The organism is Vibrio sp. 14G-20 (assembly GCF_026241515.1).
Classification (GTDB): Bacteria; Pseudomonadota; Gammaproteobacteria; order Enterobacterales; family Vibrionaceae; genus Vibrio.
Genome location: NZ_JAPHPW010000021.1, coordinates 1 through 88,654, shown reverse-complemented (window position 1 = coordinate 88,654; position 88,654 = coordinate 1). Strand labels below are relative to the sequence as shown.

General features: G+C 44.7%; 104 protein-coding genes, 1 tRNA gene and 1 riboswitch. Of the genes, 59 read left to right on the top strand and 46 right to left on the bottom strand.

Annotated features, from left to right (window positions below; translation table 11 throughout):
* The 29 genes from OQJ75_RS17415 to rplQ all read left to right on the top strand — a co-directional run.
* Positions 1-518 (top strand): EF-Tu/IF-2/RF-3 family GTPase (locus OQJ75_RS17415; RefSeq protein WP_266067249.1); only part of this gene is annotated, 518 nt, incomplete at its 5' end.
* A 444-nt stretch (positions 519-962) separates the two neighbouring features.
* On the top strand, positions 963-1,274 hold the full coding sequence (gene rpsJ / locus OQJ75_RS17410) for a 30S ribosomal protein S10 (protein ID WP_004736761.1): 312 nt from the start codon (positions 963-965) through the stop codon (positions 1,272-1,274).
* Positions 1,275-1,288: 14 nt separating this feature from the next.
* Complete coding sequence (gene rplC, locus OQJ75_RS17405) at positions 1,289-1,918, top strand: 50S ribosomal protein L3 (protein ID WP_004736763.1); 630 nt, start codon at positions 1,289-1,291, stop codon at positions 1,916-1,918.
* Between the two features lie 16 nt (positions 1,919-1,934).
* Entirely contained in the window at positions 1,935-2,537 is a 603-nt protein-coding gene (gene rplD, locus OQJ75_RS17400) for a 50S ribosomal protein L4 (protein ID WP_004736764.1), read from the top strand.
* A complete protein-coding gene (rplW, locus tag OQJ75_RS17395) occupies positions 2,534-2,836 on the top strand; it encodes a 50S ribosomal protein L23 (protein ID WP_004736765.1) in 303 nt (100 codons plus the stop codon). Before rplD ends, rplW begins: the two co-directional genes overlap by 4 nt.
* A 14-nt stretch (positions 2,837-2,850) precedes the next feature.
* Positions 2,851-3,675 (top strand): 50S ribosomal protein L2, encoded by an 825-nt coding sequence (gene rplB / locus OQJ75_RS17390; RefSeq protein ID WP_017076297.1) that lies wholly within the window; start codon positions 2,851-2,853, stop codon positions 3,673-3,675.
* 19 nt (positions 3,676-3,694) lie between these two features.
* Positions 3,695-3,973, top strand: coding sequence for a 30S ribosomal protein S19 (rpsS, locus tag OQJ75_RS17385; RefSeq protein WP_004736729.1), 279 nt, complete (start codon positions 3,695-3,697; stop codon positions 3,971-3,973).
* A 9-nt stretch (positions 3,974-3,982) separates the two neighbouring features.
* Complete coding sequence (rplV, locus tag OQJ75_RS17380) at positions 3,983-4,315, top strand: 50S ribosomal protein L22 (RefSeq protein ID WP_004736732.1); 333 nt, start codon at positions 3,983-3,985, stop codon at positions 4,313-4,315.
* 18 nt (positions 4,316-4,333) lie between these two features.
* Complete coding sequence (gene rpsC / locus OQJ75_RS17375; protein WP_004736734.1) at positions 4,334-5,032, top strand: 30S ribosomal protein S3; 699 nt, start codon at positions 4,334-4,336, stop codon at positions 5,030-5,032.
* An 11-nt stretch (positions 5,033-5,043) separates the two neighbouring features.
* Positions 5,044-5,454 (top strand): 50S ribosomal protein L16, encoded by a 411-nt coding sequence (rplP, locus tag OQJ75_RS17370; RefSeq protein ID WP_004736736.1) that lies wholly within the window; start codon positions 5,044-5,046, stop codon positions 5,452-5,454.
* On the top strand, positions 5,454-5,645 hold the full coding sequence (gene rpmC / locus OQJ75_RS17365; protein WP_004736737.1) for a 50S ribosomal protein L29: 192 nt from the start codon (positions 5,454-5,456) through the stop codon (positions 5,643-5,645). Before rplP ends, rpmC begins: the two co-directional genes overlap by 1 nt.
* The gene (rpsQ, locus tag OQJ75_RS17360) at positions 5,645-5,899 is read left to right on the top strand and encodes a 30S ribosomal protein S17 (RefSeq protein WP_004736739.1); all 255 of its coding nucleotides are present in this window, start codon (positions 5,645-5,647) and stop codon (positions 5,897-5,899) included. The genes rpmC and rpsQ overlap by 1 nt, the downstream gene beginning before the upstream one ends.
* 162 nt (positions 5,900-6,061) lie before the next feature.
* A complete protein-coding gene (rplN, locus tag OQJ75_RS17355) occupies positions 6,062-6,433 on the top strand; it encodes a 50S ribosomal protein L14 (RefSeq protein ID WP_004736740.1) in 372 nt (123 codons plus the stop codon).
* 11 nt (positions 6,434-6,444) lie between these two features.
* The gene (gene rplX / locus OQJ75_RS17350; protein WP_004738792.1) at positions 6,445-6,762 is read left to right on the top strand and encodes a 50S ribosomal protein L24; all 318 of its coding nucleotides are present in this window, start codon (positions 6,445-6,447) and stop codon (positions 6,760-6,762) included.
* Between the two features lie 24 nt (positions 6,763-6,786).
* On the top strand, positions 6,787-7,326 hold the full coding sequence (gene rplE / locus OQJ75_RS17345; RefSeq protein ID WP_004738790.1) for a 50S ribosomal protein L5: 540 nt from the start codon (positions 6,787-6,789) through the stop codon (positions 7,324-7,326).
* Between the two features lie 16 nt (positions 7,327-7,342).
* Positions 7,343-7,648: a 30S ribosomal protein S14 gene (gene rpsN / locus OQJ75_RS17340; protein WP_004738789.1), complete on the top strand. Its 306-nt coding sequence runs from the start codon at positions 7,343-7,345 to the stop codon at positions 7,646-7,648.
* Between the two features lie 29 nt (positions 7,649-7,677).
* Entirely contained in the window at positions 7,678-8,070 is a 393-nt protein-coding gene (gene rpsH, locus OQJ75_RS17335; RefSeq protein WP_017061309.1) for a 30S ribosomal protein S8, read from the top strand.
* 10 nt (positions 8,071-8,080) lie between these two features.
* Positions 8,081-8,614: a 50S ribosomal protein L6 gene (gene rplF, locus OQJ75_RS17330; RefSeq protein WP_017063712.1), complete on the top strand. Its 534-nt coding sequence runs from the start codon at positions 8,081-8,083 to the stop codon at positions 8,612-8,614.
* Between the two features lie 9 nt (positions 8,615-8,623).
* A complete protein-coding gene (rplR, locus tag OQJ75_RS17325) occupies positions 8,624-8,977 on the top strand; it encodes a 50S ribosomal protein L18 (RefSeq protein WP_048605977.1) in 354 nt (117 codons plus the stop codon).
* A gap of 14 nt (positions 8,978-8,991) precedes the next feature.
* The gene (gene rpsE / locus OQJ75_RS17320) at positions 8,992-9,492 is read left to right on the top strand and encodes a 30S ribosomal protein S5 (RefSeq protein WP_004736754.1); all 501 of its coding nucleotides are present in this window, start codon (positions 8,992-8,994) and stop codon (positions 9,490-9,492) included.
* Between the two features lie 7 nt (positions 9,493-9,499).
* Entirely contained in the window at positions 9,500-9,676 is a 177-nt protein-coding gene (gene rpmD / locus OQJ75_RS17315; RefSeq protein ID WP_004736756.1) for a 50S ribosomal protein L30, read from the top strand.
* 5 nt (positions 9,677-9,681) lie between these two features.
* On the top strand, positions 9,682-10,116 hold the full coding sequence (gene rplO, locus OQJ75_RS17310) for a 50S ribosomal protein L15 (RefSeq protein WP_004736758.1): 435 nt from the start codon (positions 9,682-9,684) through the stop codon (positions 10,114-10,116).
* 20 nt (positions 10,117-10,136) lie between these two features.
* A complete protein-coding gene (gene secY, locus OQJ75_RS17305; protein ID WP_004736759.1) occupies positions 10,137-11,471 on the top strand; it encodes a preprotein translocase subunit SecY in 1,335 nt (444 codons plus the stop codon).
* Positions 11,472-11,512: 41 nt separating this feature from the next.
* The gene (rpmJ, locus tag OQJ75_RS17300) at positions 11,513-11,626 is read left to right on the top strand and encodes a 50S ribosomal protein L36 (protein WP_000868186.1); all 114 of its coding nucleotides are present in this window, start codon (positions 11,513-11,515) and stop codon (positions 11,624-11,626) included.
* Between the two features lie 148 nt (positions 11,627-11,774).
* Entirely contained in the window at positions 11,775-12,131 is a 357-nt protein-coding gene (gene rpsM / locus OQJ75_RS17295) for a 30S ribosomal protein S13 (protein WP_004738779.1), read from the top strand.
* Positions 12,132-12,150: 19 nt separating this feature from the next.
* Positions 12,151-12,540, top strand: coding sequence for a 30S ribosomal protein S11 (gene rpsK / locus OQJ75_RS17290; protein ID WP_004738778.1), 390 nt, complete (start codon positions 12,151-12,153; stop codon positions 12,538-12,540).
* Positions 12,541-12,571: 31 nt separating this feature from the next.
* Positions 12,572-13,192, top strand: coding sequence for a 30S ribosomal protein S4 (gene rpsD / locus OQJ75_RS17285; RefSeq protein ID WP_004738777.1), 621 nt, complete (start codon positions 12,572-12,574; stop codon positions 13,190-13,192).
* Between the two features lie 22 nt (positions 13,193-13,214).
* Positions 13,215-14,207 carry a DNA-directed RNA polymerase subunit alpha gene (locus tag OQJ75_RS17280; protein WP_004729813.1) on the top strand — a complete coding sequence of 331 codons (993 nt, stop codon included), beginning with the start codon at positions 13,215-13,217 and terminating at the stop codon, positions 14,205-14,207.
* Between the two features lie 24 nt (positions 14,208-14,231).
* Positions 14,232-14,612, top strand: coding sequence for a 50S ribosomal protein L17 (rplQ, locus tag OQJ75_RS17275; protein WP_004729812.1), 381 nt, complete (start codon positions 14,232-14,234; stop codon positions 14,610-14,612).
* A gap of 346 nt (positions 14,613-14,958) precedes the next feature.
* Here rplQ and OQJ75_RS17270 read toward each other — a convergent pair whose 3' ends face one another.
* Positions 14,959-15,453, bottom strand: coding sequence for a DUF2780 domain-containing protein (locus tag OQJ75_RS17270; protein WP_265974360.1), 495 nt, complete (start codon positions 15,451-15,453; stop codon positions 14,959-14,961).
* A 134-nt stretch (positions 15,454-15,587) separates the two neighbouring features.
* Positions 15,588-16,208 (bottom strand): FKBP-type peptidyl-prolyl cis-trans isomerase, encoded by a 621-nt coding sequence (locus tag OQJ75_RS17265; RefSeq protein ID WP_017078817.1) that lies wholly within the window; start codon positions 16,206-16,208, stop codon positions 15,588-15,590.
* A 213-nt stretch (positions 16,209-16,421) separates the two neighbouring features.
* Here OQJ75_RS17265 and OQJ75_RS17260 point away from each other — a divergent pair, with 213 nt between their 5' ends.
* Positions 16,422-17,006, top strand: coding sequence for a LysM-like peptidoglycan-binding domain-containing protein (locus OQJ75_RS17260; RefSeq protein WP_265974359.1), 585 nt, complete (start codon positions 16,422-16,424; stop codon positions 17,004-17,006).
* 59 nt (positions 17,007-17,065) lie between these two features.
* Here OQJ75_RS17260 and OQJ75_RS17255 read toward each other — a convergent pair whose 3' ends face one another.
* The 11 genes from OQJ75_RS17255 to OQJ75_RS17205 form a co-directional block, all read right to left on the bottom strand.
* Positions 17,066-17,914: a DMT family transporter gene (locus tag OQJ75_RS17255; protein WP_265974358.1), complete on the bottom strand. Its 849-nt coding sequence runs from the start codon at positions 17,912-17,914 to the stop codon at positions 17,066-17,068.
* Positions 17,914-18,366 (bottom strand): GNAT family N-acetyltransferase, encoded by a 453-nt coding sequence (locus tag OQJ75_RS17250; RefSeq protein WP_265974357.1) that lies wholly within the window; start codon positions 18,364-18,366, stop codon positions 17,914-17,916. The genes OQJ75_RS17255 and OQJ75_RS17250 overlap by 1 nt, the downstream gene beginning before the upstream one ends.
* Positions 18,367-18,423: 57 nt before the next feature.
* A complete protein-coding gene (locus tag OQJ75_RS17245; protein ID WP_004735262.1) occupies positions 18,424-18,990 on the bottom strand; it encodes a Crp/Fnr family transcriptional regulator in 567 nt (188 codons plus the stop codon).
* 71 nt (positions 18,991-19,061) lie between these two features.
* Positions 19,062-20,816, bottom strand: coding sequence for a lysophospholipid acyltransferase family protein (locus OQJ75_RS17240; protein WP_265974356.1), 1,755 nt, complete (start codon positions 20,814-20,816; stop codon positions 19,062-19,064).
* A gap of 12 nt (positions 20,817-20,828) precedes the next feature.
* Positions 20,829-21,272, bottom strand: a complete 444-nt coding sequence (locus OQJ75_RS17235; RefSeq protein ID WP_265974355.1) for a hypothetical protein — start codon at positions 21,270-21,272, stop codon at positions 20,829-20,831.
* Positions 21,273-21,282: 10 nt separating this feature from the next.
* Positions 21,283-21,720 (bottom strand): YHS domain-containing (seleno)protein, encoded by a 438-nt coding sequence (locus OQJ75_RS17230; RefSeq protein WP_017076312.1) that lies wholly within the window; start codon positions 21,718-21,720, stop codon positions 21,283-21,285.
* A 12-nt stretch (positions 21,721-21,732) separates the two neighbouring features.
* Entirely contained in the window at positions 21,733-22,482 is a 750-nt protein-coding gene (locus OQJ75_RS17225; protein ID WP_265974354.1) for an NRDE family protein, read from the bottom strand.
* A gap of 2 nt (positions 22,483-22,484) precedes the next feature.
* Positions 22,485-23,027 carry a DinB family protein gene (locus OQJ75_RS17220; protein WP_048662159.1) on the bottom strand — a complete coding sequence of 181 codons (543 nt, stop codon included), beginning with the start codon at positions 23,025-23,027 and terminating at the stop codon, positions 22,485-22,487.
* A gap of 19 nt (positions 23,028-23,046) precedes the next feature.
* Complete coding sequence (locus OQJ75_RS17215) at positions 23,047-24,180, bottom strand: ATP-grasp domain-containing protein (RefSeq protein WP_265974352.1); 1,134 nt, start codon at positions 24,178-24,180, stop codon at positions 23,047-23,049.
* A complete protein-coding gene (locus OQJ75_RS17210; RefSeq protein WP_265974351.1) occupies positions 24,177-24,764 on the bottom strand; it encodes a DedA family protein in 588 nt (195 codons plus the stop codon). Before OQJ75_RS17210 ends, OQJ75_RS17215 begins: the two co-directional genes overlap by 4 nt.
* Before the next feature lie 319 nt (positions 24,765-25,083).
* The gene (locus OQJ75_RS17205) at positions 25,084-27,060 is read right to left on the bottom strand and encodes a bifunctional 2',3'-cyclic-nucleotide 2'-phosphodiesterase/3'-nucleotidase (RefSeq protein WP_017076317.1); all 1,977 of its coding nucleotides are present in this window, start codon (positions 27,058-27,060) and stop codon (positions 25,084-25,086) included.
* Positions 27,061-27,475: 415 nt separating this feature from the next.
* Between OQJ75_RS17205 and cysD the strand changes: the two genes are divergently transcribed.
* The 4 genes from cysD (at position 27,476) to cysC (ending at position 32,304) form a co-directional block, all read left to right on the top strand.
* Positions 27,476-28,420 (top strand): sulfate adenylyltransferase subunit CysD, encoded by a 945-nt coding sequence (gene cysD / locus OQJ75_RS17200; protein ID WP_265974362.1) that lies wholly within the window; start codon positions 27,476-27,478, stop codon positions 28,418-28,420.
* An 18-nt stretch (positions 28,421-28,438) separates the two neighbouring features.
* Positions 28,439-29,869, top strand: a complete 1,431-nt coding sequence (gene cysN, locus OQJ75_RS17195) for a sulfate adenylyltransferase subunit CysN (RefSeq protein ID WP_265974350.1) — start codon at positions 28,439-28,441, stop codon at positions 29,867-29,869.
* A gap of 65 nt (positions 29,870-29,934) precedes the next feature.
* Positions 29,935-31,659 (top strand): SLC13 family permease, encoded by a 1,725-nt coding sequence (locus OQJ75_RS17190; protein WP_265974349.1) that lies wholly within the window; start codon positions 29,935-29,937, stop codon positions 31,657-31,659.
* A 24-nt stretch (positions 31,660-31,683) separates the two neighbouring features.
* Positions 31,684-32,304 carry an adenylyl-sulfate kinase gene (gene cysC / locus OQJ75_RS17185; RefSeq protein ID WP_017083764.1) on the top strand — a complete coding sequence of 207 codons (621 nt, stop codon included), beginning with the start codon at positions 31,684-31,686 and terminating at the stop codon, positions 32,302-32,304.
* Between the two features lie 166 nt (positions 32,305-32,470).
* Here cysC and OQJ75_RS17180 read toward each other — a convergent pair whose 3' ends face one another.
* The 7 genes from OQJ75_RS17180 to OQJ75_RS17150 all read right to left on the bottom strand — a co-directional run bounded on the left by OQJ75_RS17180 (position 32,471) and on the right by OQJ75_RS17150 (position 38,038).
* Entirely contained in the window at positions 32,471-33,379 is a 909-nt protein-coding gene (locus OQJ75_RS17180; protein ID WP_265974347.1) for a TIGR03899 family protein, read from the bottom strand.
* Between the two features lie 351 nt (positions 33,380-33,730).
* Positions 33,731-34,246: a DUF3299 domain-containing protein gene (locus tag OQJ75_RS17175; RefSeq protein WP_065207465.1), complete on the bottom strand. Its 516-nt coding sequence runs from the start codon at positions 34,244-34,246 to the stop codon at positions 33,731-33,733.
* A 14-nt stretch (positions 34,247-34,260) separates the two neighbouring features.
* Positions 34,261-35,520 carry an ABC transporter permease gene (locus OQJ75_RS17170; protein WP_265974346.1) on the bottom strand — a complete coding sequence of 420 codons (1,260 nt, stop codon included), beginning with the start codon at positions 35,518-35,520 and terminating at the stop codon, positions 34,261-34,263.
* Entirely contained in the window at positions 35,517-36,233 is a 717-nt protein-coding gene (locus OQJ75_RS17165; protein ID WP_265974345.1) for an ABC transporter ATP-binding protein, read from the bottom strand. Before OQJ75_RS17165 ends, OQJ75_RS17170 begins: the two co-directional genes overlap by 4 nt.
* Before the next feature lie 141 nt (positions 36,234-36,374).
* The gene (zrgA, locus tag OQJ75_RS17160; RefSeq protein ID WP_265974344.1) at positions 36,375-37,064 is read right to left on the bottom strand and encodes a zinc uptake protein ZrgA; all 690 of its coding nucleotides are present in this window, start codon (positions 37,062-37,064) and stop codon (positions 36,375-36,377) included.
* Positions 37,065-37,105: 41 nt separating this feature from the next.
* The gene (locus tag OQJ75_RS17155) at positions 37,106-37,396 is read right to left on the bottom strand and encodes a DUF2607 domain-containing protein (RefSeq protein ID WP_265974342.1); all 291 of its coding nucleotides are present in this window, start codon (positions 37,394-37,396) and stop codon (positions 37,106-37,108) included.
* A 90-nt stretch (positions 37,397-37,486) separates the two neighbouring features.
* Positions 37,487-38,038 carry a YtfJ family protein gene (locus OQJ75_RS17150; protein WP_265974341.1) on the bottom strand — a complete coding sequence of 184 codons (552 nt, stop codon included), beginning with the start codon at positions 38,036-38,038 and terminating at the stop codon, positions 37,487-37,489.
* A 252-nt stretch (positions 38,039-38,290) separates the two neighbouring features.
* Between OQJ75_RS17150 and OQJ75_RS17145 the strand changes: the two genes are divergently transcribed.
* Positions 38,291-38,491 (top strand): DUF1107 family protein, encoded by a 201-nt coding sequence (locus OQJ75_RS17145; RefSeq protein ID WP_004735283.1) that lies wholly within the window; start codon positions 38,291-38,293, stop codon positions 38,489-38,491.
* 110 nt (positions 38,492-38,601) lie between these two features.
* Here OQJ75_RS17145 and msrA read toward each other — a convergent pair whose 3' ends face one another.
* Positions 38,602-39,231 (bottom strand): peptide-methionine (S)-S-oxide reductase MsrA, encoded by a 630-nt coding sequence (gene msrA, locus OQJ75_RS17140; RefSeq protein WP_265974340.1) that lies wholly within the window; start codon positions 39,229-39,231, stop codon positions 38,602-38,604.
* A gap of 195 nt (positions 39,232-39,426) precedes the next feature.
* Between msrA and OQJ75_RS17135 the strand changes: the two genes are divergently transcribed.
* Genes OQJ75_RS17135 through OQJ75_RS17125 form a run of 3 tightly spaced genes read left to right on the top strand, consistent with a single transcriptional unit; the run spans position 39,427 to position 45,265 of the window.
* Complete coding sequence (locus OQJ75_RS17135; protein WP_265974339.1) at positions 39,427-41,139, top strand: autotransporter assembly complex protein TamA; 1,713 nt, start codon at positions 39,427-39,429, stop codon at positions 41,137-41,139.
* Positions 41,136-44,894: a translocation/assembly module TamB domain-containing protein gene (locus tag OQJ75_RS17130; protein ID WP_265974337.1), complete on the top strand. Its 3,759-nt coding sequence runs from the start codon at positions 41,136-41,138 to the stop codon at positions 44,892-44,894. The genes OQJ75_RS17135 and OQJ75_RS17130 overlap by 4 nt, the downstream gene beginning before the upstream one ends.
* Positions 44,895-44,911: 17 nt before the next feature.
* Entirely contained in the window at positions 44,912-45,265 is a 354-nt protein-coding gene (locus tag OQJ75_RS17125) for a gamma-glutamylcyclotransferase family protein (protein ID WP_265974336.1), read from the top strand.
* Between the two features lie 90 nt (positions 45,266-45,355).
* On the opposite strand, the gene fbp is transcribed toward OQJ75_RS17125, so the two are convergent.
* The gene (gene fbp / locus OQJ75_RS17120) at positions 45,356-46,366 is read right to left on the bottom strand and encodes a class 1 fructose-bisphosphatase (RefSeq protein ID WP_010435070.1); all 1,011 of its coding nucleotides are present in this window, start codon (positions 46,364-46,366) and stop codon (positions 45,356-45,358) included.
* A gap of 270 nt (positions 46,367-46,636) precedes the next feature.
* On the opposite strand from fbp, the gene mpl reads away from it, so the two are divergent.
* The 5 genes from mpl to thiQ all read left to right on the top strand — a co-directional run bounded on the left by mpl (position 46,637) and on the right by thiQ (position 52,268).
* The gene (gene mpl, locus OQJ75_RS17115) at positions 46,637-47,995 is read left to right on the top strand and encodes a UDP-N-acetylmuramate:L-alanyl-gamma-D-glutamyl-meso-diaminopimelate ligase (RefSeq protein WP_265974335.1); all 1,359 of its coding nucleotides are present in this window, start codon (positions 46,637-46,639) and stop codon (positions 47,993-47,995) included.
* A 38-nt stretch (positions 47,996-48,033) separates the two neighbouring features.
* Complete coding sequence (locus tag OQJ75_RS17110) at positions 48,034-48,657, top strand: flavin prenyltransferase UbiX (RefSeq protein ID WP_265974334.1); 624 nt, start codon at positions 48,034-48,036, stop codon at positions 48,655-48,657.
* Positions 48,658-48,700: 43 nt separating this feature from the next.
* Positions 48,701-48,820: riboswitch (TPP riboswitch) on the top strand.
* Positions 48,821-48,873: 53 nt separating this feature from the next.
* Positions 48,874-49,866: a thiamine ABC transporter substrate binding subunit gene (thiB, locus tag OQJ75_RS17105; protein WP_265974333.1), complete on the top strand. Its 993-nt coding sequence runs from the start codon at positions 48,874-48,876 to the stop codon at positions 49,864-49,866.
* 84 nt (positions 49,867-49,950) lie between these two features.
* A complete protein-coding gene (gene thiP / locus OQJ75_RS17100) occupies positions 49,951-51,564 on the top strand; it encodes a thiamine/thiamine pyrophosphate ABC transporter permease ThiP (protein ID WP_265974332.1) in 1,614 nt (537 codons plus the stop codon).
* A complete protein-coding gene (thiQ, locus tag OQJ75_RS17095; RefSeq protein WP_265974331.1) occupies positions 51,564-52,268 on the top strand; it encodes a thiamine ABC transporter ATP-binding protein in 705 nt (234 codons plus the stop codon). The genes thiP and thiQ overlap by 1 nt, the downstream gene beginning before the upstream one ends.
* Before the next feature lie 109 nt (positions 52,269-52,377).
* On the opposite strand, the gene yjgA is transcribed toward thiQ, so the two are convergent.
* Positions 52,378-52,902, bottom strand: coding sequence for a ribosome biogenesis factor YjgA (yjgA, locus tag OQJ75_RS17090; protein WP_265974330.1), 525 nt, complete (start codon positions 52,900-52,902; stop codon positions 52,378-52,380).
* 118 nt (positions 52,903-53,020) lie between these two features.
* Between yjgA and pmbA the strand changes: the two genes are divergently transcribed.
* A complete protein-coding gene (gene pmbA, locus OQJ75_RS17085) occupies positions 53,021-54,364 on the top strand; it encodes a metalloprotease PmbA (RefSeq protein ID WP_265974329.1) in 1,344 nt (447 codons plus the stop codon).
* A gap of 96 nt (positions 54,365-54,460) precedes the next feature.
* Here the strand turns inward: pmbA and mgtE are convergent, their stop codons facing one another.
* The 12 genes from mgtE to OQJ75_RS17025 all read right to left on the bottom strand — a co-directional run bounded on the left by mgtE (position 54,461) and on the right by OQJ75_RS17025 (position 63,733).
* Positions 54,461-55,816 carry a magnesium transporter gene (mgtE, locus tag OQJ75_RS17080; protein WP_210473853.1) on the bottom strand — a complete coding sequence of 452 codons (1,356 nt, stop codon included), beginning with the start codon at positions 55,814-55,816 and terminating at the stop codon, positions 54,461-54,463.
* A 148-nt stretch (positions 55,817-55,964) separates the two neighbouring features.
* On the bottom strand, positions 55,965-56,240 hold the full coding sequence (locus tag OQJ75_RS17075; protein ID WP_017063734.1) for an HPr family phosphocarrier protein: 276 nt from the start codon (positions 56,238-56,240) through the stop codon (positions 55,965-55,967).
* A 2-nt stretch (positions 56,241-56,242) separates the two neighbouring features.
* Entirely contained in the window at positions 56,243-57,112 is an 870-nt protein-coding gene (gene rapZ / locus OQJ75_RS17070) for an RNase adapter RapZ (protein WP_123311633.1), read from the bottom strand.
* 1 nt (position 57,113) lies between these two features.
* Positions 57,114-57,575 (bottom strand): PTS IIA-like nitrogen regulatory protein PtsN, encoded by a 462-nt coding sequence (gene ptsN, locus OQJ75_RS17065; RefSeq protein ID WP_004738707.1) that lies wholly within the window; start codon positions 57,573-57,575, stop codon positions 57,114-57,116.
* Position 57,576: 1 nt separating this feature from the next.
* Positions 57,577-57,864, bottom strand: a complete 288-nt coding sequence (hpf, locus tag OQJ75_RS17060) for a ribosome hibernation promoting factor (protein WP_265974327.1) — start codon at positions 57,862-57,864, stop codon at positions 57,577-57,579.
* Between the two features lie 62 nt (positions 57,865-57,926).
* A complete protein-coding gene (locus OQJ75_RS17055; RefSeq protein ID WP_017058913.1) occupies positions 57,927-59,387 on the bottom strand; it encodes an RNA polymerase factor sigma-54 in 1,461 nt (486 codons plus the stop codon).
* 54 nt (positions 59,388-59,441) lie between these two features.
* The gene (gene lptB / locus OQJ75_RS17050; protein ID WP_004735304.1) at positions 59,442-60,167 is read right to left on the bottom strand and encodes an LPS export ABC transporter ATP-binding protein; all 726 of its coding nucleotides are present in this window, start codon (positions 60,165-60,167) and stop codon (positions 59,442-59,444) included.
* 2 nt (positions 60,168-60,169) lie between these two features.
* Positions 60,170-60,664 (bottom strand): lipopolysaccharide transport periplasmic protein LptA, encoded by a 495-nt coding sequence (lptA, locus tag OQJ75_RS17045; protein ID WP_004735305.1) that lies wholly within the window; start codon positions 60,662-60,664, stop codon positions 60,170-60,172.
* Positions 60,645-61,208: an LPS export ABC transporter periplasmic protein LptC gene (lptC, locus tag OQJ75_RS17040; RefSeq protein WP_004735306.1), complete on the bottom strand. Its 564-nt coding sequence runs from the start codon at positions 61,206-61,208 to the stop codon at positions 60,645-60,647. Before lptC ends, lptA begins: the two co-directional genes overlap by 20 nt.
* On the bottom strand, positions 61,205-61,762 hold the full coding sequence (kdsC, locus tag OQJ75_RS17035; protein ID WP_004735307.1) for a 3-deoxy-manno-octulosonate-8-phosphatase KdsC: 558 nt from the start codon (positions 61,760-61,762) through the stop codon (positions 61,205-61,207). The genes lptC and kdsC overlap by 4 nt, the downstream gene beginning before the upstream one ends.
* Positions 61,762-62,733 (bottom strand): KpsF/GutQ family sugar-phosphate isomerase, encoded by a 972-nt coding sequence (locus OQJ75_RS17030; RefSeq protein WP_017080888.1) that lies wholly within the window; start codon positions 62,731-62,733, stop codon positions 61,762-61,764. The genes kdsC and OQJ75_RS17030 overlap by 1 nt, the downstream gene beginning before the upstream one ends.
* A gap of 34 nt (positions 62,734-62,767) precedes the next feature.
* Positions 62,768-63,733 carry a calcium/sodium antiporter gene (locus OQJ75_RS17025; protein ID WP_265974326.1) on the bottom strand — a complete coding sequence of 322 codons (966 nt, stop codon included), beginning with the start codon at positions 63,731-63,733 and terminating at the stop codon, positions 62,768-62,770.
* A gap of 265 nt (positions 63,734-63,998) precedes the next feature.
* Between OQJ75_RS17025 and mlaF the strand changes: the two genes are divergently transcribed.
* The 8 genes from mlaF (at position 63,999) to OQJ75_RS16985 (ending at position 69,478) form a co-directional block, all read left to right on the top strand.
* Positions 63,999-64,793, top strand: a complete 795-nt coding sequence (gene mlaF / locus OQJ75_RS17020; protein WP_265974325.1) for a phospholipid ABC transporter ATP-binding protein MlaF — start codon at positions 63,999-64,001, stop codon at positions 64,791-64,793.
* A 1-nt stretch (position 64,794) separates the two neighbouring features.
* Positions 64,795-65,574 carry a lipid asymmetry maintenance ABC transporter permease subunit MlaE gene (gene mlaE / locus OQJ75_RS17015; protein ID WP_239849239.1) on the top strand — a complete coding sequence of 260 codons (780 nt, stop codon included), beginning with the start codon at positions 64,795-64,797 and terminating at the stop codon, positions 65,572-65,574.
* 2 nt (positions 65,575-65,576) lie between these two features.
* Positions 65,577-66,068, top strand: a complete 492-nt coding sequence (gene mlaD, locus OQJ75_RS17010; protein WP_265974324.1) for an outer membrane lipid asymmetry maintenance protein MlaD — start codon at positions 65,577-65,579, stop codon at positions 66,066-66,068.
* Between the two features lie 52 nt (positions 66,069-66,120).
* The gene (locus tag OQJ75_RS17005; protein WP_265974361.1) at positions 66,121-66,750 is read left to right on the top strand and encodes an MlaC/ttg2D family ABC transporter substrate-binding protein; all 630 of its coding nucleotides are present in this window, start codon (positions 66,121-66,123) and stop codon (positions 66,748-66,750) included.
* A complete protein-coding gene (locus tag OQJ75_RS17000; RefSeq protein ID WP_004735315.1) occupies positions 66,750-67,058 on the top strand; it encodes an STAS domain-containing protein in 309 nt (102 codons plus the stop codon). The genes OQJ75_RS17005 and OQJ75_RS17000 overlap by 1 nt, the downstream gene beginning before the upstream one ends.
* A 13-nt stretch (positions 67,059-67,071) precedes the next feature.
* Positions 67,072-67,326 (top strand): BolA family iron metabolism protein IbaG, encoded by a 255-nt coding sequence (gene ibaG, locus OQJ75_RS16995; RefSeq protein ID WP_265974321.1) that lies wholly within the window; start codon positions 67,072-67,074, stop codon positions 67,324-67,326.
* Positions 67,327-67,334: 8 nt separating this feature from the next.
* Positions 67,335-68,600 carry a UDP-N-acetylglucosamine 1-carboxyvinyltransferase gene (murA, locus tag OQJ75_RS16990; RefSeq protein WP_086715546.1) on the top strand — a complete coding sequence of 422 codons (1,266 nt, stop codon included), beginning with the start codon at positions 67,335-67,337 and terminating at the stop codon, positions 68,598-68,600.
* Positions 68,601-68,752: 152 nt separating this feature from the next.
* Positions 68,753-69,478, top strand: a complete 726-nt coding sequence (locus tag OQJ75_RS16985; RefSeq protein WP_050652139.1) for a 1-acylglycerol-3-phosphate O-acyltransferase — start codon at positions 68,753-68,755, stop codon at positions 69,476-69,478.
* A gap of 107 nt (positions 69,479-69,585) precedes the next feature.
* Here OQJ75_RS16985 and OQJ75_RS16980 read toward each other — a convergent pair whose 3' ends face one another.
* The 5 genes from OQJ75_RS16980 to arcA form a co-directional block, all read right to left on the bottom strand.
* Positions 69,586-69,975, bottom strand: coding sequence for a RidA family protein (locus OQJ75_RS16980; protein WP_009847729.1), 390 nt, complete (start codon positions 69,973-69,975; stop codon positions 69,586-69,588).
* A gap of 136 nt (positions 69,976-70,111) precedes the next feature.
* Entirely contained in the window at positions 70,112-70,573 is a 462-nt protein-coding gene (pyrI, locus tag OQJ75_RS16975) for an aspartate carbamoyltransferase regulatory subunit (protein ID WP_265974318.1), read from the bottom strand.
* 12 nt (positions 70,574-70,585) lie between these two features.
* On the bottom strand, positions 70,586-71,515 hold the full coding sequence (pyrB, locus tag OQJ75_RS16970; protein ID WP_004735321.1) for an aspartate carbamoyltransferase: 930 nt from the start codon (positions 71,513-71,515) through the stop codon (positions 70,586-70,588).
* Between the two features lie 287 nt (positions 71,516-71,802).
* Positions 71,803-72,807 carry an ornithine carbamoyltransferase gene (locus OQJ75_RS16965; protein ID WP_265974317.1) on the bottom strand — a complete coding sequence of 335 codons (1,005 nt, stop codon included), beginning with the start codon at positions 72,805-72,807 and terminating at the stop codon, positions 71,803-71,805.
* 156 nt (positions 72,808-72,963) lie between these two features.
* Positions 72,964-74,184, bottom strand: a complete 1,221-nt coding sequence (gene arcA, locus OQJ75_RS16960) for an arginine deiminase (RefSeq protein ID WP_004735323.1) — start codon at positions 74,182-74,184, stop codon at positions 72,964-72,966.
* Positions 74,185-74,761: 577 nt separating this feature from the next.
* Here arcA and rraB point away from each other — a divergent pair.
* Both rraB and OQJ75_RS16950 read left to right on the top strand, forming a co-directional pair.
* A complete protein-coding gene (gene rraB, locus OQJ75_RS16955; RefSeq protein WP_248389086.1) occupies positions 74,762-75,178 on the top strand; it encodes a ribonuclease E inhibitor RraB in 417 nt (138 codons plus the stop codon).
* Positions 75,179-75,302: 124 nt separating this feature from the next.
* Positions 75,303-76,100 (top strand): glycosyl hydrolase 2 galactose-binding domain-containing protein, encoded by a 798-nt coding sequence (locus OQJ75_RS16950; protein WP_265974316.1) that lies wholly within the window; start codon positions 75,303-75,305, stop codon positions 76,098-76,100.
* Between the two features lie 94 nt (positions 76,101-76,194).
* Here OQJ75_RS16950 and OQJ75_RS16945 read toward each other — a convergent pair whose 3' ends face one another.
* From OQJ75_RS16945 to pepA, 5 genes are all read right to left on the bottom strand, one after another.
* The gene (locus OQJ75_RS16945; protein ID WP_265974315.1) at positions 76,195-77,100 is read right to left on the bottom strand and encodes a bifunctional helix-turn-helix transcriptional regulator/GNAT family N-acetyltransferase; all 906 of its coding nucleotides are present in this window, start codon (positions 77,098-77,100) and stop codon (positions 76,195-76,197) included.
* Between the two features lie 81 nt (positions 77,101-77,181).
* Positions 77,182-77,586: a DUF2061 domain-containing protein gene (locus OQJ75_RS16940; RefSeq protein ID WP_260809901.1), complete on the bottom strand. Its 405-nt coding sequence runs from the start codon at positions 77,584-77,586 to the stop codon at positions 77,182-77,184.
* Between the two features lie 228 nt (positions 77,587-77,814).
* Positions 77,815-80,688: a valine--tRNA ligase gene (locus tag OQJ75_RS16935; RefSeq protein WP_265974314.1), complete on the bottom strand. Its 2,874-nt coding sequence runs from the start codon at positions 80,686-80,688 to the stop codon at positions 77,815-77,817.
* A gap of 102 nt (positions 80,689-80,790) precedes the next feature.
* Positions 80,791-81,240 (bottom strand): DNA polymerase III subunit chi, encoded by a 450-nt coding sequence (locus OQJ75_RS16930; RefSeq protein ID WP_265974313.1) that lies wholly within the window; start codon positions 81,238-81,240, stop codon positions 80,791-80,793.
* Positions 81,241-81,345: 105 nt separating this feature from the next.
* Positions 81,346-82,866 carry a leucyl aminopeptidase gene (gene pepA / locus OQJ75_RS16925; protein ID WP_004735335.1) on the bottom strand — a complete coding sequence of 507 codons (1,521 nt, stop codon included), beginning with the start codon at positions 82,864-82,866 and terminating at the stop codon, positions 81,346-81,348.
* Positions 82,867-83,058: 192 nt separating this feature from the next.
* Between pepA and lptF the strand changes: the two genes are divergently transcribed.
* Together lptF and lptG are read left to right on the top strand one after the other, a co-directional pair.
* Positions 83,059-84,159: an LPS export ABC transporter permease LptF gene (gene lptF / locus OQJ75_RS16920; RefSeq protein WP_248372929.1), complete on the top strand. Its 1,101-nt coding sequence runs from the start codon at positions 83,059-83,061 to the stop codon at positions 84,157-84,159.
* A gap of 3 nt (positions 84,160-84,162) precedes the next feature.
* Positions 84,163-85,233 (top strand): LPS export ABC transporter permease LptG, encoded by a 1,071-nt coding sequence (gene lptG / locus OQJ75_RS16915; protein WP_248389102.1) that lies wholly within the window; start codon positions 84,163-84,165, stop codon positions 85,231-85,233.
* Positions 85,234-85,296: 63 nt separating this feature from the next.
* Here lptG and OQJ75_RS16910 read toward each other — a convergent pair whose 3' ends face one another.
* A complete protein-coding gene (locus OQJ75_RS16910) occupies positions 85,297-85,773 on the bottom strand; it encodes an RDD family protein (protein WP_248372927.1) in 477 nt (158 codons plus the stop codon).
* A gap of 195 nt (positions 85,774-85,968) precedes the next feature.
* On the opposite strand from OQJ75_RS16910, the gene OQJ75_RS16905 reads away from it, so the two are divergent.
* The 3 genes from OQJ75_RS16905 (at position 85,969) to OQJ75_RS16895 (ending at position 88,265) form a co-directional block, all read left to right on the top strand.
* Positions 85,969-86,053: transfer RNA gene (locus OQJ75_RS16905), tRNA-Leu, on the top strand.
* Between the two features lie 467 nt (positions 86,054-86,520).
* A complete protein-coding gene (locus tag OQJ75_RS16900; protein WP_010441580.1) occupies positions 86,521-86,928 on the top strand; it encodes a VOC family protein in 408 nt (135 codons plus the stop codon).
* Between the two features lie 83 nt (positions 86,929-87,011).
* Complete coding sequence (locus tag OQJ75_RS16895) at positions 87,012-88,265, top strand: HD-GYP domain-containing protein (protein ID WP_265974312.1); 1,254 nt, start codon at positions 87,012-87,014, stop codon at positions 88,263-88,265.
* Positions 88,266-88,654: the final 389 nt, after the last annotated feature.

Here is an 88,654-nt window from a genome sequence, read left to right as displayed (position 1 = left end):
GTCGTGGTACTGTAGTTACTGGTCGTATCGAGCGCGGTATCCTACGCGTAGGTGACGAAGTAGAAATCGTTGGTATCAAAGAAACTACTCTTACTACTTGTACTGGTGTTGAAATGTTCCGTAAGCTGCTTGACGAAGGTCGTGCAGGTGAGAACGTTGGTGCACTTCTACGTGGTACTAAGCGTGATGACGTTGAACGTGGCCAAGTACTTTCTGCTAAAGGTTCAATCAACCCACACACTAAGTTTGAGTCTGAAGTATACGTACTTTCTAAAGACGAAGGCGGCCGTCACACTCCTTTCTTCAAGGGTTACCGTCCACAGTTCTACTTCCGTACAACTGACGTAACAGGCGATATCACTCTACCAGAAGGCGTAGAAATGGTAATGCCAGGTGACAACGTTCAAATGACTGTTGAGCTAATCGCTCCAATCGCAATGGACGAAGGTCTACGTTTCGCAATCCGCGAAGGTGGCCGTACAGTTGGTGCTGGTGTTGTAGCTAAAATCTTCGCTTAATAGCATTTAGATTTTTGCACACTCTTCATTAGAAGAACACGCATCTGAAAAGGGAAGCTTTGGCTTCCCTTTTGTTATTTATGAAGAAAAGTCTTTTCCCCCGCAATACATCATATCCTTTAAGCTCCTTTTTCAATATATTCCGATTATTTTTCCAACACCACTTGCATACTAAAGTGTGATCTGTATAATGCATCCCACTGGCTAAGGTCGGTTTGTGAACCAATGAGCACTGAGGAGTAGGTCTTACCTAGTAATGTATACTCAGCTTATGTTCGCGGTTAATAAAAATAGTAAACTTTAAGTTTACTTCAAAAGTTAACTGACAATGCGTCCTGATTTTGGATGCTACGGTTTCACATAAATCAATCGGCATTCTCTCGTTCTTTCGAGCTTGAGTGGCGATATTGTTTGTGTAATTTTTAATAATTGGAGCTCTGTCTCATGCAGAACCAACGTATTCGTATCCGCCTTAAAGCGTTTGATTACAAGCTAATCGATGCTTCAACTGCGGAAATCGTTGAAACAGCAAAACGTACTGGCGCACAGGTTCGTGGTCCTATTCCACTTCCTACTCGTAAAGAGCGTTTCACTGTTCTTACCTCTCCACACGTCAACAAAGATGCACGTGATCAGTACGAAATTCGTACTCACAAGCGTTTGATCGACATCGTTGAGCCAACAGATAAAACTGTTGATGCTCTAATGCGTCTTGATCTTGCAGCTGGCGTTGATGTTCAAATCAGCCTAGGTTAAGGGAGATAAGAATAATGATTGGTCTAGTCGGACGTAAAGTGGGTATGACCCGCGTATTTACTGAAGAAGGCGTTTCTATCCCAGTAACTGTTGTTGAGGTTGAAGCGAACCGTATTTCTCAAGTTAAAACTCTTGAGACAGACGGCTACGCAGCAATCCAAGTAACTACTGGTGCTAAGAAAGCTAACCGTGTAACTAAACCTGAAGCTGGTCACTTCGCGAAAGCGGGTGTAGAAGCAGGTCGCGGTCTTTGGGAATTCCGTTTAGAAAACGGCGAAGAGTTTGAAGTTGGCGCTGAGCTAAACGTAGAACTTTTCAACGAAATTAAAAAAGTAGACGTTACTGGTACATCTAAAGGTAAAGGCTTCCAAGGCGCTATCAAGCGTTGGAATTTCTCTACTCAAGATATGACTCACGGTAACTCTTTGTCTCACCGCGCACCGGGTTCAATTGGCCAATGTCAAACTCCAGGCCGCGTGTTTAAAGGCAAGAAAATGGCAGGTCACATGGGTGCTGAGCGTGTAACGACTCAAAACCTAGAGATCGTACGTGTTGACGCTGAGCGCAATCTACTCCTTATTAAAGGTGCAGTACCAGGCTCAACAGGCGGTAACGTGATCGTAAAACCTGCTGTTAAAGCATAACGTCTAGGAGTAAGTAATGGAATTGATGGTTAAAGGTGCTGATGCACTAACTGTTTCCGAGACTACTTTCGGACGTGACTTTAACGAAGCTCTAGTACACCAAGTAGTTGTTGCATATGCAGCAGGTGCTCGTCAAGGTACTCGTGCTCAAAAGACTCGTTCTGAAGTATCAGGCGGCGGTGCTAAGCCATGGCGCCAAAAAGGTACTGGCCGTGCACGTGCTGGTACAATTCGTAGCCCAATCTGGCGTACAGGTGGTGTTACTTTTGCTGCGAAACCACAAGATCACAGCCAAAAAGTAAACAAAAAAATGTACCGCGGTGCTATGAAGAGCATTCTGTCTGAGTTGATTCGTCAAGAGCGTCTAATCGTTGTTGATAACTTCTCTGTAGAAGCACCAAAAACAAAAGAACTTGTAGCTAAGCTTAAAGAGCTTGAGCTAAATGACGTTCTGATTGTGACTGGCGAAGTAGATGAAAATCTATTCTTAGCTGCTCGTAACCTATACAAAGTAGATGCACGTGATGTTGCTGGTGTTGATCCGGTATCACTAATCGCTTTCGACAAGGTTCTGATGACTGCTGACGCAGTTAAGCAAGTTGAGGAGATGCTAGCATGATCACTGAAGAGCGTATCTTAAAAGTTCTACGTGCTCCGCACATCTCTGAAAAAGCAACTATGGCAGCTGAGAAAGCGAACACTATCGTTTTCAAAGTAGCTAAAGATGCAACTAAGAAAGAGATCAAAGCAGCTGTAGAAAAGCTATTTGAAGTTGAAGTTAAGTCTGTAAATACTCTTGTATTAAAGGGTAAGACCAAACGTCAAGGTATGCGTGAAGGCCGTCGTTCAGACGTTAAGAAAGCCTACGTTACTTTGAAAGAAGGTCAAGATCTTGACTTCGTTGGCGGCGCGGAATAACAGGAGTAGTAAAAATGGCTATTGTTAAATGTAAGCCGACTTCCCCTGGTCGTCGTCACGTCGTTAAAGTTGTTAACGCTGACCTGCACAAGGGTAAGCCATACGCACCACTTTTAGAGAAAAACTCTAAGAACGGTGGTCGTAACAACAACGGTCGTATTACAGTACGTCACATCGGTGGTGGTCATAAACACCATTACCGTCTGATTGACTTCAAACGTACTAAAGATGGCATCCCAGCGAAAGTTGAGCGTCTAGAATACGATCCAAACCGTAGTGCTAACATCGCTCTAGTTCTGTACGCAGACGGTGAGCGTCGTTACATCATTGCACCTAAAGGTGTTAACGCAGGCGACCAGATTCAATCTGGCGTAGATGCTGCAATCAAAGCAGGTAACACTCTGCCGATGCGCAACATCCCAGTAGGTTCTACTGTACACTGTGTTGAACTTAAGCCTGGTAAAGGTGCTCAACTAGCTCGTTCGGCTGGTGCTTATGCTCAAATCATCGCTCGCGATGGTGCATACGTAACTATCCGTCTACGTTCTGGTGAAATGCGCAAAGTTCTTTCTGAAGGTCGTGCAACGATCGGTGAAGTTGGTAACTCTGAGCATATGCTACGTGAACTTGGTAAAGCTGGTGCTTCACGCTGGCGCGGCGTACGTCCAACCGTACGTGGTGTAGTAATGAACCCGGTGGATCACCCACATGGTGGTGGTGAAGGCCGCACATCTGGTGGTCGTCACCCAGTTTCTCCTTGGGGCGTTCCTACTAAGGGCTTCAAGACTCGTAAGAACAAGCGCACTGACAAGTACATCGTACGTCGTCGCACTAAATAATTTATAAAGAGGAATCGCCATGCCACGTTCTCTCAAGAAAGGTCCTTTTATTGACCTACACTTGCTGAAGAAGGTAGAGAAAGCGGTGGAAAGCGGAGACAAAAAGCCTATTAAGACTTGGTCCCGTCGCTCAATGATCATCCCAACAATGATTGGTTTGACCATCGCTGTCCATAATGGTCGTCAGCACGTTCCAGTTTTCGTTACCGAAGAAATGATCGGTCACAAACTGGGCGAATTTGCACCAACTCGTACTTATCGCGGTCATGCTGCAGATAAGAAAGCTAAGAAGAAATAGGAGTAGATGATGGAAGCTTTAGCTAAACATAACTTTGCTCGTATTTCTCCACAGAAAGCTCGCTTAGTTGCAGACCAAATTCGCGGTAAGTCGGTAGACCAAGCTCTAGAAATTCTAACTTTCAGCAACAAAAAAGCTGCTGTATTAGTTAAGAAAGTTCTTGAGTCAGCTATCGCTAACGCGGAACATAACGAAGGTGCAGATATCGACGATCTAAATGTCGCTAAAATCTTCGTAGATGAGGGCCCTATCATGAAGCGTATTATGCCTCGTGCTAAAGGTCGTGCGGATCGTATCTTGAAGCGTTCAAGCCACATCACTATTGTTGTAGCAGATCGCTAAAGACTAGGAGAGTAAGCAATGGGTCAGAAAGTACATCCTAATGGTATTCGTCTTGGCATCGTTAAGCCTTGGAATGCTACATGGTTTGCTAATACCAACGAATTCGCTGACAACCTAGACGGCGACTTCAAGGTACGTCAGTTCCTTACCAAGGAACTACAAAAAGCATCATTATCTCGTATCGTTATCGAGCGTCCAGCTAAGAGCATCCGTGTGACTATTCACACTGCTCGTCCTGGCGTTGTTATCGGTAAGAAAGGTGAAGACGTAGAGAAGCTACGCGCAGCTGTAGCTAAAATCGCAGGTGTACCAGCGCAAATTAACATCGCTGAAGTACGTAAGCCTGAGCTAGATGGTCAGCTTGTAGCTGATAGCATCGCGTCTCAACTAGAGCGTCGTGTTATGTTCCGTCGTGCAATGAAGCGTGCGGTACAAAATGCTATGCGTCTAGGCGCTAAAGGCATCAAAGTACAAGTAGGCGGCCGTCTTGGCGGTGCTGAAATCGCACGTTCTGAGTGGTACCGTGAAGGCCGTGTGCCTCTACACACTCTACGTGCAGACATTGATTACGCAACTTCTTCGGCTCACACCCAATACGGTGTGATCGGCATTAAAGTTTGGATCTTCAAAGGTGAGATTCTAGGCGGTATGCCAGCTGCTAACGCAGTAGAGCCAAAAGGCGATAAGCCTAAGAAGCAGCGTAAAGGCCGTAAGTAAGGAGTCGAACGATGCTACAACCAAAACGTACTAAGTTCCGCAAGGTTATGACTGGTCGTAACCGTGGTCTAGCTAAAGGTACTGAAGTAAGCTTCGGCGAATTCGGTCTTAAAGCTGTTGGCCGTGGTCGTCTGACTGCACGTCAAATCGAAGCGGCACGTCGTGCTATGACACGTCACATTAAGCGTCAAGGTCAAATCTGGATCCGTGTTTTCCCAGACAAACCGATTACTGAAAAGCCTCTTGAAGTTCGTCAAGGTAAAGGTAAAGGTTCAGTTGCGTACTGGGTTGCTCAAATCCAACCAGGCAAAGTTATGTACGAGATGAATGGCGTACCTGAAGAGTTGGCACGTGAAGCGTTCCGCCTAGCGGCACGTAAACTGCCTGTTAAAACTACTTTTGTAACTAAGCAGGTGATGTGATGAAAGCACAAGATCTACGCGAAAAGAACGTTGAAGAGCTTAACGCTGAGCTATTGAATTTGCTACGTGAACAGTTCAACTTGCGCATGCAAGCTGCAACTGGTCAACTACAGCAAACTCATACTCTAAAAGCTGTACGCCGTGACATCGCACGTGTGAAAACTGTTTTGACTGAAAAGGCAGGCGCATAATGAGCGAAACTAACCGCATCCAGCAAGGCCGTGTAGTAAGTGACAAGATGGACAAGTCTATCGTTGTTGCTATTGAGCGCACTGTAAAACACCCAATTTACGGTAAGTTCATCAAACGCACGACTAAAGTACACGCACACGACGAAGACAACACTTGTGGCCTAGGCGACAAAGTTGAAATCGCTGAGTGTCGTCCTCTGTCTAAGACTAAGTCTTGGACATTGGTTAAAGTTCTAGAAAAAGCGAAGATTTAATCTTTGTAATTCTATAACTTATAAGCGGCTCCAAATAATTTTTTGGAGCCGCTTGTTTTTTGTCTACCCAATTTAAAAAAAGGGTGGTACAATTCGCGTCCCTTTTAAAGAGGCAGCCCGACCCGAGAGGGTCTAGTTTTAATATTTAGCGGAGCACTAACAATGATCCAGATGCAAAGTACACTTGACGCAGCAGATAACTCTGGCGCGCGCAAGGTAATGTGTATTAAGGTTCTGGGTGGCTCTCACCGCCGTTATGCACATATCGGTGACGTCATCAAGGTTACAGTGAAGGAAGCGATTCCTCGCGGTAAAGTAAAGAAAGGTGATGTTCTGAAGGCGGTAGTAGTGCGCACCCGTAAAGGCGTTCGTCGCCCAGACGGTTCTGTCATTCGCTTCGACAGTAATGCTTGTGTATTGTTAAATGACACTACTGAGCAACCAGTCGGCACACGTATCTTTGGTCCTGTGACTCGTGAACTTCGTAACGCGAAATTCATGAAGATTGTATCACTAGCACCTGAAGTTCTGTAAGGAGCGGCAACATGGCAGCTAAAATCCGTCGTAATGACGAAGTAATCATTCTTGCTGGTAAAGATAAAGGCAAGAAAGGTAAAGTAACTAAGGTTCTGACAACTGGTAAAGTTATCGTTGAAGGCATCAACCTTGTTAAGAAACACCAAAAGCCGGTTCCGGCTCTAGGTCAACAAGGTGGCATCGTTGAACAAGAAGCAGCTATTGATGCTTCTAACGTTGCTGTTTTTAACGCGGCTACTGGTAAAGCAGACCGTATCGGTTTCCGTATCGAAGATGGCAAGAAAGTTCGTTTCTTCAAATCTAACGGCGAAACTGTTTCTAACTAATTAGAAGTAATTTGGAGTTCTACTATGGCGAAACTGCATGATTACTACAAGTCGTCTGTAGTCGCTGAGCTTACCAAAGAGTTCAGCTACACAAGCGTCATGCAAGTCCCTAGGATTGAGAAAATCACCCTAAACATGGGCGTTGGTGAAGCAATCAACGATAAGAAACTGCTAGAAAACGCAGCAGCTGATATGGCAACGATCTCTGGTCAAAAGCCACTTATCACTAAAGCGCGTAAATCTGTAGCTGGTTTCAAAATTCGTGAAGGCTACCCAATTGGTTGTAAAGTAACCTTGCGTGGTGAGCGCATGTGGGAATTTTTAGAGCGTTTAATCTCTATCGCACTTCCACGTGTACGTGATTTCCGTGGTGTTAGCGCTAAGTCTTTTGACGGTCGCGGTAACTACAGCATGGGCGTTCGCGAGCAAATCATCTTTCCGGAAATCGACTACGATAAAGTCGATCGCGTCCGCGGTCTTGATATCACTATCACGACTTCTGCGGGTTCCGATGAGGAAGGCCGAGCTCTGCTGGCTGCCTTTAACTTCCCATTCCGTAAGTAAGGGTAGGGTTACTGTTATGGCTAAACAATCAATGAAAGCACGTGAAGCTAAACGTGCAAAACTAGTAGCTAAGTTCGCTGAAAAGCGTTCTGCGCTAAAAGTTATCATTAGCGATGTAAACGCATCTGAAGAAGATCGTTGGAATGCGGTTCTTAAACTGCAATCTCTTCCACGTGATTCAAGTGCATCACGTCAGCGCAACCGTTGCAACCAAACTGGTCGTCCACACGGTTACCTACGTAAGTTCGGTCTAAGCCGCATTAAGGTTCGTGAAGCTTGCATGAAAGGCGAGATTCCGGGTCTTCGTAAGGCTAGCTGGTAATTGCCACTTAATCATTTGGAGTAAATCTTATGAGCATGCAAGATCCGATTTCGGATATGCTGACCCGAGTTCGTAACGGTCAGGCAGCAAACAAAGTTGCTGTAAAAATGCCTTCTTCAAAGCTTAAAGTTGCAATTGCTGCATTACTTAAAGCTGAAGGTTACATCGTAGACTTCGCTGTTAACAGCGAAGCAAAACCTGAGCTAGAAGTTACTCTTAAGTACTTCCAAGCTAAACCTGTAATCGAGCAAATCAAGCGTGTATCACGTCCTGGTCTAAGAGTTTATAAAAATAAAGACTCTTTACCTACAGTGATGGGTGGTCTTGGTATTGCAGTTGTTTCTACTTCCAAGGGTCTGATGTCTGACCGTGCTGCTCGTAAAGCAGGTCTTGGCGGTGAAATCATCTGTTACGTAGCTTAAGGAGTAGATTATGTCTCGTGTTGCTAAAGCACCTGTCGCTATTCCAGCTGGCGTAGAGGTGAAACTAAACGGCCAAGAAGTTACTGTAAAAGGTAGCAAAGGTGAGCTTACTCGCGTTCTTAACAGCGCCGTAGTTATTGCACAGGAAGAAACCAACCTAACTTTCGGTCCGAAAGAAGGTGTTACTAACGCATGGGCACAAGCTGGTACAGCTCGCGCTCTAGTTAATAACATGGTTGTGGGTGTTACTGAGGGCTTCACTAAGAAGCTAACTCTTAAAGGTGTTGGTTACCGTGCTGCTATGAAAGGCAACTCTGTAGCTCTAACTCTTGGTTTTTCTCACCCAGTAGAGCACGCTCTACCTGAAGGTATTAAAGCTGAGTGCCCTAGCCAAACTGAGATCATCATTACTGGTTGCGATAAGCAAGTAGTAGGTCAAGTTGCGGCTGACATTCGTTCTTACCGTGCTCCTGAGCCTTACAAAGGCAAAGGTGTTCGTTACGCAGATGAAAATGTGCGTACTAAAGAAGCTAAGAAGAAGTAAGGTATCACTATGGATAAGAAAGCATCTCGCATCCGTCGTGCTACACGTGCACGTCGTAAGATTGCAGAACTTGGTGCAACTCGCCTGGTAGTACATCGTACTCCTCGCCATGTTTACGCACAAGTTATCGCGGCAAACGGCTCTGAGGTTATCGCAGCTGCTTCTACTGTAGAAAAAGCGATCCGTGAGCAAGTTAAGAACACTGGTAACGTTGATGCAGCTAAAGCAGTTGGTAAAGCTGTTGCTGAGCGCGCTCTTGAAAAAGGCGTAGCTTCAGTTGCATTCGATCGTTCTGGTTTCCAATACCACGGTCGAGTAGCGGCGCTAGCAGATTCTGCTCGCGAAGCTGGTCTGAAATTCTAAGGTAGGGTTGGAAGATGGCTAAAGAACAACAACAAGCTAATGATTTGCAAGAAAAGCTGATCGCAGTTAACCGTGTATCTAAGACGGTTAAAGGTGGTCGAATCATGAGCTTCACTGCACTAACAGTAGTTGGTGACGGTAATGGTCGTGTAGGTTTCGGTTACGGCAAAGCTCGTGAAGTACCTGCTGCGATTCAAAAAGCAATGGAAAAAGCGCGTCGTAACATGGTTACTGTTGCGCTTAACGAAGGCACTCTTCACCACCCGGTGAAAGGTCGTCATTCGGGCTCTAAAGTTTACATGCAGCCAGCTGCTGAAGGTACAGGTGTTATTGCCGGTGGTGCAATGCGTGCCGTACTTGAAGTTGCAGGCGTACATAACGTACTTTCTAAAGCATACGGTTCAACGAACCCAATCAACGTTGTTCGCGCAACGATTGGTGCTCTAGTAGACGTTAAGTCACCAGAAATGGTTGCTGCTAAACGTGGTCTAACTGTTGAATCTATTTCGGAGTAAGAACACGATGGCAACTATTAAAGTAACTCAAACTAAAAGCTCAATTGGTCGCCTACCTAAGCACAAAGCGTGTCTTAAAGGTCTAGGTCTTCGTCGCATCAACCATACAGTAGAACTTGAAGATACACCGTGCGTACGCGGTATGATCAACAAGGTTTACTACATGGTTAAGATTGAGGAGTAATCAGAATGCGTTTGAATACTCTATCACCGGCTGCTGGCTCTAAACCTTCTAAGAAGCGTGTAGGTCGTGGTATCGGTTCTGGCCTTGGTAAAACAGGTGGCCGCGGTCACAAAGGTCAAAAGTCACGTTCTGGCGGCTCTGTTCGTCCAGGTTTTGAAGGCGGTCAAATGCCTCTAAAACAACGTCTACCTAAATTCGGTTTCACTTCTCGTAAGAGCCTAGTGTCTGCTGAAGTTCGTCTAGCTGAGCTAGCGAAAGTAACAGGTGACGTAGTTGATCTTAACAGCCTTAAAGCTGCTAACGTTATCACTAAGAACATCGAGTTTGTTAAGATCGTTCTTTCTGGTGACCTAAGCAAAGCTGTGACTGTTAAAGGTTTACGCGTGACTAAAGGCGCTAAAGCTGCAATCGAAGCTGCAGGCGGTAAAATCGAGGAATAATCTCGAGGAACGAGGTACAGATGGCTAAGAAACCAGGAAAAGATTTTCGTAGTGCTCAGAGCGGCTTAAGTGAATTAAAGTCGCGCTTGTTATTCGTAATTGGTGCACTTTTAGTATTCCGAGCCGGCTCTTTTGTGCCGATCCCTGGTATTGACGCAGCTGTACTTGCCGATTTGTTCGATCAGCAAAAAGGTACCATCGTAGAAATGTTTAACATGTTCTCCGGTGGTGCTCTTGAGCGTGCATCTATATTAGCATTGGGTATCATGCCGTACATTTCGGCATCGATCGTAGTCCAATTGCTAACTGTAGTTCATCCAGCGTTAGCGGAACTCAAGAAAGAGGGTGAAGCAGGCCGTCGTAAGATAAGCCAATATACACGCTACGGCACGCTTGTACTTGCAACATTCCAAGCTATTGGTATCGCAACAGGCTTACCAAACATGGTCGACAATCTGGTTGTTATCAACCAAACCATGTTTACGCTTATTGCTACCGTGAGTTTAGTAACTGGTACCATGTTTTTGATGTGGTTAGGTGAACAAATCACTGAGCGAGGAATCGGTAATGGTATTTCCATTCTGATTTTTGCAGGTATTGTTGCTGGATTGCCTTCTGCAATCGGTCAAACAATCGAGCAAGCGCGTCAAGGTGAATTGCATGTGCTTCTTCTGTTGTTTATCGCGGTATTGTCTTTTGCTGTAATTTACTTCGTAGTTTTCATGGAGCGTGGTCAACGTCGTATCGTCGTTAACTATGCAAAGCGTCAACAAGGTCGTAAAGTGTTTGCAGCACAAAGTTCTCACTTGCCACTTAAGATTAATATGGCAGGTGTTATACCAGCGATTTTTGCATCAAGTATTATTTTGTTCCCAGGAACATTAGCGCAATGGTTTGGTCAAAATGGTGAAAGCAGCGCGTTCGGTTGGTTAACTGACGTGTCATTAGCTCTTAGCCCAGGTCAACCTTTGTATGTAATGCTTTATGCAGCAGCTATTATCTTCTTCTGTTTCTTCTATACAGCGTTGGTGTTTAACCCACGTGAAACAGCTGATAACTTGAAGAAGTCTGGTGCATTCGTACCCGGTATCCGCCCAGGTGAGCAGACAGCGAAATATATCGATAAAGTGATGACTAGGCTAACCCTTGCGGGCGCTCTATACATTACTTTTATATGTCTGATTCCTGAATTCATGATGGTCGCGTGGAACGTTCGTTTCTACTTCGGCGGCACATCACTACTAATCGTAGTGGTAGTTATCATGGATTTCATGGCACAGGTACAGACTCATCTGATGTCACAACAGTATGATTCTGTGTTAAAGAAAGCGAATCTGAAAGGTTACGGCCGTTAATTCGGTAGTAATTATTTCGATTCCATTTACGGAGTTTAGCAATGAAAGTTCGTGCTTCCGTTAAAAAAATCTGCCGTAACTGTAAAGTTATCAAGCGTAACGGTGTCGTTCGCGTGATTTGCAGTGAGCCAAAGCATAAGCAACGCCAAGGCTAATCAGCAGAAATTTTTACTTGAAATACTAGGTAGAGTCGAGTATATTCCTCGGCCTACCTTTTGCGTGCAAAAGAAGTAGTATGCCGCAGCGTATCCATAACGGGCTTTGCTGCGGATAATTCTTTTATGAACCCCTTAGGAGTGAATAATGGCCCGTATAGCCGGCATTAACATTCCTGATCATAAGCATTCTGTAATTGCACTTACTGCAATCTACGGTATTGGTAAAACTCGCTCTCAAGCTATTCTAGCTGAAGTGGGTATTGCTGAAGATGCTAAGATCAGTGAACTAACTGAAGAGCAGATCGATCAACTGCGTGATGGTGTAGCTAAATACACTGTAGAAGGTGATCTACGTCGTGAAGTATCGATGAACATCAAGCGTCTTATGGACCTTGGCTGTTACCGCGGTCTTCGTCATCGTCGCAGTCTACCACTACGTGGACAGCGTACTAAAACCAACGCTCGTACCCGTAAGGGTCCGCGCAAGCCGATCAAGAAATAGTCGGATAAGGTAGAGTACAATGGCAAAACAACCAACTCGCGCGCGTAAGCGCGTACGCAAGCAAGTAGCTGATGGCGTAGCGCACATTCATGCTTCTTTCAACAACACAATCGTAACTATCACTGACCGTCAAGGCAACGCTCTTGCATGGGCTACAGCAGGTGGTTCAGGTTTCCGTGGTTCTCGTAAATCTACTCCGTTCGCAGCACAAGTTGCAGCTGAGCGTTGTGGTGAAATGGCTAAAGAATATGGCCTAAAGAACTTGGAAGTTATGGTTAAGGGTCCAGGTCCAGGTCGCGAATCTACTGTTCGTGCACTGAACGCTGCTGGTTTCCGTATCACTAACATTGTTGATGCGACACCAATCCCTCATAACGGTTGTCGTCCACCTAAGAAACGTCGCGTTTAAGTTTCGTTTCTAGGAATATTGGAGAAAGATCATGGCAAGATATTTGGGTCCTAAGCTGAAGCTTAGCCGTCGCGAAGGTACTGACTTATTTCTTAAGTCTGGTGTCCGTGCGATCGATACCAAGTGTAAAATTGATAACGCACCAGGTGTACACGGCGCTCGTCGCGGTCGTCTATCTGAGTATGGCGTTCAGCTTCGTGAGAAGCAAAAAGTTCGTCGTATTTACGGCGTTCTAGAAAAACAATTCCGCAACTACTACAAAGAAGCTGCACGTCTTAAAGGCAACACAGGTGCAAACCTGCTTCAGCTTCTTGAAGGTCGTCTTGATAACGTAGTTTACCGTATGGGCTTTGGCGCTACTCGTGCTGAATCTCGTCAACTAGTTAGCCACAAGTCTATTCTAGTTAACGGTAAAGTTGTAAACGTTCCTTCTTTCAAAGTAGCGGCAAACGACGTTGTTTCTATCCGCGAGAAAGCTAAACAGCAATCTCGTATTAAAGCGGCTCTAGAAGTTGCTGAACAACGTGAAAAGCCAACTTGGATTGAAGTAGATGCTGGCAAAATGGAAGGTACATTCAAGCGTATGCCTGAGCGTTCTGACCTATCAGCTGACATCAATGAACACTTGATCGTCGAACTTTACTCTAAGTAAGGTTAAAAAAAGAGAGGACACAATGCAGGGTTCTGTAACAGAATTTCTTAAGCCGCGTCTTGTTGACATTGAACAGATCAATACGACACACGCGAAAGTAACTCTTGAGCCATTAGAGCGAGGTTTCGGCCACACTCTAGGTAATGCTCTTCGCCGCATTCTTCTATCTTCTATGCCGGGTTGTGCCGTAACAGAAGTTGAAATTGAAGGTGTGCTACACGAATACAGCACTAAAGAAGGCGTTCAGGAAGATATCCTGGAAATCCTTCTAAACCTTAAAGGTTTGGCTGTACGCGTTGCTGAAGGCAAAGATGAAGTGTTTATTACACTGAACAAATCAGGCTCAGGCCCTGTTGTTGCAGGTGACATCACCCACGATGGTGATGTAGAGATCGCTAACCCTGAGCACGTAATTTGTCACCTAACGGATGACAACGCTGAGATCGCTATGCGTATCAAAGTAGAACGTGGTCGTGGTTACGTTCCAGCTTCAGCTCGTATCCATACTGAAGAAGATGAGCGTCCTATCGGTCGTCTACTAGTTGACGCTACTTACAGCCCGGTTGATAAAATCGCTTACGCTGTAGAAGCGGCACGTGTAGAACAACGTACTGATTTAGACAAGCTTGTTATCGATATGGAAACGAACGGTACTCTAGAACCTGAGGAAGCAATCCGTCGTGCAGCTACTATTTTAGCTGAACAACTGGATGCGTTCGTAGATCTTCGTGATGTACGTGTACCTGAGGAGAAGGAAGAGAAGCCAGAATTCGATCCTATCCTACTACGTCCTGTAGACGATCTTGAACTAACAGTTCGCTCTGCTAACTGTTTGAAAGCAGAAGCGATTCACTACATCGGTGATCTTGTACAGCGCACTGAGGTTGAGCTACTTAAAACGCCAAACCTTGGTAAGAAATCTCTTACAGAGATTAAAGATGTGCTTGCTTCACGTGGTCTTTCTCTAGGCATGCGTCTAGAAAACTGGCCACCAGCGTCAATCGCTGAAGATTAATCGAAAAGTTAGAAGGATTAGGTCATGCGCCATCGTAAAAGTGGTCGTCAACTCAACCGCAACAGCAGTCATCGCAAAGCGATGTTCAGCAACATGGCTAGCTCTCTTGTTCGTCACGAAGTTATTAAAACTACCGTGCCTAAAGCAAAAGAACTACGTCGCGTAATTGAGCCATTGATTACCCTAGCTAAGACAGACAGTGTTGCTAACCGTCGTCTTGCATTTGCTCGCACTCGTGATAACGAAGTTGTGGCAAAACTATTTAATGAACTAGGCCCGCGTTTCGCGGCTCGCCAAGGTGGTTACACTCGCATTCTTAAATGTGGTTTCCGTACTGGTGATAAAGCTCCAATGGCTTACATTGAGCTTGTAGACCGCCCAGCTGCTGAAGAAGCTGCTGAGTAATCTATACTAGATTCTTAATACAAAAAGCCGAGCATTAGCTCGGCTTTTTTTGTTTCTATTGAATTGAAAAATTGCACCACGATATTTGGCATTTTTACTTGCCTGCTCTGCTCTATTTTTTAAAAATATCTCGTATCTCGTATCTCGTATCTCGTATCTCGTATCTCGTATCTCGTATCTCGTATCTCGTATCTCGTATCTCGTATCTCGTATCTCGTATCTCGTATCTCAAATATCTTTTCTTCCACGCACAAAAAAGAGCACCGAAGTGCCCTTACAATATTCTTCAACTAATCGCTAATCGCTAATCGCTAATCGCTAATCGCTAATCGCTAATCGCGATGGCCTACTGCCAAATAGCGGCAAGTGAATCCATAAGGCCACTTGTTGCACCTTGTGATTGAAGTGCCTGAAGAATTATTGGTGCAAATGTCGTAACCATTGACGAATCCATACCTAACCCAGCAAATGCACTTTCAACGGCACCTTGTGAGCTTAATAGCGATGATAGACCAGTAGACTCTAGGCTCGACATGCCAGGAATAAGTGTCGCGAGTTCTTTGTTGTCAGCTGTGCCAAGTGAATTTTGAGCAAGGGCTAACATTGAACCAATACCGCCAATTGCTTGATCGCTGGTAACAGATGCTTGATCAGCAACGGTATCAGCAAGTGGTGTTGTTTCGTTTTGATGAGACCACATATTCACTGCTGCCATCAGGGCAGTTTGCGATAGTTGGGAATAGTTGGTATCTGATGTTGAACCGGTTTGTTCAGAGTCGCTAGTGCTAGCGCAAGAGACTACAGCAAGGCTGCTGAGCATAGTGATGAGTATTTTCTTCATTATTCTTCCTTAAGTAATAAAGTAATCGACCTATTCACTATAAACGAAAAACGGCGATGTAGTCACATCGCCGTTGGATTATTTTAATTTTATTTGCCTATAGTATTTTGTTTTACTAAAGGTTTTTATAAAAATTAAAGGATAGCTAGAAGTTCTACTTCAAACACTAGAGCTGCAAATGGTGGAATTGCAGCACCTGCGCCGCGCTCACCGTATGCTAGATCTTGAGGGATGTATAGCTTCCACTTAGAGCCAACAGGCATCATTTGTAGAGCTTGTACCCAACCTTGAATTACGCCAGTTACTGGGAATTCAGCAGGTTGACCGCGAGATACAGAACTGTCGAAAACAGTACCGTCAGTTAGTTCACCGTGGTAGTGAACACGCACTTGCTTGTCTGCAGTTGGGATTTCGCCAGTACCTTCAGTTAGTACTTCGTACTGAAGACCAGACTCAAGAACTGTTACTTCTGAACGAAGAGCGTTGTCAGTTAGGAAAGCTTCGCCGTCAGCAGCTGCTGCTTTAGCTAGTTCTTGACGTGCAGCTTCACCACGAGTGTGTAGCTCTTGTAGTGCGTTGTTGATTTCGTCAACTTCGATAGCTGGCATGTCACCAACTAGAGCTGTTGCGATACCAGCAGCGATTGCGTCAACGTTTAGGCCTTCAAGACCAGAACCAGCAAGTTGTTGGCCCATTTGTAGGCCGATACCGTAGCTAGCTTTTTGCTCTACAGTTTCAAATTTTACTTCAGACATGAAAAGTCACTCTTTTTGTCAGTACGAAAAGGGTAAGAATACCAGTATTAGCAGCCTGAATAAACGGCTAGCCCCTGATCACTTACGCTTTACCGTATCCAAATCACAGCTATGTCAATTTTCTTGCTTTGGTCTCTGTTGTAGCGGAAAGATCTATACTGTTGGTACTTTGGTTTTTATACTGTAGTTATTCAATGTATAGGACGCAGTGGTATGAATCGTCGTCAAAAGAAAAAACAGAAAGTTGACCACTTAGCAGAATTCAAGGATCGACTGAATCAGGTCAAAGAGAAATTGAGTTCGATCGATGTGAAGAAAATGAAAAGCTCGGCAGCGCAAATTTGGGGTTCATTGCCGAAGTTACACCAAAGACTGTTGATGGCAATTTCTCCGATCGTACTGATATTACTTTTTGTGCCGCTACCAGAACCTAAAGTAGACACAGCTTCAACAACATCGCGCGTTGAGCTTGAAATAAACACCGTCGGCTTAAGTGAACAGCAAAATGCCAAAAGCAGTTCATCAGAACCGAGTAACAAAAATTGGCAGGAGTACCTTGTTAAGCAAGGGGATACGTTATCGCAGGTTTTTCGAAACAACGGTTTGCCATTGTCTGACTTGAACGCGCTAGTACGTATTGAAGGTGTAGATAAGCCACTAAGTCAGATTCGTCAAGGTCAGCTTGTTCGTTTCAAACTTGCTGAAACTGGGCAGTTGGACATTCTTCAACTAGAGAAAGGCGACACATCGGTGATGTTCTTCCGCTTATCAGATGGTGGCTTTGGTCGCAGTAAGTAGATGAACAGTTAGCTTGATTTAAAGCGCTTCACCAGACACAGATAAACGATAGAAAAGAGCTAAGCATTAGCTCTTTTTTTGGGTCGCTTGAAAGGGGCGAGCGGTAAGATGATGAGCATAATTCCGATAAAGGTTAACGTATCTGGAATCTCATCAAACCATATAGCGCCTATTATGGCGACAAACACTAAGCCTGAGTATTCAGCCAAGGCAATTTGACTAGAGTGTGCTTTTTGGTAGGCAGCGACCGCAAGTCCGTTGTAGCTTAAGATTAGCGTCGCACTTAATGCTATATATCCCAAATGCTCCACAGACACCGGCTGCCAGTATAAGAAGCACAGTACTAATGAGGCTGGAATAGAGAATAAGGTTGTCCACCACAGCGTAGTGACCACCGTTTGCTCACTAGGAAGCTTTCTTACCAATACATTGAATAGTGCGAGGGTGAGTGCTGTACCCAAAGCAAACAGTGCTGCCCAATGAAATTGTGATGGCCTCAAGACAATCAATGCACCAATGAAGCCGATGGTGGTTGCTATCACCTTACCCAGAGCGGGTTGCTCTTTGAGTAGCAATATTGAGAGAGGCAGCATCAACAAGGGTGCGACATAAAATACAGCGTTAGCGGTGGCCAAAGATAAATGGGTAATTGCGACGACCATGCATCCACTGCCAATTAATATCAGCTGTCCGCGTATGATGGTCACTTTGGCCTGCTGTAAGCGTCGTTGTTCCTTTTTCTGCTGTAGCCACAAAGGGGTGATGATGAGCAGAGATATCAGCTGTCGGAAAAAAATATACTGAAGAGGTGGCACTTCGCCATTCAACAGTTTTACCGCTACGTCGGAAAGCGAGGCAAACAAGTTACCTGCAATCAGAAATAGGATACCGACAGTGATATTCGACATTACTTCTCTAATCTCATATCAACGTGCGGAATATCGTCTTCCAAGTACATCTCAGAGATCGTTTTGAAGCCGTGGCTCACATAGAAGTTTTCTAGGTGTTGTTGTGCACCAATATCGATAGTCGTGCTCGGCCAAAGATCCTCACAGCGTGTTAACGCTTCTTTTAACAATTGGTGGCCTAAGCCATCGCCTCTTGCTGATTGCTTAGTTGCTACTCGGCCGATGCTTGTGTGGTCGTAAGAAGTCCCTGGTGGTAACAAGCGTGCACACGCTACCAACTCTTCATCAGAATAGCCAAGCAGGTGCTCAACACCTGCGAGTGTATCTTTACCGTCGAGCTCTGGATAAGGACAAGTTTGCTCAACCACAAATACATCTACTCGCAATTTAAGTAATTGATAAAGCTGATGTGTTGAAAGTTCAGAGAAAGGAATTGAGTGCCAAGTGATCATGTTTACATCCAGAGGTTATCGATGCTCTGAATGTACTATGCGCGATGATTGTTGGCATTAACTATTGTTAATTCGACCTTTAATTCTGCTCAGACTGATCGCGGTTATTCCTAGGTAAGCGGCAATTTGGTTGTCGTTCAAGCGCTGCTCAAGGTCGGGATAATGTTCGCAGAAAAGTTGATAGCGTTGCTCGGGTGTATAGAGCAGCATAAAGCGTTCTTTGTTTTCCTTATGCATCAGCTGAGTTTCTAACAACTTTAAATACAGAGGGTTGTTTGATGCGCGCCACTCGATAACCGCATTCATTGGCAGCTCTAACATAGTAATTGGTGTGAGTGTTTCTAACAGGTAAGGGGACGCTTGGTTTTTTATCAAACTCTCAAAGCCGATGATCCAATCTTGTTCCCAGTAGAATTCTTTGCTGTATTGCTTACCGTCATTAGTGAGATAACAAGCGTGGCACAAGCCTTCAAGTACAAAGTAGATTGAACTCGCCATCTCACCTTGATTGATCAGGATATGTCTAGTTGGTAGCTCAAGCGGTTTCGCGACAGCTAATAGAGATTCAATCTGACTTTCAGAGAAGTCGAAGCTTTGTAGTTGTTCGATAAAAGAGGTGTGCATGGAAATAACCTAACCCAAATAAGTGTAGAAATCATCGCACTTATTTGAGTATAGGTACAGAGCTGGCTAAATCAGCGTCGAGCGTGCTGTTCTAGATAATCTTGAGCAAGTTCTCTACCCATGTATTTACCAAGAGTTTTCAGTGGTACTTTCTTAAGGTTAACCACAATCAAGCCATCCAGAGCGTCATTAAATGATGGGTCGACGTTAAAGCACACCAACTTACCGTTCATCCCTAGATACTGTCGCAGTAGTACTGGTAGGCCTTTTCCTTGCTCCATACGTGCTAACACTTTAGAGAGCAGAGGAACACTCGCCAATGACGATAACAGATGATTTTGCCAGAACACATGATTACTGGTATTGAGAGGTGACGAAGGTGAAACCAAATTCGCCTTTTCCTCATCATAGTGATGGATCGATAAGGTGGTCGCGATCAACAAACGCGCATTGTGGCTGTAATCATTACTGATACTGACTGGGCCGAACAGATGGGTATATTGAGGGTGACGAGAAACAAAGGTCGCGATGCCTTTCCACAATAGTAATAGTGAGTTAAGGCTCTTTTGATAAGGCTTACTCACGACAGAACGCCCAAGCTCAATACTGTTTTCTAGAGTATTAATGAACTCTTGGTTGTAGTTAAACAGACTGCGGGAATAGAGTTGGTCCAACCCATGCTCAGCGATTAACTTGTCGACCATACCGAGTCGATACGCGCCAACCAGTTCTGCCTTGGTTTTATTCCACACAAACAGTTGGTGGTAGTAAAGGTCATACTCATCTAAATCACAGGCAAGCCCGCTGCCTTCGCCAACTTCTCTAAAGCTTTCTTCTCTTACTCGACCAATCTCACGCATTAAGTTGGGAATAGATTGGCTTGGCGTGCAGTAGACCTCGAAGTCGCCTTGCTCGAGTAGCTTCATCTCTTCAGGGAGTGATCCTATCTCTATTGCCAATACTTCGGGTGATATTGGCGCTATCACTTGGGTATCGAAAGAGGGCGCGTGGATTGGCGTATTCGGGCTATCTTGTTGACTCATTAGGTAGGTATTAAGTCGTAGGTAGTTGACGATATCCATCTCTTTTTCAAACGATTTTATCTCTGAATACGGAATCGATGAGCCAATCGAGATAGAGATAGTTGTCGCTTGTTTATTAAGAAGTTCACGCCCGAGTAGAGCGGTTCTCAACAATGGGTGCACACGACCCGCTTGGTAGAAAAGCTCACTGTTTTTACCATTGATAAAGATAGGCACCGTAGCGGCTTGATGACGTTTAACGAACTTCGCAACCGATTTGCTCCATTCGATATCCGTTAGTGTTTTAGCCCCTTTACGGTAACTCGATACTTCGCCCGCAGGGAACACAATCAAAAGTCCGCCATCGGACAAGTGACGATTGGCATCTCGAATGGCTTTGGCATTGGTGCGTTTCGATTCTTTACTATTAAAGACATCGACTCCGATGAAAAGATCATCCAGTTCAGGCAGTCGCTTGAGCAACTCATTCGCTAACACCTTCACATCCTTTCTCACCGATCCTACGAGATCAGCAAGGATCACACCCTCAATGGCGCCAAGTGGGTGGTTCGCCACAATTACGACAGGCCCTTCTTCCGGGATGTTTTCTGTGCTTCCCGATACAACCGAGTAGTCGATATTGAGTGCTGACAGGGTGTAATTCATGAATTCGAAGCTAGATAACTCGTTTTTTCGATCTTGATAGAGTCGGTCTAGCTTAGATAGCCCAGTTGCCCACTCGACAACAGACTCACCTAAGCCAAAAGGTGTGTAACGTGGTAAACGAAAAGGACTATCAATCATAATATAGCTACCTTATTGACTAAAGTTGTGTAGGAAACCGTCTTGATTCTTGAAATCTTTAACACTTAAAAATGCACCGCATAGCCAGACTAGGCATGCCATGCCAAACAATAATCCACCGTCATAACCGACAACTTCACCTGCCGCATTGAACTCAGGCATTTGAATACCTAATGGCGTAAACAAGTGGAAGAAAATCGCGCCACTCATAATCCCCACACTCATGATGGCACCAAGGCCATGCCAGCGAGTGAACAACAGAATGGCAGCAATCAGCTCAGCGCCACCAATTAAGTAGCCGCCAAATGAGCCAAACCAGCTTAGGCCTGACCATGTAGCTAGGGTGCCAAAGATATGTTCTGTCTCATATGAGCCAGTGAACTTGAAAAACAGCGACTGAATAAATACAAAAGCGATGAATGCTGCAGGGATATGCTTAGCTGGAGTCAATGTCATGATTATTCCCTTACTTGATCAGTTGCGGCCAAACGGTGTCGGCTTTTTGAATATGTTGTGCTCGGTCTTGTTCCCAACGTTGCTTAATCTCTTGGTCGTAGTTGAGGTAAAGCTTGTTATCAACAATTGTCCATTGCTGAGGGTCACCGGGTGCAAAGTCACTTTTTGCTGAAACAGCCCAAGCGCAATAGCCACCATATTGAGGGGCATATTTTTCAGGATTATTAACAAATAAAGTCAGATTCTTTTCAGAAGAGAAATACCAGTCCGCACCTTTGTACTCAGTGCTGAATTTTTTACTGCCTTCAATAGGCTTACCTGAAGTGAAATAAGCTACGGTATCGTAGCCATCGAGCGCCTTGCTGCTAAAGAATCCGGTGTAGATTTCGTCTGCAGCAAATACGTAAGGGCTAACAAGTAGCATGACCATGGTTAATAGTTTTCTCATGATGGACTCCATCTATAGATTGATTGCTGGTGATAAATCGAAGGTAAAACGCTGTTGATTTATCTGGCATGGTTTAATGGGTTCACAAGGCGAGCCGGGTGCGTAAAACATAGAGGCTTGGCCGTGTAGATTACGTAAGTGTGTAAAGCTCACGGTGTGCGCGTCTTCACGATGCATACAGGTCGCTAAGTGAGGCTGTTCGCTGTGATGGTGAGAGTGAAACATCAGTAAGTTCTGTTGATTCTTACCCATTGCCATAAGCTGATCGTATTTTGCTTGTCGGTAGGCTTGCACTCGCTCTAAATCAACACCTGATGAGAAGAGCGGAGAATCGGTTTCGACTATTTTTTGTTGAATGCCATCCCACATATAGGCGATAACCAAACCATGGTGTTGAGTTAAGTTTGGCGCGAAAGCCAGCAAGGTAAATGGGGCAAAAGAGTGCAAGTCGAGCTTATGAAATACCTCAGAAATCTGAGTAATGCTGTGACTCGATGATAAGTTCTTGAGCAACAAACCGCGGCTGATCAAAGGGCCAGCGGGCACGGTGCCTTGATAGTTGTTGAGCAAACATAACGAAAGTCCGAACTCATTAATACTGATCCAGCTACCACCGCCGGTTGGGTCGAGTGGCATGATGATATCGACGCCGTTAACTCGATATTGTTTCGGTGGCATCGCCAATGCCCGTGTCTTCTGTTCATCACGATTAAAAAAGACCTGATAGCCATTGTCTTCAAGCAGCCAAGATACTGAACACATGATTATTGCTCCCTCAGATAGCTACTGGTGGTTGGGGCATAACCAAAGGTGTTACAGGTTTCAATGTCTAGGAAGGTGGTGATCACCTTTATCATCGCGTAATGATGATTGGCATGCAGAGCAGCAAAGGTGACCTCTCTTTCTAACGTAGAAGGCAGGCTGGCGAACACTTGTGTATCCATTGAAACTTCGGTTTGGATCATGATAGGCGCTTCGAGATCTCGACGGTCTAATCGTTCAAGCCAGTTGATTACGTAATGGATCTCTTTCAACGCAATCGACCTGTCGAATTCGACGGGATGACCACGACGGCGAGTGTTGTAATCAACGGTCGCATTCTCTTTTAAAATTAAAGCGTGAAAAAGATCGAGCGTATGACGAGTATGCTCACCAATAGAGCTTGTGACGTGCGGCTTTGCTCGTGTCAGATAGTCGCTGTCAGATATCGCTAACAAAAACTCTAGACCCTGATTTAATATTTCTACCGCTCCTTTGATACTTGGAGAGAAAGAAGTGAGGGCGCTTGGTTGGGCTATGGGGTTCATTCATGGTCCTCGTACAAAGTTAGTCAGTGGTCGGATATTGTTGAACAAGACGTCGCTCTTCTTGCCACGCAGCGAATAAGCTCTTGAAAGAGGGAGTCTTATGGCCTCGTTGTTTTTGTTGAGCGCCAATATCAAAAAGAATGCGGTATTGCAGAAGTAGCGTAGAAAATATCTCTCGCAGCGGTGTGTTGCGATCCCAGATATGCCCAGCCTCACTACTTGCGCCATTGACCTCAAGGATCGTGAAATCCTCGCCGTTCATTAGGCTGTGCATGTCTTTAAACTTGACGTCGAGTCGGCCATAATGAAAACCATCAAAGTCATCGAATATCTCGTCTAAGCGTTCGGTTAAAGCCTGAGTGATGTATTGATTGCCGTCTCGGAAGATACAGCCACGGCTATGGCTACCTGCAAACGCGAGTTGGAACTCTTCACCCTCTGCGAGCACTTGATCCAATTTATCTTCATGTCTCGGTAGATACAGGTGACTAAGCTGCCCAGCACGCGGGCTATTTTCAATTAACTGTTTGAGTGTCGAGCTACCATCCCCCGTCACCATTGGTGCGTATTTGAGTGTGATCGAGATGATCTCGCCTTGCTTTTTATTTGGGTAACGAACGTAGAAAACACCCGCTTCGGCTTGATAAGGCGCCTTTTCTTGCAATAGAAAGCGAGCATTATTTGGGAAAGATTCAACATACTGCTCAAGTTGATCTTGTGTTTTGATCAGCTTAACGCCAACACCTCGACAGCCAAGATCCGGTTTGGCCACAATCGGGAAATCGAGGTCCGATTGTATGAGTGCGCTGCGCGCATCTTCGGCTTGTTTCTTACTGCTAAGATCCGTTTTGGTGAGGGTGATAAACGGAGAGATCCAACGCTGACTTGAAGATCCGGCAAGGCTTAATATCTCGTGTTTTGATTCGCCTACCATTCCGCTTAACTTGATGCTCGGGTTGGCGATGAGCGGCAGCGCCCAGTCAAAGTGCCGTAACCCTTGCATCAGGCTTTGAATCACCACTGGCGTGTAGAAGAACCAAGTTGGAAGAAACTCATAAGGAGAGACACTGCGCACGGTATCTTTTTCAAGCAAAGGCATGCCTGCATTGATTTGATGTGCGGGAATGATGCGAATATCTTGCGGTGAACTCATGATAATCCTCTAGAGTAGGTTTTATTCATTAATCGATTACCGATAAACAGTAAAGCGATGGCACACGGGATAACGATCCATTGATATTCAGAGGCTTGCAGCCACGCTGATGTCCCTAAATAGTAGATGGCAGAGAAGACAATGCCAGTCCAGATCGCGGTGGCGCTGATGACAGCAAACAAGAAAGTAGGCAGTGGGATGGCGAAAAAGCCACTTAAGGTAAACCCGACGGTGCGAAGCCCTGGAATAAAGCGGATAACAAAAAGGCTGCTGAATGCGTTCTGACGTAATTTGGTACGAAGCGAACGAAAGTACTTATTCGTGAGGGCTTTGTAACGAACGCCTCTGAAGTAACGTCCTGATTTTCCTAGGTAATAGAGTCCCAAGTCACCAGTGGCAATGCCGATGAAAATGGCAAGCAACGCATATTGAGGAAGAATGAGCCCTTGAGTTGCTAAACCAGCTGCCGTAACAATCGCCAGATCTTCAAGCAGGTAAGAAAGCGCGATGATGCCAAGCATCAGCCATAGCAACGACTCCTCTCCTGTATTTAACCATGCCTGAATGCTCTCGACGCTGCTCATTAAATATCCTTATCTATCCTATAAATGAATGGCTTAATGATCATTCATTGAGTGTAGTAAATTAAATAGACAGGAGGAGCGGGGAAAAACTTACAGGTGATGGAGGATTTTTTGTACTTGCTTTGTTCGACCAGTACTGTGGAATGCGTTGTTTAAGTCAAGATTGAAGCGAAATGTTTGATATTTTAAAAGTGGATTTAACGAGAGTTTGTAGTTAAAAAAACCGGGCTTTGGGTGGGGGATCTTACATAAGAAAAGAAAAAGGCTGAGTCGTTAAACTCAGCCTTTAATAACATTAACTATTGATTAATAAAGCTATCTATTTAGTTAAGTCAATTTGGTAAACAGCAAAACCAACATCGTCAGTCGCAACACGTTTCATCGGGTATTGACCTTTTTCTTTGATGAATTCAGCCGCTTTGTCACTTGGAGATGTTTCAAAGCGAATATCTAGCTTGTTATCCGTTTTGATTGGAGCAAATGACCAATTGTTATCTGCGCTTGGGCTAACTTGACCTTGCTCTTTGCTTACGCGAGAGATGTAGTTAGCAAGAACAGTGCGGTTTTCATCTGGTGCATCAAATGCGATGAAATCTTCGCCTGTACCTGGGAACTTAGCACTGTATGCACGGTAGTTGTTGGTTGCGATCAAGAAGTCTTGCTTCATGTCGATTGGCTTACCTTGGTAAGTTAGGCCAACAATACGTTGAGACTCAGGGTTAACCACTTTACAGTTTGCATCGTATTTCGCAGGTTGTGTTACGTCGATTTGGTAATCAACACCGTCGATAACATCAAAGTTGTAAGTACGGAAGTTATCCCACTCGATCAACTGTTGTGGTGCTGTCGAGTTAACATCAACTTGGTTGAACTGACCAGCTGAACACTCAAGCCACTCTTGTACTTCGTGACCCGTTACCTTCATTGCGACTAACGTGTTCGGGTAAAGGTATAAATCGGCTGCGTTACGGAACGTTAGTTGACCTGATTCCACTTCAGTGAAGTTAGCTGGGTCATTTTTACGACCGCCGGCTTTAAAAGGCGCTGCCGCTGACAATACTGGAATACCGTCTAGGTCTGGGTCACCTTGGATGAACTGTTCTACGTAATCTTTCTGTGCAAGGTTAACAATTTGTACTGTTGGATCGTCTTGTACTAGAGATAGGAAGCTGTACATCACGTCGTCTGCTTTACCAATAGGTTGGTTAACAAACTCACGAGTACCTGCATGGTCTTTTTCTAGTGCCGTTACGATACCTTCATCTGCAGCAGCAAGCGATTTCTTCTCGATCTTGTCGTAGATAGGGCGTGCTTCTGATTGGCCTTTAACGACTTCCCACTTACCGTCTTTTTGTGCAAGTGTTAGGTCCATAACACCAACGTGGCTACCCCAACGACCAGGCATTACTGCCGCAACGCCATTCATTGTGCCCGTTTCGTTGTCGATGCCTTGAATGTCATCAAAACCTTTACCTGGGAATACTGCATGAGAGTGGCCGAATGCGATTGCATCGATACCATCTACTTCAGAGAGGTAGAACGTTGAGTTCTCTTCGCCATTTTTGTAAGGGTCAGTTGATACGCCTGAGTGAGGGATAGCAACGATAACTTCAGCGCCTTCTGCTTTCATTTGAGGCACTAGCTCGTTAGCTGTCTCAATGATGTCACGAGCGATCACTTTGCCTTCAAGGTTCTTCTTATCCCACGTCATGATTTGTGGTGGAACGAAACCGATGTAGCCTACTTTTACTTCATGCTCTACGCCAGCAGTATCTTCGAACGTATGCGTCTTGATGATGTAAGGCGTGAAGTAGTGTTCTTTGGTTTCTGCGTCGTAAACGTTGGCACTGATGTATGGGAAATCAGCATCGTTGATAGACTCTTCTAGGAACTCAAGACCGTAGTTGAATTCGTGGTTACCTAGGTTTGCAGCGTCGTAGCTTAGTTGATTCATTGCTTTGTACGCAGGGTGAACTTCGCCCGCTTCGATGCCTTTGTCTGCCATGTAGTCACCCATCGGGCTACCTTGCAGCAAATCACCGTTATCAACTAATACGCTGTTGGTTACTTCGCTTTGAGCTTCTTTTACTAAAGTTGCAGTACGTGCTAAGCCGATTTTTTTCGATGGCTTGTCTTTGTAGTAGTCGTAATCCATTAGGTTGGTATGGATGTCCGTCGTTTCTACGACACGTAGTTTAATCACTTCATCGGTATCTGGTGTTGTTGTGCAGCCTGCTAAAGTCAAACCAAGACCTGCAAGTACAGCCAATGATAAAGGTTTCATTGCAACTTTCATTTTGGAGCTCCAAAGTGGATTAGTAGAAAATTCGTTGCGTAATGTAACAAAACCGAATGAAACAATGATTACAACGAATGTTAATTCGTGACTTAGATCGATTACTTTATGGTGTTCTGCAAGACGCCTCCCAAAGCTGCTTAATCGATGCGCAACTGATATCGATAATATTAGTCCATTCATTTCACCTGCTTATCGGTAAATCCAATCCCTTATCAGCTTTTCGAATAAAAAATGAAATTTTAGAATTTCCAGTAATATGAGAGGCTCGTCATAATGCCTATATCAAGGACGTATCAGGCAGATGAATAGCAAGGATAGCTCAAAACGAAGCTTCTGTTTTCTTCTAGTGCCAATACTCCCATTCACTCAAGTGGATGAGTTAAATCCCTTGCTTGGCAAGACCAAGTAATGAATTACTCGTAACGCGAGCCTTAAAGGAAGCACTGAAATGGACCAAGAACGTTTAACCCACCTAAAACAGCTTGAAGCGGAAAGTATTCATATTATCCGTGAAGTTGCTGCTGAGTTTGATAACCCAGTAATGATGTACTCCATCGGTAAAGATTCTTCTGTGATGCTTCATTTAGCTCGCAAAGCGTTTTATCCAGGCAAGATTCCATTCCCACTATTGCATGTTGATACGGATTGGAAATTTCGCGAGATGATTGAGTTTCGTGATCGTACGGCTAAAAAGTACGGCTTCGACCTTTTAGTACATAAGAACCCAGAAGGTATTGAGATGGGGTGTAGCCCGTTCGTACATGGTTCTTCTAAGCACACTGACATCATGAAAACTCAAGGCCTTAAGCAGGCGTTAAACAAGTACGGGTTCGATGCCGCTTTTGGTGGTGCGCGTCGTGATGAAGAAAAATCTCGAGCGAAAGAGCGTGTTTATTCTTTCCGCGACAAGAACCACACATGGGATCCAAAAAACCAGCGTCCAGAGCTGTGGCACACCTACAACGGTCAGGTTAATAAAGGCGAAAGCATTCGTGTCTTCCCACTATCTAACTGGACTGAGCTTGATATCTGGCAATACATCTACCTAGAGAGCATCGATATTGTTCCACTTTACCTTTCAGACAAACGTCCTGTGGTTGAGCGTGATGGTATGCTTATCATGGTTGATGACGACCGTATGGAACTGCAAGAAGGTGAAGTGATTGAAGAGAAAAGCGTTCGCTTCCGTACTTTGGGTTGTTACCCACTCACCGGAGCCGTTGAATCTGAGGCGAATACGTTAACAGGCATTATTGAAGAGATGCTGGTGGCGACGTCTAGTGAGCGTCAAGGTCGAGCGATAGACCACGATCAGTCGGGCTCAATGGAGCTGAAAAAGCGCCAAGGTTATTTCTAAGAATCTAAGGAAAGAAAAATGAATAGTGCAGTAGAAGCCGAATTGGCTGAACTAGGGATTGAAGGTTATCTAAGTCAGCATCAGCATAAATCTATGCTTAGATTTTTAACTTGTGGCTCAGTAGATGACGGTAAAAGTACGTTAATCGGTCGCTTGCTCCATGATACAAAACAGATTTATGAAGATCAGCTAGCCGCGGTTCACTCGGATAGCCAACGAGTGGGTACGACAGGTGAGAAGCCTGATTTGGCACTGCTTGTTGATGGTTTACAGGCTGAGCGTGAGCAAGGGATTACGATCGATGTAGCTTATCGTTATTTCTCGACTCAAAAGCGTAAATTCATTATTGCTGATACCCCAGGGCATGAGCAGTACACGCGTAACATGGCAACAGGCGCTTCAACGTGTGATCTGGCTGTGATCTTGATTGATGCTCGTAAGGGCGTACTGGATCAAACACGTCGTCACTCGTTTATTTCTAACCTGCTTGGTTTGAAGCATTTCATCGTCGCAGTCAACAAGATGGATCTCGTCGAGTACTCGCAAGATCGTTTTGAGGAGATTCGCGATCAGTACCTAGAGTTTGCTGAAAACCTAGAGGGTGAGACTAATATTCAGATCCTGCCTGTTTCGGCACTTGAAGGCATTAACGTTGCTGCACCAAGTAAAGAGCTTGCATGGTTCGAAGGTCCATCGCTATTAGAAGTACTAGAGAACGTAGACATTGACCAAAAACGCTCTGCGGGTGAATTCCGTTTCCCAGTGCAGTACGTCAATCGTCCTAACCTAGATTTCCGAGGCTTTGCCGGCACAGTAGCTTCTGGTCGTGTCAGCGTGGGTGATGAAATCAAGGCGTTGCCTTCAGGTAAAACCTCTAAGGTGGCAAGCATTGTGACCTTTGATGGTGAACTTGAATCAGCACAAGCGGGCTTGGCGGTAACGCTGACCCTTGAAGATGAAATCGATATCAGCCGTGGTGATTTGATTGTGTTGGAAAACGCGCAAATTGAATCCACTAACCACGTATTGGCAGACATCGTGTGGATGACAGAACAACCACTGCAACCGGGTAAAGCTTACGACATCAAAATCGCAGGCAAGAAAACCGTCGGTCAGGTTGAAACGGTTCGCCACCAATATGACATCAACAACCTGTCGACCCACGCTGTCGATGAGTTACCACTGAATGGTATTGGCTTGTGTGAATGGTCTTTGAACGAGACTGTCGCATTGGATAAATACCGTGAGAGTGCGGATACCGGTGGTTTCATCGTTATCGACCGTCTAACCAACGTGACGGTTGGTGCTGGTTTGATTCGAGACCGTTTGGACTCTGTTGAACAGCAAGTCGGTAACATCTCTGCATTTGAACTTGAGTTCAACGCTCTGGTTCGTAAGCATTTCCCTCATTGGGATGCCAAAGATCTAAGCCAATTACTGAAGTCATAAACGACCAAGTAACAGCTTATTGAATCAGGCGGAAACCCATCGTTTCCGCCATAAAGGACGGGTATATGTGGCAACAAGGATTTGTATTAGCGATTTTGCTCGGCATTATTACTTGCCTGCTCGTTACCCGTATTAAGCCAAGCTTTATCTTTGCTGGCGCGGCGTTTATTGCTTTTATGGCTGGCATGATCGACTTGTCGAGCTTGGCTAATAACTTCACTAACTCCTCGTTACTGACTTTAATTCTACTGATCCTCGCATCAAGTGCGTTGGAGAAAACTCGCTTAATCAGCTGGGTTAGCCGCAATATCTCTGAAGGTAGGCTAGGTACCGTGGTTGCGAAGTTGGGTATTTCCACAGCGCTACTTTCTTCTTTTACCAATAACACGGCGGTGGTTGTCTCTTTGATCGGAGCGATCAAACGTAATCAACAACACGCGCCATCTAAGTTACTTATCCCTCTGTCATACGCTGCCATTTTAGGTGGTACGCTGACATTGATCGGCACCTCAACCAATTTGATCATTAATAGCTTTGTTGAAGATGCAGGATTGCCGAGCTTAAACTTTTTCACACCAACATTGATCGGTTTAGCCGTCTTAGTGGGTGGTGTGTTGATCCTTATCCCTCTGAGCTACTTCTTGCCAAGCTACGATGACGGCTCGCAGGACGATCTGCCTTACTTTCTAGAAGCCAGAGTTGAACCCGGTTCACCGTTAGTTGGCCGCAGTGTGAGCGAGAATAACCTCAGAGCATTGAGAAAACTGTTCTTAGCAGAAGTGATTAGAGACGGTAAAACAACCGCGTCTATAGACCCTGACTTCATACTCCAAGCTCGAGACCGATTACTGTTTTGTGGCGATGTCGAGAGTGTGGCGACACTGCAAGAAATTCAAGGACTAACTCTGTTTGGTCAGCACCACCTTAATGGCCAGAGCTTTGTTGAAGTGGTGGTGAGTTCGTCAGCAAGCTTCTGTAACAAAACCCTGAAAACTAGCCAGTTCAGAGATCGTTTCGATGCGGTTGTGGTCGCTATTCGTCGTGGTCATGAACGCCTCGAAGGTGGCCTTGGGAACATCACACTAACCGCTGGTGATACCTTGATTTTGGTTCCAGGCAAACGCTTTGAAGAACAGCGCCAGCAACACAACAAAGAGTTTGTGTTGATGAATGACTTGGACTCGAGTGCCAAGCTTGATGCGGATAAATCGACGTTTGTATTGCTCGGTTTTGCTAGTGTGATTGGTTTGGCCCTTGCTGAAGCCGTGCCGATTATCAAAGGGCTGGCTGGTTTCTTACTGCTGCTGGTGGCCTTTGGCGTAGTGCAACTTGGTGAGCTTCGTCGCCGTTTTCCGGTTGATATTGTGGTGATCGTTGGCTCTGCACTTTCTATTGCTCAACTGATGATTTCATCGGGTTTGTCTGAGCGTATGGGGCTGATGTTTATGGAAGCCTTTAATGGCTGGGGTGTGTTCGGTGCGTTAGTTGCGACCTATTTCATGACCTTGGTTCTGACTGAGCTTGTTACTAATAATGCGGCCGCAGCACTCTCGTTCCCAATTGGCTACAGCATGGCTATCGGCTATGGCGTTGACCCTATGCCATTTATCATGGCGGTGTTGTTTGGCGCCAGTGCTAGCTTTATCTCTCCCTATGGTTACCAAACCAATTTACTCGTATATAGCGTAGGTAATTATCATATTACGGATTATTTGCGCATTGGTATTCCAATCTCGATTGTCTATTCGGGCTTGGTATTGACCCTAATTCCTTATTTTTTCCCATTTTAATGCTGTTTATTTAAAGGACTAATTATGACCGCAGTACTCAAACCAAAAGATGAGAATGTTGTGTGGCATCAACACTCGATTGATAAAACATTCCGCTCTGATCTGAAATCACAAAAGCCAGCCGTGCTCTGGTTCACGGGATTATCTGGTTCTGGGAAGTCGACAGTCGCTGGAGCATTAGAAAACCGCTTAGCACAGCTTGGTTACCATACTTATTTATTGGATGGCGATAATGTTCGTCACGGATTATGTAGCGATCTTGGTTTCTCTGAGCAAGACCGTCGAGAGAATATTCGTCGTATTGGTGAGTTGGCTAAATTGATGGCGGACGCAGGTTTGATCGTGTTGTCTGCGTTTATTTCGCCACATCAAGCGGAGAGACAGTTGGTGCGTGATTTATTGCCTGAAGGTGAGTTTCTAGAGGTGTTTGTTAATACACCACTTGAGGTTTGCGAACAGCGTGACCCTAAAGGTCTGTATAAGAAAGCACGTGCCGGAGAGATACCGAACTTTACAGGTATTAGTTCAGTGTACGAAGCGCCTCAGAATCCTGAGATTGATTTACCCGCAGGTGAGAAGACACTCGATGAATTGGTCGAATTGTGTATTGATGCTTTAGAGAAGCGTAATATTTTAGCCAATTGAGATCGCTGGTATGACTAAGGCTGTCCACTTGCTTATCGATTTGTTCATAACTGATAAGTAGTACAGCCTTGGTTTACCGAGACAAGAAACCTATCCTCTAGATTCTCTTTATTCCTCTCAATATTCTTCACTCTTTACACCGTTTATTCTTTGCACTATTGAGTGCCTAGACGGTGTAATTCACGCTGCTTTTCACTTCTGTCTGAACCGTGAATTTCTGGCTCAATAGTGCAATCAGTTGGTCGTAATACTGTATGTTGGGTTTGTTGCCAAGTAAGGTGCACAGCTCGTTACCGGTTGGACTGAATCGGTAGTAAACCAGCTTGACCCCTTTTGAAATAGGCGCCAGTGACATGCTCTTACCTTGATAGGTTAAGTGCAGGGCTGGATCGAAATCAATCTCTCCTGATTCTAATTCTGTGCCCAGAATAATCCCGAGCTCTATCAAGTGGAGCAGGCTAGAGTAGGGCAAGTTGTACCCACCAAGGTTGATGGTGTTAGTGGTGTCCCTTTTGCTAAAGCTGAATAACCCAGCATGAGATTTAAAGCCGAGTAAGAGCTTTCTGCTGTTATCGCTACCAAAGCTACAACCCAATGAAGCCGCTCTTTGTAGGGTGAGCGCTTCTTTTGGTGTCATGTCTTTTAAGATCTGAAGTGCCTTCATTGACGTCGAGCCTGGGTTGGTGACTTCTCGTTTCAGTACTTGAGCCCATAGCCTCTGCATCGATGTATTGTGGATCTCTTGTGCCATATCGAAGAAACGGTATAGCCAGTCCTGATCAGGATCTCCAGCCGCTTCATCTTTACATGAAGTGTGTGCCAATTTCAGAATTTGTTCTAGGTTCTTTTGGCGAAGCTCTCTACGTTTTTTCTCTCGTAATAGTGCCCGTTCGATAAGGGTACTCTCAGCTTTATCGTTTGGCTTTGCACTATGACTAATTAAGGAATCGAGGCCGAAGCTTTGTGCGATGTGCAGCATCCTGCTAGCACTGTCGGCAATATGAGGCTTTTTCTCATGCTTGTGCTGTGTATCGCTAGCATGCTCAATGATCACTGGCTGTTTGGTTTCTGACATAAGAGTACCGTTAGGAGACGACTTAACTGTCTAAAATGTAACTCTTTATCTTATTGGTGGCTAGATTTTGCGTGCAGAGTTGAAGGTTTCAACAAAATTTTACTTTTGCTGATGATAATAAAATGTTAAATTTGTTGTAGTTCTCAGGGAGGGGTTATGAATCAAGTCAATGATAACAAGCTGAAGAAACAGCTTAGTATAGGGTTATTACTCGCGACTTATGTCGCCGTTCTAGCTTACTTATCTAATTACATCGCGTAATTTAGAAGAAAATTATCGTTATTAAACTGTTATTGAATAATATCTTTTGTTCAGTGACGGCAGCTCATCCTTGAGCCACCCTTCTAATGACTACATGTCGTCATATTCTTCTATTGCAGTACCTTCAATAAGATAACCAGTTTGCGCCAAGTCGTGGCTTATTGATTCCGTTTTCAGTGTACCAACTAAATAGATCACATCCCATAACTGCTGGATCGGTGCACCTTTAGGGAACTTCACATAGATGATTTGGTTCGGTGGCGGCGGTGGCACGTGGATACATGCGCCAAAGTAAGGCACCAACAGAAACTCCGTGATCATGTTCTCATCGCCTTCCAATGGAATCACAAAGCCTGGGATCTTAACTGTGCTGCCATTCAACTCCGGACGAACAGCGCCAAGTGTCGATTGTTGAGGTTTGTCCATACTGTCGTGGTTAACCATCGGCATGCCAAATGAATCTAGTTGTGCTCGTTCCGATTCTGGAATTAAGTCAATCCAATCGAGTGTTAATACCGATTCGTCAGTCTGAGTGGTGTCAGCGTGAGCTGTGCTGATAAATGGGAACATAAGTAACCCAAGTATCAGTAGGAATTTGCGTTGCATCGTAGGTTCCTATTTTAGATTCGAATAGTCATGCCATCAGACAATGACTGACGGTAAGCCCTGAAAGCGGGAATAAAGCCGATAATGATTCCGGCAACTTGCACCAACATAAGCAGTTTCCACTCATGAGGTGTGATTGCGGATATCGATATGTTGATACCATAGCTTTGTTGCACAATAGGAGCAACTACTGCGATCAGAGCAAACAACACGGCAACACCCAATGTGATACCGAGGAAGGTCAGTGCACTGGCTTCACTAATTAGCAAACCAAACACATGACGAGGTCTTGCGCCCATCGCACGTAGGATAGCCATCTCTCGACGCCTTTCTTGCAAACTAGTGAGTAGGCTACTGAGCATGCCCAATAAACCGGCGACAACAACAAACCCTGAAACAATTAACAGTGCTTGTTCTGCTACAGCCATCATTCCCCACAATTCGTGAAGCGCAATGCCCGGCATAATGGCGCTCAACGGCTCTTGGCGGTAGTTATTGATTTCTCGTTGCAGTGCGAAGGTTTGGATTTTCGAGTTAAGGCCAACCATCATCGCAGTAATCTGTTTAGGTTGGAAATCGTAGGTCTTGAGCGTTTCAGCATCCGGCGTGTGACCTAAGTTGGCACCTGATTCCCAGCCAACGTGAATCGCTTCGATTGCCTCTAGCGATACGTGTACGGTTTTGTCTACTGGTGTTCCGGTTGGTGCCAGTATTCCCACGATCTTGAAGGGCAGATTATCGTGACGGCTAAACGCAACATCACTGATACCGTGCGCAAGAATGATTTGGTCACCAATCGTATAGTTCAACTTCTTCGCGACATCGGCACCAATCACTACATCAAATAGCTGTTCAAATTCTTTACCTTGTTGGAAAGTAAGTAATTGCTTACTTCCATAGCGATAGTTTTCAAAGTAACTATGATTTGTACCCATCACGCGGAAGCCTTTGTGTGAATCACCCAGTGAGATTGGTATCGCCCACTTTACAGCGTTGTGCTGGCTAAATTCTTGGTAGCTTTTCCAGTCGATGTTGTTGGTCGCATTACCGATTCTGAATACTGAGTAAAGCAGAAGGTTTACCTGACCAGAACGGCCTCCAACGATAAGGTCAGTACCTGAAATCGTATTGGCGAAACTGCTTTTTGCTTCGGTTCTAACGCGCTCTACGCCGAGCAAGAGAATGATGGATACAGCAACCGTGAGAATGGTAAGGATGGCGGTCGCTTTGCGGTTGAGTACGCTTTTTAGGGCTAAGTGAGTAATTACTTTCATACGACAACCTTAGCTTGATTAACGGTTTTTAAATCTATGGTTCGAGTGAACAACTTTTCTAGTGTGGGATCATGGCTAACAAAGATAAGAGTAGAACCTGCCTGGTTAGCTTGTTCTAACAACAGTTCGATAAAGGCTTCTCGGTTGTCATGATCCAATGCGGATGTTGGTTCATCTGCAATGATGATTTTGGGCTGGCCGATTAGGGCACGGGCTGCGGCTACACGTTGTTGTTGACCAATGCTCAACTCGGTAACAGGCTTGTCCATCAAGGTTTGAGGTAGCTTTAATCGGAGTAACAACTCTCGAGCCGTCTCTTGTAAGCTTTTCTGGCTTTCAGCGACTTGCTGTTTACGAATCTGTGAAAACAGGCAAGGAAGCGTCACGTTATCGATAACTGATAGATAAGGAAGCAGGTTAAATTGTTGGAAAATATAACCAATATGATCTGCTCTGAATTTATCTCTTTGACGAGGTGTAAGCTGAGTAAGGTCTTGATCAAGGATAGAGACTTCTCCTTGCTCGGCTTGGTTGATTCCTGTCAGTAGCCCTAACAATGTTGATTTTCCACATCCACTTGGCCCTTTAATAAAAAGGTGCTCTTGGGCTTGGATGTACAGAGAGGGGATCTCTAGCGTTGGTGGTAATTCAGGCTTCCAACGAAAGCTGATATTTTCGAGTTTGACCACAAGTGATGAACTGTCAGAAGGCATATTAGCTCCAATAATTAAAGCGGTGTATCTACTGGACAGCTATTTGAAACATAAATTCCCCAGAACACACCGATTTGAACAACCAAGTAAGTGATGACTTACCTGGCTGTTTATTTTACGTTTAATCCGACCTAGGAGTGATTAGAATCGGAAACTAATACGCTCTGCGTTAAGCACTTCTTGTACCTGAGCTGTGTCTGTTAGCAAGTTAACAGTCATTTTTTCTGTATTACTGAACTTAGAGAACCATTGAGTGCTAACTGTGTCTAGCTGAGCAACGTCTGAACATTGGTAATGGTACTCAACCGTGAATTCACCGTGGCCACCTTCAGCATGGTCATGGTCTTTGTGGTCATCATGATCGTGCTCAGCATGGTCATGGTCTTTGTGGTCGTCATGATCGTGTTCAGCATGGTCATGGCCTTTGTGGTCATCATGATCGTGTTCAGCGTGGTCATGGTCTTTGTGCTCGTCATGACCGTGTTCCGCATGATCATGGCCTTCATGGTCGCCTTCTAAGGTGTTCGCCACTGACTTGAACTTCAGAGTACAACTCGCATTGTTAAAACTAAACAGCTCTTCTGGCTTGTTTAATTGTGCGATAGCCTGCTCAAACACTTTCTTTTGTTCTGCTGTTTCTGGAGCATGTTCAAAGCCAACCACATCCGCGCCGGGAGCGGTCACTTCAACAAGCAGTTCTTGCCCATCTTGCGCGATGTTTACTTCAACTTGACCGTGTACGTGTGCACCATGAGAGCGGAATTCTTCGTTAGCTAGAACATTTGTAGAAACAGTCATGCCGATAACAACGGCTAAAATAGTAGGTTTCATGTTTTTTTCCTGAATAAAGGTTAATTAAAAAGTAGTGGTAATTAAGCAATCTTTACAGGAGGTGAACGTGCTAAATAGGCAAAATAAAGGCGCTGTAACGAAATGACTGACTCTGTGATAGCGACAGTAAATTCCGAATGGAACTCTGGGAGCTGTGGAAGTGAGTGCGCCGTAATGAATTGATTTATCGAAAACAGCTCACAATGGTGTGAAGTGTGGTGTTCTGGTGAGATATCCACGATGTGTGTCGCGGCTAACACGCTTAACATGAGCATCAGCCCAAGCAAGAAGCTTGTTTTGCGTTTCACATTGTTAGATGTGTTTTGCCACATGAGTATGTTTAACCACAGAATTAAAAAAGGATACTGTTATAATATAACAATATCCTTTGGTCAGGTCTCGAAAAAGACGCGAATATCTTATTAAAGGCTCGCTTTAATCAACTCAATGACTTGAGTGACTTCTGATTCGTTTAATGCCCCTTCTTTAACAAACAAGATTTTACCTTGCTTGTCTTGAACGATAATCGCAGAGCTTTCTTCTTTTAAAGCCCATGATGACGCTACCGTGCCGTCTTCATCTAGCACCATAGAAGACCATGGAAATTCTTCTTTGCTACTTTCTGCTGACGATTTAACAAAAGACCCAGTACCCCAAATCGCATCATCTTGGTTGATGATGGTAGTGGTTTGGTAGCTGTCTTCTGCGAATTTCGATGCTGTGATGGCTGCCATCAGTGGTGCGTTGAGCTCTTTCGAGCTGCTACGGCCTGCAATAGCTTGAACGACGCGAACTTTACCTAGAAGAGCGTTGGTTGCCCAAGCTTGATATCCAGTATTTCCGTCGTTTAGTACGATTTCACCATAGTTGCTAACATCGACAGCAGGCAGAGTTGCACCTACAGATAAGTTGTGAGCATTGGCTAAGAGTGGAGAGGCTGCGGCTAAAAAAGCCAGTAGAGTTTTGTTTTTCATTATATTTTTGTTCCGCTTATTGGTTTGCTCTGGAAGTATAATATGAAATTTGAAAAATGCCTCTTTAACTTTTTTATCGTACGACGTAGAAATAAGTTGCAGGCTTGTTACCAAAAGGTATAATGCATTAATATCGAGATGAACAATAGATTATCTTGCTGTTTGCTAAAGGAATTAGCGATTGAATGTGCTTTGAATACGGTGGTGTTCAGGTACGTGACTGTAGTACTCAAATGGAATTGAGGTTGTATTATGTTAAGAAAATTTTCTACTTACCGTCCACATCAGGTGGCGCGTTTCGTTAAAGTCCTGTTCAAAGGCCAGTTTGCTATTGAAGGTATCGGAGAGTTTCGCTTCGACCAAGGCAAAGTGCTTCTTCCTGAAGTTTCAGACAAACAAAAGCTCACCATTTTTAAAGAAGTTAACGGCACGATTGCTGCGCTGCCGGTGTAACTGAGCTTTATTGATTGGTCTTGCTTCAAATAGATTAACAACGAAAAGGGCTTCCTAATGGAAGCCCTTTTTTACTGGATATCGTTTGAGGTAGGGTGCCTAACTGCCCTCTATTGTGGCGGGAAGCAAACCCCTGTTCCGCCTAGTCCGCAGTAACCGTTAGGGTTTTTAGCTAGGTATTGCTGGTGATAGGTTTCAGCAAAAAAATATTTTCCCGCAGGTAGAACTTCCGTCGTGATCTCGTTGCCTAAAGATTCAGTCATTGCTCGTTGATATTCTCGTTTAGAGTGCTCAGCGATAGACTGTTGCTCTTCACTGAAGGTGTAAATCGCGGAACGGTACTGAGTCCCTAAATCGTTGCCTTGGCGCATTCCTTGAGTTGGGTCATGACGCTCCCAAAAGGTCTCAAGTATTCGAGCTAGAGAGGTTTGTTCACTATCAAATATGACACGAACGACTTCGGTATGGCCGGTTTGCCCAGTACATACTTGTTCATAAGTGGGATTAACCGTGTAACCGCCAGCGTAACCAACGGATGTTGAAATAACGCCATCCAATTGCCAAAACAAACGCTCAGCTCCCCAGAAGCATCCCATACCAAACAGGACTTCTTGTTGAGAGTCCGTAGGCGCATCGAGCAGGTAGGTTTGATTGACGAAATGGCGCTCAGTGATTCGAATTGGGTCAGCATTTCCCGGTAGTGCGGTTGCTGCAGAAACCAGTTGTTGTTTGTTTAGCATGTTATATTCCTTTTCGCATACGTTTACCGCGCTGGCTTTTATTTAACGTGGGTTCATATTAACTGTTGGTCAATATTGAATAAGTCTTTAAATTAGACCGTGTTATTCCAGGATTAATTACAGACTCAATGCCTATTTAGCGGTATTATTTCTTTTCACTTATTAACGTATTGATAACTTCTTCACCAATTAAACATGATAAGAAAAACTTTACCAGTTCTGATTGGCACTCTATTGTCATCTACGCTCGCTTTCGCTGACGTTTCCCTTGAAATTAAAGGGCTAGATGGAGCGCTTGAGGATAATGTTGATGCTTATCTGAGTGCGATCCCTGAAGAAGAGTATTCGGTTTCACTAAGGTTCCAATCTCGCTTGGAATCTATGATTAAAGAAGCCCTTAATGCGTTAGGCTACTACCACCCTAAAATCACATTTACTCACTCCGAAGATGACACCGAAATGACCGTTACGGTTGAGCCGGGAGAGCCTGTTGTTATTTATACTTCAGATATCGTTCTGACGGGTGAAGCCAAAGGTGACCCAGACTTTTTAGCCTTGATAGCGAAGAGTAGCTTGTCTAAAGGTTCGACTCTGAATCATGGTAATTATGACTCTTTGAAATCGTCGATCCGCAACCTTGGATTAGCGAAAGGCTACTTCGATGGGGCTTATGATCTTAGTAAGCTAGAAGTCGCTCCTGAATTGAACCGCGCTTATGTTCGTCTTCATTACAACAGTGGTATCCGTTATCACTTTGGCACAACTACTGTGACGGGCAGTCAAATTGAAGATGACAAAGTTCAATCCCTCAAGCCGTTTGAAGATGGTGAACCTTACTCAATCACCAAAGTCGGCGAGTACAACCAAAACTTGTCGAATACGGATTGGTTCTCCTCGGTATTTGTTGAGCCAGATTTAAGCCAGTTAGGCGAAGGTCGAGAAATTCCGATGAAGGTTAGCCTTGCTCCGCAAGCTCGTAACCAAATCGAAACGGGTATCGGTGTCTCAACCGACCTTGGTGTGAAAGGCACTCTCAAATGGAAAAAACCTTGGGTTAATGATCGAGGCCATAGCTTCAATAGTAGCTTGTCGATCTCGAAGCCTGAGCAGACGATCACGGCAGCTTATAAAATCCCATTGGATGACGTACTTAATGACTACTACCAAGTTAAGTACGGTATGAAGAATTTGGATAATCGTGATACCAAGAGTTTGGAATCAAACCTTGCCTTAGAAAGATATTGGCGCCTGGATAACGGCTGGCAACGCACGGTGTTCATTCGATACTTGGTCGAAAACTATGAACAAGGTTTGCAAGATGACTTGGCACAATTCGTATTGCCGGGTATCTCTTTCTCACGAACTCGAACTCGTGGTGGCTCGATGCCAATGTGGGGTGACAAACAAACCATCATGGTTGAAGCGGCTGACGATACCCTGCTATCTGAAACTAAGGTTGTTCGTTTTCAAGGCCAAACCGCTTGGATTCGAAGCATTGGCGACAATCACCGAGGCTTAACTCGACTTCAATTTGGCGGTAACTTTGCTGACGAGTTTGATAAGCTATCTCCCTCCCTAAGATTCTTTGCTGGTGGTGACAACAGCATTCGTGGTTATGGTTATGAGTCGATCTCTCCTCGCGATGAAAGTGGCGCACTAACGGGTGCAAAATTCATTGCAACCAGCTCGCTTGAATACCAATACCGCTTGGTTGGAAACTGGTGGGGCGCAGCATTCTACGACATTGGTGATGCATTTAATGACAAACCGGAATGGAAACACGGCACCGGTGTCGGTGTTCGTTGGGCGTCTCCTGTTGGTCCAGTGAGTTTAGATTTTGCTTGGGGTCTAGATGCAGCAAAAGGTGATGAGTTCCAGTTACACTTTAGTTTAGGGCCAGAATTATGATCAAAGTGATGGGAAAATTCATTAAGTGGACGTCGATCTCATTGACGTCTATTTTGCTGTTGTTGATAGCCCTGCTAGGTTTTGTTTTGTTCACCAACCCAGGGTTGAACACTGTGCTGTGGGGCGCTGAAAAAGCATTGCCACAGTTTAAAGTGGAAAGTACCAAAGGGGCACTTTTCCCAAGTTTTACGCTTAATAATGTTCAGTTTAAAGATGACAGCCTGCATATCGATACCAAGGTTCAAAAGCTGAACTTGGCTATTAATCCTCGCTGCCTGTTCGACCCTAAGCTGTGTGTCGATCGTTTAGCGATTCAAGGGTTGGACTTCGCATTTACTGAACTGCCTCCTGCCTCTCCAGAAGAAACAGAACCGACTCCGCCCGTAACATCGGTAAAAACACCGTTGCCAATCGTGATCAACCGTATCGCTTTGTCTGATATCAAGTTGAATATCTTAGGGCATGAAATTGAATGGAGCCTGTTCTCTACGGCTTTGAGTATGCAGGGCGAAAAGCTGACGGTATCGCCAACCTTATTCAATGATCTTAAGGTAAAACTCGCGGAGTCGACAGAAGAACCGCAAGCAGAAACGGTTGAGCCAGAAGCTACCGAGAAAACGGCTATCGAATTGCCGGAAGTCTGGATTCCTTTACAGGTTGTGTTGGAGCGTTTTGATCTTAACCGTTTCACCTTGGAACAAGAAACACCAATCGTTGTGAATCACCTTGGACTAGAGGCACGCGCGGGTAAACACACGGTTGATGTTCCAACGCTCGAACTCGATATGCCACAAGCAAGCGCTCATCTAACGATGAAGGTTGAGCTCAAGGGCGGTTATCCGCTAGATCTTTCTTTGGATGCGTTAGTGAAAGAAACCGACCTTGCTGGGCAGAAGTTATCTCTGAAAGCACAAGGTAGCGTGGCTAAGCTAAACCTAGATTCCCAATTTTCTGAATTGATTGAGGCAAAGTTGTCTGGGGATATTCAACCCTTAGAGCCGACTCTGCCATTTGACCTTCTTTTAGAGGGTGGACAAGCGCAGTGGCCCCTTACCGGAAAAAGCGATTACCAAGCGACAATTGAACAATTCAAAGCTGATGGCTCACTAGGTGGTTTCAATGTGCAGCTCAAAGGTCAAGCAGATGGTAAGGAAATCCCTGAGTTAGCCATCGATCTGCAGGGCAAAGGCACGACGGAACAGATTGAGCTCGAGCGTCTAAAGCTCAACACGCTAGGCGGTGAGCTTAACGGCGTCGTTAAAGCGAACTGGAAGAGTCTCGTTAACTGGCAAGCTGACGTGACACTCAAAGATATTCAACCGGGTCTGCAGTGGCCTGAAGCCGAGGGCAACATTAGCGGAAGCATCGTCACCTCGGGTGAGTTGACGGAAGTGGGCGGCTGGGCGATTGAACTGCTTAAATTGGATATTGAAGGGATCTTGCGAGAATACCCTCTGGATATCGAAGGTCAGTTGTCAGCATCGGATCGCAGCGCGAGCGGTGAACCAAAACTGAAAACCAGTGGTTTGAGCTTAGCTCACGGTGTTAACTCGATTAAGGCTCAGGGTGAGCTTGATAAAAAATGGGACATGGGTGTTGAGATTTACTTCCCTGAGCTTGTAAAAAGCGCCCCTGATTTGAAAGGTAAAGTGATTGGTAACATCCAGCTAAGTGGTCCTACGAAAGAGCCTGAAGTCGATCTCGCTCTAAATGTGGATAAGGTAGATTGGAACAACGAAGCAACACTAGAATCCTTGTCGCTTAATGGCTCTGTGATTCCTCTGCCATTGCCTGAAGCTCAAGCCGATCTTGAATTAAAAGCTAACAACTTAACCTATCAAGATCAAAGCGTAGAAAGCATTGATCTCAAGGTGAGTGGTGGTGAGAAGAAGCACACAGTGACACTTGATGTGATATCCGACATCGTGTCTACAAGCTTAGCTATTTCCGGAGAGTTGATTCAAACCCCTTCTATCATTTGGGATGGGTCGTTAGATAGAGTCAAAATCACCACTCAGCAAGGCCCTTGGGTGTTAGACCAACCTGTCGCGATAAAGGCGGATGTCGATAAGCAGTTTGCCGATGTTCAAGCGCACTGTTGGAAACAATCGGGTTCAAGTGTGTGTTTGGATGAAGACGTTCGTGTCGGAAAATCGGGTGAGGCCAAAGTGGCCATCAATCAATTCGATTTCGAGCAGATTAAAGCCTTTGTGCCTAATGAGACGCAATTACAGGGCTTAGTCAATGCGACCGCTCATGCTAAGTGGTCTGAACAAGGTGAGCCTGAGGTTACGGTAAGCGTTGATATGCCGAAAGGTCAGGTTGTTCAACAAGTGGGTGAGCCAATCACTCTGGGTTGGGAAAGCGTTGCATTGAATGCCCAACTGAAAGACAACAAACTGGATGCCGACTTTAAGTTGGATGTTTCCGACAATGGTGACCTGTCTGGCACGGTGTCGTTACCGGATATTCTCGCCGAAGATAAAATGGTCGATGCAGCAATTAAGCTGACCACGTTCCATCTTGATTTCTTACAACCAATACTAGGTGAATACAGCTTATTGAAAGCCGACCTAGAGAGTGATCTTCAAGTTAAAGGCTCTTTGATGCACCCTCAAGTCTTTGGTCAATTCTCTGTTGATGGTATTCAAGTTAAAGGTGACGTCACGCCTGTTGATGTGAAAGATGGCCGCATCGACCTCGACTTTGATGGGTATAGCGCAAAACTGGATGCGAATGTCGAAACGCCTGATGGTCACCTTGATATTGAGGGAACCGGAGATTGGCAAGTTCTTACAGCATGGCACTCTAACGTTAGAGTTTTCGCTGATGAGTTGATGGTTGATATTCCACCTATGGTTAAGGTCAAGGTCGTGCCTGATATGACCATTGATGTTACACCAGATCTGGCGAAAATCACCGGTGATATCGCCTTACCATGGGGACGAATTGTTGTTGAAGACTTACCACCGTCAGCAGTTGGTGTCTCTTCTGATCAGGTTATTTTGAATAAAGATCTAGAGCCAGAAAACGAAGATACGATTCCATTCAACGTGATGACGAATATTAATATCTCCATTGGTGATGACTTTAAACTGTCTGCCTTCGGCCTTGAAGGTGATTTGGTCGGTAAGCTCAACGTAGCTCAAAAAGACCAAGGTCCATTTATTACAGGTGAAGTGAACATCGTCGATGGTACTTACCAATCATTCGGGCAAGACCTCTTAATCGAAGAGGGTAAGATTCTAATGAATGGTCCACCGGATCAGCCATACGTAGCCATCAATGCGATTCGTAATCCTGATAATACTCAGGATGACGTGACCGCAGGTATTCGAGTGACAGGCCCTGCGACAGAGCCGACCATCGAGATTTATTCTGATCCTGCAATGCCACAAGCGAACGCGCTGTCTTATATTTTGCGTGGCCAAGATATCGACGGTGAATCGAGCGGCTCGATGACGACAACCTTAATTGGTTTGAGTTTGGCGAAGAGTGGTAAGGTTGTCGGCGAAATTGGTGAAGCCTTTGGTGTACAAGATTTGCAACTGGATACCGCAGGCTCTGGCGATGACTCTCAAGTGACGGTAAGTGGCTACATCCTGCCGGGCTTACAGGTAAAATATGGTGTGGGCATCTTTAACTCGTTAGGAGAGTTTACAGTCCGCTATCGATTGATGCAGGATCTCTACGTTGAAGCCGTGTCAGGTCTCGACAGTGCTGTAGACCTTCTCTATCAGTTTGAGTTCGAGTAAAGCCGCATGGAGGGCGTATGCAGCATCTTGTTTTTGTTTATGGAACCTTGAGGCAAGGTCAGTCCAATCACCACTATTTGAAGGGCTGTGATTTATTAGGGCAGTTTGATACACCTGAGGAATACGCGCTTTTTGATTTAGGTACCTATCCGGCGATGATTCTTGGAAAGAAAAGTGTCGCTGGCGAGGTCTATATCATTAACGACGAAATTTTAGAGTCGCTCGATCGGCTAGAAGATGTTCCTGTTGAGTATCGTCGCGAGCAAATAGAGACTATATTTGGATTAGCATGGGTATATTTATATCAGATTGATCTAACAGCTAATAAAGAAATACTTTCGGGTGACTGGTGTAAGCGGAATAACTGTTAGCCGCTATATATCCTTGAGTTATCAAACAAAAAGCCAGCATATGAATGCTGGCTTTTTTAATGACGCTATTTTGATAATTAATCGAGAAAACTAGTCTCGGTTAAGCTCAAGAAACTCTTCTACTTTACGTACCATACTTGTTGAACCAACGAAGAAAGGCACACGTTGGTGTAACTCAGTTGGTTTGATATCCATGATGCGTTGAACACCATCTGATGCGATACCGCCCGCTTGCTCCATAAGGAAAGCAATTGGGTTGCACTCGTACAACAGGCGCAGTTTTCCTTGAGGGTGACTTTGTGTACTTGGATACAAGTAGATGCCGCCTTTCAGTAGGTTACGGTGGAAATCAGATACGAGAGAACCAATGTAGCGAGAGGTGTAAGGACGGTTGTCACTCGGCTCATCTTCTTGGCAGTACTTAATGTACTTTTTAACACCCGTAGGGAAACGGAAGTAGTTACCTTCGTTGATTGAGTAAATCTTACCTTCATCAGGGACCATCATGTTTTCATGAGACAAACAGAAAGTACCCAATGATGGGTCGTAGGTGAAGCCATTTACGCCGGCGCCTGTCGTGTAAACAAGCATGGTTGAAGAACCGTAAATCACGTAACCCGCGGCTACTTGCTTGTGTCCAGGTTGTAGGAAATCTTCTTCTGTTGGTGGAGTGCCAATCGGTGATACTCGACGGTAGATAGAGAAAATCGTACCAACAGATACATTCACATCGATGTTTGAAGATCCATCAAGTGGATCCATCAAAACAACGTATTTTGCATTTTTGTTTAGCTCTTTATTGAAGGCAACGGCTTCGTCTTCTTCTTCACTTGCTACACCACAAACCTGGTCACGAGCTTCTAGAGCTGCTTTAAATTTGTCGTTCGCGTAAAGGTCTAGCTTTTGTTGCTCTTCACCTTGAACGTTGTCTGTACCAACAGCGCCAGTAATGTCGACAAGACCTGCTTTGTTGATTTCACGGTTAACAATTTTTGCAGCAAGACGAATTGATGACAAAAGGGATGATAGATCACCACTTGCATGGGGAAAGTCATTTTGTTTTGCAACAATGAACTCACCAAGGGTGCGCATCTCAGACATGTTATTTCCTTAAACTTCTCTCAATATTAGGGGGGATTTGAGCACTGTAGATTAGGCCTCTTGAGTGGGCTTTATTCATCTAGACGCTTACCTAAATTCTAAAGGTTAGATCTTTTTAATGGTAATGAACTAAGCGACACAGATCTCACTTACTATGTCGACTCAATTTGTTTTGCATTGCCGCTCGCTTTTAATCGCCATTTAATGATAATGAGTGCAGGCCGTTTTAATTAGGCATCGTTTATTTAGCCAAGCGTTTGGAAGCAATTTATGCATATTCATATCTTAGGAATTTGTGGCACCTTCATGGGTGGTGCTGCGGTATTGGCTCGTCAATTAGGTCACAAGGTTACGGGTAGTGACGCGAATGTTTACCCACCAATGAGCACCTTGTTGGAATCACAAGGGATTGAAATTATTGAAGGGTTCGACCCTAGCCAATTAGAACCAAGGCCAGATCTCGTGGTTATCGGTAACGCAATGAGCCGCGGTAATCCGTGTGTTGAGTATGTGTTGGATAACAACCTTAGATACACCTCTGGCCCTCAGTGGTTGCAAGAGTTCCTGCTGCATGACCGTTGGGTGTTAGCGGTATCGGGAACGCACGGTAAGACCACGACATCAAGCATGTTGGCTTGGATCTTGGAAGACTGTGGCTATGCACCGGGCTTCTTAGTTGGCGGAGTGTTGGGTAACTTTGGTATCTCTGCTCGCCTTGGTGAAAGTATGTTCTTCGTGGTAGAAGCTGACGAATACGACAGTGCTTTTTTCGATAAACGATCTAAGTTCGTTCATTACCGCCCAAGAACCTTGGTGGTGAATAATCTAGAGTTCGATCATGCGGACATCTTTGACGATCTTGAAGCGATTAAGCGTCAATTCCATCATTTGGTGCGTACTGTGCCGAGCAATGGCCGTATATTTTCACCTAAGCAAGACAGCGCTATTGAAGATGTTCTAGCTCGCGGTTGCTGGAGTGAAACTGAATCGAGTGGCGAGCAAGGCGACTGGGATGCCAAGAAACTGGTCAAAGATGGCTCTCAATTTGAGGTTTACTTCCAAAATGAATGTGTTGGAACGGTAAACTGGGATTTAGTGGGCGACCACAACGTAAATAATGCCTTGATGGCGATTGCCGCTGCACGACACGTGGGTGTAACACCAGACCTCGCTTGTGAATCGCTAGCTACCTTTATTAATACTAAGCGCCGCTTGGAGTTTAAAGGCGAGGTGGCCGGTGTCTCTGTTTATGACGATTTTGCTCATCACCCAACGGCGATTGAACTTACGCTCGGTGGTTTACGTAATAAGGTCGACACGAAAAAAATCATTGCCGTTTTAGAGCCTCGTTCTGCCACCATGAAGCGTGGTGTGCACAAAGAAACCTTAGCTGATTCGCTTACACAAGCGGATTCCACTTACTTATTCCAACCAGATAACATTGATTGGTCTGTACAAGATGTTGCGGATGCTTGTCATCAACCCGCGCACGTAAGTGATGATATGGATGCATTCGTTGCTAAAATTGTCTCAGAGGCACATGCGGGCGACCAAATCTTGGTAATGAGTAATGGTGGCTTTGGCGGTATTCACCAGAAATTGTTGGATGCGTTAGCCCTTAAAGGTTAACTCAATCCAAGACCTTATAATTTGAAGTAACTGAGAACATGAAAAAACACGATAAAGCGATAACTCTTGCTTTCACAGGCGCATCTGGTGCGCCTTATGGACTGCGTTTACTTGAATGCCTACTGGCGGCAGATTATCAGGTCTACTTGCTGATTTCATCGGCAGCGCGAGTGGTATTGGCGACCGAGCACGAACTTAAGTTACCTGCTGGGCCGGATGCGGCGAAACAAGCCTTGGTTAAGCATTTAGATTGCGACCCTGAAAAGCTGGTGGTGTGTGGCAAAGATGATTGGTTCTCACCGGTTGCCTCTGGTTCAGCAGCACCGAAGCAGATGGTGGTGTGCCCATGTTCTGCGGGCAGCTTGGCTTCAATTGCTCATGGCCTGTCAGATAACCTGATTGAGCGCGCAGCAGATGTGGTGATGAAAGAGCGAGGACAGCTGCTGTTGGTGGTTCGTGAAACACCATTTTCGACGCTTCACCTAGAGAACATGCACAAACTCTCAACCATGGGCGTAACGATCATGCCTGCGGCTCCAGGCTTTTATCACCAACCTAAGTCGATTGAAGACTTGGTTGATTTTATGGTGGCGCGTATTCTGGACCATCTTGGTATCGAGCAGGGTTTAGTGCCACGTTGGGGGTACGATCAACGTAATTGATCCAAACTTGATAGCTTATTGTTAAAATTCGAATTACAATTCTGAACACTCATCGGGGAGCGAACCATTCAAATAATGAATGCGAGCTGAGATCAAGCACACGCTTGGGACCCGTAAACCTGAACCAGATAATGCTGGCGTAGGAATTGAGTTAGGAACAACCTCTACCGTTCTCCTCCCTCAAACCTGTGCCGCTCAGACCATGGAGAGCGTCCAGTGAAATTCACATTAACTACCCTTGCTGTTACTACAGCGATCTCTTTTTCTGCCTTCGCAGCAGACAACACTTTGACTGTATACACCTATGATTCTTTTGCTGCGGATTGGGGCCCTCGTCCTGCCGTTGAAAAAGCATTTAAAGAGAAGTGTGGTTGTGATGTGAACTTTGTCGCGCTTGAAGATGGCGTGTCTATTCTTAACCGCTTACGTCTTGAAGGCGGTAACAGCAAGGCTGACATCGTATTAGGCCTAGACAATAACCTAATGGCTGAAGCGAAAGCGACAGGCTTATTGGCTGAGCACAACGTTGATACCTCATCAGTAACACTGCCTAATGGTTGGGATGATAAGACCTTTGTACCTTATGACTTTGGTTACTTTGCTTTTGTATATAACACAGAGAAGCTCGCAAACCCGCCTAAGAGCCTGAAAGAGCTGGTTGAGCAGCGTGATGACCTTAAGGTTATCTATCAAGATCCACGTACTTCAACACCTGGCCAAGGCATGATGTTATGGATGAAGTCGGTTTACGGCGATGAAGCAACGACAGCTTGGAAGAAGCTAGCTCAGAAAACCGTTACGGTAACCAAAGGTTGGTCTGAAGCTTACTCTATGTTCCTAGAAGGTGAGTCTGACTTGGTTCTGTCTTACACAACTTCTCCGGCTTACCATATCATTGCAGAGAACGATTCTAAGTACGCAGCAGCGAGCTTCGAAGAAGGGCATTACACTCAAGTTGAAGTGGCCGCTAAGGTTAAAGGCAGCAAGAACGAAAAGCTTGCTGATGAGTTTATGGCGTTTATCCTAAGTGATGATTTCCAATCGGCGATGCCTACAGGTAACTGGATGTACCCAGTAACGGGTGTCGAGCTACCAAAAGGTTTTGAGCAGTTAATAGTGCCGCAGAAGGCGCTGAGCTTTAGCTCGGAAGAGATTGCCGAGAAGCGTAAGCCTTGGATTCGTGAATGGCAGAGTGCACTTACTTTCTAACGTACTTTTAAAAACTCGCTTTCTGTATTTAAAGGTTCATTCGTTATGTATGGAGTGAACCATTTACGGTAAAAAAATCAATTTATGATAAAGAAAACACCTAAGGTAGGGATCTGGGTTGCGATACTCATTACCGCCTTCGTGGTTTCAGCAGTTGGGGCATTGCTTAGCAATGCCCCTTCTCTTGATATCAGCCAAGTATGGTCAGATCCTTACTATTGGCATGTAACGAAATTCAGCTTTTATCAGGCGACACTCTCAACAGTGCTGAGTGTTGGCTTTGCTATACCTATTGCACACGCTCTGTGTCGTAGACAGTTTTTTGGACGAGCCTTGTTATTAAGATTGTTCGCGTCGACCTTGGTTCTGCCAGTGTTGGTCGGCGTGTTTGGTTTGCTAGCGATTTACGGCAACAGTGGTTGGTTAGCTAAGTTCTTGGCGAACTTCGACATTGAGCTACCATTCTCGATTTATGGCTTGAATGGTATTTTGTTGGCGCACGTTTTCTTTAATCTGCCTTATGCCAGCCGTTTACTTCTGCAAGCGTTAGATACCGTGCCTGCCGAGCAGCATAAACTCTGTGCTCACTTAGGCATGAGCCATTGGAATAAATTTAAATGGGTTGAATGGCCGAGGCTAAGGCAGCAATTACCGCATGTGTGTGGCTTAGTGTTCATGCTGTGCTTCACCAGCTTTGCTACCGTGATGGCGTTGGGTGGTGGTCCGAAATCGACCACCATTGAGCTAGCCATCTATCAAGCAATCAAATTCGACTTTGACTTGCAAGCTGGCGCGTTACTCGCGATATGGCAAATGCTGCTGTGTGGCGTATTAGCGGTGAGTATTCAGCGTTTGTCTAAGCCTATATCTGTGACGGCTAGTCAGCTGTCGGAAGAGAAATATTTGGTTAAGGACAGCTGGTGGTCAAAAGCTTGGGATAGCTTTTGGATCATCATAGTCTCAATCCTGGTATTGCCGCCATTAGCCATGGTTATTCTAAGTGGTATTAACTCTCAGGCGCTCACAGTCTTGAGCAGCGAGCCATTTTGGGCAGCGTTAATGACATCGGTTCGAGTTGCTTCCCTCGCTAGTATTATCGCCGTTGGTATTGGTATCGCGATCCTGCTAACCAGTCGCGCATGGCGCTTGCAGAATAAGAACTTTAGAGCGGATAAGATTGAACTGATTGGCACTATCATTTTGGTGACGCCGGGCTTGGTGATCAGTACGGGCCTGTTCTTATTACTGCGCTCGTTTACCGATGTGTTCAGCTTGGCTTTCTTTATTGTGATTGCCGTAAACAGCTTGATGGCGCTGCCTTACGTGATTAAAACCTTGGCTCAGCCTATGCTGCACCTTTCTCAGCAGTATCAGTATGTGTGTGCAAGCTTAGGAATGACAGGGTTCACTCGCTTTAGGCTGGTGGAGTGGCGTGCATTACGTAAACCTATGGCACAGGCTTTCTCAATCAGCTTTATGCTGGCGATGGGCGACTTAAGTGCAATTGCCTTATTTGGTAGCCAAGACTTTAGAACTCTGCCTTTGTATCTATTCCAATTGTTAGGTAGCTATCAAATGGAAGCCGCAGCCGTTGTTTCGGTCAGTCTGCTGTTGTTGAGTGTGGGTAGTTTTAGTCTGATTGAATTTTTATTTACTCGAACCTCAAATCTCCATGCTAAAAAGTTAAGGAACCGATGATGTTAGTGATGAAAGATGTGGATTACCACTATCACCAAGAGTTGTTTAGTTTTGATTTCCAAGCAGAGCAGGGCGATATTGTTGCTCTTATGGGGCCAAGTGGTGCGGGGAAATCAACGCTACTCGCATTGGTTGCTGGCTTTATTGAGCCAACATCGGGCGAGATCTCAGTTGCAGGCCAATCGCTGATTGGCAAAGAAGCACATCAGCGCCCATTGGCGATGTTGTTCCAAGAACACAACCTATTTGCGCACCTCACGGTGCGTGAAAATATTGGTCTGGGTTTGCACCCAGGATTAAAGCTTACGGTAACCCAAAAGCTAGAAGTCGAACAAGCTGCTACACAAGTAGGGGTTGCTGAGTATTTAGATCGGCTGCCAGAGCATTTATCGGGTGGTCAGCGTCAGCGTGTTGCGCTAGCTCGCTGTTTTGTACAGCCGCATAATATTTGGCTGCTTGATGAGCCATTTTCTGCGCTTGATCCTTTGCTTCGTGAAGAGATGCTGAGCTTAGTTAAGCGATTAGCGGCAGAGCGAAACATTACTGTTTTGATGGTGACACACCACTTAGGTGATGCGCGCAGTATCGCGAACAAGTTTGTGTTTGTGGCATTGGGTAAGGTTTTAGTCGAAGACTCGATAGATGCACTAACTGTCGTTCACCCACAAGTCGAATTGAGTTCCTTTGTTCGAGCGGGAGAATAAGGACTGAGTCTCGATATTGAACATTTATTGATATTGAGAGCGTCGAATACAAAAAGACCTAGCATGTGCTAGGTCTTTTATTATCTTTCTGAGTCAGGAGAGGCAAAAACTAGTCGCCTAGCTTTAGCTCTTTTAAGATTTGGAAGATTTCACGAGAAGACTTAGCCGGTTTATTTGCTGCTTTCTCTTTGTTAGCTTGACGAGCTAGCTGACGAAGACGTTGACGGTCTGCTTCAGGGTACATATCCATCACGTCTGAAATTGCGGTATCGCCTTCAGCTACAACACGGTCACGCAGTTGCTCAAGCTTATGTAGCTCAGCTGTTGCTTGTGAGTGTTTGTTACGTACTTTATCCAAAGCCGCTTGAATTGGCTCAGGATCGACATTGCGCATTACTTTACCAATGTATTGAAGTTGACGACGCTTCGCTTCATTTTTAAAGCGTTGTGCATCTTTAATCGCTTGTGCCAAATCTTCAGACAGCGGAAATTTGTCTAATACAGAAGGCTTTAGACCAACAAGCTCTTCTCCCAGCTTTTGCAGGGCATCCATGTCCGTTTTCATTTCTGTCTTACTTACCCAGATGATTTCTTCTTCTGGTTCCCATGGGGCTTTTTGGTTTTTGCGAGCCATCTTTTCTGCCTATGTCACTATCTCAAACGAATATATTGCCTATTTTAGCAAGAATCTTGGGGAGAAAGCGAAATTCTTGTTATCCTACGTAATATTGACCTAAAAAATTAGAATAGATATGGATGTAAAACAGCAAGTCGCCCAGCAAAGAGTTGAGCTAGAAGCCGCAGTAGCAAAAGCGTTGGACATGGCCTCTGTGAGTGCCGACGCCGCTGAAGTTGCTATTACTAAGTCAACGGGTTTAAGTGTTTCAACACGTATGTGTGAAGTGGAAAACGTTGAATTTAATAGTGATGGTGCACTTGGTATTACTGTTTATCGCGGCCAGAAAAAAGGCAGCGCATCTACATCTGATCTGAGTGAGAAGGCGATTGCTCAAACGGTAGCAGCCGCGCTTGATATCGCTCAGTACACATCTGAAGACCCGTTTGCAGGTCCTGCAGCAAAAGAATACATGGTAAAAGAAATTCCAGACTTGGATCTTTTCCACCCTGATGAACCTAATCCTGACTATGCCGCTGAGATTGCGATTGCTGCTGAGAAGCAAGCGCTCGCTTATAGCGACAAGATCAAACAGAGTGACGGCGCGAGCTACGACAGTCACTACGGTGTTAAGGTTTATGGTAACAGCCATGGCTTACTAGCAAGCTACGCTTCAAGCCGCCACAGCACGAGCTGCTGCGTGATTGGACAAGGCGCTAATGGTGAAATGGAACGTGACTACAGCTACACCGTTGCACGTCACCGTGACGAACTGTGGACGCCTGAACGTGTAGGTCAAGAAGCTGCAGAAAAGACGATTAGCCGTTTGGATGCGAAAAAGCTACCAACAGGCCAATACCCAATCATGTTCGCAAATGATGTTGCGACAGGTCTTATCGGTCACCTAGTGATGGCGATCAGTGGTGGTAATCTTTACCGCAAGTCGTCGTTCTTATTAGATCATTTAGGTCAGAAAATCCTACCTGATTGGTTCAATATCTCTGAGCGTCCTCATATCCTGTGTGGTTTGGCTTCAAGCCCGTTCGATAGCGAAGGTGTGTTCACTCAAGATCGTGAAATCATCACTGATGGTGTGCTAGCGACTTACCTGCTAACGAGCTATGCCGCACGCAAGATGGATATGACTCCAACCGGTCATGCTGGTGGTATTCATAACTGGTTCGTTAAATCGACCGGTCAAAACTTCGAGCAGATGCTAAAAGAGTTGGGCACTGGTTTCCTAGTCACTGAAGTGATGGGTCAAGGCGTAAACACAGTAACGGGTGATTACTCTCGTGGCGCTGCAGGCTTCTGGGTTGAGAACGGAGAGATCCAATACCCAGTATCTGAAGTGACGATTGCGGGTAACCTAAAAGATATGTTTAATCAGATCGTTGCAGTCGGTAACGATGTTGAAACGCGCTCTCAAATTCAAACAGGTTCTATCTTGCTTGAGTCGATGAAAGTCGCGGGCGAGTAATTCAATTAAAGCGAATCTGATGAATTAAAAAGGGAGCCGATGGCTCCCTTTTTGTTTTCTGTATTTCGCCAAAAATTGGCTAACTGCTTATGCTAACTAGATCAGTATGGTCGCTAAGCCTAGGAACACCGATAGGCCAATAACATCAGTAACCGTTGTGAGTGCCATACCACCTGCCAATGCCGGGTCGATATTCATCTTCTTCAGCATCACAGGGATAGTTACACCGGCAATACCCGCGACAATCAAGTTGGTCATCATCGCTGCTGAGATGATACCGCCCAGTACCCAGTTGCCTTTCCAAGCTACCACAATACCACCAATGATAACGGCCCATAGAACGCCGTTGAGGAAGCCGATAGCTGCTTCTTTGAGTAGCAGTTCGCGTTTGTTACTGTCACCTATATGACCGAGTGCTAAACCACGAATCACCAGTGCAACGGTTTGGTTACCAGCAACCCCGCCCATCGAAGGTACAATAGTCATCAGAACCGCAATCGCTGCCATTTGGTCGAGCGTTGCTTCAAACATGTTTGATACAGATGCTGCCGCCAGTGCTGCGAGTACGTTAGCACCAAGCCAGACACTACGACGACGAGCGGATTTTACGACCGGTGCGAAGGTATCTTCGTCATCGTCCATACCCGCCATACTCATCATTGAGTGTTCGGCATCTTCACGGATAACATCAACCACGTCATCGATGGTGATACGACCAACAAGGTGCTGGTTACTATCGACGACAGGCGCAGAAACCCAGTTACGACGTTCAAACAGGCTCGCGATATCTGACGCACTGGTTTCTACCGCGATCGCTTCGTCGGCATCATCCATCACTTCTGAAACCGGAACATCAGGCTGAGTTGTGACTAGCGTAGTAAGCGATAGGTTACCGATAAGACGTTCTTCTTCATCGATAACATACAGTGCATCGGTTGCATCGGGCAGTTCTCCACGCATTCGCATATAACGTAATACAACGTCAACATCGACATCACCACGAATCGTGATTACGTCGGTATTCATGATCGCACCCGCTGAGTCTTCAGGGTACGAAAGTGCGGTTTCAACTAGAGCACGATCGACGGAGTCCATTTGAGAAAGGACTTCGCGAGAAACATCGTCGGGTAGGCTTCGAAGTACGTACGCGACGTCATCGGTTTCCATACCTTCGGTTGCTTCTGCCAAGGTCTCGGGTGCCATTTTCGACACAAGAGCGTCTTTGACGTCTTCGTTTAGTTCATCAAGAATTTCACCGTAGTCTTCTGGATCGGTGAGTTGCCAGAGTACGTCACGACTTTTGCGAGGGGAGGCTTCTAAAAGGTGTGCAATATCCTCAGGTTCCATGTCCTGAAGTTGTCGGCGTACGTGAACAAATCGGCCGTTTTCTAGGGCTTCGCTGACTTCTTGGAGGGTTTGGTGAGCTTGGTCGAATTCTAATTGCTCTGCCATATTTTCCTCCTATCTCATTATTCTAACAATGCTTGGAATAGTAACTTAATTCTGGGGCTTATTTAAATCATAAACTTAGGTAGAACTAAGATTTAATATTGGTTGGTTCGCTGTTTGAGTTTTGGGTGTTGCAAATGAAGCGCTTTCGCTACTCACCTTCATCAAACTTGTCTTCAATTAGATGACAGACGGCATCCAGTGCTTGCTGTGAATCAGTGCCAGCAGCTTGAATGGTAATGTGTTGCCCTTGTGCTGATTCCAGCATAAGCAGGCCCATCACGCTGTCTGCTGTCGCGCTTTTATCTTCTTCACTATGGATAGTGATGGTCGCATCAAAGCTTTGTGCAAGCTCAACCAACTTTACGGCTGCTCTAGCGTGAAGACCCAAGCGGTTTTGGATCAGTACAGTTCGAGTTAATTCCATGGTTAGCCCTGTTGGTGCTTCTCTAGGGAGGCGTGTCTGATTTGAACTTGGTGGCCAAGTTGTTCGAAGTACTCACCAATTTTTTGAGTTAGATAAACCGAGCGGTGCTTACCGCCAGTACAGCCAATCGCGACTGTTAGGTAGCTGCGATTATTCTTCTCTAACATTGGCAGCCACTGCTCAACAAAGCCTTGGATCTGTTGCTTGAGTTCAATAACTTCTGGGTGTTTTTCTAGGAAAGAGTGAATCGGGGCATCGAGGCCCGTTAATGGTCGTAAATCTGGTTCCCAATGAGGGTTAGGCAAGAAGCGAACATCAAACACATAGTCAGCGTCACTTGGCAAGCCATACTTAAAACCGAACGATTGAAAGACAATGATCAGCTCTTGCTTCTCTTTGCCTTCAACTTTAAAGCGAACCTTTTCACTCAATTCATAGAGGTTGCAGTCACTACTGTCGATCACAATGCTGGCTTGTTCAGCAAGAGGAGTCAGGAGTGTCTTTTCTAAATCAATCGCTTGTTCAAGAGAGAGCTTTTCTTGGCCGATTGATAGAGGGTGGATTCTGCGTGTTTCGCTGTAGCGCTTGAGTAACGTCTGCTTGCTTGCATCAAGAAACAACACGTTCACATCAATATCTGTGGCAGCTTCAAGTTGCTCTAGCGTGTCTGTGACTAACTGAGGCTCTTTCGGTAGGTTACGAATATCAATGCTCACGGCAACGTTTTGATTGATCTCGCGCACCGACTCAACGAAGTCGTTGAGCAGGTTTACGGGGAGGTTATCAACACAGTAATACCCCAAGTCTTCAAGGACTCGTAGTGCAACACTTTTACCGGCCCCGGATTGGCCACTAACCACGATTAATCGCATGTTATTGCTCGCAAGTTGGCACTTGAATCATGATGTCGTAAAGCTCTTGATCGCTTTGAGCATTACGCAACTGTTTTAGAGTCTGCTTGTCGTTAAGTCGTTCTGCCATACATGAAAGGGTTTTTAGATGCTCCTTACACTGTTCACTTGGAACAAGCAGAGCAAATAGTAGGTCGACAGGACGATTATCAATAGCATCAAATTCGATTGGATCTTGGCATTGCAGTAATACAGCAATCGCTTTATCACTGACATTCATACGAGCATGGGGAATAGCAATGCCATTACCAATACCTGTACTGCCCATTTTCTCACGGCTCAACATGCACTCAAACAGTTCTGTTGAATCTTGACCACAGCTTTCTGCTGCGATCTGACTGATGAGCTCAAGGGCTCTTTTTTTGCTTGTGCATTGGACTGCACTTTTGGTGCAGTCCAATGAAAGTACTTCGCTTAATTGCATGTTAGTGACTACTTAGCTTTTCTTTGTGCTTGTTGAGTTGGCGAACGAGTTTATCAACCAATGAATCAATCGCGGCATACATGCTTTCATCTGTTGCTGCCGCATGGATTTCCCCCTGATTTATATGCAGGGTAGCTTCTGCGATTTGATTGATTTTCTCAACTTTTAAAACAACCTGAACGCTATTGATATGATCAAAGAAGCGCTCAAGTTTGTCGAATTTGGTGTGAACATAGTCTTGCATTGAATCGGTAAGATCAACGTGATGGCCTTGAATATTGATTTGCATAGACTTTCCTTTTCAGTTGGTTGCCTTATTATAGTTGCTAATTAACTAGCGACTAAATGAGCTTATAGCAGGCGTTTACGCTGACTCGATGGGGCAATGCCCAGAGACTCACGGTATTTCGCTATGGTACGTCTAGCTACCTGAATTCCTTGGTCAGCCAGTAAAGCAGCAATCTTACTATCACTTAGAGGCTTCGCGGTATTTTCCGCTGCGACAAGCTTCTTAATGAGTGCGCGAATTGCTGTAGATGAACATTCACCGCCATTGTCAGTGCTGACATGGCTTGAGAAAAAGTATTTGAGTTCGAAGATGCCACGTGGCGTATGCATGAATTTTTGAGTAGTCACACGAGAGATCGTGGATTCGTGCATATCAACAGCTAACGCAACATCATTAAGAACCATTGGCTTCATCGCTTCTTCGCCATGTTCGAAGAAATCACGCTGATGTTCAACAATGCATCGCGCAACTTTGAGTAGCGTCTCATTTCGGCTCTCTAGGCTTTTAATTAACCACTTTGCTTCTTGCAAATTTGAGCGTATGTATTGATTGTCGGCGCTGTTGCCTTTACTACCAAGATCAGCGTACTGCTGATTTACTTTCAACTTAGGCACGCTATCAGGGTTAATGGTCACTAACCATTTGCCAAGGTCTTTGAAGACAGATACATCCGGAACCACATACTCAGTTTCATCTGGAGTAATCTTACTGCCAGGGCGAGGGTCCAGCTGTTGAATAAGCTGCAAAACTTCACGTAGTTCTGCTTCTTTCAACTTGGTCTCTTTGATAACCAGTTTGTAATCGCGATTGCCGAGTTGGTCGATATGGCTAGTAAGTACTAACTTAGCTTCGTTGAGCCAAGGCGTATCTTGAGGGAAGGTTGCCAGTTGCAGTAACAAGCAATCTTGCAGATTGACTGAACCGACACCTAGCGGGTCAAACTGCTGAATTCGTTTACGTACGGCTTCAATTTCATCAAGCTCGATCTCTTCATTGTCGAAGTTTTCAAGGATGTCTTCACAAGTTACAGTGAGGTAGCCATAGTCATCGATGGCATCTATTAGTGCAAAAGCGATGCTTCGGTCGGTGTCAGTGAATGGTGTTAAGTCGAGTTGCCAAAGTAGGTAATCGTGCAGGCTTTGAGTAGTTTCGCCTTGATAGACAGGCATATCGTCATCAATCGCAATACCCGTGTTACCGGTGTTCGCGCTGTAGACGTCTTCCCAAGTTGTGTCGATTTCTAGTTCGTTGCCAATCTCTGATTTTTCGATTAAGTCTGAGCTATCAGGTAAGTCTTGCTCTGTGGCTTCAACTGTTTCTTTTTCGTCACTGCTAGGTTTTTCTTCCGATGTTGGCGTATCTTCATTGCCTTCTTCGACATCGAGTAGTGGGTTAGATTCAAGTGCTTCTTGAATCTCTTGCTGCAAATCTAAAGTAGACAATTGCAACAAACGAATCGCTTGCTGCAATTGAGGAGTCATTGCTAACTGTTGGCCTAGCTTAAGTTGTAATGAGGGTTTCATTCAGTGTGACTTACCTAGTTATTATTCTTAGAACTCTCGATACTCTCTATATAATCATAGACGGAATTGTTCGCCTAGATAAACTTGTTTAACTTGTTCGTTATTGAGAACATCTTCAGGAGTACCCTCAGCGATCAGGTGTCCTTGGCTTACGATGTAAGCTTTTTCACACACGTCTAATGTTTCACGAACGTTGTGGTCGGTAATCAAAACGCCCAAGCCGCGATCGCGCAGGTGAACAATGATTTTTTTGATATCGATTACTGAGATCGGGTCAACACCGGCGAATGGTTCATCCAATAGAATGAACTGCGGGTTTGCTGCTAGTGCACGAGCAATCTCTACACGACGACGCTCACCACCCGACAGAGCCATACCATTACTGGTGCGGATATGTTGGATGTGGAACTCTTCTAGCAGGTCTTCCAGCTTATCTTGGCGTTGTTCATTGGTCATTTCATCACGGGTTTGTAAAACCGCCATGATGTTGTTCTCTACAGATAACTTACGGAAAATCGATGCTTCTTGAGGCAGGTAACCGATACCAAGACGAGAACGACTGTGCATTGGCAAGATACTGATGTCACGGTCGTCAATGCTGATAGTACCTTCATCACGCGCAACCAGGCCAACTATCATATAGAAAGAGGTCGTTTTCCCCGCACCGTTAGGGCCAAGCAGACCAACGATCTGGCCTGACTCTACCTGCAAGCTTACATCGGTAACAACTTTGCGCTTGCTGTAGGTTTTCGCTAGGTTTTTTGCTTTAAGAACAGCCATCGTTACTTATTCACTTCCGTTGGTTGTAAAACCGTTGACACTCGTTTGTTTTCACCACTGTCAGCGACTAATTTTTGAGAGCCGATCTGGTAGGTGATCTTAGAGCCACGAATGATGCTGCCATCTTGAGATAGCATTGCATTCTTAGTCATGATCAATTTGTCGGCAACAAGCTGGTAATGTAAGTCGTCAGCTTCACCGTAGAGTGTCTTCCCGTCGTCAGTCAGTTGAGAGAAGGTCGCTGGCTTACCGAAGCCTTGAATTTCTTCAATCTCACCGTTTACGGCGTTGCGGGTAACAATAACCTTATCGGCATTGATATTGATGCTGCCTTGCTTAAGGTTTACATCACCAAGGAAAGTCACTTGGTTACTTTTCATATCCAATTGCTGGCTGTCTGAGTCAATGTAGACAGGTTGCTCGCTATCCGAAGAAAGGGCATAGACATTAGGCGCCGCAAGGGTCAAAGCGAATAAACTAAGGTGTAAGAGTTTCATATCTACCTTGAACAGAATTAAAGAGGGTTGCATTGTTGGTACCGAAGTTACCTTTCATTGCTTGTCCCTCAGTTTCAAAAAATGTACCGATCATATGGACCGGAGTCTCTGAATAAAAATCTCGGCTAGGCAGCTCAACAACCATTTTATCTGTGGTCATTGTATCGAAGCTGGCTTCTGGCAACAGGTTCTTTGCCACGACGTTGTCATAAAACGTGACAACTTGATTCTCATCCATAATCGCGCGATCAGCGGTGACTTGCCATTCAATCGTGTGCCCTTCTCGGAATACCGAAAGAACCGGGTTTTGAAAGTGCGTATCGCCAACCACTGAGTAGTGCTCTAAATACGTCGATTCAACCTGATAGCTACGAATACCGCTTTCGTCATAGCTAATGTTGTTTAGACTTTTGCCACTAAACGCGGGCAGCTCCAAATTTGGAGCCACTTGTATCGTTGATGTTTGCTCTTTGTCGTACAAGTAATAGGTCGACCAAGAGGCAATAAATATTAGTATTAAATAGATAATACGAGTAAAACTCATATGCTTAAACCTTTATGCACGTCGAGTTCATTTCTTGCTTGTAAAATAAGGTCGCAAACTTCACGTACCGCACCGTGACCACCGTTAATGGTTGTCACGTAATTTGCACGCTTTGCAAGTAGTGGATGACCATCTGCAACACATACTTTCAAGCCAACTTTTTCCATCACAGGCCAGTCGATCAGATCGTCTCCGATGTAGCCCGTATTTTCAGGATTTACAGAAAGCTTATCGCAAATATCTTGGTATGCCTTAACTTTATCATCCTGACCTTGGTAAATAAGCTTAATACCGAGAGCGGTCATTCGATTCTCAACAATTTGAGATTTACGGCCAGTGATGATCGCGATTTCGATACCGGCGTTCATCAGTGACTTAATGCCATAGCCATCACGAGTGTGGAAGGTTTTCAGTTCTTCACCGTTGTTGCCCATGTAGATGCGACCATCTGAGAATACGCCATCGACATCGCAAATAAGCAATTTAATCTCTTTCGCTACGGCAAACACTTCTGAATCTACCGTGCCGTATAGAGTTTCGACTGTCTGTGTCATTACATTACTCCTGCTTTCAGTAAGTCATGCATGTTTAACGCTCCGACTAGTTTGCCTTCATGGCACAGCATTAGGCCATTGATGCTCTTAGCTTGCATCAAGTTCAAACCCTCAACCGCGAGCATGTTTGGTTCTGCTACCGTCGGATTTAGCGTCATCACGTCGCCGATCTGCGTATCATGGATATCGATGCGCTTGTCTAGGATACGGCGCAAATCACCATCAGTAAAAATACCGGCCATTAGACCGTCTTCACCCACGACTGCCGTCATCCCCAAGCCTTTTTGAGATATCTCCAAAAGAGCGTCTCGTACCAATGCTTCCGGTGCTACCACTGGAAGTGCATCGCCCGTATGCATGATATCTTCAAGCTTCAATAATAGTTGTCGACCCAAAGCGCCGCCAGGGTGGGACAAAGCAAAATCTTGCGCAGTAAAGCCTCTGGCTTGTAACAGTGCGACGGCTAATGCATCACCCATCACCAAGGTTGCCGTGGTGCTGGTTGTTGGTGCAAGCCCTAATGGGCACGCTTCTTCTGGCACTGATATTTGTAAATGAATATCAGACAAAGTCGCCATGTTTGATGCTGGCTTACCTGTCATGCTGATAATCTTGATGTTCAAACGCTTCAATACCGGGAATAAGCTTAGGATTTCACCTGATTCGCCAGAGTTGGATATTGCTATCACAACATCGCCAGCCCCGATCATTCCTAAGTCACCGTGCGCAGCTTCCCCGGGGTGTACGAAGAAAGCGGATGTCCCAGTACTTGCTAGTGTTGCTGCTATTTTTTTGCCGATGTGGCCAGATTTTCCCATGCCCATCACAACTACTTTTCCTTTGTTGTTCAGGATAAGGTCGCAAGCTTTGCAAAAGTCATCATTAAAATATTGGTCCAATTGAGTAAGACCTGCAACTTCGGTTTCCAAAACTTGCTTTGCAACACTGCGATAATCGAATGACTGAGACATTAAATACTCCAAGTACGGGAAGTTAAATCAATAATTAAGCTGACATGTTCATAAGTAGGTAAGCTTGGTAGGCCACGAATGTCACTATTAACACACCGCCTTCAATACGATTCACACTACGTGATTTACCTAGCGCCATGACGACAAGCAGTAGCGATACACCTAGCATTACCCAGAAATCACGACCCATCGCAAACTCGCTCAAGACTGAAGGGTTGAGGATGCCAGGGATACCCATAACAGCAAGGATGTTGAATACGTTCGAGCCAATGATATTACCCACGGCCATATCATCCTCACCCTTCATTACGCCAGCAAGTGATGCTGCTAGCTCAGGCAGACTTGTACCAACGGCAATAATGGTTAAACCAATCACAAGGTCGCTCATGCCAAAGAACTTCGCGATAACAACCGCGTTATCAACCAACATGTTGGCAGCTAGAGGCAGAATAATCAGACCAATCACCACCCACATTGCGGCTTTGGGGTTACTTACGCCTTCTGGGATCTCTGATTCTTGTTCATCAAGGAAAGCATCGCCGTTCTTTTTCTCGCTGCGGCTGATTTGCAACATAGCAAACAAAAACGCGGCAAAAAGAACAAATAACAACACGCCTTCATAGAAGCCTAAGTGGTTATCCCATAATAGGGCGCCCGCTAGTAGAGTGACACCGATCATTAATGGGAGTTCACGACGAATCACGCCTGAGCTAATAGATAATGGCTTAATCAGCGCTGTAATACCTAAAATTAGGGCGATGTTGGCGATGTTTGAACCTAAAACGTTACCAACGGCTGTATCTGTTTTGCCATCAAGCGCGGCTGTTGCAGAAACCATCATTTCAGGAGCCGAAGACCCCATTGCTAAGATCGTCATACCGATAACTAGTGGTGAAATACCGAAGTTTCGAGCAAGAGCAGCGGCACCGTAAACCAGCTTATCTGCACTCCACACCAAAAAACCTAGACCGATAATAAGAAACGCAATCGCTTCAAGCATGATGATTCCTAAAAATTAATAAAAAACGGAGAATTAACCGCTAATTTTGACTTGTTGCTAGTTAAAAGGGAAGTCACTCGACAAATTAATTACCAGTTAGTAGTAAAGAAATAGAATCGAATGGATAATTTCTCAATGCTTTCAAATCCCTGCCATACTTTTCTGTTTAATATGAATTAATCGAACAGTGCTTTTAATTCTAAAGTAGACTCATTATTATTGCAGCCATAAATGGCGTTTTTTAAAGCAAGGAAACAACAAAAATATGTTGAACACTGAGCTTGTGAAAGTTAAGAACCTCAGCTTTTCACGCGGTGATCGCGTTATCTTCGATGATATAAGTTTAGAGGTACCTCAAGGCAAGATAACCGCAATCATGGGGCCGTCAGGGATCGGTAAAACGACCTTGCTGCGCCTGATTGGCGGGCAATTGCCGCCAGATAGCGGTGAAATTTGGTTTGATGGGGACAATATCCCCGCATTATCACGTCGAAAGCTGTATCAAGCACGAAAAAAAATGAGCATGCTTTTCCAGTCGGGTGCACTTTTTACGGATCTCAATGTCTTTGATAATGTGGCGTTTCCATTACGTGAGCACACTGAACTGAATGAAAAATTCATTCGTACCATCGTATTACTAAAGCTTGAGGCAGTAGGGTTACGAGGGGCGGCACAGTTAATGCCGAGTGAATTGTCTGGTGGTATGGCGAGAAGAGCGGCGTTGGCACGTGCGATTGCCTTGGATCCAGAACTCATCATGTACGATGAACCGTTTGTTGGCCAAGACCCAATCACCATGGGTGTTTTGGTTGAGCTTATTCGTAACCTCAATCAAGCGTTGGGCTTAACCTCGATTGTTGTTTCTCACGATGTTCCAGAAGTAATGAGTATTGCTGATTGGGTTTATCTCATGGCTGATAGCAAAATCATTGCTGCGGGAACGCCTGAAGAGTTGCACAACAACGACGATCCGAGAGTGCAGCAATTCTTGCAAGGTGAAGCTGATGGCCCGGTGCCGTTTAGATTCCCAGCACAAAGTCTAGAAAAGGATTTGTTTTAATATGATTGCTAAAAGTATTGCGGGTGTCGGTAAACGCACACTTGCGATTTGCGAGTCATTTGGTCGAGCAAGCCTGATGTTATTCGGGGCTTTGTTTGGCATCCCGCGACTAAAAAACTTCCCTTTATTAGTAAAACAACTTTATAGCGTTGGCGTTCAGTCATTGGCTATTATTTTAGTTTCGGGTCTGTTCATTGGCATGGTACTTAGCCTGCAGGGTTATGTTGTGTTAATTGACTACGGTGCTGAGGGCAACCTTGGTCAAATGGTCGCGCTCTCATTACTACGTGAGCTTGGCCCTGTAGTGACAGCACTTCTGTTCGCAGGTCGTGCAGGTTCGGCTTTAACGGCTGAGATTGGCCTAATGAAGGCTACGGAGCAGATCTCAAGCCTTGAGATGATGGCCGTTGATCCTCTTAAACGCATTATTGCACCACGACTTTGGGCTGGGCTTATCTCAATGCCGTTGCTTGCTATGATCTTTATGGCGGTAGGTATTTGGGGCGGTCAGTTAGTGGGTGTTGATTGGAAAGGCATTGACCACGGTAGTTTCTGGTCTGCGATGCAGTCTTCTGTTGAGCTAGGCCGAGATATTGGTAACAGCATGATCAAGTGTATGGTCTTCGCTATCACCGTTACTTGGATCGCTCTTTTCAATGGTTATGATGCGGTACCGACCTCTGAAGGTATCAGTCAGGCAACCACACGCACAGTAGTGCACTCTTCTCTAGCGGTATTAGGGCTAGATTTTGTTCTTACCGCATTGATGTTTGGGAATTAATCATGCAACAAACTCGAAAATTAGAATTATGGGTCGGCACCTTTGTTATTGCCGGAATTTGCGCAATCTTAATCATGATCTTTCAAGTCGCTGACGTAAAAGGTATAGGTTCGAACCATACTTACAACCTAAAAGCGACCTTTGACAACATTGGTAGCCTAAAGGTTCGCTCTCCTGTGAAAGTGGGCGGCGTGGTTGTTGGCCGAGTTCAAAGCATTGAACTTGATACCGAGAGCTACCTTCCAGTGGTTCAATTGTCTATTGATTCGAAGTACTCACAATTTCCAGATACCTCTAGCGCTCAAATTTTAACGTCTGGATTAATTGGTGAGCAGTATATTAGTTTGGTTCCAGGCTTCATTTTTGATGATGAAGAGATGCTGGTGGATGGTGATTCAATTGAAGACACCAAGTCAGCATTAGTACTAGAAGATTTGATTGGCCAAGTGTTGTATAGCGTTGGTGGTTCTAATGACAGCGGAGTTAAGGAATAAGATGATGTTGAAAACTATTAGTCATTTAAAAGCTATCGATTACTTGAAATCAATGTTTATGGCAGCAATGGCATTGCTTATTTCTACTCAAGCATTTGCTGCAGAATCGATTGATCGTACTCAGCCTTACCAGATGATGACTCAAGTTGCGGAAGTGGCATTTGAGCGTTTGAAAAATGAACAAGACAACATCCGCCAAGACCCAGAGTTATTGAAGGTCATCGTGGAAGAAGAGTTGATGCCTTATGTGAATGCGCAATATGCAGCACTTAAGTTACTTGGGCCAAATTTGAAAGGCGCGGATAGAAAAGACGTGCGTGTATTTATTGACTCATTCCGTAAATACCTGGTTTCTTCTTACGCTCAAGTACTGACTCAATATACCGACCAGACAATTGAGTTTGGTCCTGAACCAAAAATCAAAGCGGATAGCCGAATTACCAGTATCAAGGTAGACATCATCGATTCGCCGCGACCAAACATCAAACTTGAATTTAAGCTTCGCAAAGACAAAAAGTCGGGCGAGTGGAAGGCATTTGATATGGTTGCCGAAGGGATTAGCCTGTTATCGAGCAAGCAGTCAGAGTGGAATACTAAGATTCGTCAGGAAGGTATCTTACAAGTTGCCGACGAACTAGAGAAACTGGCCGCACAACCGATTCGTTTTGAGAGTAACAAATAATGAGCCATTCTCAATGGCAAGCACTAAGCTCTAAAGAGTATCAGCTGCTCGGTGATATTGACCGAGACAGTGTCCCTGCAATCTGGCGTATATTGGAAAAGTGGCAAACAACGGAATCGAGCGTTGAAATTGACCTTAGCCATATAAATCGAGTTGATTCCGCAGGAATGGTGATGCTAATTCACTTATTAGAGCATGCAAAAAATCAAAACTGTCATATAATGCTCAGTTTCGTGCCAGAACAATTACGAACGTTGTTCCAATTGAGCAATATCCAGCCAATGATGGCAGAACACATAAAAAATTAGGCAGGAGCTATTTGTGGACAGCACAAAAGTACAAGAATTATTAGCAGAGGCACTGAACCTTCAAGAGATTTTCGTGAAGGGTGAAGGCAGTCATTACGAAGTTGTTGCAGTTGATCCATGTTTTGACGGCATGAATCGAGTTAAGAAGCAGCAACTAATCTACGGCCCACTAATGGAATACATTCAATGCAATGACATCCATGCTCTTTCTATTAAGGCTTTCACGCCAGAAGAGTGGGAACGTGATAAGAAACTGATGTCACTTTAAGGTTTATGATGGAAAAGTTTCGAGTTATTGGATCAGACAAGCCGCTAAGCGGTGAAGTGACGATCTCAGGCGCAAAAAATGCAGCGCTACCTATCTTATTTGCTTCAATTCTTGCTGAAGAGCCAGTGGAAGTGAGTAATGTTCCTCACTTACGTGACATCGATACTACGATGGAACTACTAAAGCGTCTCGGCGCAAAAGTATCACGTAACGGTAGTGTTCATGTTGACGGCAGCGAAATTAATGAATTTTGTGCGCCTTACGATTTAGTAAAAACAATGCGTGCTTCTATCTGGGCTTTAGGTCCACTGGTGGCTCGTTTTGGTGAAGGCCAAGTATCACTTCCTGGTGGTTGTGCGATTGGTGCTCGTCCAGTTGATCTGCATATCCATGGCCTAGAGCAGCTAGGTGCAACGATTACGTTGGAAGATGGTTATGTTAAAGCAAGCGTTGATGGCCGTCTGAAAGGCGCGCACATCGTGATGGATAAAGTAAGCGTTGGCGCTACGATTACTATCATGTGTGCAGCAACACTTGCGGAAGGTACAACAGTATTAGACAACTCTGCGCGTGAGCCTGAGATTGTTGATACCGCAGACTTCCTAAACAAGCTGGGTGCTAAGATTTCTGGCGCTGGTACAGATACGATTACTATCGAAGGTGTTGAACGCCTTGGTGGTGGTCAACACTCTGTGGTTGCAGACCGTATTGAAACGGGCACGTTCCTTGTTGCTGCGGCAGTGTCTGGCGGTAAAGTTGTTTGTCGTAACACTAACGCTCATCTTCTTGAAGCTGCATTGGCGAAGCTTGAAGAAGCGGGTGCGAAGGTTGAAACGGGCGAAGACTGGATCAGCCTTGATATGACAGGTCGTGAGCTGAAAGCGGTGAAAATCGTAACAGCACCTCACCCTGGCTTCCCAACCGACATGCAAGCTCAGTTTACTCTGCTTAACATGATGGCGAAGGGCAGTGGTGTTATCACTGAGACTATCTTTGAAAACCGCTTCATGCATATTCCTGAATTACAGAGAATGGGTGCAAAAGCGGAAATCGAAGGTAACACGGCTATCTGTGGTGAAACGGAAAAATTGAGCGGCGCTCAAGTAATGGCAACGGATCTTCGTGCATCTGCGAGCCTTGTTATTGCTGGCTGTATCGCTCAAGGTGAAACCATCGTTGACCGTATTTATCACATCGATCGTGGCTACGATAAGATTGAAGATAAACTGTCAGCCCTAGGCGCAAACATTACACGATTTCGTGAGTCTAGCTAACTTAGGTTAGTGAGTTCATGAATCAGTAAGATGAAAACACAAAAGTCGGAACCTTGGTTTCGGCTTTTTTATAGTTGTATTTACCGCAAGTGAATCTATTGCCAGTGTTTGTGCGAATAGATGAATCCGCTTAGCGGTTGGTGAGGAACAAAATGATAGCAATATTACGTATTTTCGCAGTGGCGATATTTGCGATTCTTATGTTTGTATTTGGGTGTGGTTACTGTTTACTGAGCCCACGTAACCCGAAACACGTGTTTACCTTCGGTCGTTACTTCGGCCGTATGTCAAAAATTTTCGGCATGAAGTTAGAACTTCGTATCCCAGAAGATGCTTACTCTCGTGGCCAACATGTGTATGTGGCGAACCACCAGAACAGCTGGGATCTATTCACGATTTCATCAGCGGTAACGCCTAAAGTTGTGACGGTTGGTAAGAAGAGCCTAGTGTGGATGCCGCTGTTTGGTCAGCTTTACTGGCTGACGGGTAACATTCTTATTGACCGTGCTAACCGCAGCAAAGCAGTAGGTACTATCGATCAGGTAGTGACTAGCCTAAAAGAGAGCGACGTTTCAGTATGGATGTTCCCTGAAGGGACGCGTTCTCGTGGCCGTGGTTTGTTGCCATTCAAAACGGGTGCTTTCCACGCTGCAATTGGCGCTGGCTTACCAATTATCCCTATCGTGTGTAGCTCAACGGGTGGCGTGAAGCTAAACCGTTGGAACAATGGTCATGTGATTGTTGAGATGCTGCCACCAATCAGCACTGAAGGTTTTGATAAGTCTAACGTTCGTGAACTGGCTAACTTAGCTCGTGAGCAAATGGCTGCGAAACTTGAAGAATTAGACAAAGAAGTGGTTGAGCTCAACAAGAAGTAATTGAGCAAAACGCTGAACAATAAAAAAGGTTGCCAAATGGGCAACCTTTTTTGTATCTGATAAACACTCAGCTTTATGCTCAGACGTTCATTGTAGATTTAGAAAGACTATTTACGAACTGCAATAGCTTCGATCTCGATACCTACATCTTTTGGCAGACGAGCTACTTCAACACATGAACGTGCAGGGTAGTTAGCAACGCCGTGCTCATCAAAGAATTTGCCGTAAACTTCGTTTACTGTGCCGAAGTCGTTTAGGTCTTTAACGAATACAGTTAGTTTTACGATGTCTTTTACAGTCAGGCCTGAAGCTTCAACAACCGCTTGAACGTTGTCTAGAGATTGGCGAGCTTGCACTGCGATATCCGCAGATACTTCACCAGTTGCTGGGTTTACTGGGATTTGACCAGAAGTCAGTACCATGTTGCCAAGGTCAACACCTTGTACGTATGGGCCGATTGCAGCTGGAGCCGATTCTGTGTGAAGTACTTTAGTCATTGGTTTATTCCATCAGTTATTAGATAAAAATCGTTTTTCAGTGTGCCTTCAAACTTAGGCTAGGTAAAGCGCAAAATACCCCGCATAGGCGAGGTATTTGATAGTTTTTACATTCGGTCTGCTTTGCCGTATGACGTTATCTTTCTGTCACGATCTCGCGAGAGAAGACTTTTTCGCAATACTTACACTTCAATCGAATATCTTCTTTCTTTTCAAAGATCTTAAAGCTGCTTTCAACCGGTTCATTGTGAGTAATACAGTTGGTATTTGGACACTCGAACACATCGTTGATTTGCTCAGGAAGCTCTAATGGTAGCTTCTTAACCACTTCGTAATCTTCGATTTGGTTCACTGTTGCGTGAGGCGCGTAAAGAGCCAGCTTGCTAGCTTGCTCTTCGGTGACAAATACATTCTCAATCTTGAGTAAGTCTTTGCCACCTAGAGCAGAAGATGGCAGGTTTAGGCCAATCGTTACTCGCTGATTTGAGTTATGCATGTCGAACAGTTTGAGTACCTTGATCCCGATGTTGGCTGGGATATGGTCGATAACCGTTCCGTTCTTGATTGCTTCAACTTTTAATTGAGTCTCTTTAGACATGATATCTCTCCTCTACAGCGTTTCGTTAAGAACAAGGGCTAGCAGTGCTTCACGTGCGTAAACACCGTTCTCTGCTTGCTGGAAGTAGTAAGCGTAAGGTGTTTTATCGACATCGACAGTAATTTCATCAACACGAGGAAGAGGGTGAAGAACCTTTAGGTTATCACGTGCATTTTCCAGCATCGGAGCAGTCAGGATGTACGCTGATTTGATGTGCGCGTATTCCGATTCATCGAAGCGCTCTTTTTGAACTCGAGTCATGTACAAGACATCAAGCTCTGGAATGACATCTTCCATGTCTGTCAGCAGTTGATACTTGATACCCGCTTCATCAAGTTCTTCGCAAATGTAGTCTGGCATCGCCAGTGCTTCAGGTGCCACGAAGTAGAAACAGATGTTATCGAACTTCGCTAGCGCTTGAGTCAGCGAGTGAACTGTACGGCCATACTTAAGGTCACCAACGAATGCAACGTTAAGGTTGTCTAAACGGCCTTGAGTTTCGGCAATAGAGAATAGGTCTAATAGCGTTTGTGTTGGGTGTTGGTTTGCGCCGTCGCCCGCGTTAATAACCGGTACACCGTTAGAAAACTCAGAAGCCAGACGCGCAGCACCTTCTTGAGGATGACGCATTACGTAAGCATCAACGTATGAAGAGATAACCTGTACCGAGTCCGCTAGCGTTTCGCCTTTCTTCGCCAGTGACGTGTTACCACCACTGTCGAAACCAATCACATCACCACCAATGCGTTGAATAGCCGTTTCAAAAGAGAGACGAGTTCGCGTTGAAGGTTCGAAGAAGCAGCTGGCAACAACTTTGTTCTTGATGAGTTCTGGGTTTGGTTCAGCCTTTAGCTGACCTGCCGTTTGAACAATTAATTCTAGCTCTTCACGAGAAAGCTCTGGAATTGAGATGATGTGCTTTTGATAGAGCGAATTCGCCATGATCTTCTTCCCCACAATAATGTATTGGCCATAAAAAAGCCCCCCATAATGGGAGGCTTTAAAAAAGTGCTGAAAAGCAGAATAGACGGCCTGGCAAGCATGCTAGCTTGCGAGCAATATTTGGTGTTTTCACAATTTTATTATGTGTTTTCACAATATCATTATGTTTTATCACAACATTGCTTGGCGTCATTTTCACTACTCTCAGACAAATTGCCGAGAATTATACGCTTTCAATTTGTGAGCGCAAGCGATTACATCAAGCTTTTGTTTACTTTCAGTATTCGCTATTGGCCCAGAGTCGCAACCATTACCGCTTTGATGGTATGCATGCGATTCTCTGCTTCATCAAATACAATTGAGTAATCCGATTCAAAGACTTCGTCAGTGACTTCTAAGCCGTTCATTCCATATTTGTCTGCAACTTGCTGGCCGATCACGGTTTCATTGTTGTGGAAAGCGGGCAGGCAATGCATGAATTTCACTTGAGGGTTACCTGTGAGCTTAATGACATCCATATTCACTTGGTAAGGTGTCATTACAGCAACACGTTCGTCCCAAGCTTCTGGCGCTTCACCCATAGAAACCCAAACATCGGTATAAAGGAAATCACAGCCTTTCACACCTTCGGCAACGTCTTCTGTCAGCGTGATTTTTGCACCTGTATTTTGCGCGATAGCTTGGCACTCTTCGACAAGGTGCTCTTCTGGCCAAAATGCTTTTGGCGCGACAAGGCGAATATCCATGCCCATTTTCGCGGCACCCACTAACAGAGAGTTACCCATGTTATTACGTGCATCACCAAGGTAAGCAAAGCTGATTTGGTGCAGATGTTTACCACGACCATGCTCAAGCATAGTGAGGAAATCAGCCAAGATCTGAGTAGGGTGGAACTCATCGGTTAAGCCATTCCAAACCGGTACACCAGCATAAGCGCCTAGGTCTTCGACAATGCTTTGGCCAAACCCTCGGTATTCAATGCCATCGTACATGCGACCTAATACACGCGCCGTATCTTTCATTGATTCTTTCTGACCAATCTGAGAACCAGAAGGGCCTAAATAAGAGACTTGAGCACCTTGATCAAAAGCAGCTACCTCAAAAGCACATCGAGTTCGAGTGGATGCTTTTTCAAAGATCAAAGCGATGTTTTTACCGTTAAGCTTTTTCTGCTCTGTACCTGCATACTTAGCTTTTTTAAGGTCGGCAGACAGGTCGAGTAAAAACTGAATCTCTTTAGGAGTAAAGTCGAGAAGTTTTAGAAAGTTACGATTGCGAAGATTAAAGGCCATCTCTCGCTCCTTGCGTATATAGAATCAATGAAGAACTCAGTTAAACATAAAAATGCTATATTTGTGAATATTTATTTTATTGATTTGATAAAAAAGGCCAGTACAATGGTACTGGCCTAGATAAGTTAGTGTGTTCGCTTTATTGAGTTTTGTGGCTTAGATACCGTCTCTTTCGATAGGACAACTCATACAGCGAGCGCCACCTCGGCCACGACCTAGCTCATTGCCCGGAATCGTCAGAACTTCGATACCTGCTTTATCGTATTTCTCATTGGTGTAAACATTACGCTCATAACCGATAACCGTACCCGGTTTCACCGTCAGTACGTTGTTAGCGTCATTCCACTGTTCACGTTCAGCTTCGTAGTTATCACCACCAGTAGTGATGATCTTCAGTTGATCGAGGTCCAGTGCACCTTCAATCGCTGTTAGGTAGTTTTCAGCTTTCTCTACTCGCATTTCGCCATTTTCTTTTGGCGTTAAGCGCCAAGTATCTAGGTCTTTGCGAACGATCTCTGGATAGACTGAGAATGTGTCGATATCCATGTGCGTCATTACTGTATCAAGGTGCATACAAGAGCGGTGCTTCGGTAAATCAATCGCAATCACTTCTTTAGCTTGACCAGATTTGAATAAACTAGCGGCTAGGTTTTCAACACCTTGTGGCTTAGTACGCTCTGAAATACCGATAAGCACGGCACCTTTACCGATAACCAGAACATCTCCACCTTCAATATTCGCATTGTCATAGTGAAGATCTTCATCACCGAAGTGCTTAATGAAATCTTGGCCTGCGAATACAGGGTGCCAGCGGTAAATTGCTCGCAAGTGATTCGTTTCTCGTTGACGGGCAGGCATCATCATCGGGTTAAGAGAGACACCTCCATAAACCCAACAAGAAGTATCGCGGGTAAATAGATGGTTGGGTAGCGGCTCAATAACGAAATCAAGCGGGCGGTGCATCTTCGGTAGCATTGAAGAAGATTTAATAGGAAGTTCAGAGTAGGCTAAACCACCAAGTAGGATCGTGGCTAAGTGCTCGTTGTCCATTTGAGCAAGGTATTCTCTTAAATCTCGTGCGAATGTAGGGCCGTAACGGAAATCTGAGATTTGAGTAGTCAGTAGCCACTCACGAGCTTGAGCCACAGCGAGTGTCTCAACCAGTAGGTCATGCAGTAATAACACTTCAACGTCTTGGTTACGAAGTGTTGTCGCAAAGGCATCGTGTTCTTCACCTGCGGCTTCTACTGCAAGTACATCATCAAAGAGTAACTCATGACAGTTAGAAGGGGTGAGGTGGGTGAGTGCCCTTTCAGGTCGATTTAGGAGAACTCGTCTTAATTGACCGACTTCGGAGCCAACGTACAGCTTACTCATTTTGCATCCTTACTATTAATCCAGCGTCTATTTATGACAAGCTTGTTCGTAATATGCAAGTTTTGAAAATTGTGTAAAGGTTGTGTTATTTCTCAATTATTGGTTTTTAATGCTAATTAATTAAAAATTAGTGATATTAAAATCCAATTGAAAAACTCAATGCTAGAACAAACTTTTTGCGGTTCTATGCTCAAATTTCAGTAACTCGATAATCCATTTTGCTTGGTGAACATGATTTTTCATTCAAAATTTATGCAATTATCCATTCTAAAATGAGATCTTATGCACCAATGAAGTGATCGTCAGTATGCATTTGATATGACTAACCACTCAGTTTTAGAGAAGTAAGGCGAAAAGTAACAATAAAAATGAAATGCTAAAACACACGTTAGTTAATAATATGTTGAAAATTTGTTTCTGTGATTTTGATTTCACTTTTTAATTGATATCCCCTCTGTTATCTAGCGATAAACTTACTCTTCTATACCTGATCTAGGTGGCTTTTCTAGGCGATCCATGCCATATTTCGTGGCAATCAAATTTGATCTTTTCATAGTCAACACTCTGGAGCAGACACATGTCTCACGAAGATGAATATCTATCAGTAGCGGAATTAATTGAATTTCAAAAGGAAGAGACTCGCGACATCATTACAGCGTTAATTGAAGATGGTAGCGATCCTGAAGCTCTATACGATATCGAGCATCACCTATTTGCTGAAGATTTCGCAGTACTTGAGAAAGCGGTTGTTGAAGCGTTCAAAATGGGCTTTGAAGTGCTTGAAGCTGAAGAGACAGAAGACGAAGATGGCAACAAGCTACTTTGTTGTGATGCAACGATGCAGTGTACTCTGAACGCAGAAGCGATTGATGAGCAAGTTGAAAAGCTTGTAAATCTTGCCGAGAAGTTTGACATTATCTACGACGGTTGGGGCACTTACTACGAAGGTGAAGATGCTATCTACCCTGACGAAGATGATGAAGACGAAGAGTAATCTCTCCCAGTTTTAAAGAATGCCAGCCTTGAGCTGGCATTTTTTTGTCCTCAGAAAAATAAATGTCTTTATATGCATTCATTCATTATAATGCGGTCAAAATTGATCTAGCTCAAGGAATGCTATGCGATTACCTCTCGATGGTCTTTGGCAAATATCGCCACTAACGGATCTCTCTATTCCACAAGATGACATTACCTTTCCGGCTCCGTTAAGTTCAAAGCTTCCTGATAGCTTGAGTGAAAGTGAAATCGCAGAGCAAGAGTGGCACCTGATGCATGACATCGAAGTGGATGATGCGATGCTGGCGTGCCCGTTTGTTGAGTTAGTAATGGCAGGTGTTGATTACTTTGCGGAAGTGCGGCTCAATGGCGTTGCCGTGTTTGATTGTGATGGTAGCCAAGTCGAATATCGTAAAGATATTCGACCTTACATGCAGTCTGGTCGCAACCGTTTTGAGATCCTTTTCCTTGAAGAAGAGGAGAGCTTATTGCTTGAAGAGGATATGGATGAGTCAGTCTCGTCACCGGCTGTCGCTAAATCGGATTCTCGTATCGGAATCTGGCAAGCGCCATATCTGCAGTTCGTTCGTCACGTCAAGCTTGAGCAAGTTGTGACAGAGCAGATCTGGCATTACGGTGGTGGTTGTGAGTTCAAAGTGGATGTTATCTATCAAACGCTAAAGCCGGGGCTAATATCGGCATCAATCAAGTTTAATGGTATGACATTGGTGATGCCGATAGATGTGCGAGCAGAACATACGGGTGTTGTTTTCCAGGTTGAGGCGCCGATCATTTTTGATATTGAGAATCCTAACCCTAAACATTTATATCAGTTAGAAGTGGTACTTGATGGGCAGGAAGAGAGCTCTTTTGTCGCCTTGAATCCAGCTTCTTGCGTCAGTAATTTTTTGCGTAGTTAGCGGTTATTTAATTAGCCCGTTACGTAAGGAATCAATTCGCTCACTTGCTTACCATCTGATGAACTGCCGACGCTAACCCTATTTCAAAAACACATTATAGCGTTTTGGCCATGACAACCTCACAAGCGTCATGGCCTGTTTCTCCCCAAGCTGAATCAAGGTGTTCAAACTCCAGTTTTTCATAGAGTTTTACAGCAGCACCCAAGCATTCCGTTGTTTCCAAGTACATGTGCTGGTAACCAAGCTGCTTAGCCAGTTTTAGGCTTTGAGCAACGATGCGCTTTGCTAAACCTTGCCCTCGGGTTTGTGGTAGGAAGTACATTTTCTGTAGCTCACACACATCTGGTCGGCCTGCTAATGGCGCAAAACCACCGCCACCTACCACTTCACCTTGATATTCGATCACCCAGTACATTGCGTTCTCTTTGTTATAGACAGAGTACATGTCATCAAGGGTAGGGTCGGCTACACCATAACCTTTATCTTCGGTGAGCCCATGTTCCGCTGAAACTTTACGAATCACCTCGGCTAACTGCGGGTTATCTGATTGAGTGAGTGGGCGAAGTATGAACTCGTCAGCTTGGCAGACATTCGCTAACCCTTTTAAGTACGTTTCCAGTCCAACTTTCAGCTGTTGTTGCTCATCCTCATTGAGAGTCAGCAGCATGTCTTCGAAAAAGGTGTTTTGTTGCACGTCTAATTGACTCAACATGTTTTGCCCAAGAGACGTCAGTGTCACCCATTGGCTGCGTTTGTCTTTTGGATTTTCAATAGTCTCTACCAACTCAAGTTTGCTGAGGCCAGCCACCGTTCGACTGGCATTAGATTTATCGACATTGAGCTGTTGTGCTAATTGATTGATGGTTAAAGGTTGGAGTTGGATCTCTCCTAATGCGTGAGCTTGAACAGGAGTGAGCGTGACCTCACCACATTGTTTATCAAACATACCCAGTAAACGCACGGCTTGGCGGGAGTATTGTCTGAGTTTTCGAGCATCCATAATTTTCACCTTCAAATAAAGTTGTGTACCACAACTAATTTAATTGCGGTGCGCAACTTTGTCAATGGTAAATTCTCTTAATTAAGCATGTTGGTGCAAACAAAACTGTGGTTGTGCTGCTTGGTTTTCTGCTTTTCGTAACCACACCTTCTCATGAAAGTAATAAGCCACGGTATTCAACGCGGGCTCTAACGTTGCCATCACACCACCAACAAAGGCATCACCAGTCAATAAGTAGACAACGGTAAAGGCAACACTAAAGTGGATGGTAGCAAAGCTTGCTGTTTTTAATTTGGTCATCCACTGACGAGCTTTAAGAGCAGGAACTTGAGCCCACGCCTTTTCATGAAAATAGAAGGCAACAGTATTCACAGAAGGCTCAATCATAGCGATTAAGCTACCAATTAAGATGTCGCCTGTTAGTACATAAGCGACACTAAATGCGATAGTAAAATGTAATGCAGCAAAGGTTAGTGTCTTTTTCATGATAATTACTCAGTCGTTGTGTTGTTTTGATAGGCTTATTATTGAGAATCATTATCATTAAGTATAATGGGAAGTAGAGATTAATTTGATAGATGAAACCTATCAATAAGTGAGGCTAGAGTGAGAAGCATTGGAATTTTGGAGTTAGAGGTATAAAAAAAGGCTGGTCACCAAGACCAACCTTTCTATTTAGAGCGAGAAGTTTGAAGCCTTCTCGTTCACTCGGTTTTAAAGCGCAGCGATTGTCGCTTTTTGCTCTTCAAGCTTAACAAGAGTTTCCTTGTAGCCTTCAAGCTTTTCACGCTCTTTCGCGATAACTGCTTCTGGTGCTTTAGCAACGAAACCTTCGTTACCTAGCTTACCTTCGATACGCTTAATCTCGCCGTGAGTCTTAGCGACTTCTTTATCTAGACGAGCAAGCTCAGCATCTTTGTCGATAAGACCTGCCATTGGGATCATCAGCTCAGATTTGCCAACCAGTTTAGTTGCACAAGCAGGAGTCTCTTCACCATAAGCTAGAACTTTAATATCGTCTAGCTTAGCTAGAGAAGTCAGAACGATCTTGTTTGCTTCGATACGAGCTGCATCTTTCTCATCAGCAACCTTGATCATTACTTCCAAGCCTTGGCTTGGTGCAATGTCGTATTCCGCACGTAGGTTACGGATAGCAGTGATGAAAGTCTTAACCCATTCGATGTCTTCAACGATCTCTGCATTGAAGTTATCTTCGTTAAACTGAGGAAGCGCTTGAGTCATGATTGTCTCACCTTCAACGCCATCTACTAGCGGCTTAACGCTCTGCCAGATAGATTCCGTGATGTAAGGAAGAACAGGGTGAGCAAGACGCAGAGTCTTCTCAAGAACCGTAATAAGCGTGTAACGAGTTGCTTGTTGTTGAGCTTCAGTACCCTTCCAAAGAACAGGTTTCGTTAGCTCTAAGTACCAGTCACAGAATTGGTTCCAGATGAACTCGTAAAGCGTGTTTGCTGCCATGTCTAAACGGTAGTTGTCTAGGTGAGCATTAAACTCTTTCGCTGCAACTTCAAACTGAGATTCAATCCACTTGTCTGCTAGAGAGAATTCCATGTTTGCACGGTCTGGAGCAGACAGTGACATGCCACAATCGTGCTCTTCTGTATTCATCAGTACGTAACGGCTTGCGTTCCATAGCTTGTTACAGAAGTTACGGTAACCTTCAAGACGCTTCATGTCCCAGTTGATGTCACGGCCAGTTGAAGCCATAGCTGCAAGAGTGAAACGCAGTGCATCAGTACCGTACGGTTCGATACCATCTTCGAAAGTTTTACGCGTAGCTTTTTCGATCTTAGCAGCCAGTTTAGGTTGCATCATGTTGCCACAACGCTTTTCTACTAGCTCTTCAAGGCCGATGCCGTCAATCATATCGATTGGGTCAAGTACGTTACCTTTCGACTTAGACATCTTGTCGCCGTTCTCATCACGGATAAGGCCCGTCATGTAAACTGTTTTGAAAGGTACTTGAGCCTTGCCATCTTCGTCTTTCACGAAGTGCATGGTCATCATGATCATACGAGCAACCCAGAAGAAGATAATATCAAAACCAGATACTAGTACTTCTGATGGGTGGAATGTTTTCATTGCTTCAGTATCTTCAGGCCAGCCTTGTGTGCCGAACGTCCAAAGTGCAGAAGAGAACCAAGTATCAAGAACGTCGTTGTCTTGCTTAAGAACAATAACCGGTGAAAGGTTGTTCTTTTCACGAACTTCTTCTTCAGTGCGACCTACGTAAACTTTACCATCGTTGTCGTACCATGCTGGGATACGGTGGCCCCACCAAAGTTGACGAGAGATACACCAGTCTTGCACGTCACGCATCCACGCGAAGTACATGTTTTCATATTGCTTAGGTACGAATTGGATTTCACCATCTTCAACGGCTTTAACAGCAGGAGCAGCAAGAGGTGCTGTACGCACGTACCATTGGTCAGTCAGCATTGGTTCGATAACCACGCCACCACGGTCACCGTAAGGAACGGTTAGATCGTGATCTTTGATCTCTTCAAGTAGGCCTAGCTCTTCAAATTCAGCAACCGTTGCACGACGAGCAGCAAAGCGCTCCATACCTTGGTATTTAGCTGGAAGTTCTGTTGAGTACACATCGCTCTCTTCACCGTTAGTTGTGAAGATTTCAGCCGCATCACGGATATCACCGTTGAACGTTAGGATGTTGATCATTGGTAGGCTATGGCGCTTGCCCACTTCGTAATCGTTAAAGTCATGAGCTGGCGTGATTTTCACACAACCCGTGCCTTTATCCATGTCAGCGTGCTCATCACCTACGATAGGGATAAGACGATTTACGATAGGAAGCAGGATTTCTTTACCGATAAGATCTTTGTAGCGAGGATCTTCTGGGTTAACCGCAACGCCGGTATCACCAAGCATGGTTTCAGGACGCGTAGTCGCAACAACGATGTAGTCTTTGCCATCAGCCGTTTTAACACCGTTCGCTAGCGGGTAGCGGAAGTGCCACATGAAACCTTTTTTGTCTTTGTTTTCAACTTCAAGATCCGAGATTGCAGTGTGCAGTTTAGGATCCCAGTTTACTAGGCGTTTACCACGGTAGATTAGGTCTTCTTCGTATAGACGAACAAACACTTCTTGAGTCGCAGCCGATAGGCCGTCATCCATAGTGAATCGTTCACGACCCCAGTCTACAGATGCGCCAAGACGACGAAGTTGTTGAGTGATCGTGCCGCCTGATTCGCCTTTCCATTCCCAGATCTTGTCGATGAAAGCTTCACGGCCGTAGTCGTGTTTTGTTTTGCCTTCTTCAGCAGCGATCTTACGCTCAACAACCATTTGAGTTGCGATACCAGCGTGGTCAGTACCCACTTGCCAAAGCGTATTTTTGCCTTTCATACGTTGAGCACGGATAAGCGTATCCATGATCGTATCTTGGAACGCGTGACCCATGTGTAGGCTGCCAGTAACGTTCGGTGGCGGGATCATGATGCTGTAAGCTTCTTTTGATGTGTCACCGTGTGGCTTAAAGTAGCCTTTCTCTTCCCAAGTCTTATACAGAGCTTGTTCGATTGATGTTGGGTTGTATGTCTTTTCCATAGTGCTCTTAAACGGATACTGTGAATGGTTAATCGTGGTCAAACTTCATAAGTGAAGCTTCTTGAATCTAAATCCAAAGATAGCTTTAACTATGAGGTTTGACTATGGATGTTGAATCTCGATAGTTTGTAGCTGATATCCAGCCTGACGGTAAATTTTATACCTTTCTCGAGCGAGTTGCTTAGCTTTTTCTTCGCAAGGGACGAAGTCTATCACCTGAGCAAAGGCGTTCGCAAAGGTTGTATGATTATCGGCCAGATTTATTACCAATTGGCGGTTCCAATTAGGTTTGACACCTTGATGGCCTATTTCAATATTCGTTGAATATTTTGGGCCTTCGCCAACCAAGTTGTGCGCGATAAATTCAGTAGGCTCTACCTGCCAAAAAACTTCAGCGATACGCTCTGCATGATCTTTATCGTTACAGTTGAGATAAAGTTTAGCGCCTTGTTTTGCAAAGTGCTGAGCAAGAAACAGCACATAGTGAGCAAAACCATTTTCGCTGGCTTGCGGGCTGTCTGAAGGCACAATGTAAAATGTGGCAGTTTGCATACTTAACACTCGAAACTTGAACTTAAAATCGTGGATATCAATATTACTTGGTCTACAGACTCTAACAAATAGCAGTTATTAAAAAAGGGCCCGTAGGCCCTTTCATTATTTTGAAGATTGTTCTTCAGTCTCTTGGCCGCTGCGGTTCAATAAGAATTGGACTAGCATTGAGACAGGACGACCTGTCGAGCCTTTTGCTGCGCCTGACTTCCAAGCTGTACCAGCACTGTCGATGTGAGCCCAGTGGTATTTTTTGGTGAACTTAGACAGGAAACAACCAGCAGTAATTGTGCCGCCAGGACGACCACCGATGTTCGCCATATCAGCGAATGGGCTGTTTAGTTGCTCATGGTACTCGTCTGCCATAGGTAGACGCCATGCACGGTCACTTGCTTGCTCTGAAGCATTAACAAGTTCGTGAGAAAGTGGGTTGTGGTTTGATAGAACGCCACTGATGTGGTGACCTAAAGCAATAACACACGCGCCAGTTAGTGTTGCAACGTCGACAACACAATCAGGTTCAAAACGCTCAACGTAAGTTAGAGCATCACATAGAACTAAGCGACCTTCAGCATCAGTGTTTAGTACTTCAACCGTTTGGCCAGACATCGTTGTTAGAATGTCACCTGGGCGGTAAGCATTGCTGCCCGGCATGTTTTCACAGCCAGCAAGAATACCTACAACGTTGATTGGCAAGTTAAGTTTCGCCAATGCTTTCATTGTGCCGAATACAGACGCAGCACCACACATGTCGTACTTCATCTCATCCATGCCTTCACCTGGCTTAAGTGAGATACCGCCTGAATCGAAAGTAAGACCTTTACCGACTAGAACGATAGGTTTTGCATTTGGGTCAGCAGCGCCTTTGTATTCCATGATAGACATCATAGATTCGTTCTTAGAGCCACGGCCTACTGCTAAGTATGAAGTCATACCCAGCTTTTCCATCTCTTCTTCACCGATGATCTTAGTCTTTACTGTCTCATAATCGTCAGCTAAACGACGAGCTTGAGAAGCTAGGTAAGCCGGGTTTGCGATGTTTGGTGGCATGTTGCCAAGGTCTTTAGATGCTTTCACACCTGAAGCAATAGCAAGACCATGAGAGATCGCTTTTTCGCCAAGGCTTAGTTCGCGACGTGTTGGTACGTTGAATACCAATTTGCGCAATGGGCGACGAGTCTCTGGTTTATTGCTCTTAAATTGGTCGAATGTGTAAAGACCATCTTTAGTCGCTTCTACCGCTTGACGAACTTTCCAGTAAGTGTCGCGACCTTTAACGTGAAGCTCTGTAAGGAAACATACCGCTTCCATAGAACCTGTTTCGTTTAGTGTGCTGATAGTTTTTTGGATAATTTCTTTGTATTGACGCTCGCCTAGCTCACGTTCTTTACCACAGCCTACCAGTAGAACACGTTCTGAAAGTACACCAGGTACTTGATGCAGTAGCAGCATCTGGCCAGGTTTACCCTCTAGATCACCGCGACGAAGCAGTGAACTAATGTAGCCATCGCTAATTTTATCTAATTGCTCGGCTACTGGAGAAAGGCGGCGCGGTTCGAATACACCGACAACGATACATGCGCTGCGCTGTTTCTCTGGGCTGCCACTTTTTACACTGAACTCCATGCGTACTCCTACATCCTGAAGACAAATCGAACTAAATGTTAGATAATGGGTTCTTACTTGTTGGATCCTATAATGGAACTAACCTTAAAGAAGAACGCTAACACTTAGCTAAAAATTTAAAAAAATAAAAGGTTCAACGGGAAATTATAGTGATTCAATCAAAAAAACAAGTTTTGTATAGGTAATTTGAGCGTGATTATTGTTAGATATTTGATCCGCGAGACAATCAAGAGCCAATTTGCGATCTTTTTTGTTCTCTTTCTCGTGTTTCTCAGCCAAAAATTCATCAGTGTTTTAGCGGACGCCTCTGATGGTGATATCCCTGCGAGTCTTATATTGTCTATTGTTGGCCTAAATATGCCAGCGATGGGCTTATTGATGCTTCCACTCAGTATCTACATTGGTATTTTGCTTACTTTTGGCCGTCTTTACGCTGAAAGTGAAATAGTCGTAATGAACGCTACGGGTATTGGTAATAAATTCCTTATCCAATCTGCACTCTATTTGGCTTTGATTACCGCATCCGTTGCCGCTTTTAACTCATTTTGGTTATCTCCTTGGTCGCAAGACAAAGTTGAGCAAATGTATGAAGAAGTGGCTGCAGAGAACAGTGTTGATTTGCTGCCAAAAGGTAAATTTGAAGGTACGCCGGATGGTTCTTCTGTTGTTTTCATTGATGATATCGACGGTAATAAGTTAGAAAATGTGTTCGTTGCTCAAATGCGTCCACGTGATTCGGTATTGCCTAGTGTGATGTTCTCTAAGTCGGGTGATGTAAAAGAGCTCAGCGATGGTCGCCAAGTGATTGTAATGTACGATGGTACCCGTCATGAGGGGATTCCGACACGTCTCGATTATATGGTGACGCACTTTGAAGAGTACGAAGGCCTAATTGGCCAACGTGAAGTTAAGAAGAAAGGACGAGATTGGGAAGCCATTCCTACACTGGATCTGATTGGTAATCCAAACAACAGTGCGAAAGCAGAGCTGCAGTGGCGTATTTCTTTGGTACTTTGTATTCCATTGTTGACCATGCTTGTTGTGCCACTGTCAGCGGTAAACCCTCGACAGGGTCGTTTTGCCAAAATTGGCCCAGCAATACTGATCTATCTCACCTATTTCTTGGCAATCAGTGCAACTAAATCTTCAATTGAAGAAGGGAGTATTCCTGCGGTAATCGGCATGTGGCCAATTAATGCGTTATTGTTATTTGTTGCGATTGGTGCAAACTTTATGGATAGCGTGCCAGTAAGGCGTTTGAAAGAAAAATTCAAGAATAAAAGGTTAGCTTAAGCCGTGTTTAAGATTCTCGATTTATATATAGGCAGAACCATCATCGCAACGACGTCACTGGTATTGGTGACGTTTGTTGGTCTCTCAGGGATTATCAAGTACGTAGAGCAGCTGAGAAAGGTTGGTCGTGGTACCTATGACCTATTACAAGCGCTGTATTTCGTTCTATTGAGTATCCCTCGTGATATTGAAATGTTCTTTCCAATGGCCGCATTACTTGGTGCATTGATTGGGCTGGGTATGCTTGCTGCGAGCTCTGAGCTGGTGGTGATGCAGGCTGCGGGTTTCTCTAAGTTAGATATTGGCCTATCGGTACTCAAAACCGCAATTCCATTGATGATTGTCGTGACACTTCTTGGGCAATGGGGTGCGCCTCAAGCACAGAAGATGGCTCGTGACCTAAGAACCATATCAATTGCTGGTGGTAATATTATCTCTACCCAAAGTGGGGTATGGGCGCGTGATGCCAATGACTTTATATTCGTTGTTAAAATTGACGATGAAAAGCTATATGGTTTGAACATGTGGCGCTTTGATGAGAATAAGGCACTTAAGACGGCGATATACTCTGAAGAGGTCGATTACGTTGGAGACAACGTTTGGACAATGAACGATGTCGAGATCACGTCGTTCGAAAATGAGATTCAAATTACTAAAGAAAGCCTACCGACATACTCATGGAAGACATCACTCGCTCCAGATAAGCTTGCCATTGTAACGGTTAAGCCTGAAGAGCTGTCTTTAAGTGGCTTGTACGATTATGTTTCTTATCTTAAGGCGTCGGAGCAAGATGCATCACGCTATGAACTCGCTTTATGGAGAAAGATAACTCAGCCTATCTCGATAGCGGTCATGATGTTGATGGCATTGTCGTTTATCTTTGGCCCTCTACGTAGTGTGACTATGGGAGCTAGGATTCTTTCTGGTGTTATCGCTGGTTTTACTTTCTATATATCCAGTGAGTTTTTTGGTCCAGTGAGTTTGGTTTATCAAATTCCCCCCGCTTTTGGTGCGCTAGCCCCGAGTGTGGTATTCCTCGGAATAGCAGTTATGCTCTTGAGGCGGAAACTGTAAATAGAAAAAAGGAAGGCATAACGCCTTCCTTTTTTGATCTTGATTGTAGCGAGATTAATAGCGTTATCGTGCTTGTGGTAGCACGACTACTTCAGTCTTCGCCCAGATGTCGTGAAAGCCACGTTTTTCAGGATCGAATGGAACACATAGGTTCGCCAATCCAAAACCTGAAGTACCTAAGCGAATCAATGCCTGAGTTACTGTGATAGCTGAGCCATCTTTGTTTTGAACGCGCAGCTTCCAAGCTCTCATACCGAGAGTTTGACCAGCTCTAGTCCAGAAGAACACAAAGAAGTACACCCAAACTACGACTAAGTAGAAAGTGTATGCAGGGCTCCAGATAGGGTGGTTGGTTAAGAAGTCACTAACATCGGCATAACCGCTATGGTTAAAAATGCCGAGAGCCATGAGCGCGTGCAGTAGAGCGACAATGACGCCAGCAGCCAACATTTCAATAGCGATTACGATAAGGGCGTCGTAGAACAAGGCACCAAATCGGCGCATGACTCCTGCTGGTGGCATTGTGTTTGTTGATGTCATGGTGTTATTACTTCTTCAAAAATTTAGGCGTCAGAATATAGTCTAAGGCTTGGCGTGAAAAGAGACATGACGCACAGCTTGTGACTTAGTGGCGAAATTATCGGCAAACACACATGAATTCAAGTTTTTATACTTGCCACATCAGTTCGCATACGTATAATGCCAGACATCGAAAGGGCAATGCCCCAAGATAATGCCGGTATGGTGAAATTGGTATACACGACGGATTCAAAATCCGTTGCCTTCGGGCGTGGCGGTTCAAGTCCGCCTACCGGTACCATATTCAATATGACAAAGCCTCGACTCACGTCGGGGCTTTGTTGTATCTGGAGAGCAAAAAAACGTTGCCTTCGCTGTGACGGCAGGGGTGCCTGTCCAATCAGTCCGCCTGCCGGTACCAAACATAGAAAGGTCGTTTTTATCGCGACCTTTCGTCGTTTGTGAATTCCTAACCCAGGGTGCCGGCTTGGATGCAAGCCCAGTCAAGTCGCCTATCGGATCATATTTAATGACAAAGCCTCGACTCAAATCGGGGCTTTGTTGTATCTGGAGAGCAGAAAACGTTGCCTTCGCTGTGGCGGCAGGTATGCCTGTTCAATCAGTCAGATCTTGATGTTTCATTCCTAAATTTCATCATTTCTCTTCGTAATCTAATGTGCCAATGAATTAATTATCTTAAATCAGAATGTTACCTTTAATTCTCACATCTATTGTCTATGTTTAAGATAGGTCATAAAGGAGAGAGATATGCTGAAAGTAACCCCTTACTTATTTTTTGATGGTCGTTGTAATGAAGCATTGGACTTTTATCACAAGTGCTTTGGTGGTGTAGTTTTATCAAAACAACTATTTAGTGACGCACCACAGGTAATAGAGGGTGCTCAGCCTGATTGGGTTATGCACGCAGAGTTTGAAGCATTCGGTATGAAGCTTATGATGTCAGATGGCGTCAAAGCGAAAGAATTAGAAGGAAACAATCTTGCACTTTCCCTTGTTACTGAGGATACGACGACTCAAGAGCAAATCTTTGAAAAGTTAAAGCAAGGTGGTCGTATTATGACACCTTTAGCGGATACTTTTTGGGGAGCGCGGTTTGGTAAAGTGGAAGATAAATTTGGTATACGCTGGATGGTACATTGTGACTCTTTAAGTTGAAGCAGTGAAATTGGATAGTGAAATTGCTGCTTGGTTTTATTAGAATTATAGATAGAAATTATTGATCAATATTATATATAAAAATGGGCAGTATAAAGATAACCGTAGATCGCATTCAGCCCGGTCTGCACATACGACTCCCGGTAAAATGGAATGAACACCCATTTCTACTCAACAGTTTCAAAATCAAAGATGATGCTCAAGTACAAGTAATTCGACATCTTGGAATCAAGCACGTCTATATAAATCCAAATCAGAGCGATACATCTCCTCTACCAGTTAACCACGTGAATGAACAAGTCTTGGATGCTGATTTACAGGCAAGTCTTGAAACGGAAAGAATGTGGAAAGATAAGCATCAACGTATTGAAACTCTAAGTTCTTACCGCCGAAGAGTAAGCCATTGTGAGAAAGAGTTCGAACGTTCGCTTGCTCGAATGCGCTCTGTGATGACCAAGATCCGTAACAGGCCATTAGATGCAGTGGGAGAGGTTAAGGCTCTTGTTGATGATATTGTCGAAACGCTAGTGAGTGATGATAACATCACCTTGCACCTTATGAATGCTAAAGCGGATTTTGAAGATCTCTACTTTCATACATTGAATGTTTCGGTTGTTGCGCTGATGATAGGTAAAGCTAAAGGCTATAATACACAACAATTGAGAGACCTCTCTTTCGCGGCAATGTTCCATGATATAGGCAAGATCAAAATACCAGCTGCGATATTAAGAAAGCAGAGCGCTCTGACAATACCTGAAGAGAATTACTTAAAGCTTCATACTAAATATGGCGCGGATATTGTCTCGGCAATTGATGATTTTCCTGAAAGTGCTAAAAAGGTGATTGTTCAGCACCATGAGATGAATGATGGTTCTGGTTACCCTGAGGGCTTAAAAGAACATGAGATTGATGAGTTTGCCAAGATAGTCGCTGTGGCTAATGCATTTGATAACCTTTGCCATGGGAAAACGCAATCTCAACAAATGATCCCGTATTTGGCACTGTCCCACTTATATAAGAGCTGCAAGCATCTATATAGCCAAGATAACTTGGGGCTGTTAGTTAAGTTCATGGGAGTCTACCCACCAGGAACCGTAGTACAACTTTCAAATGATTCGATTGGGATTGTGATATCCGTTAACGCTAAACATATGCTTTATCCAAATGTACTTATCTATGATCCTAGCGTGCCAAGAACCCAAGCCCCAATCATTGATCTCTTTATTAAAGAGATCAAAATCGTTAATGCCGTTCATCCAAGTAAATTACCTGAACAAGTTCGAGAGTATCTAAACCCTAGAGCTCGGTTATCTTACTTTTTTGATAGTGGAGAGTAGTTATCCACAGGTTGTTGTGGGTAATTTGTTCGAAACTTGGGGTGAAAGTGGTATAAATAAGCCTTTGGTCGAAATGTCTTCTCTTAACTTCTTTTTTCAATAAAAAACGCATTTATTGCTTGCCAATATGAGCGGCATCTCTATAATGCCGCCTCACTGACACGGCAGACGCCACAAGGCCTCAGCGAAGAATGTTAGTAAGGCAACTAGCTTTAAGCGATGATTCGCTTCTACTTTTAGAAAGTAGAAATTAATTCCAAATAAGTGTTTGACACTGAGAATTAAATCGCTAGAATGGCCGCCTCTTCCGAAGTGATGCAAATCACAACGAAGAGAAGCTCTTTAACAATTTAAACCTATCAATCTGTGTGGGCACTCGTTGATGAATA

Bases quoted from the DNA above. Each gene is read 5' to 3' on its own strand.
- rpsJ (WP_004736761.1), top strand. From the start codon at position 963: ATGCAGAACCAACGTATTCGTATCCGCCTTAAAGCGTTTGATTACAAG.
- rplC (WP_004736763.1), top strand. From the start codon at position 1,289: ATGATTGGTCTAGTCGGACGTAAAGTGGGTATGACCCGCGTATTTACT.
- rplD (WP_004736764.1), top strand. From the start codon at position 1,935: ATGGAATTGATGGTTAAAGGTGCTGATGCACTAACTGTTTCCGAGACT.
- rplW (WP_004736765.1), top strand. From the start codon at position 2,534: ATGATCACTGAAGAGCGTATCTTAAAAGTTCTACGTGCTCCGCACATC.
- rplB (WP_017076297.1), top strand. From the start codon at position 2,851: ATGGCTATTGTTAAATGTAAGCCGACTTCCCCTGGTCGTCGTCACGTC.
- rpsS (WP_004736729.1), top strand. From the start codon at position 3,695: ATGCCACGTTCTCTCAAGAAAGGTCCTTTTATTGACCTACACTTGCTG.
- rplV (WP_004736732.1), top strand. From the start codon at position 3,983: ATGGAAGCTTTAGCTAAACATAACTTTGCTCGTATTTCTCCACAGAAA.
- rpsC (WP_004736734.1), top strand. From the start codon at position 4,334: ATGGGTCAGAAAGTACATCCTAATGGTATTCGTCTTGGCATCGTTAAG.
- rplP (WP_004736736.1), top strand. From the start codon at position 5,044: ATGCTACAACCAAAACGTACTAAGTTCCGCAAGGTTATGACTGGTCGT.
- rpmC (WP_004736737.1), top strand. From the start codon at position 5,454: ATGAAAGCACAAGATCTACGCGAAAAGAACGTTGAAGAGCTTAACGCT.
- rpsQ (WP_004736739.1), top strand. From the start codon at position 5,645: ATGAGCGAAACTAACCGCATCCAGCAAGGCCGTGTAGTAAGTGACAAG.
- rplN (WP_004736740.1), top strand. From the start codon at position 6,062: ATGATCCAGATGCAAAGTACACTTGACGCAGCAGATAACTCTGGCGCG.
- rplX (WP_004738792.1), top strand. From the start codon at position 6,445: ATGGCAGCTAAAATCCGTCGTAATGACGAAGTAATCATTCTTGCTGGT.
- rplE (WP_004738790.1), top strand. From the start codon at position 6,787: ATGGCGAAACTGCATGATTACTACAAGTCGTCTGTAGTCGCTGAGCTT.
- rpsN (WP_004738789.1), top strand. From the start codon at position 7,343: ATGGCTAAACAATCAATGAAAGCACGTGAAGCTAAACGTGCAAAACTA.
- rpsH (WP_017061309.1), top strand. From the start codon at position 7,678: ATGAGCATGCAAGATCCGATTTCGGATATGCTGACCCGAGTTCGTAAC.
- rplF (WP_017063712.1), top strand. From the start codon at position 8,081: ATGTCTCGTGTTGCTAAAGCACCTGTCGCTATTCCAGCTGGCGTAGAG.
- rplR (WP_048605977.1), top strand. From the start codon at position 8,624: ATGGATAAGAAAGCATCTCGCATCCGTCGTGCTACACGTGCACGTCGT.
- rpsE (WP_004736754.1), top strand. From the start codon at position 8,992: ATGGCTAAAGAACAACAACAAGCTAATGATTTGCAAGAAAAGCTGATC.
- rpmD (WP_004736756.1), top strand. From the start codon at position 9,500: ATGGCAACTATTAAAGTAACTCAAACTAAAAGCTCAATTGGTCGCCTA.
- rplO (WP_004736758.1), top strand. From the start codon at position 9,682: ATGCGTTTGAATACTCTATCACCGGCTGCTGGCTCTAAACCTTCTAAG.
- secY (WP_004736759.1), top strand. From the start codon at position 10,137: ATGGCTAAGAAACCAGGAAAAGATTTTCGTAGTGCTCAGAGCGGCTTA.
- rpmJ (WP_000868186.1), top strand. From the start codon at position 11,513: ATGAAAGTTCGTGCTTCCGTTAAAAAAATCTGCCGTAACTGTAAAGTT.
- rpsM (WP_004738779.1), top strand. From the start codon at position 11,775: ATGGCCCGTATAGCCGGCATTAACATTCCTGATCATAAGCATTCTGTA.
- rpsK (WP_004738778.1), top strand. From the start codon at position 12,151: ATGGCAAAACAACCAACTCGCGCGCGTAAGCGCGTACGCAAGCAAGTA.
- rpsD (WP_004738777.1), top strand. From the start codon at position 12,572: ATGGCAAGATATTTGGGTCCTAAGCTGAAGCTTAGCCGTCGCGAAGGT.
- OQJ75_RS17280 (WP_004729813.1), top strand. From the start codon at position 13,215: ATGCAGGGTTCTGTAACAGAATTTCTTAAGCCGCGTCTTGTTGACATT.
- rplQ (WP_004729812.1), top strand. From the start codon at position 14,232: ATGCGCCATCGTAAAAGTGGTCGTCAACTCAACCGCAACAGCAGTCAT.
- OQJ75_RS17270 (WP_265974360.1), bottom strand. From the start codon at position 15,453: ATGAAGAAAATACTCATCACTATGCTCAGCAGCCTTGCTGTAGTCTCT.
- OQJ75_RS17265 (WP_017078817.1), bottom strand. From the start codon at position 16,208: ATGTCTGAAGTAAAATTTGAAACTGTAGAGCAAAAAGCTAGCTACGGT.
- OQJ75_RS17260 (WP_265974359.1), top strand. From the start codon at position 16,422: ATGAATCGTCGTCAAAAGAAAAAACAGAAAGTTGACCACTTAGCAGAA.
- OQJ75_RS17255 (WP_265974358.1), bottom strand. From the start codon at position 17,914: ATGTCGAATATCACTGTCGGTATCCTATTTCTGATTGCAGGTAACTTG.
- OQJ75_RS17250 (WP_265974357.1), bottom strand. From the start codon at position 18,366: ATGATCACTTGGCACTCAATTCCTTTCTCTGAACTTTCAACACATCAG.
- OQJ75_RS17245 (WP_004735262.1), bottom strand. From the start codon at position 18,990: ATGCACACCTCTTTTATCGAACAACTACAAAGCTTCGACTTCTCTGAA.
- OQJ75_RS17240 (WP_265974356.1), bottom strand. From the start codon at position 20,816: ATGATTGATAGTCCTTTTCGTTTACCACGTTACACACCTTTTGGCTTA.
- OQJ75_RS17235 (WP_265974355.1), bottom strand. From the start codon at position 21,272: ATGACATTGACTCCAGCTAAGCATATCCCTGCAGCATTCATCGCTTTT.
- OQJ75_RS17230 (WP_017076312.1), bottom strand. From the start codon at position 21,720: ATGAGAAAACTATTAACCATGGTCATGCTACTTGTTAGCCCTTACGTA.
- OQJ75_RS17225 (WP_265974354.1), bottom strand. From the start codon at position 22,482: ATGTGTTCAGTATCTTGGCTGCTTGAAGACAATGGCTATCAGGTCTTT.
- OQJ75_RS17220 (WP_048662159.1), bottom strand. From the start codon at position 23,027: ATGAACCCCATAGCCCAACCAAGCGCCCTCACTTCTTTCTCTCCAAGT.
- OQJ75_RS17215 (WP_265974352.1), bottom strand. From the start codon at position 24,180: ATGAGTTCACCGCAAGATATTCGCATCATTCCCGCACATCAAATCAAT.
- OQJ75_RS17210 (WP_265974351.1), bottom strand. From the start codon at position 24,764: ATGAGCAGCGTCGAGAGCATTCAGGCATGGTTAAATACAGGAGAGGAG.
- OQJ75_RS17205 (WP_017076317.1), bottom strand. From the start codon at position 27,060: ATGAAAGTTGCAATGAAACCTTTATCATTGGCTGTACTTGCAGGTCTT.
- cysN (WP_265974350.1), top strand. From the start codon at position 28,439: ATGAATAGTGCAGTAGAAGCCGAATTGGCTGAACTAGGGATTGAAGGT.
- OQJ75_RS17190 (WP_265974349.1), top strand. From the start codon at position 29,935: ATGTGGCAACAAGGATTTGTATTAGCGATTTTGCTCGGCATTATTACT.
- cysC (WP_017083764.1), top strand. From the start codon at position 31,684: ATGACCGCAGTACTCAAACCAAAAGATGAGAATGTTGTGTGGCATCAA.
- OQJ75_RS17180 (WP_265974347.1), bottom strand. From the start codon at position 33,379: ATGTCAGAAACCAAACAGCCAGTGATCATTGAGCATGCTAGCGATACA.
- OQJ75_RS17175 (WP_065207465.1), bottom strand. From the start codon at position 34,246: ATGCAACGCAAATTCCTACTGATACTTGGGTTACTTATGTTCCCATTT.
- OQJ75_RS17170 (WP_265974346.1), bottom strand. From the start codon at position 35,520: ATGAAAGTAATTACTCACTTAGCCCTAAAAAGCGTACTCAACCGCAAA.
- OQJ75_RS17165 (WP_265974345.1), bottom strand. From the start codon at position 36,233: ATGCCTTCTGACAGTTCATCACTTGTGGTCAAACTCGAAAATATCAGC.
- zrgA (WP_265974344.1), bottom strand. From the start codon at position 37,064: ATGAAACCTACTATTTTAGCCGTTGTTATCGGCATGACTGTTTCTACA.
- OQJ75_RS17155 (WP_265974342.1), bottom strand. From the start codon at position 37,396: ATGTGGCAAAACACATCTAACAATGTGAAACGCAAAACAAGCTTCTTG.
- OQJ75_RS17150 (WP_265974341.1), bottom strand. From the start codon at position 38,038: ATGAAAAACAAAACTCTACTGGCTTTTTTAGCCGCAGCCTCTCCACTC.
- OQJ75_RS17145 (WP_004735283.1), top strand. From the start codon at position 38,291: ATGTTAAGAAAATTTTCTACTTACCGTCCACATCAGGTGGCGCGTTTC.
- msrA (WP_265974340.1), bottom strand. From the start codon at position 39,231: ATGCTAAACAAACAACAACTGGTTTCTGCAGCAACCGCACTACCGGGA.
- OQJ75_RS17135 (WP_265974339.1), top strand. From the start codon at position 39,427: ATGATAAGAAAAACTTTACCAGTTCTGATTGGCACTCTATTGTCATCT.
- OQJ75_RS17130 (WP_265974337.1), top strand. From the start codon at position 41,136: ATGATCAAAGTGATGGGAAAATTCATTAAGTGGACGTCGATCTCATTG.
- OQJ75_RS17125 (WP_265974336.1), top strand. From the start codon at position 44,912: ATGCAGCATCTTGTTTTTGTTTATGGAACCTTGAGGCAAGGTCAGTCC.
- fbp (WP_010435070.1), bottom strand. From the start codon at position 46,366: ATGTCTGAGATGCGCACCCTTGGTGAGTTCATTGTTGCAAAACAAAAT.
- mpl (WP_265974335.1), top strand. From the start codon at position 46,637: ATGCATATTCATATCTTAGGAATTTGTGGCACCTTCATGGGTGGTGCT.
- OQJ75_RS17110 (WP_265974334.1), top strand. From the start codon at position 48,034: ATGAAAAAACACGATAAAGCGATAACTCTTGCTTTCACAGGCGCATCT.
- thiP (WP_265974332.1), top strand. From the start codon at position 49,951: ATGATAAAGAAAACACCTAAGGTAGGGATCTGGGTTGCGATACTCATT.
- thiQ (WP_265974331.1), top strand. From the start codon at position 51,564: ATGTTAGTGATGAAAGATGTGGATTACCACTATCACCAAGAGTTGTTT.
- yjgA (WP_265974330.1), bottom strand. From the start codon at position 52,902: ATGGCTCGCAAAAACCAAAAAGCCCCATGGGAACCAGAAGAAGAAATC.
- pmbA (WP_265974329.1), top strand. From the start codon at position 53,021: ATGGATGTAAAACAGCAAGTCGCCCAGCAAAGAGTTGAGCTAGAAGCC.
- mgtE (WP_210473853.1), bottom strand. From the start codon at position 55,816: ATGGCAGAGCAATTAGAATTCGACCAAGCTCACCAAACCCTCCAAGAA.
- OQJ75_RS17075 (WP_017063734.1), bottom strand. From the start codon at position 56,240: ATGGAATTAACTCGAACTGTACTGATCCAAAACCGCTTGGGTCTTCAC.
- rapZ (WP_123311633.1), bottom strand. From the start codon at position 57,112: ATGCGATTAATCGTGGTTAGTGGCCAATCCGGGGCCGGTAAAAGTGTT.
- ptsN (WP_004738707.1), bottom strand. From the start codon at position 57,575: ATGCAATTAAGCGAAGTACTTTCATTGGACTGCACCAAAAGTGCAGTC.
- hpf (WP_265974327.1), bottom strand. From the start codon at position 57,864: ATGCAAATCAATATTCAAGGCCATCACGTTGATCTTACCGATTCAATG.
- OQJ75_RS17055 (WP_017058913.1), bottom strand. From the start codon at position 59,387: ATGAAACCCTCATTACAACTTAAGCTAGGCCAACAGTTAGCAATGACT.
- lptB (WP_004735304.1), bottom strand. From the start codon at position 60,167: ATGGCTGTTCTTAAAGCAAAAAACCTAGCGAAAACCTACAGCAAGCGC.
- lptA (WP_004735305.1), bottom strand. From the start codon at position 60,664: ATGAAACTCTTACACCTTAGTTTATTCGCTTTGACCCTTGCGGCGCCT.
- lptC (WP_004735306.1), bottom strand. From the start codon at position 61,208: ATGAGTTTTACTCGTATTATCTATTTAATACTAATATTTATTGCCTCT.
- kdsC (WP_004735307.1), bottom strand. From the start codon at position 61,762: ATGACACAGACAGTCGAAACTCTATACGGCACGGTAGATTCAGAAGTG.
- OQJ75_RS17030 (WP_017080888.1), bottom strand. From the start codon at position 62,733: ATGTCTCAGTCATTCGATTATCGCAGTGTTGCAAAGCAAGTTTTGGAA.
- OQJ75_RS17025 (WP_265974326.1), bottom strand. From the start codon at position 63,733: ATGCTTGAAGCGATTGCGTTTCTTATTATCGGTCTAGGTTTTTTGGTG.
- mlaF (WP_265974325.1), top strand. From the start codon at position 63,999: ATGTTGAACACTGAGCTTGTGAAAGTTAAGAACCTCAGCTTTTCACGC.
- mlaE (WP_239849239.1), top strand. From the start codon at position 64,795: ATGATTGCTAAAAGTATTGCGGGTGTCGGTAAACGCACACTTGCGATT.
- mlaD (WP_265974324.1), top strand. From the start codon at position 65,577: ATGCAACAAACTCGAAAATTAGAATTATGGGTCGGCACCTTTGTTATT.
- OQJ75_RS17005 (WP_265974361.1), top strand. From the start codon at position 66,121: ATGTTTATGGCAGCAATGGCATTGCTTATTTCTACTCAAGCATTTGCT.
- OQJ75_RS17000 (WP_004735315.1), top strand. From the start codon at position 66,750: ATGAGCCATTCTCAATGGCAAGCACTAAGCTCTAAAGAGTATCAGCTG.
- murA (WP_086715546.1), top strand. From the start codon at position 67,335: ATGGAAAAGTTTCGAGTTATTGGATCAGACAAGCCGCTAAGCGGTGAA.
- OQJ75_RS16985 (WP_050652139.1), top strand. From the start codon at position 68,753: ATGATAGCAATATTACGTATTTTCGCAGTGGCGATATTTGCGATTCTT.
- OQJ75_RS16980 (WP_009847729.1), bottom strand. From the start codon at position 69,975: ATGACTAAAGTACTTCACACAGAATCGGCTCCAGCTGCAATCGGCCCA.
- pyrI (WP_265974318.1), bottom strand. From the start codon at position 70,573: ATGTCTAAAGAGACTCAATTAAAAGTTGAAGCAATCAAGAACGGAACG.
- pyrB (WP_004735321.1), bottom strand. From the start codon at position 71,515: ATGGCGAATTCGCTCTATCAAAAGCACATCATCTCAATTCCAGAGCTT.
- OQJ75_RS16965 (WP_265974317.1), bottom strand. From the start codon at position 72,807: ATGGCCTTTAATCTTCGCAATCGTAACTTTCTAAAACTTCTCGACTTT.
- arcA (WP_004735323.1), bottom strand. From the start codon at position 74,184: ATGAGTAAGCTGTACGTTGGCTCCGAAGTCGGTCAATTAAGACGAGTT.
- rraB (WP_248389086.1), top strand. From the start codon at position 74,762: ATGTCTCACGAAGATGAATATCTATCAGTAGCGGAATTAATTGAATTT.
- OQJ75_RS16950 (WP_265974316.1), top strand. From the start codon at position 75,303: ATGCGATTACCTCTCGATGGTCTTTGGCAAATATCGCCACTAACGGAT.
- OQJ75_RS16945 (WP_265974315.1), bottom strand. From the start codon at position 77,100: ATGGATGCTCGAAAACTCAGACAATACTCCCGCCAAGCCGTGCGTTTA.
- OQJ75_RS16940 (WP_260809901.1), bottom strand. From the start codon at position 77,586: ATGAAAAAGACACTAACCTTTGCTGCATTACATTTTACTATCGCATTT.
- OQJ75_RS16935 (WP_265974314.1), bottom strand. From the start codon at position 80,688: ATGGAAAAGACATACAACCCAACATCAATCGAACAAGCTCTGTATAAG.
- OQJ75_RS16930 (WP_265974313.1), bottom strand. From the start codon at position 81,240: ATGCAAACTGCCACATTTTACATTGTGCCTTCAGACAGCCCGCAAGCC.
- pepA (WP_004735335.1), bottom strand. From the start codon at position 82,866: ATGGAGTTCAGTGTAAAAAGTGGCAGCCCAGAGAAACAGCGCAGCGCA.
- OQJ75_RS16910 (WP_248372927.1), bottom strand. From the start codon at position 85,773: ATGACATCAACAAACACAATGCCACCAGCAGGAGTCATGCGCCGATTT.
- OQJ75_RS16900 (WP_010441580.1), top strand. From the start codon at position 86,521: ATGCTGAAAGTAACCCCTTACTTATTTTTTGATGGTCGTTGTAATGAA.
- OQJ75_RS16895 (WP_265974312.1), top strand. From the start codon at position 87,012: ATGGGCAGTATAAAGATAACCGTAGATCGCATTCAGCCCGGTCTGCAC.